This window comes from Nocardia sp. NPDC049526 (assembly GCF_044465765.1).
Classification (GTDB): Bacteria; Actinomycetota; Actinomycetes; order Mycobacteriales; family Mycobacteriaceae; genus Nocardia.
The window spans coordinates 1-115343 of record NZ_JBITMA010000006.1; the positions used below are offsets into that span (position 1 = coordinate 1).

Annotated in this window: 93 protein-coding genes and 5 pseudogenes; 33 read left to right on the plus strand and 65 right to left on the minus strand. The window is 65.4% G+C overall.

What is annotated here, in order from left to right:
• Positions 1-727: 727 nt before the first annotated feature.
• From ACIBW7_RS19745 to ACIBW7_RS19760, 4 genes are all read right to left on the minus strand, one after another.
• Positions 728-1090, minus strand: coding sequence for a hypothetical protein (locus tag ACIBW7_RS19745; RefSeq protein WP_397048201.1), 363 nt, complete (start codon positions 1088-1090; stop codon positions 728-730).
• 850 nt (positions 1091-1940) lie between these two features.
• Complete coding sequence (locus tag ACIBW7_RS19750) at positions 1941-2846, minus strand: NAD(P)H-binding protein (protein WP_397048203.1); 906 nt, start codon at positions 2844-2846, stop codon at positions 1941-1943.
• Between the two features lie 97 nt (positions 2847-2943).
• On the minus strand, positions 2944-4371 hold the full coding sequence (locus ACIBW7_RS19755; RefSeq protein ID WP_397048205.1) for a coniferyl aldehyde dehydrogenase: 1428 nt from the start codon (positions 4369-4371) through the stop codon (positions 2944-2946).
• 15 nt (positions 4372-4386) lie between these two features.
• Entirely contained in the window at positions 4387-5208 is an 822-nt protein-coding gene (locus ACIBW7_RS19760) for an SDR family NAD(P)-dependent oxidoreductase (RefSeq protein WP_397048207.1), read from the minus strand.
• 73 nt (positions 5209-5281) lie between these two features.
• Between ACIBW7_RS19760 and ACIBW7_RS19765 the strand changes: the two genes are divergently transcribed.
• Together ACIBW7_RS19765 and ACIBW7_RS19770 are read left to right on the plus strand one after the other, a co-directional pair.
• Positions 5282-5872: a TetR/AcrR family transcriptional regulator gene (locus tag ACIBW7_RS19765; RefSeq protein WP_397048209.1), complete on the plus strand. Its 591-nt coding sequence runs from the start codon at positions 5282-5284 to the stop codon at positions 5870-5872.
• Between the two features lie 323 nt (positions 5873-6195).
• Positions 6196-7199 (plus strand): annotated as a pseudogene (locus ACIBW7_RS19770) (transposase); the annotation flags it as partial.
• On the opposite strand, the gene ACIBW7_RS19775 reads toward ACIBW7_RS19770, so the two are convergent.
• Positions 7190-7318 (minus strand): hypothetical protein, encoded by a 129-nt coding sequence (locus ACIBW7_RS19775; RefSeq protein ID WP_397049085.1) that lies wholly within the window; start codon positions 7316-7318, stop codon positions 7190-7192. The pseudogene ACIBW7_RS19770 and the gene ACIBW7_RS19775 overlap by 10 nt on opposite strands.
• A 422-nt stretch (positions 7319-7740) precedes the next feature.
• Between ACIBW7_RS19775 and ACIBW7_RS19780 the strand changes: the two genes are divergently transcribed.
• On the plus strand, positions 7741-8076 hold the full coding sequence (locus tag ACIBW7_RS19780; RefSeq protein WP_397048211.1) for a hypothetical protein: 336 nt from the start codon (positions 7741-7743) through the stop codon (positions 8074-8076).
• Positions 8077-8388: 312 nt separating this feature from the next.
• Here the strand turns inward: ACIBW7_RS19780 and ACIBW7_RS19785 are convergent, their stop codons facing one another.
• Positions 8389-8805: a hypothetical protein gene (locus ACIBW7_RS19785; protein ID WP_397048213.1), complete on the minus strand. Its 417-nt coding sequence runs from the start codon at positions 8803-8805 to the stop codon at positions 8389-8391.
• Positions 8806-9225: 420 nt separating this feature from the next.
• Here ACIBW7_RS19785 and ACIBW7_RS19790 point away from each other — a divergent pair, with 420 nt between their 5' ends.
• Both ACIBW7_RS19790 and ACIBW7_RS19795 read left to right on the plus strand, forming a co-directional pair.
• The gene (locus ACIBW7_RS19790; protein WP_397048215.1) at positions 9226-9603 is read left to right on the plus strand and encodes a hypothetical protein; all 378 of its coding nucleotides are present in this window, start codon (positions 9226-9228) and stop codon (positions 9601-9603) included.
• 355 nt (positions 9604-9958) lie between these two features.
• On the plus strand, positions 9959-11239 hold the full coding sequence (locus ACIBW7_RS19795) for a family 2 encapsulin nanocompartment cargo protein terpene cyclase (RefSeq protein ID WP_397048217.1): 1281 nt from the start codon (positions 9959-9961) through the stop codon (positions 11237-11239).
• 149 nt (positions 11240-11388) lie between these two features.
• Here ACIBW7_RS19795 and ACIBW7_RS19800 read toward each other — a convergent pair whose 3' ends face one another.
• The gene (locus ACIBW7_RS19800) at positions 11389-12189 is read right to left on the minus strand and encodes an SDR family NAD(P)-dependent oxidoreductase (RefSeq protein WP_397048219.1); all 801 of its coding nucleotides are present in this window, start codon (positions 12187-12189) and stop codon (positions 11389-11391) included.
• 116 nt (positions 12190-12305) lie between these two features.
• Here ACIBW7_RS19800 and ACIBW7_RS19805 point away from each other — a divergent pair, with 116 nt between their 5' ends.
• Complete coding sequence (locus ACIBW7_RS19805; protein ID WP_397048221.1) at positions 12306-13136, plus strand: GntR family transcriptional regulator; 831 nt, start codon at positions 12306-12308, stop codon at positions 13134-13136.
• Between the two features lie 26 nt (positions 13137-13162).
• On the opposite strand, the gene ACIBW7_RS19810 is transcribed toward ACIBW7_RS19805, so the two are convergent.
• From ACIBW7_RS19810 to ACIBW7_RS19865, 12 genes are all read right to left on the minus strand, one after another.
• Positions 13163-15097: an FAD-dependent oxidoreductase gene (locus ACIBW7_RS19810; RefSeq protein ID WP_397048223.1), complete on the minus strand. Its 1935-nt coding sequence runs from the start codon at positions 15095-15097 to the stop codon at positions 13163-13165.
• Positions 15098-15173: 76 nt separating this feature from the next.
• Positions 15174-15923 (minus strand): Asp/Glu racemase, encoded by a 750-nt coding sequence (locus ACIBW7_RS19815; RefSeq protein WP_397048225.1) that lies wholly within the window; start codon positions 15921-15923, stop codon positions 15174-15176.
• 35 nt (positions 15924-15958) lie between these two features.
• A complete protein-coding gene (locus ACIBW7_RS19820; protein WP_364479375.1) occupies positions 15959-16213 on the minus strand; it encodes a hypothetical protein in 255 nt (84 codons plus the stop codon).
• The gene (locus ACIBW7_RS19825; protein ID WP_397048228.1) at positions 16210-17109 is read right to left on the minus strand and encodes a carbon-nitrogen hydrolase family protein; all 900 of its coding nucleotides are present in this window, start codon (positions 17107-17109) and stop codon (positions 16210-16212) included. Before ACIBW7_RS19825 ends, ACIBW7_RS19820 begins: the two co-directional genes overlap by 4 nt.
• On the minus strand, positions 17106-18251 hold the full coding sequence (locus tag ACIBW7_RS19830; protein ID WP_397048230.1) for a protocatechuate 3,4-dioxygenase: 1146 nt from the start codon (positions 18249-18251) through the stop codon (positions 17106-17108). The genes ACIBW7_RS19825 and ACIBW7_RS19830 overlap by 4 nt, the downstream gene beginning before the upstream one ends.
• Positions 18248-19264, minus strand: a complete 1017-nt coding sequence (locus tag ACIBW7_RS19835; protein WP_397048232.1) for a hypothetical protein — start codon at positions 19262-19264, stop codon at positions 18248-18250. Before ACIBW7_RS19835 ends, ACIBW7_RS19830 begins: the two co-directional genes overlap by 4 nt.
• A gap of 66 nt (positions 19265-19330) precedes the next feature.
• On the minus strand, positions 19331-20104 hold the full coding sequence (locus tag ACIBW7_RS19840; protein ID WP_397048234.1) for an SDR family oxidoreductase: 774 nt from the start codon (positions 20102-20104) through the stop codon (positions 19331-19333).
• A 67-nt stretch (positions 20105-20171) separates the two neighbouring features.
• A complete protein-coding gene (locus tag ACIBW7_RS19845) occupies positions 20172-20363 on the minus strand; it encodes a ferredoxin (RefSeq protein ID WP_040700785.1) in 192 nt (63 codons plus the stop codon).
• Positions 20354-21619, minus strand: coding sequence for an NADH-ubiquinone oxidoreductase-F iron-sulfur binding region domain-containing protein (locus tag ACIBW7_RS19850; RefSeq protein WP_397048236.1), 1266 nt, complete (start codon positions 21617-21619; stop codon positions 20354-20356). Before ACIBW7_RS19850 ends, ACIBW7_RS19845 begins: the two co-directional genes overlap by 10 nt.
• The gene (locus ACIBW7_RS19855) at positions 21616-22272 is read right to left on the minus strand and encodes an isochorismatase family protein (RefSeq protein ID WP_397048238.1); all 657 of its coding nucleotides are present in this window, start codon (positions 22270-22272) and stop codon (positions 21616-21618) included. The genes ACIBW7_RS19850 and ACIBW7_RS19855 overlap by 4 nt, the downstream gene beginning before the upstream one ends.
• Positions 22269-23651 carry an aromatic ring-hydroxylating dioxygenase subunit alpha gene (locus ACIBW7_RS19860; protein ID WP_397048240.1) on the minus strand — a complete coding sequence of 461 codons (1383 nt, stop codon included), beginning with the start codon at positions 23649-23651 and terminating at the stop codon, positions 22269-22271. Before ACIBW7_RS19860 ends, ACIBW7_RS19855 begins: the two co-directional genes overlap by 4 nt.
• 55 nt (positions 23652-23706) lie before the next feature.
• Positions 23707-24255 (minus strand): aromatic-ring-hydroxylating dioxygenase subunit beta, encoded by a 549-nt coding sequence (locus tag ACIBW7_RS19865; RefSeq protein ID WP_397048242.1) that lies wholly within the window; start codon positions 24253-24255, stop codon positions 23707-23709.
• 207 nt (positions 24256-24462) lie between these two features.
• Between ACIBW7_RS19865 and ACIBW7_RS19870 the strand changes: the two are divergent.
• Positions 24463-24772, plus strand: a pseudogene (locus tag ACIBW7_RS19870) (DUF4158 domain-containing protein); the annotation flags it as partial.
• Between the two features lie 865 nt (positions 24773-25637).
• On the opposite strand, the gene ACIBW7_RS19875 reads toward ACIBW7_RS19870, so the two are convergent.
• Complete coding sequence (locus ACIBW7_RS19875; protein WP_397048244.1) at positions 25638-25943, minus strand: hypothetical protein; 306 nt, start codon at positions 25941-25943, stop codon at positions 25638-25640.
• 679 nt (positions 25944-26622) lie between these two features.
• Between ACIBW7_RS19875 and ACIBW7_RS19880 the strand changes: the two genes are divergently transcribed.
• Entirely contained in the window at positions 26623-27600 is a 978-nt protein-coding gene (locus ACIBW7_RS19880; protein ID WP_397048246.1) for a TetR family transcriptional regulator, read from the plus strand.
• Here ACIBW7_RS19880 and ACIBW7_RS19885 read toward each other — a convergent pair.
• The 8 genes from ACIBW7_RS19885 to ACIBW7_RS19920 all read right to left on the minus strand — a co-directional run bounded on the left by ACIBW7_RS19885 (position 27597) and on the right by ACIBW7_RS19920 (position 60426).
• Positions 27597-29027 carry a phytoene desaturase family protein gene (locus ACIBW7_RS19885; RefSeq protein WP_397048248.1) on the minus strand — a complete coding sequence of 477 codons (1431 nt, stop codon included), beginning with the start codon at positions 29025-29027 and terminating at the stop codon, positions 27597-27599. The two genes, ACIBW7_RS19880 and ACIBW7_RS19885, sit on opposite strands and share 4 nt — an antisense overlap.
• The gene (locus tag ACIBW7_RS19890) at positions 29024-30784 is read right to left on the minus strand and encodes a DUF3556 domain-containing protein (RefSeq protein WP_397048250.1); all 1761 of its coding nucleotides are present in this window, start codon (positions 30782-30784) and stop codon (positions 29024-29026) included. Before ACIBW7_RS19890 ends, ACIBW7_RS19885 begins: the two co-directional genes overlap by 4 nt.
• 33 nt (positions 30785-30817) lie before the next feature.
• Complete coding sequence (locus ACIBW7_RS19895) at positions 30818-32296, minus strand: class I adenylate-forming enzyme family protein (protein ID WP_397048252.1); 1479 nt, start codon at positions 32294-32296, stop codon at positions 30818-30820.
• Between the two features lie 128 nt (positions 32297-32424).
• Positions 32425-33657, minus strand: a complete 1233-nt coding sequence (locus ACIBW7_RS19900; protein WP_397048254.1) for a PucR family transcriptional regulator — start codon at positions 33655-33657, stop codon at positions 32425-32427.
• 692 nt (positions 33658-34349) lie between these two features.
• Entirely contained in the window at positions 34350-57209 is a 22860-nt protein-coding gene (locus tag ACIBW7_RS19905) for a helix-turn-helix domain-containing protein (protein ID WP_397048256.1), read from the minus strand.
• A gap of 9 nt (positions 57210-57218) precedes the next feature.
• A complete protein-coding gene (locus ACIBW7_RS19910) occupies positions 57219-58793 on the minus strand; it encodes a hypothetical protein (protein WP_397048258.1) in 1575 nt (524 codons plus the stop codon).
• A 16-nt stretch (positions 58794-58809) separates the two neighbouring features.
• Entirely contained in the window at positions 58810-60207 is a 1398-nt protein-coding gene (locus tag ACIBW7_RS19915) for a hypothetical protein (protein ID WP_397048260.1), read from the minus strand.
• A gap of 57 nt (positions 60208-60264) precedes the next feature.
• Positions 60265-60426, minus strand: coding sequence for a hypothetical protein (locus ACIBW7_RS19920; protein WP_397048262.1), 162 nt, complete (start codon positions 60424-60426; stop codon positions 60265-60267).
• Between the two features lie 265 nt (positions 60427-60691).
• Between ACIBW7_RS19920 and ACIBW7_RS19925 the strand changes: the two genes are divergently transcribed.
• Positions 60692-61120 (plus strand): XRE family transcriptional regulator, encoded by a 429-nt coding sequence (locus tag ACIBW7_RS19925; protein ID WP_397048264.1) that lies wholly within the window; start codon positions 60692-60694, stop codon positions 61118-61120.
• Positions 61121-61164: 44 nt separating this feature from the next.
• Here ACIBW7_RS19925 and ACIBW7_RS19930 read toward each other — a convergent pair whose 3' ends face one another.
• The 3 genes from ACIBW7_RS19930 to ACIBW7_RS19940 form a co-directional block, all read right to left on the minus strand.
• Entirely contained in the window at positions 61165-62421 is a 1257-nt protein-coding gene (locus ACIBW7_RS19930; protein ID WP_397048266.1) for a tryptophan 2,3-dioxygenase, read from the minus strand.
• A 29-nt stretch (positions 62422-62450) separates the two neighbouring features.
• Positions 62451-63479: an aminotransferase class V-fold PLP-dependent enzyme gene (locus tag ACIBW7_RS19935; protein ID WP_397048268.1), complete on the minus strand. Its 1029-nt coding sequence runs from the start codon at positions 63477-63479 to the stop codon at positions 62451-62453.
• Between the two features lie 95 nt (positions 63480-63574).
• Entirely contained in the window at positions 63575-64330 is a 756-nt protein-coding gene (locus tag ACIBW7_RS19940; RefSeq protein WP_397048270.1) for a tryptophan 2,3-dioxygenase family protein, read from the minus strand.
• 631 nt (positions 64331-64961) lie between these two features.
• On the opposite strand from ACIBW7_RS19940, the gene ACIBW7_RS19945 reads away from it, so the two are divergent.
• The 5 genes from ACIBW7_RS19945 to ACIBW7_RS19965 all read left to right on the plus strand — a co-directional run bounded on the left by ACIBW7_RS19945 (position 64962) and on the right by ACIBW7_RS19965 (position 68167).
• Positions 64962-65390 (plus strand): XRE family transcriptional regulator, encoded by a 429-nt coding sequence (locus ACIBW7_RS19945; protein WP_397048264.1) that lies wholly within the window; start codon positions 64962-64964, stop codon positions 65388-65390.
• A gap of 138 nt (positions 65391-65528) precedes the next feature.
• A complete protein-coding gene (locus tag ACIBW7_RS19950; protein ID WP_397048272.1) occupies positions 65529-65927 on the plus strand; it encodes a hypothetical protein in 399 nt (132 codons plus the stop codon).
• Positions 65924-67087, plus strand: a complete 1164-nt coding sequence (locus ACIBW7_RS19955; RefSeq protein WP_397048274.1) for an MAB_1171c family putative transporter — start codon at positions 65924-65926, stop codon at positions 67085-67087. The genes ACIBW7_RS19950 and ACIBW7_RS19955 overlap by 4 nt, the downstream gene beginning before the upstream one ends.
• 102 nt (positions 67088-67189) lie before the next feature.
• A complete protein-coding gene (locus tag ACIBW7_RS19960) occupies positions 67190-67531 on the plus strand; it encodes a hypothetical protein (protein WP_397048276.1) in 342 nt (113 codons plus the stop codon).
• Positions 67532-67870: 339 nt separating this feature from the next.
• The gene (locus ACIBW7_RS19965) at positions 67871-68167 is read left to right on the plus strand and encodes a hypothetical protein (RefSeq protein ID WP_397048278.1); all 297 of its coding nucleotides are present in this window, start codon (positions 67871-67873) and stop codon (positions 68165-68167) included.
• Between the two features lie 152 nt (positions 68168-68319).
• Here the strand turns inward: ACIBW7_RS19965 and ACIBW7_RS19970 are convergent, their stop codons facing one another.
• Positions 68320-69024 carry a DUF5995 family protein gene (locus ACIBW7_RS19970; protein ID WP_397048280.1) on the minus strand — a complete coding sequence of 235 codons (705 nt, stop codon included), beginning with the start codon at positions 69022-69024 and terminating at the stop codon, positions 68320-68322.
• A 417-nt stretch (positions 69025-69441) separates the two neighbouring features.
• Here ACIBW7_RS19970 and ACIBW7_RS19975 point away from each other — a divergent pair, with 417 nt between their 5' ends.
• Complete coding sequence (locus ACIBW7_RS19975; RefSeq protein WP_397048282.1) at positions 69442-69741, plus strand: hypothetical protein; 300 nt, start codon at positions 69442-69444, stop codon at positions 69739-69741.
• 409 nt (positions 69742-70150) lie between these two features.
• On the opposite strand, the gene ACIBW7_RS19980 is transcribed toward ACIBW7_RS19975, so the two are convergent.
• The 3 genes from ACIBW7_RS19980 to ACIBW7_RS19990 all read right to left on the minus strand — a co-directional run bounded on the left by ACIBW7_RS19980 (position 70151) and on the right by ACIBW7_RS19990 (position 72534).
• Positions 70151-70672 carry a lytic transglycosylase domain-containing protein gene (locus ACIBW7_RS19980; protein WP_397048284.1) on the minus strand — a complete coding sequence of 174 codons (522 nt, stop codon included), beginning with the start codon at positions 70670-70672 and terminating at the stop codon, positions 70151-70153.
• Between the two features lie 61 nt (positions 70673-70733).
• Positions 70734-71636 (minus strand): oxygenase MpaB family protein, encoded by a 903-nt coding sequence (locus ACIBW7_RS19985; RefSeq protein ID WP_397048286.1) that lies wholly within the window; start codon positions 71634-71636, stop codon positions 70734-70736.
• A gap of 454 nt (positions 71637-72090) precedes the next feature.
• On the minus strand, positions 72091-72534 hold the full coding sequence (locus tag ACIBW7_RS19990; RefSeq protein ID WP_397048288.1) for an NUDIX hydrolase: 444 nt from the start codon (positions 72532-72534) through the stop codon (positions 72091-72093).
• A gap of 468 nt (positions 72535-73002) precedes the next feature.
• On the opposite strand from ACIBW7_RS19990, the gene ACIBW7_RS19995 reads away from it, so the two are divergent.
• A complete protein-coding gene (locus ACIBW7_RS19995) occupies positions 73003-73497 on the plus strand; it encodes a hypothetical protein (RefSeq protein ID WP_397048290.1) in 495 nt (164 codons plus the stop codon).
• A 65-nt stretch (positions 73498-73562) separates the two neighbouring features.
• On the opposite strand, the gene bfr is transcribed toward ACIBW7_RS19995, so the two are convergent.
• From bfr to ACIBW7_RS20015, 4 genes are all read right to left on the minus strand, one after another.
• Positions 73563-74045 carry a bacterioferritin gene (bfr, locus tag ACIBW7_RS20000; protein WP_397048292.1) on the minus strand — a complete coding sequence of 161 codons (483 nt, stop codon included), beginning with the start codon at positions 74043-74045 and terminating at the stop codon, positions 73563-73565.
• Between the two features lie 61 nt (positions 74046-74106).
• The gene (locus ACIBW7_RS20005) at positions 74107-74331 is read right to left on the minus strand and encodes a bacterioferritin-associated ferredoxin (RefSeq protein WP_397048294.1); all 225 of its coding nucleotides are present in this window, start codon (positions 74329-74331) and stop codon (positions 74107-74109) included.
• Positions 74332-74417: 86 nt separating this feature from the next.
• Complete coding sequence (locus ACIBW7_RS20010) at positions 74418-75608, minus strand: JmjC domain-containing protein (RefSeq protein WP_397048296.1); 1191 nt, start codon at positions 75606-75608, stop codon at positions 74418-74420.
• Positions 75605-75910 carry a hypothetical protein gene (locus ACIBW7_RS20015; RefSeq protein ID WP_397048298.1) on the minus strand — a complete coding sequence of 102 codons (306 nt, stop codon included), beginning with the start codon at positions 75908-75910 and terminating at the stop codon, positions 75605-75607. Before ACIBW7_RS20015 ends, ACIBW7_RS20010 begins: the two co-directional genes overlap by 4 nt.
• Before the next feature lie 253 nt (positions 75911-76163).
• Between ACIBW7_RS20015 and ACIBW7_RS20020 the strand changes: the two genes are divergently transcribed.
• Together ACIBW7_RS20020 and ACIBW7_RS20025 are read left to right on the plus strand one after the other, a co-directional pair.
• The gene (locus tag ACIBW7_RS20020) at positions 76164-76397 is read left to right on the plus strand and encodes a hypothetical protein (protein WP_397048300.1); all 234 of its coding nucleotides are present in this window, start codon (positions 76164-76166) and stop codon (positions 76395-76397) included.
• Positions 76398-76493: 96 nt separating this feature from the next.
• Positions 76494-77246: a helix-turn-helix domain-containing protein gene (locus tag ACIBW7_RS20025; protein WP_397048302.1), complete on the plus strand. Its 753-nt coding sequence runs from the start codon at positions 76494-76496 to the stop codon at positions 77244-77246.
• A gap of 254 nt (positions 77247-77500) precedes the next feature.
• Here ACIBW7_RS20025 and ACIBW7_RS20030 read toward each other — a convergent pair whose 3' ends face one another.
• From ACIBW7_RS20030 to ACIBW7_RS20040, 3 genes are all read right to left on the minus strand, one after another.
• A complete protein-coding gene (locus tag ACIBW7_RS20030; protein WP_397048304.1) occupies positions 77501-78478 on the minus strand; it encodes an NAD(P)H-dependent flavin oxidoreductase in 978 nt (325 codons plus the stop codon).
• Positions 78479-78540: 62 nt separating this feature from the next.
• A complete protein-coding gene (locus tag ACIBW7_RS20035; RefSeq protein WP_397048306.1) occupies positions 78541-79452 on the minus strand; it encodes an adenylate/guanylate cyclase domain-containing protein in 912 nt (303 codons plus the stop codon).
• Positions 79449-80201 carry an SDR family NAD(P)-dependent oxidoreductase gene (locus ACIBW7_RS20040; protein WP_397048308.1) on the minus strand — a complete coding sequence of 251 codons (753 nt, stop codon included), beginning with the start codon at positions 80199-80201 and terminating at the stop codon, positions 79449-79451. Before ACIBW7_RS20040 ends, ACIBW7_RS20035 begins: the two co-directional genes overlap by 4 nt.
• 90 nt (positions 80202-80291) lie before the next feature.
• On the opposite strand from ACIBW7_RS20040, the gene ACIBW7_RS20045 reads away from it, so the two are divergent.
• Both ACIBW7_RS20045 and ACIBW7_RS20050 read left to right on the plus strand, forming a co-directional pair.
• Positions 80292-81092 carry an enoyl-CoA hydratase/isomerase family protein gene (locus ACIBW7_RS20045; RefSeq protein WP_397048310.1) on the plus strand — a complete coding sequence of 267 codons (801 nt, stop codon included), beginning with the start codon at positions 80292-80294 and terminating at the stop codon, positions 81090-81092.
• Between the two features lie 84 nt (positions 81093-81176).
• On the plus strand, positions 81177-82115 hold the full coding sequence (locus ACIBW7_RS20050; RefSeq protein ID WP_397048312.1) for an SDR family NAD(P)-dependent oxidoreductase: 939 nt from the start codon (positions 81177-81179) through the stop codon (positions 82113-82115).
• Positions 82116-82181: 66 nt separating this feature from the next.
• On the opposite strand, the gene ACIBW7_RS20055 is transcribed toward ACIBW7_RS20050, so the two are convergent.
• The 5 genes from ACIBW7_RS20055 to ACIBW7_RS20075 all read right to left on the minus strand — a co-directional run bounded on the left by ACIBW7_RS20055 (position 82182) and on the right by ACIBW7_RS20075 (position 86538).
• Positions 82182-82874, minus strand: coding sequence for a TetR/AcrR family transcriptional regulator (locus ACIBW7_RS20055; protein WP_397048314.1), 693 nt, complete (start codon positions 82872-82874; stop codon positions 82182-82184).
• Positions 82875-82970: 96 nt separating this feature from the next.
• Positions 82971-84008, minus strand: a complete 1038-nt coding sequence (locus tag ACIBW7_RS20060) for a cyclase family protein (protein ID WP_397048316.1) — start codon at positions 84006-84008, stop codon at positions 82971-82973.
• An 18-nt stretch (positions 84009-84026) separates the two neighbouring features.
• Positions 84027-84425: a nuclear transport factor 2 family protein gene (locus ACIBW7_RS20065; RefSeq protein WP_397048318.1), complete on the minus strand. Its 399-nt coding sequence runs from the start codon at positions 84423-84425 to the stop codon at positions 84027-84029.
• Positions 84426-84467: 42 nt separating this feature from the next.
• A complete protein-coding gene (locus ACIBW7_RS20070; protein WP_397048320.1) occupies positions 84468-84866 on the minus strand; it encodes a nuclear transport factor 2 family protein in 399 nt (132 codons plus the stop codon).
• 40 nt (positions 84867-84906) lie between these two features.
• Positions 84907-86538, minus strand: coding sequence for a flavin-containing monooxygenase (locus ACIBW7_RS20075; RefSeq protein ID WP_397048322.1), 1632 nt, complete (start codon positions 86536-86538; stop codon positions 84907-84909).
• A gap of 227 nt (positions 86539-86765) precedes the next feature.
• Between ACIBW7_RS20075 and ACIBW7_RS20080 the strand changes: the two genes are divergently transcribed.
• The 3 genes and pseudogenes from ACIBW7_RS20080 to ACIBW7_RS20090 form a co-directional block, all read left to right on the plus strand.
• Positions 86766-87161: a carboxymuconolactone decarboxylase family protein gene (locus ACIBW7_RS20080; RefSeq protein ID WP_063038678.1), complete on the plus strand. Its 396-nt coding sequence runs from the start codon at positions 86766-86768 to the stop codon at positions 87159-87161.
• A gap of 38 nt (positions 87162-87199) precedes the next feature.
• Positions 87200-87937 carry an SDR family NAD(P)-dependent oxidoreductase gene (locus ACIBW7_RS20085; RefSeq protein WP_397048325.1) on the plus strand — a complete coding sequence of 246 codons (738 nt, stop codon included), beginning with the start codon at positions 87200-87202 and terminating at the stop codon, positions 87935-87937.
• A 209-nt stretch (positions 87938-88146) separates the two neighbouring features.
• A pseudogene (locus ACIBW7_RS20090) lies at positions 88147-89187 on the plus strand (Re/Si-specific NAD(P)(+) transhydrogenase subunit alpha); the annotation flags it as partial.
• A 38-nt stretch (positions 89188-89225) separates the two neighbouring features.
• On the opposite strand, the gene ACIBW7_RS20095 reads toward ACIBW7_RS20090, so the two are convergent.
• The 9 genes from ACIBW7_RS20095 to ACIBW7_RS20135 all read right to left on the minus strand — a co-directional run bounded on the left by ACIBW7_RS20095 (position 89226) and on the right by ACIBW7_RS20135 (position 99231).
• Entirely contained in the window at positions 89226-90500 is a 1275-nt protein-coding gene (locus ACIBW7_RS20095) for an amidohydrolase family protein (protein WP_397048327.1), read from the minus strand.
• Between the two features lie 242 nt (positions 90501-90742).
• Positions 90743-91960: a cytochrome P450 gene (locus ACIBW7_RS20100; RefSeq protein ID WP_397048329.1), complete on the minus strand. Its 1218-nt coding sequence runs from the start codon at positions 91958-91960 to the stop codon at positions 90743-90745.
• Between the two features lie 25 nt (positions 91961-91985).
• Positions 91986-92180, minus strand: a complete 195-nt coding sequence (locus ACIBW7_RS20105; protein ID WP_397048331.1) for a ferredoxin — start codon at positions 92178-92180, stop codon at positions 91986-91988.
• Between the two features lie 48 nt (positions 92181-92228).
• Positions 92229-93419 (minus strand): NAD(P)/FAD-dependent oxidoreductase, encoded by a 1191-nt coding sequence (locus ACIBW7_RS20110; RefSeq protein ID WP_397048333.1) that lies wholly within the window; start codon positions 93417-93419, stop codon positions 92229-92231.
• 171 nt (positions 93420-93590) lie between these two features.
• Complete coding sequence (locus ACIBW7_RS20115) at positions 93591-94031, minus strand: SDR family oxidoreductase (RefSeq protein WP_397048335.1); 441 nt, start codon at positions 94029-94031, stop codon at positions 93591-93593.
• Entirely contained in the window at positions 93959-95482 is a 1524-nt protein-coding gene (locus ACIBW7_RS20120; RefSeq protein WP_397048337.1) for a long-chain fatty acid--CoA ligase, read from the minus strand. Before ACIBW7_RS20120 ends, ACIBW7_RS20115 begins: the two co-directional genes overlap by 73 nt.
• Positions 95483-95583: 101 nt before the next feature.
• Positions 95584-96336 carry an SDR family NAD(P)-dependent oxidoreductase gene (locus ACIBW7_RS20125; protein ID WP_397048340.1) on the minus strand — a complete coding sequence of 251 codons (753 nt, stop codon included), beginning with the start codon at positions 96334-96336 and terminating at the stop codon, positions 95584-95586.
• A 159-nt stretch (positions 96337-96495) separates the two neighbouring features.
• Positions 96496-97155: a TetR family transcriptional regulator gene (locus ACIBW7_RS20130; RefSeq protein WP_397048342.1), complete on the minus strand. Its 660-nt coding sequence runs from the start codon at positions 97153-97155 to the stop codon at positions 96496-96498.
• A gap of 78 nt (positions 97156-97233) precedes the next feature.
• Positions 97234-99231, minus strand: a complete 1998-nt coding sequence (locus ACIBW7_RS20135; protein ID WP_397048344.1) for a pyruvate dehydrogenase complex E1 component subunit beta — start codon at positions 99229-99231, stop codon at positions 97234-97236.
• Positions 99232-99366: 135 nt separating this feature from the next.
• On the opposite strand from ACIBW7_RS20135, the gene ACIBW7_RS20140 reads away from it, so the two are divergent.
• Entirely contained in the window at positions 99367-100527 is a 1161-nt protein-coding gene (locus tag ACIBW7_RS20140) for an acyl-CoA dehydrogenase family protein (protein ID WP_397048346.1), read from the plus strand.
• Positions 100528-100567: 40 nt separating this feature from the next.
• Here ACIBW7_RS20140 and ACIBW7_RS20145 read toward each other — a convergent pair whose 3' ends face one another.
• Positions 100568-101431, minus strand: coding sequence for a mycofactocin-coupled SDR family oxidoreductase (locus tag ACIBW7_RS20145; protein ID WP_357465920.1), 864 nt, complete (start codon positions 101429-101431; stop codon positions 100568-100570).
• A 360-nt stretch (positions 101432-101791) separates the two neighbouring features.
• On the opposite strand from ACIBW7_RS20145, the gene ACIBW7_RS20150 reads away from it, so the two are divergent.
• The 6 genes and pseudogenes from ACIBW7_RS20150 (at position 101792) to ACIBW7_RS20175 (ending at position 105171) form a co-directional block, all read left to right on the plus strand.
• Positions 101792-102940, plus strand: coding sequence for an amidohydrolase family protein (locus ACIBW7_RS20150; RefSeq protein ID WP_397048348.1), 1149 nt, complete (start codon positions 101792-101794; stop codon positions 102938-102940).
• Positions 102941-102998: 58 nt separating this feature from the next.
• Positions 102999-103208, plus strand: a complete 210-nt coding sequence (locus ACIBW7_RS20155) for a hypothetical protein (protein ID WP_327100470.1) — start codon at positions 102999-103001, stop codon at positions 103206-103208.
• Between the two features lie 58 nt (positions 103209-103266).
• Entirely contained in the window at positions 103267-104079 is an 813-nt protein-coding gene (locus ACIBW7_RS20160; protein WP_397048351.1) for a mycofactocin-coupled SDR family oxidoreductase, read from the plus strand.
• Positions 104080-104107: 28 nt separating this feature from the next.
• A pseudogene (locus tag ACIBW7_RS20165) lies at positions 104108-104608 on the plus strand (NAD(P)-dependent oxidoreductase); the annotation flags it as partial.
• Between the two features lie 36 nt (positions 104609-104644).
• The gene (locus tag ACIBW7_RS20170; RefSeq protein ID WP_397049048.1) at positions 104645-104986 is read left to right on the plus strand and encodes an NAD-binding protein; all 342 of its coding nucleotides are present in this window, start codon (positions 104645-104647) and stop codon (positions 104984-104986) included.
• A complete protein-coding gene (locus ACIBW7_RS20175) occupies positions 104983-105171 on the plus strand; it encodes a ferredoxin (protein ID WP_040701289.1) in 189 nt (62 codons plus the stop codon). Before ACIBW7_RS20170 ends, ACIBW7_RS20175 begins: the two co-directional genes overlap by 4 nt.
• 79 nt (positions 105172-105250) lie before the next feature.
• Here the strand turns inward: ACIBW7_RS20175 and ACIBW7_RS20180 are convergent, their stop codons facing one another.
• Both ACIBW7_RS20180 and ACIBW7_RS20185 read right to left on the minus strand, forming a co-directional pair.
• On the minus strand, positions 105251-105895 hold the full coding sequence (locus ACIBW7_RS20180) for a response regulator transcription factor (RefSeq protein WP_040701288.1): 645 nt from the start codon (positions 105893-105895) through the stop codon (positions 105251-105253).
• Positions 105883-107058 carry a histidine kinase gene (locus ACIBW7_RS20185; protein ID WP_397048354.1) on the minus strand — a complete coding sequence of 392 codons (1176 nt, stop codon included), beginning with the start codon at positions 107056-107058 and terminating at the stop codon, positions 105883-105885. The genes ACIBW7_RS20180 and ACIBW7_RS20185 overlap by 13 nt, the downstream gene beginning before the upstream one ends.
• Before the next feature lie 161 nt (positions 107059-107219).
• Here ACIBW7_RS20185 and ACIBW7_RS20190 point away from each other — a divergent pair, with 161 nt between their 5' ends.
• Genes ACIBW7_RS20190 through ACIBW7_RS20200 form a run of 3 tightly spaced genes read left to right on the plus strand, consistent with a single transcriptional unit; the run spans position 107220 to position 108865 of the window.
• Positions 107220-107432: a hypothetical protein gene (locus tag ACIBW7_RS20190; RefSeq protein WP_397048356.1), complete on the plus strand. Its 213-nt coding sequence runs from the start codon at positions 107220-107222 to the stop codon at positions 107430-107432.
• A gap of 34 nt (positions 107433-107466) precedes the next feature.
• The gene (locus ACIBW7_RS20195) at positions 107467-108654 is read left to right on the plus strand and encodes an NAD(P)/FAD-dependent oxidoreductase (RefSeq protein ID WP_397048358.1); all 1188 of its coding nucleotides are present in this window, start codon (positions 107467-107469) and stop codon (positions 108652-108654) included.
• A 16-nt stretch (positions 108655-108670) separates the two neighbouring features.
• Entirely contained in the window at positions 108671-108865 is a 195-nt protein-coding gene (locus tag ACIBW7_RS20200; RefSeq protein ID WP_397048360.1) for a ferredoxin, read from the plus strand.
• Positions 108866-109220: 355 nt separating this feature from the next.
• Here ACIBW7_RS20200 and ACIBW7_RS20205 read toward each other — a convergent pair whose 3' ends face one another.
• The 6 genes and pseudogenes from ACIBW7_RS20205 to ACIBW7_RS20230 all read right to left on the minus strand — a co-directional run bounded on the left by ACIBW7_RS20205 (position 109221) and on the right by ACIBW7_RS20230 (position 115225).
• A complete protein-coding gene (locus tag ACIBW7_RS20205; RefSeq protein WP_397048362.1) occupies positions 109221-110438 on the minus strand; it encodes an RNA-guided endonuclease InsQ/TnpB family protein in 1218 nt (405 codons plus the stop codon).
• 4 nt (positions 110439-110442) lie between these two features.
• Positions 110443-110840: pseudogene (tnpA, locus tag ACIBW7_RS20210) on the minus strand (IS200/IS605 family transposase).
• Positions 110841-111070: 230 nt separating this feature from the next.
• Positions 111071-112051 carry an NADPH:quinone oxidoreductase family protein gene (locus ACIBW7_RS20215; RefSeq protein WP_397048364.1) on the minus strand — a complete coding sequence of 327 codons (981 nt, stop codon included), beginning with the start codon at positions 112049-112051 and terminating at the stop codon, positions 111071-111073.
• The gene (locus tag ACIBW7_RS20220) at positions 112048-113265 is read right to left on the minus strand and encodes an acyl-CoA dehydrogenase family protein (RefSeq protein ID WP_397048366.1); all 1218 of its coding nucleotides are present in this window, start codon (positions 113263-113265) and stop codon (positions 112048-112050) included. Before ACIBW7_RS20220 ends, ACIBW7_RS20215 begins: the two co-directional genes overlap by 4 nt.
• 33 nt (positions 113266-113298) lie before the next feature.
• Complete coding sequence (locus tag ACIBW7_RS20225) at positions 113299-114066, minus strand: SDR family NAD(P)-dependent oxidoreductase (RefSeq protein ID WP_364479149.1); 768 nt, start codon at positions 114064-114066, stop codon at positions 113299-113301.
• 10 nt (positions 114067-114076) lie between these two features.
• Positions 114077-115225, minus strand: a complete 1149-nt coding sequence (locus ACIBW7_RS20230) for an acyl-CoA dehydrogenase family protein (RefSeq protein WP_397048369.1) — start codon at positions 115223-115225, stop codon at positions 114077-114079.
• Positions 115226-115343 lie beyond the last annotated feature (118 nt).

The window sequence follows — 115343 nt, forward strand, 5'->3', positions numbered from 1 at the left end:
GATACGACAAACTCGCCGTCCGCTTCCTGGCTACCGTCCACATCGCCGCCATCGACCTGTGGCTACGGTGACCCGACTTTCGAAACACGACCTAGCTCTAAACTGACAGCGGTCGTCGACAGGATGGGCTCCTGATGGGAAGAGGAGTCCTTGTGCCCGAACGTGTTTCGAGTGAAGTCAGGCGTGCGGATCGGCACTTGGCCGTTCTACGGCATGCCGAGGAGATTAGCGGAAACATCGCTGTGACGTGCCGCTAATACGGCATCAGGCCGCAACGTCTTCTACCGGTGGGCCCCACAGTCAGGTGCAGTCATCGATGGCGGTGTACCGGTAGAAGTGCTTTTGGCGGTGCGAGCCCAGTGAAGCGGTTGGCGCTAGACGCGGGACAGAGTGCGTCGTGCGGTGGCGCCGCCACCGAACTTTGATCACAGCACGGGACGGTGGTCCAGCCGCACGGTCAGCGTGTCAAGCCGGTCATCGCCGGTCGGCGCCTTTTTCGGTGACCTTGCCAGTAGGTCAGCGCGTCCCACGTCGGTTCCGCTTCGGTGGTGTCACCAGGGTGATGAGCATGTCCTAGTAACCGACAGAGCGATGTGGCGACTGGCACAGGACGCCGATCTCAACCGGCACGGGGGCGCCACCGTCATCCGACGGCCTGCCGACCTCCGGCAGTTACTCGAACACGACCTCGCGCATGGCAGCCGGGGGAACCGAGTAGATGAATCGCTCAGGTAAAGTCCACACCGACAACCGCAGATCGTTTCCCTGGTTGACACGCCCCGCCGGGCCTGAAACCCACGGCGAAACAGACCAGCATCGTCATACCACCGCAATCAACCGATGACCAGCAGTTTTCGGTGTTGCAGGAGGTTGGCGTACTGGTCGATACCCCCTCCGGACACGCACCATAACCCCAACCGTGCGGGTCGAGAGAAGTCTCGACCCGCACGGTTCGTTTGGCGGGATGGTAAGTCATCTGCAGGTTGAGGTGCCGGTAGACGTCGGCTTTGTCCACCGGATCCGCCCCGGACAACACGTGCCGGATATCCCCGAGTTCCTTGATGAGACAGCGGATCTCCTCGCTGGTCATTCGCCGTGGTCTGCACAACCAGCCCCTCGACACAATCCGAATATCTCGGTGGCCGAGGGATTTTCGCGATTGCGGAGGCGCTGACCCGCGACGATGTCGCGTCGCCGTCGGCCTACGATCCCGGACGAAACCGGCACCGTGAACCACGATCCGGGTCCCGTATCGCCTCCAGCAGCCGCGTCGCCTGCGGTCGACGTTTCCACGGAATCGACCGAGACTGACCGGAACCCGCAAACGCCAGCGCCGGTTGAACGGGGTGGAGAACCTGGTGGTGTCATTGTCTGCCATAGGGCGGACTCACGGGGAGATCGTTTGGCTTCGAGTAACGTCCGTTGGTCGAGGAGTTGTTTGACCGTCAGTCCGGTGTTGCGTAACGCGCTGCGATTGAGTGTGCGCGCCGAGTAGCCCAGGTGCCGGGCGTACTCGCCGGTGTTTCTGGTTGTGGCGAAGTTGGCGTCGATCGCCGCGCTCAGCGCGTCGAAAAGGTCTTCGGGTGGTCGTCGCACAGCGTTACCCGCCGGATCGGCGAGGGCTAATTCGACGACCAGGATGCCCAGCACGCGCGCCACGAGTTCTTCCTGCATTTCCGGTGGGAGTGGACGGGCTGCGGTGTCGAGGAGATCATCGAGACGTCGGCGGCCGGGAGATGAGTCCGCGGTCGCTTGGGCCCGAGCCCGTCGATTGTGATTGACGCCGACAACTACATTCAGTACAAATTAGGCGCCGCTGACGGCTTGGCGGGCTTTCACGCGCTGCTGAAAGCCGCCCCCAGGGCGCGCGTCAACACGGTCGTCGACGTGCCCGACCGCGACTTCGGTGATGCCGCCTCCACGTGGGATTCCTGCGGCAGTCAGCCGAGGTAGAAGTCCTTGCGGACGGCGACGAACTCCTCGACGGTCAGGGGCCGCTTGCCGGTGATGCGCTCGACGTCGATGGTCGCCCTGTCGTAACGGTTCGCGCGGTGCAGCTGCGCCATGGTCGCGATGTGCTGCTCGGTGTGCTGTGGCAGGCCCGCGTTCGCGAGTACCTCGGTGCGCCACCATTGCAGGGGGACGTCCAGATAGGTCACCGTGCGGCCGAGTGCCCTGGAGAACTCCTGGGCTACTTCGGTCATGTCGAGCGCCCGCGGTCCGGTCAGCTCGTACACCTTCCCGGCGTGCTCCCCGGGATCGTGCAGGATGGTCGCGACCACCCGGGCGACGTCGCCGGCAGCGACTGGCGAGGTGCGTCCGGTCCCGAACGGCAGCGCCAGCGTGTCGTTCTCGCGGATCGACCGTGCCGCGAGGGTGGTGAACAACGGATTGTCGAGGAACGTCGTCGGGCGCACGTGCACCACGGGCAGGCCCGACCAGTCCAGCACCTGCTCCGCCAGCCAGTGCAGCCGCTGCTGGTGGGATTCCGCCGTGCTGGTGGCGGTCATCTGCGACACCGTCATCTGCGACATGTCCACCAGCACGTCGAGTTCGCCGTGCGCCTTCGCGACCGTGGCCAAGATGGTCGCCGCCAGCAGGTGGTCCGGGGACACACTGAGCCCGAAGTACGACCGGCGGACGCCGTCGAGCGCGGCCGCCACTGTTTCGGGCCGGGTCAGGTCCCCGGTGACGACCTCGGCGCCTAATGCCCGCACCTCGGCCGCGCGGTCGTCCTCGCGGCGGACCAGGACGCGGACCGGCACATTCTGCGCACGCAGTTGCTCGGTGACGAGGCGGCCCACGCCGCCGGCGCCGGTAACGAGAACGAGGTCGTGATCAGCCATCGGTGACTTCCTTCCGGAGGTGTTCGTGCCGCTGCACGGGCGCACTTGTGTGTGTATGTGGCGCTCAGAGGGCCTGCGTGCGCCGGTGTTGCGCCCTTCAGCGGAGGAAGAGGTTGAGAAGAGCTTCGGTGCGCCCGCCGAAGGGGGCGTAGAGCAGGCGGGCGGCGTTCCAACGACCTTGCACGAGAATGCCTTTGGCGTGGCTGAGCGTGCGGAAGCCCTCGATGCCGTGGTATTTGCCCATCCCACTGGCACCGACACCGCCGAAGGGCAGGTCGTCCTGTCCGACGTGCATGATGGTGCCGTTGATGGTGACGTTGCCGGAGGTCGTGCGGTCCAGGACCTTGCGTCGGTCGGCGTCATCGTCGCCGAAGTAGTACAGCGCGAGCGGTCGCGGTCGTGCGTTGACGTAGTTTATCGCGTCGTCGATGTCGCGGTAACCGAAGATCGGCAGGATGGGGCCGAAGATCTCCTCGTGGGCGATGCGCATGTCGTCGGTGACGTCGAGCACGACGGTCGGTGCGAGGGTGTGTGGACGGCGGGCCGCTTCGTGCGGCCGGTGTCCGACCTCGATGATCCGCGCCCCGTGAGCACGGGCGTCCTCGATCAGGTCGGTGAGGATCTTGTATTGCTTGTCATCGACGATCGAGGTGTAGTCCTTGCTGGTAGGGCCGTCGGGGTAAGCGGACTTCACCAGTCTGTCGTAGCTGGCGATGAAGGTGTCGATCTCGGATTCGTGCACCAGGGCGTAGTCGGGGGCGATACAGGTTTGTCCGCCGGACAGGAGTTTGCCGAATGCGATGTCGGAAACGGCCTGGTCCCGTACGTGTCCCTTGGCCACGATGGTCGGAGACTTGCCGCCGAGTTCCAGGGTGACAGGGACGAGGTTCTCGCTGGCGGCTTTCATCACGGCTCGCCCAACTTCGGTGCTGCCGGTGAAGACGAGATGGTCGAACGGCAGGGAGGAGAACGCGGAGCCGTCGCCGCTGACGACCGTGACCTGCTCTGGCGGGAAGAGTTCGCTGAGCATCGAGGTGAGTACCGCGTTCGTGGCCGGTGTCAGCTTCGACGGCTTGAGCATGACGCGGTTGCCTGCGGCGATCGCGGTGACGACCGGCATCAGCGACAGGTTGACGGGATAGTTCCACGGCGAGATGACGCCGACCACGCCGAGCGGCTGGTATTCGATGTGGTTGCTGCCGAAACGCAGTGGCAGGTCGATGTGGCGACGGGTCGGGCGCATGAACCGACGGAGGTTGCGCCGCAGGTAGTCGATGCCCTGCACGACGCCCACGAGTTCCATCAGCGCTGTCTCGTGTCGCGAGCGATGTCCGAAGTCGGTGTTGATCGCCTCCTCGATGTCGCTGCGCCGGGCGATCAGCGCGGCTTTGAGGTTGCGCAGATCGTTGCGCCGCGTCGCCAAGGACGGCGCTCCGTCGCGCAGATAGGCGGCACGCTGAGCTCGGAGGATGTGATTGAAGCGCTCCGCGTCGGTGAGCTGTGTGGTTTCTTCTGTGGTGGTCATGATGGTGTCCCTCAGCTAGTTTGCGCGGGCGACGGCGGGCTGCGTGTGCGAACGGCGGGCCATCCAGCCCATGATCCGGACCACGTGGCGGCGTGGCAGGAGTCTGCTGAGCAGGGCGAGTGACCGGCTGTTGGTGATCACCGACGGAGGCGCGGATCGGCGGTCGAGCGTGTCGAGGGCGATCCTCACGACGTGTTCGGGGGTTGCACGTTTCGTGCCGTAGTCGGCGGACTGGTTGCCGGCGACGTCGAAGAACTCGGTTTGCATCGCGCCCGGGTTCACAGCGAGGACGCGCAGATTGGTCCCGCGGGTCTCTTCCCACAGCGACTCGGTGAAGCTCAGGACGAAGGCCTTGGTGGCGCCGTAGACGCTCATGTACGGGATCGGTTGGAAGCCAAGCAGGCTCGCGACGTTGATCAGAACGCCGGTGTCGGCGGAGCTCAGCGGGCCGATGTAGGCGCGGCTGAGGTCGACCAGCGCACTGATGTTCAGCGCGATCATGCTTTGCAGGCGGTCGGGATCCTCGTCGGCGAATTCGTTGTTGGTGCCGAAGCCTGCGTTGTTGACCAGTCCGGTGGCGTAGATGCCGCGGGACTCGAGTTCGGCGCGCAGCGTGCGGCCGGCGTCGGGCAGGCCGAGGTCGCGGGCGACGGCGGTCACCGTGACGCCGTGTTCGCGGGTGAGTTCGGCGGCCAGGCTCTCGAGCCGGTCCGCCCGGCGGGCCACCAGCACGAGGTTCGCGCCGCGGCGGGCCAACTGGCGGGCGAATTCGGCGCCGAGGCCGGAGCTGGCGCCGGTGACGATGACGGTCTGACGGCGGTAGTCGATTTTGCTCATGACATTCACTATACGCACAGACTTGCACTGCGTGCAAGTAGTTGCATTGCGTGCGGTGGCGTACCATTGGTGCATGGCTTCGAAACTGACACCTTTGCGGGAACAGACCCGCTCTGTGGTCCGCTCGCTGCTCGCCCGGACCGCTATTGAGTTGTTCGCCGCCAAGGGCTACGACAACACGACCCTCGACGAGGTCGCCGCCGCCGCGGGCGTCTCCCGGCGGACCCTGTTCAACTACTTCCGCAACAAGGAAGACCTCGCGCTCAGCAGCCTGGCCGAACAGGGCGAACTGATCGCCGCGCGCCTCGCACAGCGCCCGGCCGACGAGGATGCCTGGGCGGCACTGCGCGCGGCGTTCCAGGTGCTCGAGGAAATCGACATGACAGCAGAAGGGCGCCTGGAGTTCATCACGCTGCTGTTCGGCAACGACTCCCTCCGCGCCGGACACGCCGAGAAGCAAGCCCGCTGGCAAGACCTGTTCGCACCGCTGATCGAGCCGCGACTGCCCGACTCCGACCGCCGCACCCTCCAAGCCCGCGCGATCGCCGCAGCAGCGATCACCTGCCTGCAGGCAGCCAACGAGGAATGGGTCCGCCTGGGCGGACAGGTCGACATGTTCGACCTCTACGACACCGCCGTACAGGCCATCCGCCGCCCCACCTGAAACCGGCCGCAGCCAGCTCCACCACGCCCGTGGGCCTGGGGACCAGGGCCCGAACCGCCTAATGGGAGTTGATCGGCGAGCCTACGACCGGTAGTGACCGGCAAGGTGCAGGCTGATCGCCCGAGCCGCCGGTCGGTGAGCACTCTCGTCGCCTGGAATGATCGTCGATTCCTAGGGTTGGATCGTGCCCCGGCCGGTTGGTGAGGCCTCCTGTAGCGCTGATGGGGTGTCGTACCGCAGCAGAGTACTGATCCATTAGGTCGCCGCCGGGTGGCCTTGGGCTCGAACTGGATTCGATGGATCAGCACTGGAGGAGGTGATCGATGATCTTCGTTGACGACGACTGGGCCGAGGATCATCACGACGTCCACGCGATGGATGGAAATGGCAAGAAACTCATCGTGCGGCGGCTGCCGGAAGGGCTGGCCGGGATCAGCGGGTTCCACGAACTGCTGGCCGAGCATGCCGAGGATCCCGGCCAGGTCGTAATCGGCATCGACACCGACCGAGACCTGTGGGTCGACGCGCTGGTCGCGGCCGGCTACCAGGTGTACGCGATCAACCCCCTCGCGGTCGCCCGCTACCGCGACCGGCACAGCGTTTCCGGCGCGAAATCCGATGCCGGGGACGCAAAACTGCTGGCCGATCTGGTCCGCACCGACCGCCACAACCACCGGCTCGTCGCCGCAGACTCCCCCGACGCCGAAGCGATCAAGGTATTGGCCCGCGGGCATCAGAACCTGATCTGGGCACGCACCCGCCACACCAACACGCTGCGGTCGGCGCTACGGGAGTACTACCCGGCCGCGCTGGAGGCATTCGACGACCTCGCCGACCGCGACGCGTTGGCCGTGCTCGCCCGCGCCGCCTCACCAGCCGAAGGGGCCCGGTTGAGCCTTTCCGCGCTACAGGCAACGCTCAAACATGCTGGGCGCCAACGCAACATCGATACCAGAGCCGCACAGATCCAGACCGCCCTGCGGGCCGATCACCTGCACGCTACCGACGCGGTCACCACCGCGTTCGCGGCCACGACACGGGCCACGGTCGGCATCATCACCGCCATCAACACCCAAATCCAGGACCTGGAAAGCGAGCTCGCTTCGCATTTTGAGAAAACCCGGACGCCGACATCTCCCCCTCCCTGCCAGGACTCGGTGTCATCCTCCGCGTCCGGGTGCTCGGTGATTTCGGGGACGACCCGAACCACTACACCACCGCCAAGTCTCGCAAAAACTACGCCGGAACATCACCGTTGACCGTCGCGTCGGGCCGCAAACGTGCCGTGCTGGCCCGCCATGTCCGCAACCGACGCCTCTACGACGCCAACGCGGCGGCGTGTAGGCCCGCGCCGGTCGCCACGATTCCGCCCAGCGTCACGATGGGCAGATGGGCCGAACCAGAACGAGCGCTCGCGATGGGCGTGCGCAGATCGGCCTGCGGCACGGCGAGATTCTGTGACGGCGGCGACTATGTGGGCCGGTGTGGGCGCCGCAGATCGATTACCTTGTGCCGCTCGGCCATCGCGTGATCTGCGTGGATCTGGCTGGATTTGGCGAGATCGCCACCGCCGGTCCGGTCATCCCCGACGCCATCCCACACCCGCGCGATCGCCGCGGTTCTCGATGCCCGCGGTGTCGGGAGCCACTGAGGTACAGCGGCAACGACATCACGGCATTCCATCTGGGCTGGACATCGGACCCGAGACCTGAATAGTTCGCTGTCACAGAACAACAACAGGTGCTCAACGTTTCCGCGGGTCGATCTCTGTGGTTAGCGCAGGTGTCCCCCTCCGGACACAGACAGTACGTCAACACGTGGCCGTGGGTTGGTCTCGGCCGTGACTGTGTGGTCGTCGTGGTTGCAGGTTGGTTTCGCAGGCGGGTTGGTTCCGGGCACCGTGCTACATCGCCTTCCATCGGGAGAACCCGCTCGCGTTGCGAATCCTCGCGCTGACCGACGTCGACGTCAGTGAATCCGAACTGGCGACGAAAGCGAAGGTACAGATCGACGCAGTGCTGAGCGGCTCGATCGAATCCTTCACCGCCGCAGTGCGACTGGTCAGCTCTGATGCCGAACCCCAGGCGTTGGTGATGGTTTGGTGGGCCGCGGTGAACGGGGCCTACGCGCGGTTCCCGCGATGGGCAGAATCTCGCGCCGATATACGTCATTTGACGGATTGTCCAATGCGGCCAGGAGCCTAGGTTGGATTTTACCGAGACAATTCAGCGCAAAGACCTGAGATGACGCCGCTACCGATCATCGCCGTTGACAACGCCGAGAAGGTGTTGCTGCGGACCACCGGGATGAGCACGGCATCGATGGGGTCCGGCTCACCGCCGAAACGCTCGGCGTTATCTAACGAAAGGTTCGGCGGTGGTTGTCGGGCGCGCAGGTTGGAAATCCGGCACTCGGGCCTGCCCCACTTCGGCGAAGCGGAGCCGTCCTGCCCGCTGGAGCTGATGGCCGAAATCCCAACACAGCAAGCCCGACAACCTACACCGCCACCTCAAACCTCACCGGCTTCGCGCGCCATCACCAGCATGCTCGAGCCCGCCCTCGTCAGTCGCCGACGAGTCACGTGTAACTAAGCGGCTGTAGTTGCTCGTACCGGCTGGCAGATACACATTGACCCTGTACCAGAACGTGATGCGGCCTTTCGAGTCGAACTCGGCCCGCTTCGTGGATCCGGAGTTGCTCGCTAGGAAAAGCTCGTCGGTCGTCCAGAAATCAATGCTGGTGGAGCTGGGAGCCACTTCGTGCAGGCTATGAAGCTTTCCGTTGACTTTCCGGAAGATCGAGATGCCGACGGGGAAATCGTTGTAGATCCTGGCCAGCGTCCCACGAGATGCGCCTGGTTCGGCGGTCTCCTCCCCGCCCACCTCCGACAACGGCACGGTCAGTTTCTTGTCTTCCAAGTCGATCTCAGTCACTTGCGCCTCCCACGGTTGAGTGCCCTCGAACAAGGAATCAGCGGCGCGAACGATGGCCGGATAACGTGGAGCCGCGCCAGCTTGGTTGTGAAGACCCGGCCGAACAAGTATGAGCCCCGGTTCACAACCCCAGCGGCCGTTTCGGTCGAACAGGACACCCAGCCGATCGCGGTGGCGTCGTCGGTGACGGTCCGCTTTTCCGCGGTGAGGTGTTCAAGACCGCGTTCGCCAGGCCGGTCCCGCTGTTGTGACATGTCCGCACCTGGGTGCGGACACCGCAAATCAACCAGTCGTGGTCACCAGGACATAGCCGTCCATATCGCCGCGGTCGGTTCCGATCGTCTGCAAGAAAGATCAACGGTGTCTTCAAGTTCGGCGCCGCGTACATTCCGTGCGTAGCGCGAGAACCGAGGAGAGGCGATGAGTGGTACATCGATCGAGCCGCGGGCCCTGACCGACCTCGAAACCGGAGTCGTCACCAAACTGCTGTCCTCCGGCAAGGCCGGTGCTGGCGACTATCTGGCGCAGATTCCGCTTACACAGGTCAACGCCACCTGGGGTGTCGGTTCGCCCAGCGTCGATATGGTGGTGCTCCCTGGTGTGGAGACCGCATCCGGTTCGACGGACGGAATCTTCGCCAACGGAGCCGTCACCGACCGCAACGGAGCACCGATCGGCGAGGTCATTCTATGGGTCGAGCAGGGCAGGCTCAGTGGAATCGAGTACGCCTGGTACACGGACGTGCGTCCACAGACGCTGCCCGAGCCCGCGCAGATCGAGGTCTTGTTGTCCATCTAGACGTGACGCACCTCGAGGCAGGATTCGCTGACGCAGTGTCGGTACCCCGTCGTCGGGCCACCACGTTGCCACTCGTGGGACCACCGACAGCTGGCCCGAGGTGAAACGGGTTATCGCAGTCGTTCCGAGTCACCGTGACGGAAACTCGACCGCACAATGCTGCAAGCTTCATGGGCAGGTCCCGTGCGGGGCGGTCGAATGCTCTCACCTCGGCACGAAGGCCCGATGTCGGAGATCAGCGTGTCGAGTCCACCGGAATCACGCAATCGCCTGCGGCACTGGGCGAGACGGCCGATAGTCGTTTGAGTGCATCGTGCTGTCTCCATCTATGGACCCCTGCGACGGGAGAAGTGTTGTGACAAGTCTCGACAACGACCAGACCAGCCACCGCGACACGGTTACCGACAAGCCTGAACCGCCCGGCGAACGACTCACGCACCCTTTGGCTGGGCCTCGCGGCCTGGGCACCGAACTCGCCGCACGCTTCTCGACGATGACCCGGGCCGAGCCCGAACCGGCGGCGCCGCCCGCGCCCGGCGCGAAGCCGGCGGCCACACTGCCCAGCGCTGGCTTGCGGCACCTTCGCGGCACGGGAACTCCCCTGGGCGAGAGCGCGTTTCGGATACCGTTCCGGCACGCGACGGCCGAGATCGAGCCCTACCGAGAACTTGCCTGGGGTGACGGTTCGGCGCCGCCACTGTACTGCCCGCCCGCCACCCGGATCGACGACGATCTCGCCGACCGGATCGACGATCGCCTCACCACGTGGGCGGAGTCGATCGGGTTCACCGACGAGGAGCTCGAGAAGCTGCGCCGGACCGGCTACGGACGGCTGGTCATGCTGACCCACACCGATTCCGACGACCCCGACCGACTGCTGGTCCCGGCCCAGATGAACACCGCCTGGTGGATGGCCGACGACTACTACGCCGACGATTCGGCGCTCGGCGCGGACCCGACCCGGCTGCCGCAACGTCTCACCTTGGCGATGGCGGCCTTGGATCCGTTGCCCGACGCGGGCGAGTTCACTACTCCGCTGGAGGAGGTGCTGCGGGAAGACAAGGTGCTGCGTGCTTTCGGTTCCGCGATCGCGAATCTGCGCGCCCACGCCACCCCGGGGCAGGTGCAGCGCAGCTGCTACGCGACGTTCACGATGTTCGTGTCCTGGACCGCCTACGCCGCGTGGCGACACACCGGCGAATCACCTTCCGCGTGGGAATATCTCGCCGCCCGCCAGCACGACACCTTCTACACCTCGATGACCCTGATCGACCCCGTCGCCGGGTACGAGCTGCCCGCGAACCTTTTCTACGACGATCGGGTCCGGCAGGCCGTGTTCCGCGCCGGTACCGCCGCCGTCCTGGTCAACGACCTGTTCTCGATCAAGAAGGATGCCGCCGACGAAGTACCCGTCAGCAATATGGTGCTGCAGATCGCCGCCGATCGTGGGTGCTCGCTGGCCGAAGCGACCGAGGTCACCGTCGACCTGCACAACCGGATGGTGCACCAGTTCGAAGCCGATCATCGCGCCCTGCGCGCCATACCCTCCCCCGAGCTCCAGCTGTTCATGCGCGGCGTTCGCGATTGGATGGGCGGCTCGTTCGAATGGCACAACACGAACCCGCGCTACCGCTAGGTGGGTCGCGCCCTGGCCTCCTGATATCGCCTGGGCTGCCGCGGCCCGCGCGAATTCCGCTGCGCCGCACCGGATGGGCGATGCAGCGGCCTCCTGGAGGCCGGGGCTGCTGCAGACGGCACCAGCTTCGATCCGGCGGACCCGGACGATCAGGCTTCGCGTACCCGGCCACCGGGCCGCGCGATACCCCGCACCGACAGACCGCTGTCCGCGGTGACGAGCGATCCGGTCATCGCGGCCGCTTCGGAGCGAGAGGCGAGCAGGGTGAAGATTCCGCTGTAGGCGTCCACGGACGGAACCTCCTGCAGTGGAAGCTTTTCCCGTGTGCCGTCCAAGACCGAGTCGGCGGCGGTCTGACCGAGTGAGGTGGTGCCGCGCAGCCGGGTGGGAGCCACACCCGGTGCCACCCCGTTCACCCGGATATCGGGCGCCAGCTCGTAGGCGAGTTGCCGTACCACACCGTGGACAGCGTGTTTGGACGCGGTATAGAGGACGCCGCCGCCTGCGGCATTCGTACTGGCATACGAACCGGTGATGATGACACTGCCACGAGTGGCCACCAGCGCCTCCAAAGCGGCCCGCACACCGAGCAGCGGGGCCAGGACATTCACACCGAACAACTCGGTGAACGCTCCGGTCAGCTGGTCGCCAGGGATGTCTTCGATCGGCCGCGCCCCATCGGTGATACCCGCGTTGCCGACGAAGACGTCGAGCCGACCCCATTCACTCACGGCGGCATCCACCGCCGCGACATTGCCCTCCCAGGTGGCGACGTCGGCCACCATCGGCCGGACCGAATCTCCCAGTGCGCCACGCAATTCGAGAACCCGATCCGCGATGTCGACCGCGACCACGCGCGCACCCTCCGCAACATATCGTTCGACCACCGCCCGGCCGATTCCCGCCCCCGCGCCGGTGAAGACGACGACCTGACCATCCAATGCGCCCATCGGGGCTCCTTTCCGGGCTCGGTGCAGTACTACCGCGCCCATTTGTACACATAATTGGATACACTTCTAGGCGACGGCGGGATGCGGCGTTCACCGGTGACCTTAGGATGATGCTGATGACTACCTCTGCTCGACGGATCCGCGCCGGTACTACCGTCGACGCTCTGTACCGGACACTGCGGGAACGCATCATCACGGGCGTCTACGCACCCGGGTGGCGTATGTCCCAGGAGCAGCTGGCCAACGAGCTCGAGGTGAGTCGCACTCCCCTGCGGGAGGCCTTGCAGCGGCTGGAAGCGGACGGCCTGGTGGTGGCGCACGCCAACCGCGGTATGCATGTGGCTCCGCTGGTGAATTCCGAAACCGAACAGAGCTATGCGCTGCGCCTGCTGCTGGAGCCGCCGACCGTGGGGGCGATCGTCGATATACTCGGCGACGACGATATCGAGCAGATGCGAAACCATCTCGAGGACATGCGTACCCATCGCTCGCACAGTCGCCGTTTCCAGGATGCCCACCAACTGTTCCACGACGTGGCGCTGACGCGATACCCATCGAATTTCGCCGAGCTCACCAGTTCGCTGCACACCATGATCTACCGGCATCAGAGCGTCTATCTCTCGCATGCCCGCACCCCGGACGATTTCATCGACAGTGATCAGTTCTTTCTGGACGCGATCGGCAATCGCAATGCGGCTTCGGCACGCCGGATCATGGAGTTCCATTTGATCGATGCCGCGTTGGGCCTGGTACTCGATGCCGATCCCGATCACTGCTTCGATTCGCTGCTGCTGGCGATGCGCGGCCGCGACATCGTGATCGAACACGACGAACAGGGACGTATCGAACGTCCCGCGCCGATCTACTGGATCGATTCCGATCCGGTGCTGCCGGATTTCGCCACCTCCAACCTGATTCTCATGGCGCCGCCGGAGCCGTCGGCCTGAGGACCAGCCGGCCCGGCGGCATTCGGTCATATGATCCGCGCGGCGAAGAACGCGGTGTGGATCGCGTCGTACACCCGTCCCGGTCGCAGCGCCGAGCCGACCACGTGCACATCGATTCCGGCGCTGCGCAATTCGTCGGCGAGTTCGTTCGACGCGGGTGTACGGCCCAGCGCCGGCACCACTGTGTCGGCGGGCAGCACCTCGACGCCGTCCGCGGTGAGCAGTGAGACCCCCTCGGCGGTCACCTCGCTCACTCGCGCGCCGGTGCGAATACGCACCCCGGCCTGCCGCATGAACTGCGGCAGCTTCATGGCGTCGTAGACCACCTCGTCGCCTGTGAGCAGCGAATCCTGTTGCTCCACAACCGTTACCTCGGCATCGCCCATCTCGGCGATGCGCAGCGAGGTCTCGCAACCCTGCATCCCGCCGCCGATCACCACGATCCGCCCGTGCAGCGGAGCATCGGCGCGCACCTGCGCCGCGGGTATCATCGGCACGTCCGCGGCGATCGGGAAGTCCGGTTCCCGCAAGGGTGCTCCGGTGGCGAGCACCACCGAATCCACGCCGCTCGCAACGAGTTCCGCGGCCGTGGCCCGGGCCGGCACCACCGCGATATCCCGGCGCCGCACCTCGTGTACGAGATGGTCCACCAATGCCGCGATGTCCTGTTTGACCGTGGATCCCAGCGCGTGGGTGAGCAGACCCCCGAGCTCACCGGGTTCGAACAGCCGCACCTCATGTCCGCGGTCACTCAGTACGGCGGCGCTGCGCAGACCGGCGGGTCCGGCACCCACGACCGCAACCGACTTCCTGGTGCCGGCCACGGTGATCGGGAACCGGCCCTCCTCGGTCACGGACGGATTCACCGTGCACCCGACCGAGCGGCCCTTGTCCACGCCGCGATGCAGGCAGCCGTCGTTGCATCGGATACAGGGCACGATCTCGAGTGCCCGCCCCGCCTGCGCCTTGCGCGCCCAATCCGGATCGGCGAGCATGGCGCGGCCCAGCGAAACGAAATCGGCTGAGCCGGAGGCGATGACATCGTTCGCAACCTCCGGGGAGACCAGCGAGCCCGAACCGATTACCGGAATCGACAGCTCGGGGCGGAACTTCTCCCAGCCCCAGCGGTGCGGTGCGCGAGTGTTGAACCAGGGGCTGACCTCCCATTCCATGGTGGCGTGGTGGCCACCGGAGGCATGGATGACATCGACCCCGTGCGCTTCCAGCATCCGGCACAACTCGACGGTCTCCTCGATCGGAATGCCGTCGGGCTCGTAGTCGGTGACCGAAACCCGCACGCTCAGCGGAAAATCGCGCGGCACCGTGGCGCGGATGGCGTCGACGATCCGGATGAGGATGCGGGAGCGGTTCTCGAAGCTGCCACCGTAGTCGTCGGTGCGCGAATTCGTGTGCGGGGACAGGAAATTGGTGATCAGATAGCCGTGCCCGGCATGCACCTCGACCAGGTCGAAGCGGGCCTTCCACGCCCGCAGCGCGGCCTGGGCGAAGGCGGTGACGATATCGTCGATCTCGGCGACGGTCACCGGCTGCGGGATCACCCCGGCTACCGCCTCGACGTAGTCCCAGGAACTGTCGGTGGCCGATTTGATCGGCGCGGTGCCGAGGAATTTCTGGCGGCCACCGTGGGCGAGCTGCAGGCCGATCTTGGCGCCGGTGGCATGCACCTCGTCGACGAGCCATCCCCATCCGGCGATGTGCTCGTGGCGGCTCATCCCGGGCTGATTGTGGATCGCTTTGCTGGCGTCGTCGTCGATGTAGGTGTACTCGGTCATGATCAGGCCGACGCCCCCCTCGCCGAGACGGCGATAGTGGTCGACGGTCCGTTGGCTGATCGTGCCGTCCATATTGGCGGTCGCGCTGCTGTTCGGTGATTTCACCACGCGATTGCGGAACTCGACCGGCCCGATGCGGCCCGGCTGGAACAGAGCATCGAAGCTCATGGGATCTCGATTCGTGATGTGGGCTGTGGGAATTCGAGAAATTCGGGAGGTGCAGAAGCTGCGGGAGGTGCGAAAATCACGGGGCGAGCAGTGCGCCGGCGCGGGGAACGACCGGGTCGAGGTCGAGGCTGCGCAGCAATCGCCAGGTGGTCGCCGCGGCGGCCGACAGCACCGGAATCCGGAACTGGTGTTGCAGCTCGTCGAGGATCGGCAACGACGGCATCTGCACACAGGCGCTGATGACCAGGGCCTCCGCGCCGGACGTGTCGACAGTGTGGGCGTGTTCGAGCAGATTGCGCGGATCGAGCCGCCCGACGGCCAGGTTGTCGGCCACCTCGAGACTCAGCGAATCCACCACCTCGAAGCCCTCGTGCTCGATGTAGTCGCACACCGTCGCTGTCAGCGGCTTCATATACGGCGTGACGACGGCGATCTTGCGCACATTCAGATGGGCCAGCGCCTCGGTCAGCGCGCCCGCCGAGGAGAGCACCGGAATGGCTTCGCCGCTCTCTTCTTTCGCAACCTGCGCCAGTTTGGATTCCGAGACGGCGTGATAGCCGCGGCTCTGCGCCATGATCGCCACCAGGCAGGCGTAGGCCATCGCGTCGACGCGGGCGTCGGCGAGTTCGGCGGCACAGCGCAGCGAGTCGGCATCCATCTGCGTCAGCTGCTCCGGCGTCACATGCTGCATGCGCATGCGGGAGGAGTGGAAGGTGAACTGCTCGTCGGGCCGCACCTCGGCGCGGGCCCGCAGCATGGCCGGAATCTCCGTTTCCATGGTGGTGTTGGAGCTGGGCACGATCATGCCCACCCGTGTGGTCGTCATCGACTCTCTACCTTCGTGTCGAGTGGTGGAAATGGTCATTCCTCCGCCGAGCCCAGCCCCTCGGCGATCAGCCGGGTGAAGAACTCGGGTGTCTGCCCAGCGATGACCTCGAGGGCCATGGCATCGAGCAGGATGTGTGTTCCGGTGCGCGGGACGCGGATCTCCAGGCGTTCCCCGTTGCGGGTCCACACCTTGCGGAATTGGGCGCCGGTGAATTCGTTACCGACTCCGGACCATTCCTCGGCCCGGACCACACCGGCCGGCAGATCGGATGCAGTCGATTCGCTCATCGCGTATCCCCCGCAGTCACACCATCCGCACTCCGGGCGGCGAGATTCAGCACACGCGGCTGGGCGTTGTACTCGTCGCTGTGGCGGCGACCGGCCAGCACCGGAAGGGTGGACCGGGCCCGGGTGACGGCCTCGAGATCGAGTTCTACCACCTGGACGGCCTCCGGGGCCTCACCCAGATCGGCGAGCACCTCACCCCACGGCGACACCACGAGCGCGTGCCCGTAGGTGGCGAACGCATCGGCGAACTCCGGGTCCGGCGAATGTACGGTCGCCGGCGCGACCACGTAGGCCAGATTCTCGATGGCCCGCGCGCGCAGCAGCGTGTGCCAGTGCGCGGCCCCGGTCGACTGGACGAACGCCGCCGGAACCAGCAGCACCTCGGCGCCGGCCGCGGCCAGCGCCCGCGACAGTTCGGGGAATCGCACGTCGTAGCAGATGGTCAGGCCGATGCGGATGCCGTCCAGATCCAGCAGTACCGGTCCGGCGCCGGGCCGCTCCACCGTCGAGGCTTCGAAGGACTGCCCGCCGATGGTGGCGTCGAACAGGTGCATCTTGTCGTAGCGTCCGACGAGCTCGCCGGCGACGTCGATCACCAGCGCCGAGTTGTAGGTCGCCTCGGCGGTACGGTTCTTCATCCCACCCAGCACCACCGCCACCCCGTGAGTGGCCGCGGCGCGGCGCAACTGCCGCACCTCGTCGGAATCCTCATGCAGAGCCGCCTCGCGCATCTGCGCGTTGGTGCCCAGCATCAGGCCGTTCTCCGGCAGCGTCACAAGCTGTGCGCCGGCGGTCGCGGCCCGATCGATCAGCCGAAGGGCGGTAGCCAGATTGGCGGTGATATCGGTGGTCGCGTGCCACTGCGTCACGCCCACCCGCAGCGTCCGTGGTGTCATGATGCTTGCCCCGCCGCGACTGCCGCCGCACTCTCGCTCCGGGCGCGAGCGAGATCCATATTCACCACGGTCCAGCCGCCGCCGGAGGCTTCCATCGGCTCGTAGGTGTACACGGTGCCGTGCACGCCGGGACCGATCAGCCCGAGCATGATCATCCAGTTCTGGATCTCGTACTGGCCGTGCTCGAGCAGCGGATACGGCTCCAGCGAGCACAGATCCAGACCGCGTCCGGTTTCCAGCAGCTTCAGGATGTAGGTGTCGAATTCGACGTCCACGCCACCGAAATGCCCGGGATCCAGCCAGTGCGACAGGCCGCCGGTGGCCAGGAATGCCACCTTCAGGCCCGACCGCGCCACCACTCCGCGCAGCGCCTCACCGAAACGGCGTGCGTTGAAAGGAGAGAAGCTGCGGTGCGGCTGGGTGATGATCGGAATCACCGGCAGGTCCGGGCGCGGCAGCACCAGGCGCAGCGGAACGATCAGCCCGTGGTCGAGATCGACACGCTCGGCCTGTTCCACCTCCAACCCCGCCTCGCGCACCGCGGCAGCCAATTCGCCCGCGAAATCCGGCATTCCGGTGAGGTTCAGATCCAGATCGCCGCGCTTGAAGAACTCCATCGAACCGGTGTGGCCCGCGCCGGTACCGATCACGGTGTGACCGGTCTCGAAGCTCTGGAAGTGGCAATCGGCGGTCACCAGAACGACATCCGGGTCGGCGGCGACGAGATCGCGCCGCAGGCGTTCGTAGCCGTCGAGCAGCCGGGACACCGCGTCGTCCGGATCGATCTCGGGCCGGGCCAGCAGATCCGGTACGTGCGAGCAGCCTCCGGCGAAGACGATTCCGGCGGGCACGTCGGGGTCGGCCAGCGGCAGGCTGTCGTCGACGATGAATCCGCCCTGGCTGGCGGCATCGCCCAGATCGTCGTTGAACCAGCGGCTCACCAGAATGGTCAGACCGTCGTTGAGTCCGATGGCGCGCAACCGATCCCGGTTACCGGAGAGGATGGTCTCGGCCCATTCCTGATCGACGCCCAGCAGTTCCGGCGCGCGGGACGGCTGTGCCTTCACCTGCTCGAGCAGTGCGGTATCGCGGGCCATCGCCAGCACGGCCTGTTCGATCGCGTTCTTGTCCACGGTGCTCACTTCTGTTCGACAAGGGCGCCGTCGCGGACCACGGCCACCCCGTCGATCTCCACGGTGCAGCCGCGCATCGGCACGTCCAGGTGGGCGGGTGTCTCCCGGTCGGCGAACCGGTTGGATCCGGTCGACCACATGAAATTGCCTGCGGTGGAACGCAGTTCCTGGCCGTAGAGCGAACGCGGGTCGTAGACGTCGAACGCCGACCAACGCGCGTGTGGCAGCACACCCCAGCCCATATGGCTGGTGGCCCACACCTCGTCGTCGCCCCAGGCTTCGAAGTAGTCGTTGAGCACGTGCGCGTCGGTACCGGCGCCCGAGATCTTCTTGATGTAGCCCTTCTCCACCTCGATGGTCACCGTGTCCTGGACGTAGCGCTGCCAGGGAATCAGCGCGTCGCCGGGCTGCAGCACGATGCGGCCCTCGGCGGTGCGATCGTTCGGGAAGCACGCGACGAAACCCGAGGGCCAGTGGTCCCAGCGGCCCGGCTCGTCGACGTAACCCCATTGGTGGGTGATCGGCAGGTCCGCGCCGGAGATGTCGGCGGTCAGATCGGTGCCGGCGGCGCTGGTCACGTGCAGGGTCGATCCGGCGCGCAGTTTCCGGCCGCCTGCCTCCACGGTGGCGCGCAGGATCTCATCGCCCATCAGGCGTTCCAGCACATCGTTCGGTTCGGCGACAAACAGCATCCGCTTGCCGTTCCCCGTGATCCGGGTGCGCACGTCGGAGTGGATCAGCCCGCCGACGGTGACGTCGACGACGAAATCGCACTCCCCCGCCGCGGCCAGCAACGGCGCGACCTCGCGGCCGTCGGGCTGGTACGGCGGCAGCATCGGATTGGACAGGCTGGACGCGTGCAGCACCAGGACACCGGCGCCCAGCTGTCGCGCCGCCGCCACCGCGGATTCGACGTACTCGGTCTTCTGGCCGAGTTCGGCGATCACCGCCACGGTTTCGGCGGCGGTGACCTTGCACAGCCGGAACTGTTCGACGAAATTCTCGGTCAGGGTCTTGGGCATCGATACTTCCTTCTCGATTGGTGAAAAATATGCTCTGAGTGGGTGTCTCACTCGGGATGCCGCGGCTCAGTGCGCGGCGCGCACCGCCCCGCCGTCAACGGCCAGCGCGGTACCGGTGATGAACGACGCCCGCGCGGAGGCGAGGAATGCAACCACGTCGGCGATTTCGCTCGCCTCGGCCCACCGGCCCGCCGGAATATCGGCGACGACGCGCGCGATCTCCTGCTCGACGGTGGTGCCGTTGCGACCCGACTTCGACTCGACGATCCCCCGCATCCGGTCGGTTCCGGTGGCGCCGGGCATGATCTGGTTCACGCGCACGCCCGACGGCGCCAGTTCGCCGGCAAGGGTTTTGACGAACGCCGAGGCGGCCGAACGGTACGAGGCGGACAACACACCACCCGCGGCGGGCTGACATACCCAGGTCGAGGACAGCAGGATGATGGCGCCCGTACCTTTGTCGCGCATCACCCGCGCGGCCGAGGTGCCCAGCTGCACCACCGGACGCAGCAGGGTGTCGTGGGCGGCGGACCAGTCGTCCCATTCCGCGTCCAAGGCCGGAATGATCTGTGGCCCAGGGGTATTGAGGACCATTACGTCCAGTGCACCGTAGGTGGACACCACGGTGTCGACAAGGGCCGCGGTGGCTTCGGCGTCGGTCAGATCGTGGGCGAACGGCACGATGGACCCGTTGCCGACGGTCTCTGGCTCCCCGGTGGCGGTCCGGGCGGCCGCGATCACCGTCATTCCTTCGGCGGCAAGCCGTTCGGCCGTCGCCCGGCCGATTCCACGCGAGGCCGCCGTCACCAGCGCCACACCGTTTTCCAGACCCAGATACACACTTACTCCTTCAGCTGATCGATCGTCGTGGCGCAGCTGCCCACGGTCGGCCCTCCGGCAGCAGGGTTCAGATCTCGCGGATCGCGCTCTCCGCGCACAGCGAGATGACCCGGCGCACCAGCGTCTCGTCGGACTCCGGGACGCTGCCGTCGCCGACGACCGCGGCGTAGCCCCAGTCATCGGAGCGAAATACGCTGGGGCACATGTCCAGGCACGTGCCGTACCCATCGCATTTGGTGTTGTCCACGATCACCCGCATGCTGACTGCTCCTTCCGTGCATCACGTCGCGCGAGTTCTTCCGCGCCGCTTCGAGCCAGCGCCGCAGCGCCGTCGATGAGGCCGCAGACGCCGCGGCCGGGCAGATCCGAACCCCAGCGGGTCAGATCGGCCAGATGACCAGCTGCGTTCTCACCGCGCAGGATCTGCCGCAACGCCCGCGCGATCGCTTTGGTGCCGGTGAAACACGAACCGCACTGCAGCGCGCTCTCGTTCTGAAACCAGGTACTGAGTTCCCCGGCCAGCGCGACCAGGTCGTCGTCGGGCCCCAGGACCGTGATCGCGCCGCAGCCGAGGCCGGTGCCCGCCGCACGCATCGCGTCGTAGCAGCACGACAGCGCACCGACGTCACCGAGTGAGATGCCGTTGAACCAACCGCCGAGCAGCGCACCGGTCATCGGTACGTCGCCTCCGCCGGCCGCGGCGGCCAGCTCGGAAACTGTTGCTCCGAGCGGCATTTCGTACACTCCGGGCTCCGCCACCCGGCCGGTGACGGTGAACAGCGCGGTGCCGCATGAGGCCGCGGTGCCCACCCGGGCGAATTCGGCGGCACCGTACCTGCGGATCCACGCCGCGTGGGCAAAGGTCTCCACGTTGCTCACCAGCGTGGGCACACCCCGCACTCCCACCTCGAACGGGCGAGGCGGCTTGCTCGTCGGTTTGGCCGGGCGGCCGTTGATCGACGCGACCACAGCCGATTCCTCACCAGCCACATAGCCCGGCGGGGCTTCGTGGACCCGCAGCGCCACACCGTGCGGAACCATTCCGGCCTCGACGATCTCGGCGACGGCCGCGCGGACCGATGTGAGGACCGCGGGTTCGGAGGCGTAGACGACGGCTTCGCTGGATCCGGTGACGACCGCGGCGGTCAGCAGGCCGTCGAGGACCAGATGCGGTCGGCGGGTGAGCAGCCACGCATCTTTGCTCGATGCGGGTTCGCCCTCGTGGCCGTTGGCAACGACCACACTGTCCGAACTCGCCGCCACCGCCGACCATTTGCGGTGCGCGGGGAATCCGGCGCCGCCGCGGCCACGCAGACCCGACCGGGCCAATTCGGCGAGGAATTTCCCGGAATCGATTGCAGGCTCCAAGAATCCGAGCTCCCGTTCCTGGTTCAGTCCCCAGTCGGGAGATTCGACGCCGGGCACGACCAGCCTGCCCGGCACGTCGCCGGCCGCGCGGGCCGGAATCTCGAGGGCCGGCGCCAGGTGGAGCGAGGATCGGACAGCGGTATTCATAGCAGCCCCTTGACGATTGCGTGGGCGGTGGCGAGTGGGATCACGTCCCCGTATTTGGCATCGATATCGAGCAGGGCGGCGCGGTGCGGTCCGTCCTCGCGGTCACCCACGCATTCCCGGACAACGAAGGCGGGCAGATCGGCGGCGCAGGCGTCCACAACGGTCGCCCGGACACAGCCGGAGGTCGTCGCACCGGCGACGAGCACGGTGTCGATACCGGCCGCGGTCAGCTGTTGCGCCAGATCGGTACCGGCGAATGCCGAGGCGGCCTCCTTGACCACCAGCGCCTCGTTGTCACGCCGGCCGAGCCGGTGATCGATGTCCACGCTGCGGTCACCTGCTCGCAGTTCCCGCATCGCGGGCATCTTGCGCAGCCAGGTGCCGGCCGTTCCGTCGCCGTGGACTGGGAAGGCGATGGTCGTGAAGTAGACCGGTACGCGGTTGTCGCGCGCCGCGTCCACCAGTTCCCGGGTCGTGGCGACCACCGCGTCCATCTCGAAACCGGGGCCGTACCGCGCTTCGGTGAATCCGTACTGCAGATCGACCACGACGAGCGCGGGACGTGTACCCGGAGTGAGTGTCCCGAGTAGGCCGCCGTCTCGATACCGGGCGCGGACCTGCTCGTCCGCCATCGTGGCGTCGTCGCGGCTCAAAACTCGTGCTCCGGCCACTGTCCCGGCTCGGCGCGCATCAGGTCCGCGTAGTACGCGTACATGTTGCGCTGGACGCCCTCCTCGTAGCGGGTCCAGAAGACCTTGCCCGGACCGGGCCAGTCCTGCACGGGATGGGCCATGCCGATGCCGGGCATGCCCATTTCGTAGTTGAGTTCGAAGTCCAGCAACTCCGCCGCGACCGAACGGCCCGTGCGCCCCACCGTGATCCACGGTTCGGTGTCGTCCATCTCGAACGCGCCGCCGAGGGAGAAGGTGCCCAGCCCCGCGCGGTAGGCGCGGTCCTTCTGTTCGGGCGTCATTTTCTTGTAGCCGAGGAACCAGTTCCACATCTCGACCTGCCCGGGTCCCTTCGGCTGCCAGCACCGCACGGTCAGCACGCCGGTCGGCGGATGATGCGACCCGTCCTCGGTCATCGGTAGCGCCAGAATGGAGAAGTTGGGGAAGACGTTGCCGACGATCACACGAGAACGCCGTGCCACTTCGAGCTGCGGTGCGGAGATATTCGCGGTATCGAAATTCTCGGCGAGGCTTTCCGGAAATCCGAAGAAGTTCGGTCCGGGTTCGTCGGCATCCTCGGCCATGGAGAACGACAGCGAATGTCCGGGCGAGGCCTGAATGTGGTAACCCATCATGTTCTCGCTGAAGGGAACCGGGAACGCACCGATTGCATAGACCGATTTGTGCAGTGTGCCGAGGTGATAGTCGTCGCCGGAAAAATTGTCCGCACCGGATTTCCAGTTCGCATCGAGAACGAAGCGCTGCGGCTTACCCAGTACCTCCACCCCGTCCTTGTCCAGCCCGAACAGCAGGTCCAAATACCAGGCCATACCGCCGAGGTATTCGCGCAACGGTGGCGCCGTCGAATCCAGTGTCGCGAATATCAGCCCGTGGAAGGATTCGACCTGCGCGGCCTTGGCCAGCCCGTTCTCCTCCTTGCGCATATTGCCGAAGGCGTTCTTCCACAACGGCGCACCGACCAGACTGCCGTCGGAGGAATAGGTCCAACCGTGGTACGGGCAGCGGAAATGTGAGGTATTGCCGGAATCAGCCCGGCAGATCTGAACCCCGCGATGTTTGCAGGCATCGAACAGGACGTGAACATCGCCTTTCTCGTCCCGGGTGACGACGAACGAATCCTCCCCGATCCGGCGCACGACGTAGTCGCCGTTCGCCTCGATCTCGGACTCGTGCGCCATGAAAACCCAGGCGCGGCCGAATATCTTGCGCAATTCCGTCTGATGCACCTCGGGATTTCCGAAGATATTCGCGGGAATCCGCCCGGTGGGCAGTCCTGTCGCGATCCGGTCCATCAAGGTCCGGACTCGCGGCGAAAGCAAGGGTTCCCGTATCGCGGTCATAGGTGTACTCCTGGGCTGAAATCGAGCGATTGAACGACCCGGTGAACAGGGTCACTCAGAAGAAAAGAGACAGATTGTGGGTGCCGATCACCGTCAAGTCCAGATAGACCACGCGATGCAGCAGTTTGAGGCGACCATCTTCGCGGCGCAGCACGTCCCGGCGCTCACCCGAAAGGATCTGGGGAGTCGTCTGATCCTGCCGAGTCCGATAGATGAGAATATTGCTGCGTCCGGTGAGTAGCTGCGCATCGCCGCTCTCGTGCTCCCGCACCCGGATATTGGCAACGAAATGACGCACTCGTGAGGGCGGATCCTCGGCCCACGCGTACTTGGTCTCGCCACGCGCGACCCGCGATTCGAGCGACCCCAGATTCTCGTTCAGGTGAAAAGCGGTCTCCGAGAAGCCGAAGCCACGGGCTCGTTCGACGGTTTCGCGGATCGGCACCTGGTACACGATGTCCGGGCTGACCAGGTCGGTCAGCCACTGTCGCTCGTCGAGGTCGTCGAGCAGTTCCGCCTCGTAGAAGTAGAAGTCCACGACCTCCGCATACCGCGGGTCGTTCGGTGCCAGTCGGCGCTGTGTCACCGTCTGCTGCTGGGTCATTCAATCCCCTCAAAGTGCATACACTTTTGGATGCAGATCAGTGTGGCCTATGACGCGAGACAGCGCAAGGGGTGAATCGAGCTGGTTACTCGGGCGCAACATCAGCGCAGGACGACGACAGCCGCAACGGGGTCGATCACAGCCCTGGAGGCGACCGGGCAACCAGACAGCCCCGCCGAGCCCCCGGCGCTGCCAGACAGTTGTTCCCGGTACTGCACGCTCGCCCCGTGCCGATCTCGCGTTCATCGCCCCTGGGCGTGGACGGGGCGCTTGGCCTGTCAGTGGCGTTGTGCACACTTCCGTGGTTGGTGTGCGTGCCGGACAAGGTGGCTTCCGCGTCGCCAGTGGCGGTGTCTCGGCTGGCCGAGCAGCTGAAAGCCGATGCGTCCCTGATCGGTTCGTACGACAAGTGGGCGCAGACGCGCACCGAGCATCTGCGCTTGGCGACGCAGTATCGGGGGCGGTCGGCGGGGCGATGGAGGTGAAGGAACTCGACCGGACTACCGCCGCAAGATCGCCCGCCAGCTCAACAAGGGCGAATCCATCCACGCGCCCAACGCGACCTCATCTACGCCTACGAAGGAGCCTTCCGGGCCCGGCAGCTGGAAGCCCAGATAGAGCAAGTATGGTGCCCGACTCTGGCCACCAATGCGGTAATCGCCTGGGCGAGAGGGTATTACGGCCTCGATGTGGAATGGATCCGCGCGGTTGCTGCGGGCCGCCGCGGTGATCGGGATCCCCGATGACGTTGGTCGCCGCTGGAACTTTACGAGGTATGAGCCGGAGCGTCGGTCGACCCGCACAACACGATTCCGGCCGCCGGTACGGCTCGCGCGGTCTTTTCTCGGCGGTGCGGCGACCACGCGTGCCAAGACGGACGGGGAGGGGTTCAGGTCGCGAAAGCGGCGGGCCAGTTCGGCGGTCGCCACACAGAGTTGATCGGTGCTTCCGATCCGCACCTCACCACGGGAGTCTCTCCAGGTCCACACCGTTGTGAACCACCCGACGCCGTCGTCGGGACGACGAGAGTGTCGCACACTCTCACCTGGAGGCGAATCCATCCGGGACCGGTCCGGCTACCACAGGCTCGGTATCCGCTGCGGCCACCGGGCTCACTCACTTCCTCACTCTGGCTGCAGTCCTGAGGGGTGAGAAACTTGCAACAGCAATTTCAGCGGCATGAGACGCGACCTAGCATCCCCCAATTTCCGACCTTGGGTGGGCTTCAAGGTAATCAATAGGATTGAGCCACGGAGCCAGAGCTTCCAAGTCTTCGGGATTCAGCTTGGTGGTGCCATTCTCGCACTCACGATGATGGCCCCTTCTGTCATCGGACTCCGCATACATGCGGGTTTCACACACTGAGCAACTCCACGCAGTCATCACGGTGTCGACCTTTCTTGCACTCTGGACTCGTGCAGGAGGACAGCTTCACGAGCTTCGCCAGGCTGCGGAAGCTCCTGGTAGAGCATGGAACCAAGATTCTGAACAAGGTAGGTTCGCTTTGCCCATTCATATGCGTAGAGCGCTCTCTGCAGCCATCGTGATGGACAATCTTGAAAGTAATCACCAAGGCAATCACTCGGGTGAGGATCGTCCATCATCAGGGCTTCCATAGCCGCATGAAACCCGGCGCTGTTGATGTCGATATCGATGTCGCGAGAATTATCTATGTCGTGAGAATTCATGATCAATCCTTGGTTTGAATTAGTGTGAGACACCTCCGGCGATGGCAGCAATAGCAAGAGGCAGCAACATAGGGATCGCATTTACCTGTCTGCTAGGAACGACGCCGGCAACCCGCGGCCCGCCGCAAGCCAGAGGACCGGATCGACGTGTTCGCCGTTCCGAGGCCGGTGGCGCGCGAACCGGCGAATGGTAGCGAAGGCCTCGTCGCGGCAGTCCTGTTCGCAGAGGATCGGATCGCCAGTCGTACGCACGAGGAGACACCGCGGAAATGAATGCCGCCGCGGGCTGGGCCGGCGCGACCGGCGACCGGCCCAGCCACACCGGATCACCCTCCGGATCCCCGATCAGCCGCTGGCAGGTGAACACCTTGCCCGCGGTGGTCTCCCGAGCCTCCCCCAGGACCTCCTCAGCCGCCGGATAGCTCAGCGCCCTCGCTTCGTCATCAGTCATCAGAGCCACACGTGCCCCGGTTCGTCGGCGAATCCCACGGCAAGTCGATAAGGGCGGGCGCCTCGGCCATTGCGCATCCTTCCGTTCACCCGGAATGTGAACATTAACCGTACGTTCGATAGGTAGCTGTTCAGATGGTGACCATCGTCACCGCACTTCGGAAGGATGTCAAGCCGTCTGCTGGTGTTTCTGCAATCCGATTTTCAAGGGCGATGTAGGATGTTCAGTGTGCCTGAACAAGAGATAGTGCGTGAAGGTTCTGGCGGCACCGGCGCGGGGAACCTGGTGCGCCAAGCTCGAACGGCGGCTGGAGTCTCGCTGCGCGAACTGGCGCGCAACATCGGCGTCAGCGCCGGGACCCTCAGTGCCATCGAGAACGACAAGACACCACTGACCGTCGGTCGGCTCGACCGGATCGCTGCCGAACTCGGCATCTCCACCGTCGACATACTCGCCACCCGGCTACCATCAGCCGCCGACGCTACCGGCACATCACCCGCCCGGTCGGTCGGCGACGGGCAAACATGGCGCACTTTTGAGCCCCTGACACTTGATCCTGCTCTCGACGCGGCGATCACAGCACTTCTGCAAACCGGTTACCACGGCGCGACGATGCGGAGTATCGCGGCCAACGCCGGTATGAGTGTCGCCGGCGTCTACCACTACTACCCGAGCAAACAAGACCTGCTCGTCGCCATATTCGACCTCGGGATGTCCGATCTGTACTGGCGAATCCCGGTAGCCCGCGACGACGGCGCCACCGTGGTCGAACGATTCGCCAACATGGTCGAAGCCCTCGCGTTGTTCCACACACACCGCAGTGACCTCGCGTTCATCGGTGCCAGCGAAATGCGCAGCGTCGATGAACCCAACCGCTCCCGAATCGCTGCTCAGCGAAACGACGTTCAGCGAATGATCGACGACCAAGTTGCCGCCGGAATCCGGGCAGGCGAGTTCACCACCCGCTACCCACGCGAAGCCGCCCGCGCAGTCGCCACCATGTGCACTTCCCTGCCGCAGTGGTTCCGCCCTGTCGGCCCTGTCTCTCAACAACAAATCGCCGTCGAATACGCGCAATTCGCCGTCGACATCATGTGCGGACACACAACCCGAACTGTCGTGCCCCCAGGCTCCTTCGGAGGGAGTGTCGGGATGACTACGGCGGATCTCGATCTCTCCGCCCGAGTAGCCGAACCTGACGGCTAGGAGGAAAGGTGGGAGGCGGCGAACTTTCGCATGGCCGCCGATGCTGCGTTGTATCCGCTCATCCCGTGCGCCCCCGGCCCTGGTGGGACGGCGGCCGAGCAGATGAACATCCGGTCCGCTATATGGTAGGGGCGCAGGGTGGTGCGTGGTCCACCTAAGAGCAGTTGGCGAATGTTCTTGTCGCCGGTGAGGATATCGCCGGCCACATAGTTGGGATTGTAGGCCTGCATGGCGGCGGGGCCCACCACAGTGATGGCGACGATGCGGTCCCGGAACCCGGGTGCATACCGCTCGACCGCGTCGAGCAGTACGTCGGTCGCGTCCTCCGAATATCCTTGTGGCACATGAGCGTACAGGTCGATGGGGTGTACATTTCCGCGTGATCGTGCGGGGTCGGCGAGGTACTGCTGTCCGACCACGATAAAGGGCCGGTCGGTAAGCCTGCCTCGATGGATTGCGCGTTCGGCGCGAACCACATCGGCGGCGCTGCCGACGATGTGCAGGCTTCCCGCTTTGCCGGCGTGGGGGTTGGTCCATGGGATGCCGCCCTCGACGGCGAGGCTGACCTTGTAGGCGGCGGGCCCGTGTCGGAATCGCCGGTACGCTCGGGAGACCCGCGACGGCAGCCGGTCACCGGCGATGTCGGCGATCGCGGCCGGGGCGAGATCGAACATCACGAGGTCGGCCGGCGGCAGTTGGTCGAGCGACTCGACCCAGAGGCCGGTCTCGATCTTTCCACCCAGATCTGTCAATGCGGCCGCCATGGCGTCCGCGATTGCGCGCGAGCCGCCCACCGCCACCGGCCACCCGTAGCGATGGCCGGCGGTGGTGATGCCGAGACCGATTGCCGCGGAAAGGATCCGGTGCTGTGGTTGCCAGCCGTGCGCCATGTTCCCGGCGAACAGCGCCCGTCCCTGCGCGGTCCGGAACAACCGTCCGAGCCCGGCGGCGGGGATCAGGGTCGGGATGCCGAATCGTGCCAACCGCAGCGGATGTGACGGTATCCGCAGGAGCGGTTGCATAAAATCGGTCGCCAGCAGCTCGTATCCAGCGGAGGGGCCGGCGAACAGGCGGCGCCAGATCGAGCCGTCGGCGCCGAGGCCCGCGGCGGTGTCTTCGAGGGACCGGTACAGCACTCCTGCTGTACCGTCGTCGAGCGGGTGCACGCAGTCGATTTCCGGCCACGCCCATTCCAATCCGTATCGGGCCGCGTCGATTCCGGTCAAGAACGGTGATCCGACGGCCATGGGGTGGGCCATTGCGCAGTGGTCGTGCAGCAGGCCGGGGAGGGTGAGCTCGCCGGAGCGGGTACCGCCGCCGATGGTGGCGGCACCCTCGAGCACGGTGACCTCGACGCCGTGGCGGGCCAGGGTCACGGCAGCGGCCAGCCCGTTCGGCCCCGCGCCGACCACGATCGCCGTGGTCATTCGACCCTCGCCGGGGGCAGCACCTGGGTGTCGTTGCGGCGAAGAGGGTGAACCGGGAACGGATCACCTGGCTCCGGCCACGGCTGGCGGGCCAGCATGTCCTCGATCAGCACGTAGCCCTCCTCGATGACACCGCTCGCGGCATCGACGATGCGATATGCCTGTCGTTGCCGGTGGATTGGCTGGGATTCGAGGATGACGACGCGCAGCTCGCCTTCCTCGAACCGGCAGCGACGCTGCAGCGCTGCCAGCAACTGTTCGTTGTGCAGGTGCCCTTCACCGAAGTTCCAGCCGAGCAGCGGGCCGGCGACAATCTCTCCGTCGCGGATGGCGTAGTCGTCTTCGTTGGCGACGGCCCTTGTGATCAGACCGTTGAGCGCCCGGCCGTGGGTGTGCATCGATCGCCAGCCCATCCCGGACTGGATCAGGATGTCGGCGATCTCGGGGCCGTACAGCTTGGTCAACTGAGTGACCGGTAGCGCGGCGCTCTTGGTCACATGCTGCTCGAGCTTCAGCTCGGCGTCCCCGCGGAAACACCAGGCGCTGGTGGCCCAGTTGCCGGCGTAGTAGCGCATCGATGTCAGGAACGAAACCCATTGCGGCCGAACATGTCCGAGGACGACAACGAGTGTGGAGAACAGGATCAGCGCGAGCACCAGCGGAGATCGAAGCCCCGAGACATGGATGTAGCCGTAGTGTCCGAACAGGTAGAACAGGCTGAAGATGAAGAAGATGTTCCATTCCAGCGGCACGCCCATCGGCACGGTGGAGATGATGTGCAGGTGGAAGACCGCCATGAAGATGATCGCCGCCCAAGTCAGCGGGCCGCCGTGGCCGAGGAAGACCAGGTAGGCCGGAACCAGGTATTCCACGATGGTGCCGCCGTGTGCCAGCATGGCTGGGATCCCTGACGGGCGCAGGTCCTGCGGCGGGTTGCGATACATCTTGCGCTCCAGCCATTTGATCCGCATGACCGGGCTGTTGCTCATCATGACCGCTACCACGTGCCCGAAGTGATGGTTGAGTTTGGACGTGGCCGCACCCCACCACAGTGCCAGCATGACCAGCTTGAATCCGATCACCATGTCGGCGAACGGAACGAAGAACATCAGCAGCATCAACAGGTAGTGCTCGGGGCGGGCGGCCAGAAACACCGTCTTGTCCCGCAACCCCAGCGCACCGAGGGCGACGATCAGAGCGACGACGACCGTGGGATCGAGCAGGCCTACGTGACTGCCGTCTACCGGCGCAGCGCCATGACCGGGGGCGAGCAAAGCCCAGATTCCGGATCCGATGACGACCGCATACAGGGCGACGTCGATGATGCCGCGCTCGTCACCACGAGTGAACGGCACCTTTCCCGGCCACGGCGGCAGGCGCAGGGTGCCCAGGCGCAGGAAGTACAGCAGCCCGCCGATCGGCGGCAGGAACCGCATGGTGAGCGGCCCGAACCCACACCCGAACCCGAGGATTTCGAACAGCAGGGTCCACACGACCATTTTCTGGTAGACGATCGGCTCAGTCCACCACGAGGTGATGTCGGTGAGCGCTCCGAGTCCAGAGGTCAGGCAGATTACCGCTGCCGCGCCAAGGACGTACAGGGCGCACTTGACGATGTAAATCAGGTAGACGGCATAAGGGGTGCCGAAGCCGTGCTCGACCCAGTGTTCCGCAACGGTGCGGAGCCGTTCGCCGCGCGGGCGGGTCTTCCATTCGGCGTAGTCGATGTCCGGAAGATCCGGTTTCGTGAATCCCATGGCAGATGTCTTTCGAGAGGGAACGGAAGGTAATCAGCGGCGCGCTTCGACCGAGCGGGCGCGCAGAGTCCGCTTGTCGATCTTCCCGACGGGGTTCTTCGGGATCTCGTCGACGGTCACGATCAGTTCGGGAAGCTTGTAGCCGGCCAAGGACTTCCGGAGAAGATCGAGCATCTGTTCCGGCTCGACCGCGACGCCATCGCGATAGGACACGAAGGCGATGGGTACTTCGCCGTAGACAGGGTGCGGTCGCCCGATCACGGCGGCCTCGAGTACCTGTGGATGGGTGTAGATCGCGGACTCGATCTCCTTGGGATAGATGTTCTCTCCGCCGCGGATGATCATGTCCTTGATTCGGTCCACCAGGGTGAGGTAGCCGTCGGCGTCGATGCGACCGACGTCTCCGGTGTGCAGCCAGCCATCGACGATCACCTTCGCCGTCTCCTCGGGCCGACCCAAATATCCCCGCATCACAGTCGGACCTTTGATCACGACCTCGCCCGCCGATCCGTCACTGAGGAAATTGCCGTCGCTGTCGACGACGGCGATCTCCTGGCCCGGCAGCGCGATACCGACGGTGCCGGGTTTGCGGACACCGTCGAGCGGATTGCCCGTGCTCGCGCATGTCCCCTCTGACAGGCCATAGCCTTCATAGATCGGGATGCCGTAGCGCTCCTCGAATCGGGTGAGCAGCTCGACGGGCATCGGAGCCGCGCCGCAGAGGGCGAAGCGGACCGAGGAGGTGTCGGGCCGGATCTCCTCCGGCAGCGCCGACAGCATGGCGTAGATGGCTGGCACCGCAGAGAAATAGGTCGGCCGCGCCGCCTCGAGCCTGTCGAAAAAGGTCTGCGGCGAGAACCGGCCCGCGACAGTGGTCTGGCCGCCGGCGAGCAGCGCCGACAGCACGCCGACCACGATGCCGTTGACGTGGAACAGCGGCAGAATCAGCAGACTATGGTCATCAGCGGTCAGCCGCATGCCCGCGACCATGGTCTCGGCCATCGCCATGATGTTCGCCTGCATCAGCTCGACGCCCTTGGGGCGTCCGGTGGTACCGCTGGTGTAGATGATCAACGCCAGCCCTTCGTTCGAGAACTCGGTCGCCTCCGCGCCACCGGCGCGGCCTTCGTGCCGATCCAGCTCGGGCACCGAAAGCCGCTGCGGGGCATTGACCTCGCCGGACTCGATGTCGTCCGCGCAGACCAGTACGCGAGCGCGGGAATCGGTCAGCTGATATTCCACCTCGGCAGGGGTAAGCGACGGGGCGATCGGCGTCGCCGCAGCACCCAGCCGCCAAGCCGCGAACAATGCCACGATCAATTCGAGCCGGTTGGGCAGCATCACGGCGACAACATCGCCGACACCGATCCCGGCCTTCGACAACCGATCGGCGTATTTCTGCACGAGGTCGAGGAACTCGGCGTTGGTGATCCGCCCCCGGTCGTCGTCGGCAAGACAGGGGTTGGTGGGGAAGGTCCCGGCGCGTACATCCGGGAGGGCGGCGAAGTGCATGTCGATCTCCTTGCTAACGCAGCAGCTCACTTGCGTGAACGACACGTTAGGAAGGTGATGTGACCTGGACCATATCGCGAGCGCACGAACATAGCCGGAGCGATCGTGCGCACCGCACGACGGATGACTCAGTCACCTGCGGACTGCAGCACTGTCGACCCCAGCCATCGGCAGGCCAGCAGGGCGACCTCGACGTCCAGCCGTCCCTCCCGCAGCGAATGCCCCAGTACCGCCTCCGCCTTGCGGATCCGGTACTGGACGGTATTGCGATGCAGTACCAGCCGCTCGGCCGTTGTCTGGAAGCTGCCGTTGGTGTCCAGAAAGACACGGGCCGTCTCGCGCAGCTGTGCCGTGGCATCGTCGTCACGCGCCAGCGACCCAAGGATTTCGCTGATCCATGCTCGCGTGGCGGCCAGATCCGAGCACATCAGCGCGATCGGCCCGACCTTTGCCGAACAAGACACCGACGCGCGCTGCGGTGCCGGCGCCGACATCGCGACCACCTGCGCTTGTGTCGCCTGACGATGGGTCAGCCGGAAGCCCTCCAGCCCGGCGGCAGGTCTGCCCACCGCCACCCATGTCGCCCTCGGAATGCTCACCGCGGCGGGATCCATTTCCAGTTCCGGTTGCGGGAGCCACGCCCACAGGGTCGATTCGTCGGCCGGGATCAGCAGGGGTTGTCCTTGGCAGGACAACTGATCGGCGATGGTCGTCACCGCTTGTTTGGCCGCACGCAGTTGATCGGATCCCGCGTCGGACCAGACAACCAGGCCCAAGTGGGTTCGGTCGAGCCGATATCCCAGCGCACGCTCGCTGTCACCCGGATCGACACGCTGTCCGGACAGGATCGAGCGCACCCTAGCGGTGCGGACGGCCATCTGATTCTGCAGCCACCGGTCCCGCTCGTCTTGGTAGGCGGTCACGACTTGCTGGGAGACCCGATCGATATAGGCGAACGAGCGGTCGGTCATTTCGGCCACCGTCGCTGTGACCAGGTCGAGGTCGTTCGTCGCGGCGGTGATCTCACCGAGCATGTGGTCGTTGAACAGTCGCTGCCCGATGCGGTACGCCCGCAACAGCGCGGTGATCGAGGTACCGCGCTGGGCCATGCGACGGGCGTACTCCAACGCCTCCGCCGGCGCATCGACCTCGTCGATGTCCAGCCCCAGTTCGTAGATATGCAACGCGATCACGACGTTGCCGGTGACGCTGGCACGCAGCAATGACTCCACCCGGCTGTCGCCGCGCAGCTCCGGCTCGATCTGGAGCATCTGCTCCGTCAAACGTTCGGACAAGGCCAGCGCCTGCCGACTCAGTCCTCCCGCGATCCGCGCGAGCAGTTCTGTGGCGTCGCTCTGCATGTGATCACCCTGTGATATTCACGATCGAGCGGGCTCGGACGGACTCGACTTCCGAACGCCCACGATCCGTATTCGAGTTCTCGAACACTCCGGTGGCGGCACCTCGCTCGATCAAGCTCCGGACCTCCTTCGAACGGTGGTACACGTAAGTTGCCCCCGTGCTCACTGGAGCGATCGATGTGATGTCGCGGGTCGTCGAGCCGTGGAACCCGCGTTCAGGGACGGCAACACCGCCGCGTCGAGCAGCCGCGCTCGGGTCTGGTCCGCGCGCGAGCGGTACCCCGTATCGGTCACCTGGACAGTATGGCTCTACCCAGCGAGCACGAGTTTGCCGGTGTTCGTACCGGTGAACAGCATGTTCAAGGTTTCACCGAAACAGGCCGGAATACCGGCTTCAGTTCGGCGATCCGCTCCAGGATGAATCCGGGCCGCGGGCCATCGTCCTCCGAGACAACGACGCCGTCTGGCAGAAGGTTGAGTTGGCGTACTCGAATGTTCTCCCCGGATGGCATTCCAGGTTGTGCTGGAACGGGTTTCGAGGATGCCGGTCAGCAGAGTCGCCGGCCGGCAGCGGATGACGTGAGCACTGATGCGTTCTTGGGGGCGAGGTAGCCGACGGCGATGTCCTCGGCCGAGAGCTTCGGATCCGAGCAGCACAGCGGGTATTTCCCGGCGAAGTCGGCTTCCGCGTTTCACTTTCGCCGCGTCCACGGCGTGGCCTTGGGGGGCCCATCCGAGGATGGCGTCGAGCGTGGGTGTGGCTCGTTGCCGTCGGCGTATCGCCCGCGCTCGGGGTCGATGGGCCGCGCGACGACCCAGCGGCCCGGTTGACGGCGATCCACCCAAGCGAGGGTGTCGCCGCGTCCGGCGGTGATCTGTGCGATGTTGGCCAGTGCTTCGGTGGGCTGCCCGGTCGCCGGGTCGTAGCGCAGATAGCCCTGATGCACGGCCTCGGTGCCGGCGAAATCCACTGAGTCGGGGAACTCGGCGGGGAATCGTTTGCCGCCGAATGCCTCGGAGGCGGGATCAATGCCGTGGCCGAGCCGCGAGGTGAAGCGGCTCTGTGCGCCCGGCTCGTCCGCTCCGAGAATGGTCACCAGATCCCGCCCCGATGCGGCGACAAGGACATTGTCCGCGCCGATACCGAGCTCTGCGGCATGGCGGACGGTGGCTGCTCCTGGCGAGCCCGAGACGGTGATCGTGACGACCAGATAGGCGAGCTTCCCGTTGCTGCCCGCATAGAATATGACGACTGAACCGTAGCTGTGCCCGTAGAGCCGGGTGACAAGCCGGTCGGGTCCGGCGGTTCCAGCGAGACTTCTGGTGGCGTGGAACGCCGTGATGTCGCACAGCAATCGGTCCCCGCCGATCCGCGCGCGGCGTCGGAAGGCGGCTTTCACATAACCGGTGTTCACCGGCCCGGCCGGCGCGTCGTATCCGATCCAGATGATCGATGCCAGCTCGAGCGACGGATCTACCCGCAGCGTCTCCTCATACAGGTTGCGCAGCGGCTTGAACTGGTAGGCCAGCGAGGAAGACGTCGTATTCGTCCCGGGCACATGCCAGTTCACCGTGTGCGCGGTGTCCACATTGCCGAGCGCGGCGACGACCTTTCCTTTGCCGTTGAAGGCCGTGGCGTCGTAGGCCAGCAGGTGCACGGGCGGACTGCCCGGCAGCTGCGCGGCCTGTCGGTCCAACTCCTGCAAGTGATTTCGGGTGTGGAGCAGGTTGCTGAACTGTTTCCGCTCGGCGTCGGTGAGCTCGGTCCGCAACCAGTTGAGCAGTCTCTGGCCAGCTGGCTTGCGGGCGATCAACTCGTCCAGATCGCGGCGGATCGACAACCGGTTGGCGTGGTCGCGGACCGTGGCGGGAAGACCGTCGGCGTTACCGATCTGGTGTGGGTACACCCGGATCAGCGCCCGCTGCATACTGCTCAACCCACCGGGTGCGGCGGGGTCACTCAGCGAGTCCCACCACCCACCGTTCTCGGTCGCACGGCGGCGTGCGGAGCCCGCGGTCAGGCGATATCCCCAACGCTGCAACCTACCCGCGTCGTCGAATCCACCCGCGCGTAGCGCCTCGTCGGCCAGCCGCCGATGTTCGTCATCGAAACCGCGATCCACCGGCAACGAGCGGCGACGGTCGTCCGCGCCGCCGGCGCGCACGGAGCCGGTGCCGTTGTCGTCGTCCGGACGCCCCGGCTCCTCCGACGAGGCGGTCGCTGGATAGGAGCCGCCGGGGGTGACGGGGCCGCCTCCGCCCGCCTGGTCAGCAGGTGGCCTGTCTTGTTGCAGCTGGCCGTCGAGTCGTCGAAATCGGCTAGCGGAACCTCGACGGCTGCCCGTGGACCGTTTGCCCGACTCCGGTGGATCCTGCCGGTCCATCCAGTCCGAGACCGCGTCCAGACATTCGTCCGCCGTATACGTTTCGATCTCCACGAGATGGTGTCCGCGCTGCAATCTGTTTTTGTCGTAACCGGTTTCGTCTACGGCGGGCATTCCCGCACGGGTCGCGATCCACCCCGCGACGTGCCGGACGACCTCGACCGCACGCAAGGCGCGCACGGAATCGTCGGGTTCGAAGGTGGCAGGCGAGGTCGCCGGTCCGAACCGGTTGACCAGGAGTTGGCGTTCGGCGGCCGTGAGTTGGTCGAGTGCCGTTTGCAGATCGGCGGGACTTGCCACGGTCAGCGCGGCGGCAAACACCGCCTGCGACCGGTCGTGTTCGGCCGCGAGGGCGGTCACCCATCGACGAGCGGCGATGAGCGCCATGCTGCGAATCACCGGTGTATTCGCTCCCGCTCGCAGCCGGCGTAGCGCTCCCTGATGAGCCGGGCTGAGCCCTTGGACAGCGCGTTCCATCTGCTCTGGGCTCGCCGCAGCCAGCAGTTCGCGTGGATCCGGCTGGTCGGCGCTCGTCACGGCGGCATACATGGCTGCTCGGAAGCGGTCGGACACCGATGTCGTGGACGGCGGGTCGGCAGGACGGCGGGTCGCCACCAGCTGTGCCCGCTGATTTCTGAGCTTGCGGCGGACACTCGCCAGGTGCGCCCGCACATCACGCACGGAAAGATCGAGCGCCGCCGCTATCTCGTTGTGTGTCATGCCTTGCCGCACCAGAGCGAGTACTTCGGTCTCGCAGGCGGTGAGCTGGACCGGGCCGGGCGTGTTGCCGGCTGGCCACTCCGGGACCATGTCCGATGGTTGTCTGCGGAGTTGGTCGTCGGGGTGCGGTTCGCCGATCACCTCAGGCGACCAGGGCGTCGTCTGGCCCGGTACGCGGCGTCGTGGTGGCTCGTCCTGTTCATGTGGTCTGCTGCCGATCAAGCCGCCAGGGTTCGGACTGCCCTCGCCTGATTCCGAATCGCCGCTTCGCACAGGTGGCTGAACCGGCTCCGCGCTCATCGTGGTCCACGGTGTCGGCGGTACCGAATCCTGTCCGCTCGCGGTGACCCCGGAGGATCGACGCTTGTCGAACACATTACGCAGCCGCACAACGGAATCGGTGAGAACCTCTGCCGCCGTCGCGGCCGGCACACCCAACCGCGCGGCGACGTCAGCCAGGGGTACACCCTGCACCAGATGCAGCATCACCAACCGCTCCGCTGTACCAGGATCAGCCATATCGCCCAGCGCGGCACGAACCGTCACCGCGAAATCGGTATCGGAAAACCCGGTAGAAGCAGCCGGATCGGCCAATTCCCGATTCCGGGACCCACTCTCGCCGGTGATCGGCGCATCCAGTTGCAGCGTTGGCCGAGCCAGAATCTCCCGCGCCAACACCACATCGGCCACTGTCAAACGCACTGCGCGCGCAATCTCGGCATCATCGAGAACCTCACTCGCAGAAACCATCCTCCCGATCTGCGCTTCCACCCTCCGCACAATCCACCGGGTGCGATTGTCGAGATCCGGGAACCGGCGCGCGAGGCGATGAGTGCGGACTGCTCCGCGACCGCTGGCCCAGGCATGGGCGGCGAACGACGAAGATGGGATATGAGTGTCGATCGCGCTCAAAATCCCCATCCACGCGGCCTGTTCGGCCTCATCACGGACATCCAGAAATTCACAACGCACCAACGCATTCGGAACCCACGCGAACCTTTCGCAGATCTCATCCCGAATCGCTCGTTCCTCCGGTGAACCGACCCGACTGACGACATACCGATTGAACAGCGCTTCTTCATCCCGATAACCGGACCGCTCGAAGCGACCCGCATAGAATTGCTCGACGGCCTCCAGCAACACATCACCATCGACACCCAGCACCTGACAGATCTGCCGCAATTTCCTCAGCCGCGGAAGATACCGGCCTGTTTCGATGCCGGAAATGGTGCTAGGAGGCACCCGCGACCGCCGTCCGAGCTCGACCGCCGACAGACCTTTGTCACGGCGCAGGGTCGCGATCCAGCGCCCCAGCGACTTATGCGACGCGGGATCGACATCGAGACCGAAATGACGGGCGGCGGCCCGCAGCAGCTCATCACCGACCCCTAGCACATCGCAGATTCGCCGAAAATCCGTGAACCCCGGCACGAATTTTTCGTTTTCGATACGGGCGAAAAGATCCGAGCCGACCCCAATCGCCTTCGCGAGCTCGATCGCGGTCAGATCCCGATCGTGGCGCAGGGCCACGAACCAACTACCGGGCGCCTCAGGATCGTGCGCAGTGGGCTCGAGATCCAGCTCGAGATCCGGATAGAACCTGCGAGTAGCCGCATCGAGGACTTCCGGCGCAACCCCCAGGGCCCGGCACATCCGCCGGAAGACAATCGAGCTCGGAATGTAGCCGCTCTCGATTTTGCTGACATATGCGCTCGTTATGCCCGCGGCTCGGGCCAGCTCGGCCTGGAACATGTCCCGGTCATGGCGCAACGCCGCAATCCAGCGACCACGCGCGTCAGGATCGTACGCAACCGGATCGAGATCGAAATCGACATCGGAGTAGAACTCGCGGGCAGCCGCAGCCAGCTCTTGCTGCCCTACGCCCAGAACGCGGGCAATCCGCAGGAACAATCCAGGCCGCGGACGCCCCCCGTTCTCGACCTCCGTGATGGACGTCGGGTCGACACCGACCGCGCGCGCGAGGCCCGACTTGTTGATGCCCTTGGCATTTCGACGAGCGGTAATCCAGCGACCCGGCGAATTACGTTCAGCCACATCGGTTTCCGGCTCGACACCCGGATCGAACTGTCGGATGGCCTCGCTTATGGCCGCACCTTCGAGCCCGAGCGCTCGGCAGATCCGCTGAAAGGTGCCGAACGACGGCTTCTGGTGCCCGGTCTCGTAATTGGACAGTGCGCTTTTCTTCAGGGCCGCCGCGTGCGCGAGCTGTTCCTGCGTCATCCCTCGGTCGAGCCTCAGCGTTTTGATCCATACGCCCCGCGCGGTGTCCGTCTGCGAATCGTCCTCATGTGGCCTGCTGCCGATCAGCCCACCTGGATCCGGATGATCCTCTTGTGGCGGAAGATCGACCTCGAGATCCGGCGTGACCTGCGGTGGCTGTCCAGTGGTGACGTAGTCGTGGATCGCCCACTGCGGCGACCCGGCTGCCACGCCGTGGATGTCGGCCTCGGCGAACCCGACAGCGAGGGCTTCCGCGTCGTTGAGTACCGTCTTGGCTTCGTTGACGAAGGCGTATCTCGGCAGTCGAGTGAGCCAGGTCCACCAGGACTCTTCGATGAGGCCGTGGTTCGACAGTTGTCCCCAGGTCTGCGACAGCGTCTTTTGCAGGTTCTTGGACAGTCCCTCCACGGCATCGATCGCATGAACGAACTCGTGCACGGCATTGTGGTGAAACGGCCTGTCGCCGACCGGATTCAATCCGAATTCGAGGAACCGGATTCCGCGTTCGACAGTCTGTGCCGGGTTGGCCGCATCGCGCAGGCTGAACCGCATACTGAGGGTCCGGCCGGCCGCTGCGGGGTCGGCATAGTTGTGGGTTCTGGGGCTGGTGGCTTCCCAGTCGGTGTAATCGATCCGCAGTTCGCGGATATTGGTCCGGTCCGGGAACCTGGTGAACATCTCATCCAACCCACCCAGGATCTCCTCGACGACATGAGCGGGCACATCCGGATGATCGAACCCCACCACCGTGACGTGCGGATAGTTCAGATTGAACACCTCGACCAACCGCGCCTTGGCCTGCGCTTCCACATCTAGTCCGGCGCGATGGGCTTGCTCGCCGAAGGTGTGCACGGCGTGCCGCTCGACCTGGGTCAGTGCTGTCAGGTACTCACCGTGGATATCGAGCAGCGCCGCTCGGTGTTCCTCGGGCATCGGAAAATTCGAGATCCACGTATCGAGATGCGACACCTGCTCCCGAATGGCCGCGACCTCCCACGTCGGCATAGCGTGGTCCAACCACACCAGGCGACCGTCGATGCGCCGCACAAACGACGACGCGAACACACCGGTCTGCGTGACGTCGAGGTCGGATCCGGCGCGTCTGCCCATCACCTCGTTGTCGGCCACACTCCACTCGCGCGCCGTCCGGCGAGTCCCGGTCACCGCATCGAACAGGCCGAGCCGCAGGGCCGAGTCCGAGTCCAGAACCTCCGGGTCCACAACCTCGACGCTGTCCCCAGGGCGCCCAGGCGTGAGTTCCCGATAGATGCGGTCGTCCTCCAGGTTCAGCATCGCGTGGGCGACCGGAGCACCCATCATGATGGCGACCTTGGTCTGCAACACCTGCACCAGCGCGTCTACCGGATCGGCATAGGTCTCCTTGAACACCCGCACGCCATTGTCGAACGTCATCTCCTCGACACGCACCCCCCGCGCATCCTCGACCACGAACCGTTCCGCAATACCGGATTCCAGGCCCGCCAGCACCAACTCTTCGAACCCGGGACCAGCAAACCCACGCTCACCAGGAGAATCCTCGAACGGTCTGCTACCGATCAGCCCAGTGCCCAAGTCCGGTGGATCATCGTGTGGTGGAGTCGTTTCGCCGAATTCGGCGAGTAGGCCATGAACCGCGGACGTCACCGTCGGTGCGAAGTCGGGCAGGGTCGCAATCCGCCCGGATTCGACATCGCTGGTGCCAAGGAGCCGGGCTTCGGTGCTGCGGCCGGAGATGATCCGATCGGTGACGACTCCCTGGACGGCGGCGGCGAGGAGCCGGGCGGTGTGGTCGTCGATCTCGTAGACGGCTGCGGCGAGGTGGTCGGCCAGCATCATCCGGTGCCGGTCGTGCAGTGGGCGGTGTGTACGGAGGTCCAGGTGTAGGACGCGGGCCTCGTTCGGGTGCTCGGCCAGGGCGGCGAGGTAGGCGCGGACGGCGGTATCGAACCGGGATCGGATATCGCCTCCCGCGATGCCGGGCATAGCCGCCCGGGACGCGGTTCGCAGACGTTCGAGAGCTTCGTCGCAGGCGGCTTCGAATCCGGTCTCCTTGTCGGAGAACAACTTCCGGTATGTCTGTGCGGATACCCCGGCGCGCCGCTGGACCTCCTCCAGCGACATCGCGGTAAAGCCCTGTTCGGCGGCCACCGCGATCAACTGGGTCGAAATCCGCTCCCGCTCATCGGGTTTCGACCGTTCGAACGGCACGACGCGTTGCTGATGTAGCTGTGCGACATCGACCTCGGCAGCGGTGGACTGCGCAGCCAATGTCGTCGTGCCATTCCGGAAGAGAGCGGCGAGACCGCTGCGTAGGCGCGGTACGGCGGCGTCGTCGCCGGTCGCGACCCAGTCGGCGAGGGTCCCGTGGACCGCTGCCGCGAGGGCGCGACGCTCCGGCGTGAATACGGTCGTCTCGTTACGCACAGTCGCGACCGTGTCGGCGATCACCACCGTCACATCCGCCATCACATCGGCACGGACGGCGGGGTCGAGGGCAACGCCCTCGACCAGCAGCATGCGCGCGGTTGCCGGTCGCGCAGCCAAGGCGCTCACATACGTGTTCACCGCCACTGCGATACGGGCGGCGAGGTCCTGCGCCGCGCCGCGGACCTCCTCGTCGACCATGTTCCGCAGATCGGTCAAAGCCTCGTGATGCGCCGTGCGGAAGGCACTGTCGGTGCTGCGGAAGTAGTGATGGAAGGTGGCGCTGGAGATCCGCGCGCGGTGGCAGACGTCCTCGACGGTGGTTGCGCTGAATCCCTGGTCGGACACGGTCGCCACGAACGCCCGCAGAATGCTGCTCAGCGAATCATCCTGCGGCACAGCAGTTCTCAGGGACGAGAACATCCACTCGTCGGCGTCGGCCGCTGCGAGCCGGATGGACCGCGGATCCTGCGCCGACGCGAACACAACACCCGCACCGGCGAGAACCGCCGCCCGCACTGTGCGATCGGTTTCCATCGCATCGGCCACGGCGAGTATCCGCAGGTAATCTTCCTCTTCGCCGCGAGCCACCAGACTGCCGGACTCGAACGAAACCTGGGTCCGCAACTGCCCGATCTCCGGGCGAGCGTGCGGATCGGTGTTCCGTGCGGCGTGTACGAGCATCCTTGCACTGTTTTCGCGGGTGTACGGCCGCATCAGTCCCTGCAACTCGCGGGCCGCCGCCCACGCACCGGGCAGGTCGTCCAGTACGGACCCGAGTCCCGCTACCCAGTTGTCGATCGGCACCTGGGCACCGAGAGGCTGTTCGACCAGGTTGAATCGTTCCGCCAGGTCGCGGTAGTCCCCCAGTTCGGCAAGGAAACGACCCACTCCGCTGGATGAAGAAACAGCGACCGGCACACCTTGCTCGATCGCCTCGGTTGCTACCCCGCCGAATCCCTCGGCGCGCGACGGCATCACCACGATGGTCGCCGCGCGGATATCGTCGCGCAGCTTCCTACGGCTCGCTGTATGTGGCCGCACCTCGACCGCATCCGCGCCACCCGCCAGCCTCGCCAACTTGGCGCGGGCGGCTTCGACGCTGTGTTTCGGGTAGCCCCGCACCATCAGCCGCACATCACGTCCCTGCGCGCGCAACCGCCGCACTACCTCGGCGGTCTCCGCAGCACCTTTCAGTTCGTCGTCCACCCGGCCGAACAGCAGAATCCACGCCGGGTCACCGGGTGCGGGCTCCGGTGGCTGCTCGGCTACCTCCAGACCCGGCTGTAGTTGGTGCACCGAGCCGTGCCCCGCCATGACAGCCGCCGACAGTGCATCCGTGGCCAGCACCGGTCCCAGGCCCGTCACCAGATGTGCACGCCGAGCCAAGAAGATGCGGGCCGCGATCTCGGCGCGACCGTTTTCCGGACTGTACATGAGGGTTTCCCACAGCATCGGTGTCAGATGGTGGACGCTCACAAGTCTCGCGGCGGGGTACCGGGTCCGGGCCTCCAGTGCCGCTGTGAGGCCGTCGTCCTCGGCATGCACGATCACCAGATCCACCGACCACGGCAAATCGTCCGGGCCTCCGTCGAACCGCTTCCACCGACTCGCCCCAGAGACACGGTCGCGGTCGCCGTACACCTTCACACCCGAGAGCCGGGAACCACGCGCGATCTGGCCGGCCGAGACGATCACCTCGTGCCCGGCCGCCGCCAGCCCCCGACACAGCGCCCAGTTCACCGTGGACAAACCGGTCCAGCCCCGGCCCCAAACGCTGCAGCACACCAGAATCCGCTGTCTGGTGAGGTCGAGGCGAACCTGATGCCGGACCTGGCCCTTCGGCAGAGGAGCGGCGCTGTCGACGTCGATGCGGCCATCCACGTCGGACAGCTCGCGGCGCAATTCTTCCGCCGTCACACCGGGGGCGGGATCGGTGGCGTCCGGTCGGCTGTAATCCAACTCGGCGAGCAATCGGCGCCGACCGTCGGCTTCTTCGGACGAGGTCACGACCAACACTGCATCAGCCCGGGCACGGGGCAGGGTGAGTTCCGCGAGCCGCGCGATCGCATCGATGTTGCCCTTGCGCGCCCGTGCGGAGCCCGATTCGGGCAGTCGCGCGGCGACGGCGTCGGCGAGGGTGCCGGGGTCCGATGCGTCGGTGCCTGGCCCGATGACCAACTGCCAGCCGAAACCGCTGTGCTCCTCCCGCATCTCGGCCGCGTGCAGCCGGGAGTCACGATAGGCGTCCACCGGTGTGTAGCCGGGGTCGCTCGCCAGCCGGTCGGCGATCTCCCGTGCTTTCGCGGCGTGGTCGCGGCGCATGTCACGGTTGGCCAGCAACCACCCCTCCGGCGGCCGGTATCCGCTGTCGGGGTCCACGAAACCGGCGCGGTCACGTAGGCGGTCGATGAGGGCTTGGCGCTCGCCGACATCATTGCCCCGGTCGGACTGGACCCATCCAACGACAGCGTCCGGCTCCGACAACGTCTGCAGGCCCGCGGCGGCCACCCACCTGGCAACGCGCATCGCCGTCTCGAACTCGCCGCCGGTGATCTCCCCCAAGCGCTGCCGCATCTCGTCGATGGCCGTGGGTGACGCGATGGTCTGGGTCCCGGTCCGCGCATCGAATCCGATGCCGCTCACCGCGAATCCGAGCACGCGGGCGGTACTCGGGGCACAGCCGTGTGCCAGGGCACGGGCGTGCAACAGTTCCGCCGACCTCACCGTGGCCCGCAGCTGCGGATTGCCGCCGTGCCGCCCGCCGCCGCCCGCGAGATCGCTCCAGGCGTCCGCGATCATCGCCGCCATGATCTCGCCGAGGTCGGCGCCCTGCAGCACCCCGTTGTCCAGGACGCGGCGCAGGTCCGCGGCCACCCGCATCCCATCGCCATAGCGGTTCGCCGCGCCGGGCTCCCGCAGCTCGACGGCGGCGTCGTGAATGTCATCGGCGCGACCGGTGTCCGCACGGCCGTACAGCCTCCGGTTGATGTACAGCCCCTCGGCCACCAACCGCACGCCACGCCGGACTTCCGGATCAGCGAGCTGTTCTGGCGGCACCCGCGATCCGAGGATCTCGGTCACCTCATCGATCTCCCGGCCGATCACCTCCACAGGCAACGGCCGAGACGCCGGGCTCAGCAGGTCGTCGGCGCTCCCGTCCGCCGCAACATCCCCCGGCCGACCCGGCTCCGACATCCACCCGCCCGGGCGATCGCCCGGATTCTCCGATGGCCGACTACCGATGCGACCACCGGGCTCCCGGTGTTGCTGTTTGTCGCGCGTGCTGGTCGGCCCGACGAGGTATGCGCATTCGGAGACGTCGTAGCCGTTGAATATCGTGTCCGAAGGATCGACCCGGATCGGAGTCAGTTCGGGGCGCGCTTCGGCCAGGTACCCGTACAGCGCTGGGCGATTTGTCGCCGCGCCGCCGCAGTGACCGTCTATGACGATCGCGAGGCGACGTCCTAGGTCCGCGGCGATCCCGTGCGCCCAGTCGGCGAATTCACTGTAGAAGTCCGCGACGGAGACGTGGTTGATATACGTCTCCAACGGATTGAGGCCGCGGATGAGGAGGAGGGGCTCACCGGATGCGCTGGTGGTCTCGATGAGCAGAGCCGCGCCCGCCAGAGCGGTGCGCGCCGTGTCGTCGGGATTGCGGACCATGATGACGGCGGTCATATTCGGCATCACCTCGGCGATCGAACGATACCTACCCGCCCAACAGGCACTGGCAATATGCCCGGAAAGCTCGAGCAGCGGCCCCCGCGTAGGAACGAACCGCAGCCGAGTGGTATCGCTCGAGACTCCGACGCCCTGGGTGCGCGCTATCGCTTCGTCCAGCGCAGCGACACTCGTCATCCGTCTGAAAATTTGTGCACCTCGTCGGTGCGAGAAATACTGTGCGAACACTTCCTGGTTGGTGATGTGCTCCACAAATTCCCGGACGATAGTGACATCCCGCAGAGTGGGTTCGCCTGCCCCGATATATTTCAATCGATCGACCCATTCCGGGTGCTGCTGCATTGCCCAGGAAAAGCAGATTGTCCGCAGGTCGTCATGCAACTCACCAACACGAGCCAATCGCTGAAAATTATTCTCGAAATCCTCGAGTGAACGCAGCGCTGGAAATTTGTTCGCGGCCTCATCTTTTGTCGCGATGAGTTGCTTCAACTCCTGTGCACGAGCCAGCATATTCCGACGCGCCACGTCATTCATGGGCGAGCCGTCGGCGAGCCTGCCCGAAGCGATGGAATTCTCCAACGTACCGGTGTGGTCGGCAATGTCGCGTCCGAGCTTGTCGAGCAGATGGGTGATCGGCCGCCGCGTGCCCGTCAAGGCCGAGCGCGCGTCCTGAAGATTCTTCGCCAGCCGGGCGAAACGTGTCAGCAGGTCCTCGGTCCATTGCGGCCCCGACTGACGGTCGCGAGTCCGCAGTTCGACGACTTCGACCACACCGCTGGGTCGATACGCGTCGGCCATCGGTGCGATGCGGCCTTGCACCCCTGCCTCGTGGTAGTGGCGGAGCAATTCTCGCAGCGACGCAATGTCATGGTGCCCCCAGTCGGACGACTCATAGTGAGTGACGTCGATCAGCAACCGGGCGAGGAAGTCCGAAGTCTGTACCTTCGCCAGACTCTCGGCCGACAGCACCGCACCTTTTACGTCGGCCACGAAGGAGCGCGCAATGTCTTTCAACTCACCGAGGACCGCCTCGCCTGAACGCTGCAAGCCGAGTGCGCTTCGCTCGGCACCATCTGCACCGTCCGCCAGCACATCGCGAAGGCATCGGGCAAACTCCGGCGTCACGTCCCGGACGAACTCCATCGCCGCGCGAATCGTCGGTGGCCGCCGACCGACAGGCAACTCACCCACCATCTCCACATAACAAGCGAATTCGCGACCGCTCGGGCCTCGGATGTAGAGGTCCTCCACGTCGCGCAACTGCTGCGCGGTGAATGTCACCTCCGCCCGCACATCGTCCGGAATATTTGCGATTTGACGGGTCCGCAGAAACACGTCCGCGAACTTCCGACGGACCGAATCGGGGGAGAAATCATCGAGGGAGGCCAGCACGTCCCAGGCTCGATCTTTGCCGGGTGGATTCTTCGTCACAAACCCGTCGAACATCGTGAGCAGACGCAAATCCACCGTACCGGCCGGAATTTCCGCGACTCGTCGCAACTCCCGTCCGACGGCGTCGAGATCGGTCGCAACCTGTTTCGACATCCGTCTGCGGACATCGGATTCGAAATGTGAGTTGTTCTCGTAGATCTTGCGCAAAGCGTCGCCGATCTCGGGGCTCGCCAAGAATTCGACTCCGGCGCCGATCGTGTCACCACTCCAGTGACTGGAGTTCACCATATCGAGCAGGATGCTGGGCGCCATCGGAGTCGAAATCACGTCCACCAGCTCGGGACTGGCGGCAAGACCGATCTGAGTCTGCAGCCTGTGGAGGTGAAGGTCGAGCAGATCCCCGCCGCCCAGGTCGGCATTCAGCTCGGCGAGTATCTTGTCGCGCTCGAACTCGTCGGTGAGCAGGTGAAAGAAGTGGACTATCCGGGTGTGCTCGTCGGCTGGCCGTCCGGTCAGCCTGCGGACCAGGACTTCGATGTCGTCCGTGCTCAACGACAGCCGGGATCCGAACCGCGCGAGTTCCCGTGCGGCTCCCGTCGGCGGGACCACCGGATCGAACGCACCCAGTGCCGACGAGAAATTCTCCTGGAACCACCCGTGCACCATGCGATTGGCATCGGCGAACTCGAGTTCACCACGGGTCAGCCAGCGGACATCGGTGATGTACCTCCCGTCGACCTGCGCAACGGATTGTTCGGACGCATCGACCACCACCATGCCGGATTCCGTGATCGTCGACGGACCCGCGGCACGCACATCCAACGCCGCCGCCTCGAGTGCGGACGGCAGCCGCCACACGCCCCGCCACCCGTCGCGGAAGACCTCCTTGACCATGAGGAACCGCTCGACTCCGGTGGCATCGACATGCCTGGCCAGTGCATCGGCAGCCGGTGACCGGACACCGGGAAAGCGTTGCCCGAGAAGGTCGATGATGTCCTGGCCGGAAGGACCGCGCGGGACAAGGGTGATCGGCGGGGTGCCGAAAACCTGCGCCAGTTCATTGTCCAGTAGTTCGGTGAGGGTGGCGAGCCGGGTTTCGTGGTGGTGAGCCTGGTCGGTGACATCGGCGATCATGGTGAGTTCGCGGAATGCCTTCGCCCATCTCCGGATGTTCCCGTCGTCCGAGAAATGCTCGTAGCCGTCCAGCTCCTGCTTGCTCAGCTGGGCCGGGTCGCGGCCGACGGCGGCACGAAGTTCCGCCGTCGCGACTTCGAGCAGCCGGTCGAGTCGGATTCGGCTGGTCGAGCCTGGACGGACGTCGAACCACACCAAACCCTGAAAGTCGCAGGCCATCTGAAGGTCGGCGGTGTCGATCGCGTCCAGAGCATTCTCATGGACTTCCAGCTCCGCGGTCAGTGCCTCCAGGCGGTTCGCCAACGTCTTGCGGGTCCTGGCCGCACGGTCGGCCGGTTCGACGCGTCGCATGATGGCGCTGCGCTGCTCATCGAAACGAAGCTGTCCCGACAGCTCGTCGAGGCAACCGAGACGCCAGGCAAGCAACGCGACGCGGTCGGCGCTTTCCAAGACCCCGCGGCTCACCACGAACCGTTCTGCGGCCGAGTGCACCACGCCGGGTGCGTGGCGATGCGCGTCGCCGATGCTCGTCCACCCCATCAGCTCATCGACGTACAGATCGTTGTCGGTCGGATTCGCCAGTATGCGGCGCTGATTGAGCTGTGCCCACACCTGCCGCCGACGCGAGTCGGCGGCCGGCTCGTCGGGCCGCAGCCGCAGCAACTCGGCCAGCCGGTGCCGATCGACGACCTGGCGAGTCGCCCAGTCCAGCAGCACCGGCGAACCCGGCCGCAGCAGGACCGTTGACAACGGCTCCCCGACCATGGCATTCAGCCAGTTGCCCGTGACGCCGTGGTACTGCTCGGTGCGATGCCGGTAGCGCTCGTATGCCGATCCCGACCCTCCTTCCGTCGGCCGCGCTCCGATCAGGCCGTCCGGGAAATCCTCGCCACGCACACCTGTCGATTCGCCGTCGACCAACGGGCGCTCGGGACCTTCGGGACCGAGGCCGATCCCGAATCCCTTGTCCCACTTGCCTGTCCAGTCAGCGGGGTAGTACGGCGGCCAGTCACGGGTCAGGGCAGCTCGGGCGGTGTCACCGGGCTCGACGCTGTCGGGGTTGACCTGGTTCAGGTCGATCTGCACCAGGCGGTCGTCGCCATCGTTGCGGACCATCACCAGATCCACACCGCTGCCGTAGTCACGAGCGGGGTTCTCGACGGCCAGCAGCGCAAACGTACCCGGTCTGCCTGCCAAATGCGTCGCCACGTCTTCGGGCCTGCGGAACACCGCCGACCAGTCGGCGCCCACCCTGGCCGCGAGTTCTTCGCCGGGCGCGCCGACAGGAAAATCAGGACCCGCCGTTGCCTCGACGAGGCGCACCGGGTGGTCCGGCATCAGATATTTGACCAACCACAGCATTTCGGACACGGTGTCACGGCGGTCGCCTTCCAGAAGGCGGACCAGAGCACTCCCGTCCGTCGCGGAATCGGCCACCTTGTCCTGATAGAACTTTCGCGTGGCGGTGATATCGGTCAGGTCGGCCAGCCTTCGATGCCCGGCATCCGAGTCGGTTTCGCCGGCAACGAAGATCACGACAGACCGGCGTCGCCCCGGTTCGAGCTGCCGGTCCGAGGCGAAGTCGTCGACGACCCCATCGACGTCGGCGCCGAGCAGATCGACGGTGCCCGAATCAACAATGTGCTGATCGGTGATGTCATCGACGTCCGGCACCAGATCCGGGTCTCCCATGGTAAGCACCAGGTATCCGGTGTCCGGGTCGAATGCCCACAGATACACCTCGGGTTGTCCGGACATCCGGTCGGCGCGTTCGTCGGCACGGGCCAGCACGGCGCCGATGGTCTCGAGGTGGGCCAGTCGCCGCCGTCCGGCGTCGTCCAGGTTCGACCGGCTCTCGCGCAGGCGCGCCAACTCCTGAGCGAGGCGGTAGCGGCCGGCGCGGTTGCGCCACCGCGCCGGTATTCCTCGCAGCTGTGAGGTCAGGTCACGCCGTTGCCGCACGAGTGCCGCCCGCTGCGGCCAATCCATGCGGAGATATGCCGCGGACGAGACATCACGGTTTACCCCGTTGGCGATCAACGATCGGAACAGGCTGTAGACCTGCTCGTCCCTGCGCCGCCGCGCCAGGTCGTGATCGTCGGGCATTCGGAGTTTCGCGTTGATGTGCACGGTCCCCAGATTCTCCGACCGTACTCGGGGGTTGCCTGAATCGTCTTGTTCGACAATGGGTTTCAGTTGTCGGATACCGTAGCCGGTACTGCGGAGCTCGCTGCGCAGCTCGAGGTTGTGCAGCAACATGTCGGTTACCGCGTCGTCGTGCCGGCCGTCCTCGGCTATCACGACGACGGTGTATCCGGGCAGCAGCACGGTGTTCGGTGTCACCTGCCGCGCGCCGGGATTGCGGCGCAGCACGTCGGCGGTGACCGTGGCGATGGCAGAGTGGTCGCGTGCATCCTGTTCGGCCCACCATTGCGCGACCGACTCGGCCAACCGCTCGACCTCCGCGATCCGTGTCTCGACCTCCGCGCGCCTGCCTGACCAGTCGGCGGGCCTCTCGGTAGGGCTCGGACGAAACACCTGGCGGTCTATCTCCGCGCTTTTCTGCGCAGCCTCGTCGCGCAGGTCAGCGATCTCGGACGACCAGCCCGCTCGATCCAACATCTCCGGAAGGCTGATCCCCATGAGGCGTCCGCCGACGCGGCAGCGCATCTCCGACAGGCGGCTCGGCCGTACGAACGTCACCACGGCTTTCTCGAAGTAGCCCGGGTCGCCATCCGTCTCGCCGATGACGACCTCGGTAAATCCTCTGCGGTACGCCATCTTTCCGGTGAACGTCGCGCGCGCCGCGTCCTCGGGTGACAGGTTTTCCCGGATGCCCGCATTGAACGTGGTGAGATTGTCTCCGAGCATCATGTTGTTCTGGACCCAGAATCCCTCGATTCCGTGGACGATGTCGCCGACCTCGCCCCACCCGTCGGCGAACATCACCCCGCCACGCGGCGTGCCTTCGGCGGTAACGATGATGTTGCGGATGATTCCGGCGCGATTGACCTCGCTCGTTACTCCGACGTAGACCCCTCGGTCATTGACACTGTCGACAACCTCATAGGAATTCCGATACTCGCCGACCAGCGCGTAGTCGACCAGCCACTCCATCAGCTGGTACAGGTTGCGCACGTACCACTCTCCGCAGCCCTGGCTCTCGAACGCGGCGCCGAGCTCGCCGAACCGACGCCACAAGGGCAGGAGATCGGCAAACGACTCGTCGCCGACAAGGCGGAGCGCGACCGCACCCACCGTCGAGAAGTGCCTGGCAAGCGGACCCAGCTGGGACGCCAACCACCGGAAATCGGGGCTATTGCCTTGCGCTGCCCACCTTTCCGTACCGGCGGTGACCAGGGTCGGGATCGCCGCCGTGAACTCGCCCCACGGTCCCTGGCGGTCTCCCGGCGCATCCGCCCTAGGCTTGCTGTCGGCGATGCTTTGGTGGGGGCGGCTGCCGACCTGATCACCCGGTGCCCGTGTATCACCAGTGTCGGCCTTCATACTCGTCGCGAGTTTCCGAGCGCTGGCTGTGGTTGCTTCTGCCTGGTAGAGGCGGGCGAGGGTATCGGAGAGGGGGAGGCTTGTCTTGGTCCACTTGCCTTGGATGTTGTGGATGAGCCGGCGAGTGTCGGTGGCGGCGGCACTATCGATGTCTGCGCGTATGTCGGCTCGGCCGACGAATTCCCTGGCCTGCTGCTCGGCCTCCTCGGGTGTCAGGTCCACCAGAGCGGTCCGGCGCTGCCTTTGAAAGGCTGCTTCTTCTCGTTTTTGTCGGTATTCCTCGTAGCACGACATGACGAATCGTTTCGCGTCCCGCGTGGTATCTGGACTCGATTCGACTCGGTCGATCAAGGCGAATGCCTGCTGCAGCTTCCGTGCGTTCGCCGTATTCGCTTCTGCCCGATACAGGTCGGCGAGACTGCCGGGAAGGCTGATCTGTACCCGGTCGGCATAGCGGGCCATATCGCTGACGAGTGCGGCGGCCCTGCGAGCGGCGGCGTCGTCGACAGCACGGGGCGCCGCAGCGCTGCCCGCGTATTCCATCGCGGCCTGCTCGGCCTCCTCGGATGTCATCCCATGTTCGTTCGCGGGGGCGGTCCAGCGCTGCTCCGGTAGTGCCGCTTGCTCTTGCTGTCGGTATTCCTCGTAACACTTCGTCACGAAACGCTGTGCGTCCTGCGTGATGTCGGGGCCACTTTGGAAGCTGTCCACCACGGCGAGGGCCAGGAGAAGGGCCTCCGGCGCGGCCGGGGACGTTTCGTGTTCCTGTGCGGTTTCGAGTGCGGGCTCGGCCGGGTCGGGGGTGTCGTGCGGGCGGCTGCCGATGCGGGCGAGTTCGGGCGCCACTGGAATTCTCGACTCGTCGGACATACCCGCGTCGGCCCTCGACGACAGATCCGGTGTGCCGTCACGGCTTGTCGGCCGGTCCTGAAGTATCGAGTCGATTTCCTGCACCATTTCCGCATCGACCGTGATTCGCTGGAAGCGGGGCAGGGTTTCGGCAGCGGTCGCATCCCCGCCGAACTTGGCGACGGGGTTGCCGTCGCGGTCGAGGTCGATGGTCTCGAAGGATTGCTTGTCGCCGAGCTTCCAGAGGAATTTCCGCTCTTGTTCCTCCCGCCAGGTGCCGAACGGGACGGCCTTGTCCAGCAGCGCACGACGGTTTCGGAGGTCTTTCGGGCCGTAGTCGGCGCCGGCATCGCCGCTCCGGGAGGCCGCAAGATCGACCACGACCAGGTTCGGAGCCTCGCCGGGCTCGCTGTCATTGACCACCAGCACCATGTGGGCTTCGGCATCGGCGACATCTTTGTCCTTGGTGTCGGCGACGCTGTCTTTCCATTTGTAGACCAGGCTCGCAATGCCTCCCGGCCGAGCGTTCAGCGATTCGGCCACATGATCCAGGGATTCGGCCTTCACGAGTGGGGCGCCGAACACTCTCGTGAGAGTTTCGCGGCCGTGGCCGGCCAGTTCGTAGGACGGCATCTCGATGTTGCGTCGGGTCAGCACCCGCACGCCGGTCACGGCGTTGTTGACACAGCTGTTCGGACTGCGGCGGTGGATGGCCACGACCAGATCGAGCAGGGCAGCGGCGGCCAGGTAGTGCGAGGCTGCGGCGACAATTTCCGCGGCTACCGGGTTCTCGGCTACCGGGTCCACCTGAACAGGGTTCGCCGATATCCGGTCGGCGTCCTCCCGGGCGGCTTCGTGACCGGCGGCATCAGGCTGGTGGGTGCCCCCGGCGGGCAGGTAGTAGCCGACTGCTTCGCCCAGGATGTCGCGAGCGATGGCGGGGGTGATGGCGGAGGCGGGGTAACCCAGCGCCTTCGCCAGGTCGTCTCTGGCTTCGGTCAGCACGGGGTAGATATTGCGCATGCCTTCGGCACCGTCGATATCCTCGATATTCGTAACTATCGGGCCGAGTGTGTCGGCAAGCCGACCCCGCCGCTCTACCAGCTGGTCCAATGTCTGCTGATGCAGAGCCGCGTGCTGCGCGATCGTCGCGGGTGCGGTCGCCTCGACCTGCTGCCGCAACGCCTCCACCGCGGCGGGCGGTAGACCTGCCTGTTCCAGCAGCCTGGGGATCGCGGCCGAGGTCGCCTGCCCAGCGGCGGGCGGGCCGTCGGCATCGTCGTGGTCGAGCACGGCGGCGGCCGAGGTAACGGCCGGTGGGGGGATCCCGAGCAGCCCGGCCAGCCGCGTGGCCTGGTCGGACACCTGGTCGGGCTGATCGGTGCCTGCCGGGCCCGAGTACCACCGGGTTTCGGCGGCGGCGAGTGCGGCGGCGGGGTTGACGGTGGTGTGCGCGTAGTGGCGGAGAAAGTCGGCGGTGGCGTGGCGGAGAGCACGCTCTTGCAGTTCGGGCACCAGCGAGCGGAGCTTGTGGCCTGCCTCGACCAGGTTGTTGTGGTTTTCCGGGGTGGGGTCGGTGCGATGAGCGGCGGTGGCTTGGTCATAGTGGACCACCGCCTCGCGTACTCCGTGCAGGTGCATAGCATTGCGGATCAGCGCATCCTGCGGCGACACCAGCGTCTGCGCAAAGCCGCGGGCACCGTTGCGCGCGGTGCGGTTCGTGGCCTGCTCGTGGACGTAGGACTGTTCGGGGACTTCGGTCATCCATACGTGCATGCCACCCTTGGCCTGCACCGCCTCCGACACCGAGATGTCGACGCCGCGCTGGCCTTGCCGGTTGATCACCAGGATCTTGCCCTGCTCACCGGCGTCGTCGAAGATCTTCTGCAACTCCGCTTCCCAGTCGGCGCCCCACCCGGCGATCCGGTCGGCGTCGACCGCCTCGATCACCTCCCTCGGCACGCCCTCGCGCACCAGCGCCGCCACCTGCCTGTCGACCAGGTCGTTGCGATGACACAAGATCTCCTGGAACCGACCCCGGCCTGCGTCCCACATCCGGTGCGCGTAGGCGGCGATGGTGTCCAGCTTGATGCGGGTGTTCGCCACCACCTCGGGGGCGCCCTCGATCAACCGATGTGTCTGGGACCGGCCGACCTGATGCGCTTGATCCAAACCGTAGATCTGCTCCAGTACGGGGTTGAGGTCCGCGAGCGTGCCCGAGGCGCCGGTGACTTCGTCGAAGAACTGGCCTTTGCGATAGATTTCGACCGCGTTGATGGTCTTGGCCGAGTCGGCATCGGCGCGCACCACGATCTGGTGCTGCTCGGGGCTCATCCCGATGGCTTCGGCTGCGCGGATCTCTTTGGCCTCGACGGCTTGGGCGAGGCTCGCCTTGCCCGGCTCGGCGCTCCACCGTGATTCGCTCGAGGTCACCGGGTTGCGTTGCAGCCCGTGTTCGCCCTGATCGACGATGACGATCTTGCCCGCATCCATCACGTAGTGGGTTTTGTTGCGGGTGGTGAACTCGGCGGCAGCGGCGGTCTCGAGCCGCGCGGACCCCGGCCCGTCCAGCCACTGTTTCCCGCCCGGCAGCGCCTCGACTTTCGCCCGTCCCTCCGGCGTCAGCTCCGCGTGCCCGTCGTACCAGAATTGGACCTCGGGGGTTCCGTCCTGGTACAGGCCGACTTCTTCGATGATGCGCGTGAGACCGAAATCCTCGTGCGACAACGCGCCCTTCTCCAACGCGTCGGCGAGGAAATCGTGCGCGGCGAACACCTCGCGTGCCGTCGCCTCCGGCGCGACCTGCTCCGCCCCTTCCGACCGGAGGAACTGCCGCTCACCACGGTCGATGATGCCGTCCATCTCATCGATCAACGCGTGGCGCGGCGGCCGGTGACCGGCGTTGCACAGATGCCCCACCGTTTCACCGGTCGCCACCACGATCGCGGGCCGACCGTCGGTGACCGGCCCGAAACCCTGCTGCTGATCGGCGCGGAACACGTCGATCCCGAAGTCGGTCAGCAGCTGTCCATACTTGGTGAATTCGCGGTGGGCCAGTCCATCGGTCGTCGTCACCAGCAGACACTCACCGTGACGTACCGCTCGCTGCATCGCCGCTGCCATGAACATCAGCGACTTGCCCTCGCCCGGCTTCATCTCCACCGGACGCTTGTCCAGCGCGTACACCCCCTCCGCCTGCTCGACCCGCAACACCATCCCTGCTGGCAGGGCGTCGCTGATCGTGCCGCGCCGAATGATCTCCGTCGTCGCGATCATCGACTTCCGCGCGTCGTCGTCGAACAATCCGGCCTTCAGCACCTCATCCGGAAGGTTGCACAGCCGCAGCTGCTCCGGAATGTGATCACCGGAACTGGCGTGGAAATCGGCCAACAACTCGACTGCCTGCTCATGAGCGCTCGGCGCCGGCGAGCCGGCGCTGTCGACCGAATCCGCACCCGGGTCGCCCGACACCTCGTCGCCCGTTTCGCCCACCAGGACGCTGCGCTCCCCCTCGGGAGCGTGGACCGCATTGTCCGCGGGAGCGTGCTCCTCATTCCCCGGCAACAGGTGTTCACCGGCAGCAGGCGTTTCGGGCCTGTCGCCGGTACTCGGTGCCGGACGGGCGTCACCCGGGGTCTCGTGGCGGGTTTCATCTGTGGCGGCACTCACCTTCCCGGTGTTGCCGTGCTCGTGATTCCCCGGTGATCGGTGTTCACCGGCGGTAGCTGTTTCGGGCCCGCTGCTGACCTGACGGGCCGGGGTGCTCGTCGAAACCTTGGGTGGCGCCGACGTTTCCCCACCGGCCTCGACCGGTCGTGGCGCTGTCGCATTCGTGCGCGGAACCGATTCGCCCCGGTGCGGACCCGCCACCGGCGCACCCGTCTCCGAACGCCCCGCCGACCCGGCGGCGGAGTCGAGCCTGGCCGGAGCACGGCCGGTCGCGTCATTGTGCGGCGTCGAGGCCGATGCCGCTGGCGAGCGCGATTCGCCGGACTTGACCGGCGTGCTGTTTCCGTGCCCTCCGGCCGCGGATACGTCCGCCCGCTCGCCCCCGGCAGCCACCGTATCCGGAGCCGCCGCCCACGCCGCCTTCGCCGCCGCCCACGCCTGCTGCGATTCCGCGGACACCTCGACCGGTGGGAGGGCCCGCGCCGCGGTCTCCTCGCTGCGCGCGGCGGGCAGGTCGGGCCGAGTGAAAGCCCCACCGCCGTCGGGCACCGCCCCCGATCCCGGGCGAGCGGCGGCGTGTGCGTGGACTGCCCCGGCGAAACCGCCGTTGAGCAACGGCGCCAGCACGTGATCGAAATGCTCCGGCCAACCGGTCACCAAGGATGCCGCACCCAAACCCGTCACCGCGCCCGCAGTGCCATGCATCAACCCGAGCACCAACCTGCTGCCCTCGATCCGGGGAAACACCTTCGGCGCGACTCGGCCCGCGACCATGCCGCCCACCGCACCACCCGCACCCGACAAGGCCGCAACTTTGATCGATGTCAGATCGATACCCGTCGGATTCACACCGTCCGGTTCGATCACGGCGCGGGTTCGATCACCGGACACGACCTGCAGCGCCTGCACGCCCGCATCGACACTCACGGGCAGCGCGGCGGCCTTACCCAACGTGACAGGCAACCGGAGCGCCCCCAGCGCCGACAGCCGGGCGGTCGTCCGCGTCGCGCCCGCCCTGAACGCCTGGTCCAGGCCCGCACGCATCGCCGCGACACTGGCCCGCCCCTCGACCAGCATCGACTCCGCCACCGGCATCGCCGCAACTTCCCCGGCCGGACCAGCCGCGGCGGCAGCGGACAGCACTCCGAAGATCCGCCACGCCAACTCGATCCCGAAGATGAACATCACACACAGCGTCTTCTCCGCATCGTTGGCGGCCGCCTGCACCTGATCGGCCAGGGCCAGCGCGTCGTCACCGAGCCTGGCCGCCCCATCCCGGTGCAAACCCAATGTCTCGCGCAGCCGTTCGCCGAGCACGCCGAGCGAATCCTCTTGTACCAGTAGTTCTTTCGCTTCCTCCGAATGATCGCTCAGCGCAGCTGCCTTCGCCCGGAACTCCGCAGCCATCCGACGCATCCCGGAAATATCGGCACGCGGCAGCTCTCCGCCGAACACCACCATCTCGATCGGACGCCGCACCACAGCAGGCAAACCCTCGAACGAGTTCCGCAGCTCCACGACCGGGTTCAGTGACCACGAACCGTCCACCGGCACCGCCTACCCCGGCCGAGAGGCCGCGGCCACGAGCACCGCATGCAGTGTTTTCGCCTGGACGCCGGCATCGTTACCGCGCAGCACTACGTCGGCAAACGCGGCGCCGAAGGCCCGACTCACGTCGAATCCGCCTTGGGCCGTGGCATTTCCGGTCAACTCGGCACGCCAGCGCTGGTAACCGCGTACCACCTCGGCGAGTGTGCGGTGTCCTCCCGGCTCCCGCCGCAGGTACTCCGCGAGCAGGACGCGCTGCGCCTGCCTGCGTGCGAGACCGCCACCGGCGCCATCGAGCGCCCGGCCGAATTCACCTAACGTGGCCGCGTAGATACTCGGCTCGGCGTCGGTGTCCGCGGCGGTAACTTCCCTCGGCTCCTGCGCGGTCCGCTGGTCGAGAGTGATCGAGCGAGCTGCGCCCCGGGATTCGCGCGGTTCGGCACTCCACCGCACCAGGCCCGATTCGGCGCCGAGTTCTGCCACCGCGACGACATCCAGGACGATCGCCGGGTAGTCGGTGAGCACCCGGTCCACCGCGGCTACGAATTCCCGCACCGCCGACACCTGCAGGCCGGGTGTATCGAATCCGGTTACACGGACACCGTGCTGCTCGGCCAACCTCCGCGCCAGCCACCCGACCACGGGATCGGAAACCGGTCGCCCGTCGGAACCGCGCCGATCACGCCCGCGCTGCGGTTCGTCGGTGGGCTTGTTCGAACGCGGCGGGGAACCGTACCGAGGGCTCGAGGAACTCGGCTGGGCACTCGCAGGCGAGCCGGGTGTCCGGGGCCGTTGCCCGGTCCACGGGGTGTCTCGCCGTCCGATATCGACCGCTGGCCGCGGTCCGGACGCCGTGCCCGGCAACCGGACCGCATTCCGCGTGGTGGCCGGGGGCAACACCGGGGAGGACGGAGGCAACACGGGAGAGAACGAGGGCCGGCGACCGGAATCGCCGACAGGGTTGCCGGATTTGCCACTGTCCTCTCGGCCTGTCCGATCCGATCCCTGGCCTGTCCGATCCGAAGAATCCGGGGGCCGCGGACCGTCCTGCGGCGTGGACCGCCCTGTGGAAGCGTCCGGAGACCGCGGGCCGCCGGGCGCGGATCGTTCGGTGGGCTGCGCCCGGTCCATGGGATACGGCCGGCCGTCCGCTGGCGGAGATGTCGCCGCGGGATCAGACGTCACAGGTGAGTGCGTGCCGGCGAGCGCAGGCGTGCCGCCGGGGCCGTCCAGCTGCGGAGCCGGCTCCCCGATGTTCGGGTCTACGTCGCCGGCGGTGGTGCCTACCTGGGCCGCAAGATAGGCGTCCTGCGCCTCGAATTGGCGTGCGGCGTCGATGATTCCGGCGGCCGTGCCGTGCAGGCTCTCCTCCATTGCCCGCACATCGGCCAGCAACTGATCGGCGTGCGGCCTGAAATTCTCGGCGAACGCGAGGCCGATATCGTCGTCGCCCCAGCTGCCTTCGGACTGTGCCAGGCAATCCCGCAAGTCCGCATAGGTCTGCCCCACGCGGTCACCGAGTTCGGACAGCCGCGCTCCCTGATTTCGCAGACTGTCCGGATCCAACCGAACTTCACCGTTCACGTCCCAACCCCGTCGGTCAGACTCGGCCGCTGCTACGTATCCGGAACCGTCGCTCGAAATCGGTGACGAACACCGACAGCGGCACCGAAGAGGTGGAGCGCTCCACGATGCCATCGTCAGCGACATAGAAAACCGAACGGTCTAAAGCCATATCGCCGTCCGGCACCGGCGAACGCACCAACCAGCCCACGCTGATGCGATCGGCCCGCAACGTCGACAGCGAGTATCCGGTGGTGTCGTAACTCCGCTGGCGGATGTGATCCCGGACCAGATCGAGCGCATCCGCTTCGCGGATCCCGGCGACGTCATCGGCAACCAGATCCGCCAGCATCAACTGGAATAGTCCACCGTCGATGTCGACTCCGTCGCCATCGCCGACGACCTGCACCATCGCCTCGCGAGTCACCGCACCCGCCTGCGCCGCCAACACCAACAGTTCGGCGGCTTGCGGGTTTTCAGCCGACTGGTCACCCAGCAGGCTGCCGACAACTCCCGCGACCGTCGAGACGGTCCACACCGCAGGCAGCGCCGGCGCGCACTCCGGTATCGGAGCGGATTCGCCCCGATGCCATCGACCGGCCTCCCACCAGTAACAAAACGACAGCAATCCGGTTGCCGCACGCGGATTGAGCACCGGGTTCGCCACCCAATCCGGTGCTCCCGCAAACAATTTCGGCATCGCGCCACTCCCGTTGTATGCGGCGTCCAAGACCGGCGCATCCCACACGCCGCCCGAGAGCACCGCCCGGCCACCGGGCAGCAGAGTCAACGTCGAGCCGCTGCGTCCCGCACTTTCGAAGATGCCCACCGATGGTCCGATCCGCGGTCCCCGCCTCGATTCGACCGCTACGAAGGCCGCAGCCAGCACCGCCCATCGCGCCCACAACACCGCCAGATCCGGCAGTTCGCCATCCACGGCCACCGCCCGCACACCCGCACGCCGGTCCGCACGTATCCCGTCCACGGCAGCCTGCGGTGACCTCGACTGGCGTTCACCGTGCCCGATGTAAGCCGCCAACCACACCGGCAACCGACCGCGCGGATAGCGTTCCACGTCAGCCAGATAGGCATCCGGTGCGAACAACTGCTCACCGGGGAACGGCTCCTCCGCACCTTGGTCGGCGACGACCTCGACACCGTCGGCGTCGATGCGCACCAGCAGCCGCCACCACGGCCCATACTCCGAGCCCGCAGACAGCTGCCGATGCCGACGCACCATCTCCCACACCGCATCCGACACCTGGTACCGAATCGACCGGCTGCCATCGTCGACCGTCAGCAGCACCGATTCGGCGACCACGGTCATCGCGAACCACGCCTCCAACCGTTGCCACCCCGGCGGGACAAGCTCACGCAGCCCATCCGCGATCCGCTCGGCCAACGCCGCAAGATCCTCACCCCCAGAACTGGTCACCGCACACCCCGACATGTTCGCAACCACGAATACGCCGAGACCCGAGACCCCGACTCGTCACCTCGACGGTATGGCGCGGAGGTTCGCCTCGAGATCCTCGAAGCCGTCCACGCCCTGCTGCATTCCGGGCACATGCGTTCGGGCGAAGGTCTTTCCAGGTTCGTCGTCGCCCCAGCACTCCGCTTCGTGGGCGCGGTCGGCGTTCGATTCCGCCGCCATCCGTGCTGTCTCCTCCGGTGAGCTGGTGCAGTTCCAGTGTTAGCGCACGCAACTCATCGGGATCGCTCCCAAACGGTTGACCCACATGATCTCCCTTCGGAACCCCCGCCCGCGCGTGATGCCAATCATGTCAACATGCGTGACTGTGATATCGAAACTGATTCACATCAGTTGATGACTCGATTGCACCACGCCCGACGTTGTCTGTCAACGGTTGTCAAGCGATAATGGTTGGTAACCATTCCAGTTGACGGGAAGGCGATCGGTGGACGAAACAGCCTCGACGTTGGCGTCGAAATTGACCCATCTGTTCGACGTCGTACGCAGGCCCGACGGCCGCGAGTTCAGCAACGAGGAGGTCGCCACCGCGGTCACCCGCGATCAGGGGGTGAAGATGTCGGGCTCGTATGTCTGGTATTTGCGTACCGGTCAACGGGACAACCCGACCTTTCGGCACCTGAGTGCGCTGGCTCGGTTCTTCGGAGTTCCTGCTGCGTACTTCTTCGACGATGAGACCAGTCGTGAGGTCGACGCCGAATTGGGTTTGCTGGCCGCCATGCGAGACGCCGGTGTGCGTGATATGGCGTTGCGGGCGGCGGGTCTGTCCGCCGAAAGCCTGGCCGCGGTCACCGACGTGATCAATCGTTTCCGCCGATTGGAGCGACTACCCGCAGGCCCGTCCAACGACCAATAACACCCGAAGAACCTCGACCGACCAAGGACTGCCATGCGGAGGTGTCAGACCACGATCGGCTTGTCGGGAGCCACGTCGCTGACGGACTCGACGGTGATGAAAACCGGAATCGTGCGCGAGGCCGCCAAGTAGGGGGTGCCCTCGGTATATCCCGTGCCACTGGCACCGCCGAGCATGCGCAGCGCAAGTCGATAGTGAGTGGCGCGCCAGCGGAGCAGAGCGGTCGAGAAGTCCGCCATCACCTGTGCCAGCCGCGCCAGTTCGGATCCGCCGATGTCACCCGAGCTTCTCGCACCGGCGTAGGCATCGTCGAGCGTGCATTCCTGACCAGCCAGAACCCGGCCGCGCACCTCAGGCACCGAGTGGTAAGCGGGCGAGTCGACACGCTCGGCGTCCGGGCGCCGACACAGCGACTCGACGAGCTTGTAGCTTCGCGACTGGATCGCGCTGGCACCCTCGGTGAACTGACGAAACGTCCGGAAGGACTCGATCTGCATCGTGGCAAGCATCGAGAACAGCGGTGCCGCCTCGCGCAGCGCGGTCGTCGAGTTGCTGATGAAGTAGACCGCTCGGCTCACATCGCCGGCGGCCAGTGCTGCCACGGCACCACGCAGGTGCATGGCCAGAAGCGAGAAGGTTGTTTCGAAGGTCTGCAGCACCCGAAGAAACAGGTACTCGTCGTGCATGGTGTAGACGGGCAGCATACTCAACTCGAGCACGCGCCGCTCCGCGAAGGACATATCGGCGTGCACGAGTGCGCTGACTTGTTGCGCCCGGATGACTGGCTCGTCATCGGTCAACTCGCGGTCCAGTGCTAATCGCTCCAGCGCTGGCCGGATCGCGCGCAATCCATGCCGAATCCGCTTGTTGACAACATTCCGTGGCGGACGCATCGTCGGCAACAGTGTGGTTCGGTCCTGTATCGCGGCTAGTTCGAAGGCTAGAACATCCGCGAGAAGTTGTACCGTGCGCCGATCACACCGGGACCGCGCGAAAAGCGCCTGCTCTATCGGGTCGTCGACGACGGGCAACTCGAGCAGTCGCAGCGCCAAGTAGGTCGGGTAGTCATATCGGTTGTCCAGTTTATCCAGCGCACAGTCCAGAAATGCGGCGAGGACTCGCACTGGGGGCCAAGGACCACCGAGCCCGGGCAGTACCGCGCGGGCCTGGTCGAGCAGGTCCAAGGTATCGGCGGGCACGAAGTGCTTGCCGACACTGTGATACCCGCGAAGGACTGCGTCATAAGGGAATCGTTCAGCCGCCGGCACGCACAGCCACGACATGAGTTCAGCGGTGGACATCAGAGCCTTTCTATCGATGCAAAAGAAATTCAGAACGCACGTCGGATGTGACGCAGGGCTGCACATAGGGCGGTGACGTCCTCGGCATTGCTGTAGTAGTGAAACGACACCCTTACCACGTCGTGACGTGGGCTGACCGCGATGTCATGTCCGGCCAATTGGCGACCGAGTCCGGCGGGGTCGGCGTCGATAATTCCGATATGTGCGCCACGGCGCTCGGGCGGGGCGGCACGCACACGCTCACCTTGTGCGCTCAACTGCTCGCGAGCCAATTCGCCGAGGCGCCACACGTGCTCGCGAACAAGTGCGAGATCCAGCTCACCGACAAGCTGCAGTCCCGCCACCGCGGCATAGCATGCCGGCACGGCCGGTGTACCGGTTTCGAATCTATTCGCCGATGCCGGGTAATCCAATTGGAAGGAGTTGAAGGCATATGGGTCGACTCGCCCGAACCAGCCTGTCAAAGTCGGCATGTGGTCGGAATATTCGGGCGCACGGGCGTAGAGGAAGGCGAAGCCGGGCAAGCCGAGTAAATACTTCGAAGTACCCGCAACGAGGAAATCGCAGCCGAGGCTTCCGACGTCCACGGGATCCACACCAACCGCCTGATAGGCGTCGACGAAGACTTCGGCACCGGCCGCGTGCGCAGCCTGCACCACTTCGACGACCGGCAGCCGCACGGCATGCTGATAGCTGATCAAAGGCACCGAAACCAAGCGGGTTGTTCGGTCGATGAGAGCTGTGAAGCTATCCACGGTATGACCGGCGTCCACAACCTCGGCACCGCACCGCCGCTGGGCACGCCAGACATGGGCAATAGACGGAAATTCGGCGGTTGTGGTGACGATACGAGGCCGAGTTTGCCAGCTCCGAGTGGAGGCGATCTGGTAGGCGCCGATCGATGCATTGGGAACTACCGCCACTTGGTCGACCCGCGCACCGATCAGTGCCGCAAACCGATTTCGTGCCACACTGACCTGGCCCTCGAATGCCTCCCATGCTGCGCCGACACGGGTCATCTCCGCCAGCATCCGAGCCAAGGCACGGTCGAGCTCCACCGAACGCGCCCCAAGGCTGCAAGTAGCCAGATGTACTGCGCGTTGCAACATCGGAAAGTGGGATCGGAATGTCTCGGGAGACATCGGCCGACGATTCATCGCCGAACTTCCTGGGCAGGATCGGCATTCGGCTCTGCCATCGGGCCGGTCTCTGTAAGGAAACTTCTGATTTCCCACAGTTCGGGAAAAAACCTGTGCGAGATCAATTTGGCCAGCATTGCGACTGGCGTGCCCTGTGTGCCGGTGGCGTGATGTCCGATCAACCGTGCGGTAATCTTGAAGTGCCGCACCCGCCACAAAGATACCCGCTCATCCCATTCGATCAGAGCCTCGGCCAGGCGGTGTATTTCGGATTGCTGCTCTGCCCGATATACTTCGGCAAGGTCGACGCCCCGATTCTGCACGAACGTGGTGAACGATTTCCCGATAGTCCGGCTATCCCGCCGCACCGAAAGCCAGCCAGGAGAATCAGATCCAGAACCGTGGCCGAGAACGGTACGGATCGTTTGGAAGTCCCACGGTGACAGATGGCGCATCATCTCCAACTGGTCGGCGATAAGCCCCATTGCCAGAGATGCTCGGGTCAACAATGCGATTGCGCTGTTCAGATCGGAATTATCGATATCGTCGGACGCCTTGCGTAACTCGGCGCAGGCCAGCTTGAGCCACAGCTCGGTCGACTGATGGACGATTTGGAACAGTAACTCGTCACGGTGCACCATCTCGTCCGGGCGACGCTGCAGATCCAGAAGTCGATCAGTGCGCATGTAGCGGGCATAGTCGTTATCGCCCTCTCCACTCAATATCTGCTGGGAGTAATCCTTCATCGCCGCCACGGGGTTGAAATTCATGTTGTCCTTCTTGCAATCGGAGCCAATTATCCTGCGATCCGGTACCCGGTCTTCGTGGTGCGGGTAAATTCACTATCGGAGCCGACAGGACCGGCGGTGTTCGTAACCGACCGACACGGTTCGGTGGTCCTGCGAAGGCGGATCGCCGGCAACACAGGTAAGCGAGACCGGAGAGGTTCTCGATGAGTTGGGGATTGTGAACGTCTCGGGCGGAGCAAGCCCAGGTAGCTCATCCCATCGGCCGGCCCCGCAACTCCCGGAACCGGTCACCGCACACCGTCTTTGGCGAGCTGATGTAGCTCCGCACCAACGCGCGCAACTCATCGGGATCGACCCATAACGGTTGATCCACATGTGTCAGGGCCGTAGCCTCCTCGCGCCGGTGTCGAGCAATGTCGCGGTGCACCGAGGGCGCCGCCGACGATCGGTCCTCCGGTGTGGCTCCTGCCCTCTGCCGGCCATCTCGCCACGGCATAACGCATCTGCCAGCGTGTCAACATGTGTGACTGTGAGGCTGACATTCCCTTCACGTCAGTTGACGAGCCTGATTATTGCCATGCCTGGCGGGCCCTGTCAACGGTTGTCAAGCGATAATGGTTGGTAACCATTCCAGTTGACGGGAAGGCGATCGGTGGACGAAACAGCCTCGACGTTGGCGTCGAAATTGACCCATCTGTTCGACGTCGTACGCAGGCCCGACGGCCGCGAGTTCAGCAACGAGGAGGTCGCCACCGCGGTCACCCGCGATCAGGGGGTGAAGATGTCGGGCTCGTATGTCTGGTATTTGCGTACCGGTCAACGGGACAACCCGACCTTTCGGCACCTGAGTGCGCTGGCTCGGTTCTTCGGAGTTCCTGCTGCGTACTTCTTCGACGATGAGACCAGTCGTGAGGTCGACGCCGAATTGGGTTTGCTGGCCGCCATGCGAGACGCCGGTGTGCGTGATATGGCGTTGCGGGCGGCGGGTCTGTCCGCCGAAAGCCTGGCCGCGGTGACCGACGTGATCAATCGTTTCCGCCGATTGGAGCGACTACCCGCAGGCCCGTCCAACGACCAATAACACCCGAAGAACCTCGACCGACCAAGGACTGCCATGCGGACCACTGACTTGCGGAAGCGCTGCGAACGGCGAATCGACACGCTTGGGCTACCGGTTCGTTTCGGTATCGACGAGGTATGCGAGCGGCTGGAGAGTCTTTTGGGTAGACGGATCGAACTGATCCCGATGGCCTTGCCGCCGGCGAGTCCACTCGGCTTGCTGATCACCGACGAACACGGGCATTCCGTCATCTACGAAGAGTCGGCCAGTCCAATCCACCGCCAGCAGATCATCTTCCACGAACTCGCACATCTACTTCTCGGTCACACGGGGCAGCCGATCGGCGATAACCGACAGCACTGCCTGTTCGTGCACATCGCTCATCAGATCGAGGGACAGGTTCTCGCCCGATCCTGCGGATCGACCGAGCAGGAGGCCGAGGCGGAGATGACGGCGACGTTGCTCCTTCGGCGCGCACAACGCTCGAGCCAGCCGGTTACCGTCGCTGCCGATCCAGCGATTGCCGACATAGTCCGCCGCTTGGATAACTCACTGTGACCTCCCACCCGATTCTCCTCATCTTGCTCACGGCGCTCGCTTGCGTCACCGTCCTCGCCATCAAGGCTCGCGACATCATGCGGGATCCGGACAACGGGATGCACCGTGCGAGTGCGCTGTTCGCCGGCGCGATCTTGGCGACCATGGCGGTCTGGCTGGAATCCGATGCCATCGACTACCACACCCATGTTCCGGAAATCGGCATCTTGCTCAGTGACGTCACAGCCATGCTCGCGGTATGCGCGAGCCAGATATGGTTCGTGTACCTCACGACACGGACCGAGATTGCTCGCCGCAGGTCGCGGCTGTGCTACACGGGGTTCGTTGTTGTCGTCGCCGCCGTTGTCTCGCTGTTTGCCATTTCCTCGTCGACGTCTCCGAACGGTACGCGGTATCGGTATCTGTTCATCTGCTACGTCGGTGTCAGCGCCGTCGCGGCGGTCGTGTTCGGGTTCCGCTATGCCGCGCTCACCGCGAAGCCGTGGTTACGCATCGGATTCCGCGTCATCGCGATAGGCGGCATCGTCGTGCTCGCGCGTCTGGCCTTCCTCGCCTACACACTCGTCGTAGCCGATCTCGGCCACCCACCCCAGCCGATGTATGCCGTCGTCGACGGGCTACTCACCGTAACCGGATTACTCATCGTCATCGCAGGCATGGCACTCCCCTCGGGCGGTGAGGTTTTCGGGTCGCTGCTCCACGCTTACCGATGCCACCGAACCGAACGACAACTAAGCGCGCTGAGCCGGCACCTGGCATCCGCCACCGGCACGGCCAGCGCTGTGCCCTTCCCGGTCGACCGCGAATGGAATCCTTTGCGGGACGCCGAATTCCGGCTCTGTCGCCGGGTCATCGATATTCGGGACGCGCAACTGGCGTTGCGCGGGTACGCCGATCCACAGGTGCGGCGACTCGCCGCCGAACGGTCCGCGGCGCTCGGCCTGCCAGACCATGAGCGCGGCCCAATGATCGAGGCGGCCGTCATCGCGGCCGCAATCCAGGCGAAGCAGGCAGGCATACCGGCTCGGCACAACACGACGATGACCTTGTCTGCCGAAAACGGTGGCGCTGACACGCTACTCGACGAAGCCGAATGGCTCGGACGTATCAGCCGCGCCTTGCGATCTTCCGAGATCGTACGTCGCAACGCTGAGGTATAGCTGCCGCGTCCGAGCACCGCCGGAACTCGCCGAACACGGGCCGGGAACCAAGCTCGCGACGGCCGCCGTCAGGCCGGCTCGGCACGGAGGTGGAGGTATGCGGTGCCGCGGGGCAGCGTGAAATTCGCCATCGACAACCTGATCGTGACGGTCGAGACATGGGGCAAGGACTGGTCCGGAGTCTCCGAGACATTCCCCGTCATCGACTCGCCGGGACTGCGAGCAGATTTGCACACCGATACCGAAGCGATCGCGAAAGCCGTTGCCCAACAAGCTCCGTCAGCACTCCCGACAACAATGCTCACCCAGCCCTTCGTCGACCAGCAGCACCAGCACGCCCACGAAGGCTTCCGGTGGGGGTGGGATCCCTGCGAGATCCCGGAGGACAGCCCGACCGCGGCAGGACTCGATGTGAAATCGCAATTGGTAAACGCGTGGACGTAGTGGTCGATACCCCCTCCGGACACAATTTCGTCCATTTGCGGCTCAACGCCGACGAGAACCCCCATGCACTCAATTCCCTCAGGAGCAGCGTCGGCAATTGTGGTAATTATTCGGAATCAATTCCACGAACGAGTGGAGATGATTACCGGAGCAGCGTCACTGAGCTGCGATACGCCCTCCGGACATGGCGACAGACCTCTCGCGGCGTTTCACGGCACTGGTCACAATATTCGTGTCGGCACCTCGACGACCGTGGCGCTTCGGTCACGGCCGAGACCTGACAGCAGTATGACTCGACAGTCCGAGAAACCCTCTGAAGACGACCCGAGGAGGCCAGTAATGGCTGTCGTCGTAGAGTTGCATTTCAAGACCGACGATGTATCCGCAGCCAAGCAGTCTTTTGATTCCAACCGGGATCTGTTGCAGGAGATCACCCAGGATGCGAAAAACATGGGCCGACTCCACCAGGGCGACGGAGAGATCGTTGTCATCGATGAATGGGAAAGCGAAGAATCGTTCCGCAAGTTCTTCGACAACAACCCCAAGATCGCCCGGGTAATCCAAGCCGCTGGGATCCCGGGACCGCCGACAAGTATGAAATTCTTCCAGCCGGTGCCGGCGGCAGGCACGTTCTGAGCGGACGACGAGGACGGTGGGGATCGTCAGCCGAGGTTGCGGTGGAGCCCTGAGGTGGGCTCCACCGCGATCCGTGCCACGGCCGGCTACTCGTCCTGCGAAACGTCAACCGAGCCAGCCGGTCTCGAACCGGCGAACACACAAACTGAGGTCTACTTCGGCGGCGGGGCTACGGGTGTGAGGAGCAGCCGCCCCGTGGCGCCGACGCTTTCTTCGAGTCCGCGCTCGGTCATACGGCGGAGCATGCTGTTGTTGCGTTGCATCCAGAGCGCCTGCGTCGTGGCCCAAGCGGCGTCCCTGGCGTGGGCGATGCTGAAGCTGCACAGGATGTGCTTCAGTGTCTCGGCATCCTTGGTGGTCAGCCGGAGCAACTGCGGCTCGTATTCCGCGCGAACCTCGGCCTCGACTCTGGCCAGCAGCTCATTGACCTTCAAATAGTCGGCGTGCACCGGTTTGGTGTCCGGTGTGGTGGACCGCTCCTTGCAGGTCATCACAACTGCCATCGGCAAATCGTGGTTGATGTGGGCATTCATGCCCGCCAACGCGAACTGGAGTGGCCACACGGTGCGGTTGGACCGGGAATCGAAGACCGGCTGCCAGACTGGATTCGGCCACTTGCCGCCCTTGTCGGCGGCGACCGCATCGAAATACAGCTGCGCGAACACCACATCGAGGCGTTCGACGAATTCGGAGTCGGCGAAGAATCCCGCGGTGAGCTGTGCGCCGACCAATTCGGTGACACGCAAATACATGTTGTTGAAGCACGCGACGCCGTCGCGCGGATCGAGCTCGTCCTTGATGTCGTGCATTCGCCGGATGACCTCGGCGACGGGACCGGGAATTTGAACCGTTGTCATGATCTCCTCCTCTGCAGTCCTCGGCACGGCGGAGTTACTGCCTGCGCGGTCGAATAGGCCCTGGAGGGTTGATCCGCCACCCACCTCCGTCGTTGATCGAACCCTTCCGACTGCCACGGTATCGCTGGGCGAACGACCATGAGCAGCAACGGATTACTTCGGACAAACATCATGGAATCACTTCCCGGGGCCACTGCGTACGGCCGCACCAGCCGCGCCGCGGCTGCCTGCCCCCATCGACTAACGCAGGTCGGCGAAAAAGGTAGTTTGCGCGAGCCGGTTCGTGGTTACTGCTAGGAGGATGCCGGTGCCGAGGACGCCACCGGCGCACGATCTGGGCTGGAGACTAGCCCGCAGGAAATGCAGGCGGCCACTTACCTCGGCCGACTGTGACGACAGCGGAAGGAAACCAGACGCATGCTGATGCTCACCCCCAATGCCATCGAGGCAGTTCGCACCATCACCTCCGCAAACGGCACGCCCACGGATGCCGGGCTGCGGATCTCCACGACCGACGGCGCCGAGACGATGTCGCTCGCGATCGCGGCGGGACCGGCCGAGCAGGACCAGGTCCTGACCGCGGAAGGGTCGCGGGTGTTCTTGGACGAGCAAGCCGCCGCCTTCCTGGACGACAAGATCCTCGACACCGAACTGGATCCGAACGGCCAGGGCACCTTCGTCCTCGCCCAGCAGGACCAGAGCACGACCGGCCAGTAGTCCGGACCGGGCAAGATCAGAACCGGCTAATTCTGCGGCAAGCCCCAGCAGGGGTAATCGCGGCCGGCATCAACAAGGCCGACGCTCTGCGGCGTACGGCAGACGACGTGCGGTTTGTGGCGATAATCCACCACCAAATGCAAAGTCGCGGCCTTGTCACCGGTGAACGTCTGATGGCATTGGGAACAATGGCACACATTGTGCGCGCTCAAAGGCCACCAGCAGCGACATCCCCGGCATTTCACCGTCTCCGGCGTTCTCGTATTCATGATCACTCACCCACTCGCGCAACCCGGTTGCGGTCCGCCATCATCACCTCGACCGTACTCGCAGGATAGACCGTCGCAGCGCTTGCGCATCAATACATCGCCTTCGTCCAGCGTGGCTACGCACCCTGAGCCGCCGGCAGTCAGCTCTCGTAACCGATTGCGGCGCTGCGTACTTGGTTGACGTAGACGGTGGAGTGGTTGTAGGCCGGGATGGCTTGCCGCCAGCCACGGACGGTGGCCAGGTCACCGCCGGCCGCGCACAGATAGCGGCCCGCGGCCAGCGCCGCATCGTCGATGTTGTCGGGGCTACCCGAAAGATCGCTGGCGGCCGCGGGTTTGCCGGTCTCCAAGGTTTTGGCGAGGGTGTTGTAGTCGGTGCCGGCGCGCACACCCCGGCGTTTCCAGGTGTCAGGGATGAACTGAAACGGTCCCATCGCACGGGCATACACCGTGCGCCCGGCTCTCGCCGTGGCGTTGGGATTGATGATCAGGGCATTGCCGCCGGTCCCGTTCAGAGCGATTCCGCGGATCGGTGGGCGCACCCGACCGTCGGCCGCGATGGTGGCACCGCCGAATCGGGCGTGATCGCTTTCCACACGGACGATCCCAGCCAGGGTGACCCAGCCGAGATGGCACGTCGGCCGTGCCTTCGCCATGGCCACCGTCGCGACCTGGGGGGCAAAGAATTAAGGGGCGATGTCTGCAGGTGAGCTGAGGGGGCTTTCAGATGAGGCTCTTGTTTTTGCGGATGCGTCGGCGCAGGTCTCGCATCAGCCCGTAGGTGGGGGCGAAGCGCAGGAAGCGTGGGATGAAGCGATTGACGAAGCCGACGAACAGGAAGAGGTGTTCGAAGCGGCGTTGATCGGCATCGGTCCATTCGGCCTGGAGTTGATCCTTGAAATACGGCGCCAGAAAACCGATCGTCAAGAACTTCAACAGGTTTCGGAACGGCAGCCGCAGATACCAGTGGATCATGCGGAGGTTGAGCAGATCATCGAGGTAGGCGCGGACCTTGTCGTCGAGGACGGCGTGGCTGCTCGCCTCGTTCCAGTAGCGGTCGAAGTCCTTGCGAGTCGCGGGCCACATATCCTTGGTGACCTGCACACCGGTCGCCAGGGTGGAAGCGGTCTGATAGAACTGCTCGGCCTGCTCATCGTTCATCTTGCCGTGCAACAACTGGTAGGTGTCTTCGAAACCGATGAAAAGGCAAGCAGCGACCCACTTTTGGAGATCTCGGTGGAAGGCGTTGTACTTGACCGGACTGTCGGGACCCGACCGCACTCGACGGTGCGCGACGTTGATCGCCTCCCGATAGGCATCGATCTCATCCTGGGTCCCCAGGATCGCGACCGCCAGATACTGCGTGGTGGTCCTGGCCCGCTTCCACGGATGCACCATCAGCGCGCCGGACTCCACTCGGCTCTCCGAAACGCCATAGCCGACACCGGGTCGCGCCATCTGCATCACCACATTGGCCGCGGCACCCGCGAAATTCCAGAAATCCAGTGCGTCAGCGAGTTTCAGCGGCCGCTTGGTCTGCGAGCGATGGCTGGCCGGAATACGGATCCGGGTTTCCTCGGTAGTCAGTGGCACCGGCGTGGACAGCGGTGCAGCGGTGGCGGTCATCGGATTCCTTCCGTTGTCGGGTTCTGTAGAGGTCGAGTGAGGTGTATGTACGTTCTGTCGTTCTTCTCCCCCCGACCTGGCACCGGACGACCATGCAGCTCCTTCCCCAGCGACCAAGAGGTCGAAGCATCATGAATATACAATAACTTATTGCCAGCAAGAACACTGCTCAACGGCGAAAAATCGTGCGCTAACCAAAGTTTAGCTGGTCAGGGCCAGTCAACTGTTCGCCTTGTTCGCTCATGAATATCGGATAACATAAGGAACCTGAATCGACGAGCCGCGATCACGCGCCGGGCATCCGCGGTCGGCTCCATGCGAGCGGTGGTCCAGCATCGCCGATCCCGCGAACCCCGCGGCCGACGCGGAGGTGTGGGCTGTCAACGAGCTCGACAGGGTGCGCTCAGTGTGAGAAGTGCACGGGCACAACCGATATCGAGTATCGAAACGGCGCTCAGCGGCTGAGGAGGTCCTTATAGGCTTCGAGGATGCCGCGGATGGATGGCGTCACGAGCAGGTCACCGTCCAGCGGTGCCCATACGTAATCGGCGTGGGCGGAAAGGACGATCGGGCTGGTGGCTGCCACCGCTACGGCGAAATGCAAGCGCCGCACCGGTTTTCCGGCCGGCGACAGGTAGTCGAAGTCGCCGATGTGGTGGCCGATGTCGGTGACGGTCAGCCCGGTCTCTTCGCGGACCCCGCGAATCAGTGCGGCGGAGACCGATTCGCCCGGTTCCACGGTGGCACCCGGAAGCTTGCGGGTCAGCGGGAGCGGTCCGGTGCTATGGGCCTCCAGCAACAACACTTCCCCGCCCCGGTCGATGATCGCACCGACTCGCAGACCGACACCATCACGTTCGCCGCGCGGCAGCGCCTCATCGAACATCGATACCGACATCGGCGGACTCACCAGCCTTCGGTCGGGCGGACGAGCCGCATTCCTGTGAAAGCAATCATCCCAATATTAACGTGACGTGCCCGCCGCAGGACAGCAGGCACCAGAGGTGTGTTCGCGCAATTGATTTCGCCCGGTAGTCCCGCCGACCGGACATACCTCCACCGCCGCTCTTCAATCACCGGATGGTTCTAAATATTGAACGTACCGGTTTCGATAACTAGTCCGAGGCGTTCGTGTCCGGAACTGAGGCTCACCTCTAGTCGATACAGCGACTACTAGCTGCCGCTTGTCGGTAGCTCGAGATTGCCTGCTTCTGTATCGTCGTGTCTGCACTTACCCGTCGGGTGGCGGACGTTTCAACACGAACGCGCAGCGGAGGGTGCCGGGAGGGTTCTAAGTAGTCGTTTTGGGTCCACGAAGTGTTGTCGCGCAACGGTAGCTCGGAATGAACGACGGAGAGGGGCGTAGGTGGCAACAGCTGCGCAATTGCGAGCAGTGCTGGCGGTATTGCAGGCCGACCTGGAAAACACCGCTTCCGGCTGGTCGGCCGAACCGCCCGTCGAACGCGCCGAGCTAGCGGGTCGGCTACACGGTTTGCTCAGTAGTGAACTGCGGGACTTGGTAGTCCAGGCCCCACTGGGGCAGTACATGGGCCACTGGTCGATGGCCGCGACCGCGGAGCAAGACGCCGTAGGCGATGTGTCGGCGCAGGCGCAGTTCGACGCACGGTGGCTGCGTCACCACATCGCTACACTGGCGTCCCGCAATGCCCCGACTCCAGTGCCCGCGCTACTGGCCGCCGCGGTTCAGGCCGTCGACGCCGCCACCACTTTGCTGGCGCTGGCCCGCGATCCCCGCGGCGAGGGCAGTCAGGCCGCGTGGCGGGCGGTAATCGATGATCTCGCGATCGCATTCCATCTGGTCAACGACGAACACGACGCCGTCACGCAGCCGATCCGCTGAGTGCCGGCACCTGACGATCACCGGTTCCGGGCGCCGAGATCGACGGACCGGAACCGGTGACGATGTCAGTCGGCTTCCGGGGTGTCGGTATAACGCTGCAGGTAGAGTTGCTCGCCCAGCTTCTCTATCAGGTCGAGTTCGGTCTCCAGATAGTCGACGTGCGACTCCTCATCCTCGAGAATGGACTCGAAGATGCGCGCGGAGGTGACATCACCGCGCGAGCGCATCAGCTCGATACCGCCGCGCAGCCGGTCCACGGCCTCCATCTCGATCTTCAGATCGGCCCGCAACTGTTCGGGGACGGTCTGGCCGATGCGCAGCGGGTTGAGCTTCTGATAGTTGGGCAGCCCCTCGAGGAAGAGGATGCGATCAGTGAGCACCTCCGCATGCTTCATCTCATCGATGGACTCGTGGCGGGTGTGCTTGGCAAGTTTGGTGAAACCCCAGTTCTCCTGCATCTTGGCGTGCAGGAAGTACTGATTGATGGCCGTGAGTTCGGCTGTCAGCTGCTCGTTGAGCAGGGTGATGATTTCCTTATCGCCTTCCATGGCTGTGATGGTGTCACAGCTCACAATCGGCGAACCGGTAAGGACGGCCTATCGTGTCGGACTATGCTGCGGGCGCCTTGACGTTCTGGTCAGGGGTCGCGCAGGCTCGGCCGACGACCTCGGCAAGGCGCCGGGTGCAGCTGCCGCAGCCGGGCTTCCAGCCGCACGCTTTTTTGACCTGCGCGGTCGAGCTGGCGCCTGCGGCGACACAGCTGTGCACGTCCGATTCGGAGACGGCGTTGCAGATACAGACGTACACGGATGCCTCATTGTGCGAGCGGGACACTTCACGAGGTTAGCCTCATCTAAAGAGGTAAGCCTCCCCTAATGTATAGCACCTTCATGCCGATTCCTGTCAATAGCCTCTCGGCACTATTCGAGGCGGTGCTCCCCGATGCGGCGGACGAGTCGGGCTCGCTCGAAGAGACCGAGCAGTTGCTGTGCCTCCGCTTTGGACAGTTCGGGTGCCGCGGTGAGTACGTCGGCTACGTCCAGCGAAACTCCGGTCGGCAGCTGGTTCACCCACTGGCACGCGGGGAGGTAGCTTCGGTCGAGTTGCACTGTCGTGGTCGAGGTGTCGCGGAAGCCGTAGGCGGTGACGGAGATTCCGGCGGTTTCGGCGTGGGTGGTGTCGACGTGCAATGCGCATTGCCCGGCTCGGACAAAGGCAGTTTCGGGGGTCACGGACAAGTCGGGGACCGGTGATCGGACCAGATCCTGGATGCTGATTCTGGCGACCGCGTCGTCGAAGGCATCCTGGGCGGCGGTGAGCCACTGCGTGCTGTCGAGGTCGTATACCGATTCACGCCAGTACGGCTCCCGGAGCAGTTCGTTGCGCAGGGAGGCCAGCAGGAAGTCCAGGCGTAGCGGTGGGATCAGCAGGATATGTAGTGAGATCGATTCCTGGTCGGAACTGGTCTCGTGCCAGTATCCGCGCGGAACATGCAGTACCGCGCCGGGTTCGAGCCGGTATTCGGTGGCGTCGTCGGGTATCTCCGATGGCGGCTCGCTTGCACCGTAGATGCGCATGATCGCGGACACCGGATCATTCGGCGCCCAGCCCTCCAGCGGCGCGGGCGCGAAGCGATTCGGCGCGACCCGCCAGGTCTTGCAGCCGGTCAGCTGCACCGTGATGACATCGACCGGATCGAAGTGCACGGAGGTGCCTGAACCGGGGCGATTGCAGAACAGCTGGCATTTCGCCGATTTCGCCGAGACTCCGAACGCGTCGGCGGCTTCTGTCGCGAACGGGGCGAATTCGGCGACGTCCTGATAGAACAGCGTGGTGCCGGCTGCATAGAAGGTTCGCGCGCTGTCCGGGCGGATAATCGCCGAACCGAGCGTGCCGTCCAGCAGCGGCAACCACGCCGATACCTGGCGGACCCGCTTGACGAACAGGTCGTCGACGGACTGGATGGCGAGCGCGTCGCGAAGCCGTTCGGCCAGCTCCGCGCGCGGTTCGGTGACCAGCACCTCGCGGCCGAGCACACCGTCGCGGAATTCCGCCAGATCCAACGGCGTGAACCAATCGGCGAACCCGAAACCTGTTGACGTATCGGTCATTCGTCGTCCCGTTGCGGGCTGAAAACAAGCTGGGCGGGGCGATTCGCGAACTCGTCCACCAAACCGTCTGCGACGGTTACCGCGGACTTGCTGATCGGGCGGACCGTGGCATCGTCCCCTTCGGGAACCGGTTTCGACCTCGCGACCAGTCCCGACGGACGGTTGAGGAAACCGTCGACCTGCCCGGCCGTGATGGTCACCTCGACCTCACCGATCGGGCGGACCGCATAGTCCTTCTCCACCTCGTGATCGACCCGAACATGAACGGCGGGAGGGACTTCGGGATTGTCCATGATTGCCATCGGCTACTCCGTAAGACGGCGTTGAGAACGAGTTCACCAGCGATGCAACATCTTTCAGCGATCGCGGAGACTGCGTGATTGCTGCCGACAATGCTGCCCCGGCACGCGAGCGAGCGTCGAGGACCGGGTCCGCTGAGCGAACCCGCAACGCCATCACCGGAATGCCCGGTTCGTCCAGCGGACTATGCCCTGGACGTGTACTTACCTGCCGAGACAGTGTGGACCGGCCACCGACACCCCGAGGAGTGAGTCGATGCCGATCATGGACAACCCCGAAGTCCCTCCGGCCGTGCACGTTCGGGTCGATCACGACATCACGAAGGACTACGCGATCCGTCCGATCGGTGCGATCGATACAACCGTGACAGCCGGGCTGGTCGACGAGTTCTCCAGCCGCGCAAAGCGGCAGATCGTGCACGCGGCGGTTGTCGAGGAAGGCGAACCTCCGGGCAGAATTCAGGACGAGGGAGAACCACCTGGCTCGTGATCGCCCGAGGTTCCCGCAGCACCGTGAGACATCGGTGAAACGCGGGTGAGAGCTGGAAGTCGGAGGCTTCTCACTATCTGCACGGGAGGACAGACAGTGAGCGAAGCGATCACGGAGAACACGGGGACCACTGGCGGGCGCACCGTGCTCGAGGGAGCATTCGCCCTGCTCGAGGTGCTAGCACACGGCAACGAGATGGGTTTGACCCGGTTGGCGGCGGCAGCGGGATTGCCGAAGGCAACGGCGTACCGGCTGCTCAACCAGTTGGTCGCCGAGGGGGCGGTGCAGCGGCGCGGCGGCCGCTATCAGATCGGCCCCCGGGTATTCCGGCTCGGCCAGACCTGGCAACCAGCGCGGCTGCTCCGGGCGGCCTCGGCACGGCCGCTGCGACAGCTCACCGCGGCATCCGATCGCGGCGGGTTCAGCCTCGCGGTGACCGACCGGGGACACACCATGCTCATCGGCGGCATCGGACGCGAGATCGACGAGATTTTTCCACTGCGGCCGGGAGTACTGCTGCCGCCGGGCACGGCCGCCGAGCAGGTCTTGGCCTTCGGTCATCCGAATCCCACACCGCCGGAGGGTTTTTCGGCGCGAGAGTGGCGTCGCCGAATCACCATGAGCAGCGCCACGGAACTTGCCTACGACACCGATATGAGCCGATTCCGACTCGCCTGCGTCGCCGCGCCGGTGCACGGCCCCGCGGGTGAGATCGTCGCGGCGCTGGCGGCGACCGTGGCCGAAGTCCAGCGAATCCCGGGCGTGGCCGAAGCGGTAAAGCGGGCGGCAGGATTGGTCAGCACCAATCTCACCAAACTCCTCAGATCGCATGGAGTGCTGACACTCTGACCGGATATGAGGCGGCCGGTCCTTGCCGCATTGCGGCAGGAACCGGCCCTGGATGTGGTCGGTGATCACATGCCGAGCATGGAACGCAAGAAGTCCACGGTCATCCAGAACATATCCATCAACATCGGGGTCTCACCTTCTTCGCTAGTTGCCCTCACAACCCGCCATACCCAGCGATATGACAGTTACGCAGCGACTCACCGGCCACCGGTCGACCGCCGCGGCAGCGGTGCGGGGTTCCCTACGCACCCCCGTCACGTATGGACGGGTACGGCCGACAGACGCGCCCGAGCTGTCTCGTACTCCTCGATGAGGCGGTCGACGACGGCGGCGGCCGGACGAACCGCGTCGACGTTGCCGATGCCATGACCGGCACCCCAGACATCGCGCCAGGCCTTCGCATCCTTGGCGCTGCCGCCGGCGAAATTCATTGCCGCGGAGTCGGATCCGGGTAGGGCATCGGGGTCGAGGCCGGCGGCGATGATGCTGCCGCGCAGGTAGTTGCCGTGCACGCCGGTGAAGAGGTTGCTGTAGATGATGTCGGAGGCGGTCGAATCGATGATCATCTGCTTGTAGTCGGGTGCCGCGTTCGCCTCGTCGGTGGCGATGAACATCGACCCGATGTAGGCGAAGTCGGCACCCGCCGCCTGGGCGGCCAATACCGAGTTGCCGTGCGCGATCGATCCGGACAGCACCAGCGGTCCGTCGAACCAACTCCGGATCTCCTGGACCAATGCGAATGGCGACTGCGTTCCTGCGTGACCGCCCGCGCCCGCCGCCACGGCGATGAGCCCGTCGGCGCCCTTTTCGACGGCCTTGCGGGCGAAGGCATTGTTGATGACGTCGTGCAGCACGATGCCGCCGTAGGCGTGGATGCGTTCGTTGACCTCCGGCCGAGCCCCCAGTGAGGTGATCACGATGGGGACACGGAATTCCTCGACCACCGCGAGATCGTGGTCGAGCCGATCGTTGGTCTTGTGCACGATCAGGTTCACGGCGTACGGCGCGCTCGGCGACTGCGGATTCCGGGCATCGAATTCGGCCAGCGCCTCGATGATCCGGGTGAGCCAGTGCCGCAGTTCGGATTCCGGGCGGGCATTGAGTGAGGGGAACGACCCGACTATGCCCGATGTCGACTGGGCAATGACCAACTCCGGATTCGACACGATGAACATCGGGGACGCGATAACGGGCAGACGCAGTCGGTCGCGCAGGACGGGCGGCACGCTCATGGAATCTCCTCGAACACGGCCGGAGGTTGGGAATGCGCTGATCGTGACGGCCGCGACGGAAATCAGGATACTTTATTGCGCAATAGGACCGGCGTCGTCGGGCCGAATCCTCGAATATCCGCAGGTTCCAGTGCTGTGAGGTCGAAGTCGGGATGCCCGGCGAGCGCCTCGGCCACCGCGGGTGCGACCAGCACGGTATTCGGTTCGGTGCGCACGGTGAGTCGACTCGCCAGATTCACCGTGGTGCCGAAGACATCACCCAGGTGCCGGGCCACCGGTCCCAGCGCCAAACCCACCCGCAGGCCGCGGATATCGGCATCGTCTTCGAAGGCCGCGATCAGCCCGGTGGCGATATGCGCGAGGGCCGCGGCGTTGTCGGCAGTGAACAGCACCTCGTCGCCGAGCGTTTTGACGACGTCACCACCGCGGTCGACGACGATCTCGGTGACGCGATATTCGAATCGCGCGATGATGCGCGTCAGCTCGATCTCGGAGCGATCCCGGCTCAGTTCCGTGAAGTCGACGATATCGGCGAAGCCCACGCCCGATACCGCCGACGTGGACTCGTCGGCCTCGGGCATGGCCACCGCGACGCTCAACTGGCGACGCCAGATCTGCCCGACCAACCACTGCACCTCCGAGGTCCGGTCGGTCAGGACCCGGACCGCCTCGGCGCGCCCGACACCGTTCGCTCCCGACCGGCTGGTGACGATCTCCACCTGCAACTGCGCCAGATGCGCGATGGAGCGACTCAACACCCGGGCCAACCGCAGCGAATCGGGCTCGGCCACCGCACCTTCGGCAACGAACCCGGTCATCATGCGCAGCATCTCGATATCGGATTCGGTGAATTCGAGATCGCCCGCATCCGCGGCCGGATAACCGAGCGCGCCCCAGTACCGGCGGGCCCGCGCGAGCGGTACCCCGGCGGCGGCCGCGGCCTGTGCGGCAGTGTAGCGCGGGGCAGCGGTCACAGCAGTGAATATCCGCCGTCGACCGTGATCGTCGTTCCCGTGACATAGGCCGAGGATTCGGCGGCCAGGAACAAATAGATGCCGGGCAGGTCGGCGGGGGTTCCCCAGCGCCCGAGGGCGGTATGGCCGACGATATCGTTCTCGCGCTCGGCATCTCGGTGCCAATGCGCTCCCATCCCGGTGTCGAACCAGCCGAGCGCGACCGCGTTCACGGTGATCGCACGTGGTCCGAGTTCCTGTGCCAGGGCCTGAACCAGGGCGTGGGCGCCGCTCTTGGAAGCCGCGTACGCGGAAAGTCCGGCACGCGGCCGCTGACCGATGACCGAACCCGTGACGATGATCCGACCGCCCTCCCCCAGCACCGACGCCGCCGCACGCGCACCCAGGAAGGTACCGGTCAGGTTCACGTCGATGATGTCGCGCCATACGGCGGGCTTGGTCTGCGTCACCGTCGAAACCTCCGGCGACACACCGGCATTGCAGATCCACACGTCCACGCCCCCGAAGCGCTCGACCATGCGTTCGGCCACGGTGTCGTTGAACTCGTCGTCGCGCACATCACCCGCGCACACCAGCGGGTCGCCGTGCAGCGAGTCGGCCACCTCGCGCAGCGCGTGCTCCGACCGCGCGACCAATCCCAGCTGTGCCCCCGCGGCGTCGAAGGCGGTCGCGAGTACCCGTCCCAAGCCGCGTCCGGCGCCGGTAATGACTACGCGTCGCCCCGATACGTCGGCATGCCCCATACCCATTGCATCTCACCGTCCATCCACCGATAAATTCTTCGACCGGTCGGTACACTGTACCGCGCGAACGTAGCACACAAACGGAGGCATCGAATAGTGAGCAGCAATCCAGCGCCCGCCAAGGTCGGGCTCGAGCCGCATCCCGCCGACGAGCGACTGGCCATCCTGCGCATCGAGCGCCATCCGGTGAACGCGCTCGACCAGGAGATGTGGGATCTGCTCGAAACCGTTGCGGCGGAACTGCACAGCAGCAGCACCACCTATCGGGCGGTCGTGATCACCGGCGGCGAACACTTCGCAGCCGGCGCCGACGTGAAGGAGATGCTCAGCCTCTCCCCCGAGGCGTTCGGACAGCGAAACCGGGTGCTGCAACAAGCATTTCACGCCCTGGCAACTACTCCGCAGATCACGATCGCGGCGATCAACGGCTACGCGCTCGGCGGCGGCTGCGAGCTGGCGCTGGCCGCCGATTTCCGCATCGGCGGTCGCGGCGCCGTTCTCGGCCTGCCCGAGATCACGCTCGGGATCATGCCCGGCTCCGGTGGTACACAACGTCTTTCGCGGATCGTCGGACTCGCCGGAGCAAAGGATCTGATCCTCACCGGACGCCTCGTGCGCGCGGAGGAGGCCCTGCGCATCGGCCTCATCGATCAACTGCTCGACGACGCCGATGTGTTCGACGCCGCCGTCGAGCGAGGCCTCTCGTACGCCCGCGGCCCGCTCGCGCTCAGGTATGCGAAGCAGGCGATCGATAACGGATTCGACATGCCGATCGAGGACGGGCTGGCACTGGAAGCCGATCTGATCACCCGATGCTTCGCAAGCGAGGACGGACAGCACGGTCTGCGCAGCTTCGTCCAGGAAGGCCCGCGAAAAGCAACCTTCCACGGCCGATAACTTTCATTGTATGTACTGACCGATTGGTCTAAAATACGGTGACCGGGGCCACGGATCGACAATGAAGTACGACAGGAGTCGCGAATGAGTGAGTTGAGTTTCGAGGGCCGCGTCGCGGTGGTTACCGGCGCGGGTCGCGGCATCGGGCGGGCCCACGCCCGGCTCCTGGCCGAACGCGGGGCGAGCGTCGTCGTCAACGACCTCGGCGGATCGATCGAGGGCGACGGCGCCGACACCACACCGGCCCAGGCGGTCGTCGACAGCATCATCGCGGCCGGTGGTTCGGCCATCGCCGACGGCAACGACGTCTCGACACCGGCCGGGGCCCAGGCGATCATCGACGCCGCGGTAGAGCGGTTCGGCCGCATCGACATCCTGATCAACAACGCGGGCATCGTCAGGTACGCGGGCCTGCCCGATGTCGAACTGGACAATGTCGAGCGACACCTCGCCGTACATCTGCTCGGCTCGTTCAACACCATGAAGGCCGCCTGGCCGCATTTCCTGAACCAGAGCTATGGCCGGGTAGTGCTGACCACCTCGAGCGGAATCTTCGGCATGGACGTCAACCTGCCGTATGCGACGGCGAAGGCAGGCCTCATCGGCCTGGCGCGCAGCGCGAAGCTGGCCGGTGAACCGCACGGGATCAAGGTGAATCTGCTTGCGCCCGCGGCCTATACCCGCATGGCCGGTGGCGATCCCGACAGCGACGAGAATGCCGCGGCCGCCGCCGCGGCCATGCCATCGGAGTCGGTGGCGCCGATGGCCGCCTTCCTGGCCCACGAGAGCTGCCCGGTCAACGGCGAGATCTACACCGCGGGAGCGGGCCGCTTCGCACGACTGTTCCTGGCCTCGACGGAAGGCTATCTGGCACAGGGCCCGGCCACGATCGAAGATGTCGCCGCACACTGGGCGGCGATCAATGACGAGACCGGCTATTACGTGCCGACGGATCTGATGAATTGGTCCGCCACCTTCCTGAAGCATCAGTTCGCTCAGATGAGCGCCGACGCAACGTCATAGCGGCGATAGGCAGCAGCCCGTCGCTTGCCGCACCCGGTGGGAGAGGTGCGGCGAGCGACGGGCTTCCTAGTGTTCGAGCCCCTTCGCGAGCAGCACACCGAGCACGGAACGGCCATGGGCCAGTTCGGCTTCGGCCGCCGCCTCGTCGATCCGCTCGATCAGAATTCCGTTCAAGAAGATCTCGCAATAGAAGCGGGCGAGCTCGTCCACCTGCAGATCCGCGCGCCGACCCACCCACTGATATGTGTAGTTGTGCAGGTTCAGGTACGCGAGGGTGGTGAGCTCCAGATCCCGCACCCGCAGCTTGCCCTGCCGATGCCCGTCGGCGAGCACGTCGCGGATCTGCGACTCGAAACGCTGGCGCTTGGCCCGGAATCGGATGCGGTATTCACCCTGCAGTTGATGGTGCTCGTGCAGAAAGACCCACACGTGATCTTGCCGGTGCACGATCTGGCGCAGTAGCGATTCCGAGAGCAATCGCAGACGGGTCTGGAAACCGATATCCAGCCGGACGATCGCCGAGGCCTCGGTGAGCAGTGGATCCATCACGCGGTCGTGGATCTCGGCCAGCAACTCTTCTTTGGAACCGATGTAGTAGTACAGCGCACCCCGGGCCAGTCCGGCGGCGGCGCCGATATCGGCGACCCCGGTGCTCGCATAGCCGTTCTTCGAGAAGAGCTCGACGGCGACATCCACCACTTGCTCCCGCTTGCGGTAGTAGCGGGCGGTTTTCGCGCGTTCCGTGCGCGTTGTAGGCATCGCGGCGCTCCCTTCCTTCGAGCGAAAACAGTTCGGTGCAGGTCAGGCATAGCGCCTCACCTGCACCGAACCGAATCTGGAATCCGGCGACCCGCGTCAGACGGTCGCGACCGGGGTCAGCGGGCTGCCCATCGTCCCGGGCAGGCGCAGCGGCGGCGCCGTCAGCAGGAAGCGGCTGCGTTCGTGTTCGCGCAGCCAGGTCGCCAGTTCCTCGGTGTACCAGAGCTCACCCAGCGGGATGCCGAGCTTGAACAGGCACAGGTTGTGGATCGGCAGCAGCGTGTGCGGCGTCTCGCTGTCGGGCGCCCAGCCTTCGACCGCGTAGTTGTCCGAGACGAGCGCCGAAATCTGCGATTCGGCGATCCACTCCAGCAGCGACTCATCCGTCGCGTCGAGGTAGGGGTACATGGCCTGGATCTCCGGTCCCGGGTTCTTCTCCCAGGCGAGAACCTGGGTGGCGAAGCCGGTGTGCAGCAGGAGCATGTCGCCCGGTTCCACGACGACGTTGTCCTTCGCCATGATGTCTTTGAGCATCTTCAAATCGACCGGCTGCCAGTCGCTTCCGAGGTGCGACACGTCGATCAGGACGCCGCGGCCCTGCATGCCGTGTGCGGCCATGTGCTCGCAACCGAGGTGCTTGGCGAAGGAGACACTTCCGCTGCCGTCACCCTTGGCGTCCTCCTGGGGACCGACGATATCGGTCCCGGGGCGAAATCCGTTATAGTACACCGGTTCCGCGACACCGTCGCCGTCCGCGTCGAACAATGCGCCCTGATGCGCCAGCGAGTCCCACTGCGTCGAATACTGCAGCCAGAGCGTCACGACATCGTCGCTCCACAGATCGATGAAGCTGGGGGCGATCTTGTCGCGCGCGACGACGTTGTAGAAGGTGTCCTGATTGTGCGCCAGATCCTCGGTCGGCCGAAGGATCGGCGGATACCGGCGCTGGTTCAATGCGCTACCGCCCGGGTAGTCCAGCGGCAGGCTCAGGCTGAAGGTGATGCCGTGTTCGACCTCGCGCACCCCCTGCAGAACCTTCTCCGGGGTGAGCAGGTTGACCCGCCCCAACTCATCGTCGTCGCCGAAATCGCCCCAGTTCGAACCGGGCGGGCGTTGCTTCCACCGTTTGGTCACGGGTTGCTCCTATCTCTCTTACATCACGTAGGTGATCTTGCGGTGCCGGAAGAGCCACGAGGCGCCATCGTGACGCAGGGTGTCCTCGTAACGGCCCGCGATCAGCACAGCCCAACCCGATTCACCACGCTGCAGGAAGACCAGGTCGCTGTTCACGGTCGCCTCGTCCTCGGTCCAGGATGTGATGACGGTGTTGGCCACCAGGTGCCGTTGCGGTTGGGTGGGCACCATCCCGGCAAAGACCTGACGGATGGCTTCGTGGCCCTCGAACGTGCCGACGCCCATGATCTCGCTGACGCCATCGGGGCAGAACAGCGTGACGATGTCGTCGGTGCGTCCATCGTCGAGCGCATGCGCGTACGCGGCGATGGCGTTGTGGACCCCGTGCGCGACCTGCGCCTGGGTGGACTCGCTCATTGATTCTCCAAAGATGTTCTGGTTCCGGCAGATTCGCCGTTTCTAGGTCAGGTACGTCGTCTTGCGGTGCTGGAACAGCCAGACTCCGTCGCTGCGGCGCAGCGTGTCCTCGTATCGACCGACGACCTGCACCGCCCACCCCGCCTCGCCGCGCTGGAAGAAGGCCACGTCGCTGACGGCCGTCGCCTCGTCCGCGGTCACGGCGGTGATCAGGGTGTTGGCGACGAGGTGACGCTGCGGCGCCGTCGGCGCCCAGCCTTCGAATGCCGCCCGCAGCGCGTCCTGACCGCTGATCGGGTCCATGCCCGGAATCTCGAGCACCCCGTCGGGCGCGTACAGGGCGACGATTTCATCGGCCTGTCCCGCGTCCTGCGCCTGCGTGTGGGCGCCGATCGCCGCACGCACGCCGGCCGCGATCCGGGCTTCGTTGGATTCGCTCATTTTCTCTCCATCTTCGAACAGAACTGCCTGCTAGATCGCTTCATGCGGCCGCTTCCTCGACCTTGGACAAGATGAATGCCGAGTACTCGTTCGCGGCGAGTTCGGCGATCAGCCGCTGTAGGTTGGGCCGCCCGGTCGGATTGAGCAGCTGCTTGACCGCCTTGCCGGGAATGTTCGATCCGTAGAAATAGCTGCTCTCCAAGAACAGCGACCCGCTGCTGTTGACCGTTTCGGTCCACTCCGCCTCCGCGGCGGGGTCCACCTCGATGACTTCGTAGCCGTTGTCGCGTGCGTGCACCAGCGCCCCGATGACGCAATCCACCTGGTCACCGGCGTAACGCGGGTTGTTGCCGAGTGCGCCGTGCGGCCCGCCGGGGAAGAAGAAGTTCGGGAACCCGGCCGTCGTGACCCCCAGGTAGGTATTGGGCCCCTCCGACCAATACTCCTCGAGCGCAAGACCATTGCGGCCGCGGACGCCGAGCCGATTGAGCGCACCGGTGCCGAAGTCGTAGCCGGTCGCCCAGATGATGATGTCGAATTCACGCGGGCCTTCGGCCGTCTCGATGCCCGTCTCGGTGATGCGGACGATCGGGGTCTCTCTGAGCGCGACGAGCGAAACGTTCGGCTTGTTGTAGGCCTCGAAGTAGCCGGTCACGAAGGGTGGACGCCGACCGGCGTAGATGTGGTCCTTCGGGATCAGTTTGTCGGCCGTCGCGGGATCGGTGACGATGCCGCGAATCTTGTCCGCGATGAATTCGCAGAACTCCTTGTTCACTTCGGGATTGGTCGTGAAGTCGATGTAGTTTTCGGTCAGCTTCGTGAAACCCGGGCTGTTCCACATCTTTTCGAAGAACGCCTGCCGCTGTTCGGCCGTATCGTCGGTCGAAAAGCGGCTGGGCAGCGCATGCAGGAATCCGCTCGGCGAGGTGTTCAGGGTCTCGCGGATCCGTTCGAAGTCGGCCTTGATCTCGGCCCGCTCCTGCGGGGTGAGCGGGGCGTTGTTCAGCGGCGTGCACCAGTCCGGCGTCCGCTGGTACACCGTCAGCGAGGCGACCTGGTCGGCGATGGCCGGAACGATCTGCACGCCACTGGATCCGGTGCCGATGATGGCGACGCGCTTACCGGTGAAATCGACCGGTGTCTGCGGCCAGCGACCGGTGTGATGCTGTTCGCCGCCGAACACCTCGCGTCCGGGCACCTCCGGAATGAACGGCACCGACAGCACCCCGGTCGCGGCGACGAGGAAGCGTGCGCGATGCTCGGCGCCATCATCCGTGCGCACCGTCCAGATTCCGGCCGACTCGTCGAATTCCGCGGCGGTCACCCGGACGCCGAACCGGATGTGGCGACGCAGATCGAATCGGTCCACCACGAAGTTGAAGTAGCGTTCGTTCTCCGGCTGGCCGGTGAACCGCTCCGACCACTCCCACTCCTCCCACAGTTCCTTGGAGAACAGGTAGCCGTAGGTGTAGCTCTCGGAGTCGAAACGCGCCTCGGGATAGCGGTTCCAGTACCAGGTCCCGCCGACGCCGTCGCCCGCCTCGAGCAGCTGCACCGAGAAGCCCTCCTCGCGGGCCCGGTACAGCTGATAGATGCCCGTCACGCCCGCGCCGACCACCAGGACGTCGACCGCGTCAGCCGTCGTACCAGCGGCGTTCGCCGATCCACTCATATGTTCTCCAATCTCGAATGGGTCGCCTGCTGTACGACGCCAAAGATGTTTCGACCGGTCGGTCTATGACGTTGGTCACGAGACTAGAGCCGAATCCGATCGGAATCAACAGCGCCCCGTCCGAACTTTTCGTACGCGCGGACGCCGCCCCCTCATTGATTGTACCGACCGATTGTTCTAACATTGCCGACAACCAGTAGCACAACGGAATGCGATGGGAGTCGCTGATGACAACCAAGGACACCGACTTGCGCACCGAGGGTCTCGCGGTGATGCGCGCGGCCCTGCCCGGCGTCTTTCCCGAGGGCGATATCGACCTGCGTGACGGTCAGCTCGGTGAAGATCTCGTCGAGATCGGCCTGGTCAGTGTGTGGGCCCAGCTGTGGGGCCGGGAGGGACTCGCTCCACGCGATCGCAGCCTGGTCACACTCGGCATTCTGATCGCGCTCGGGTCCGAGACCGAGTTCGGGCACCACGTCCGAATCGGCTTGACCAACGGACTCACCAAGGACGAGATCGCCGAGGTCATCTACCACGCCAGCGGCTATGCCGGATTCCCGCGCGCGACCGCGGCACGCACCGCCGCCCGGGCCGCGCTGGGTGAATCGGCACCGGGCGAATAACCCGGCCCGGCAACCGCTTTCGACGCAAAGGAACGAATATGTCACTCGCAGGCAAGCTCGCCGTCGTCACCGGCGGCGGTAGCGGGATCGGCCAGTCCATCGCGACCGTACTCGCGGCCAAGGGCGCCGCGGTCGCGATCTGGGATCTGAACCTGGAGAACGCCGAGAAGACCGTCGCCTCGATCCGCGAAGCGGGCGGCACCGCCATCGCGGTCGTCGGCGATGCGGCCGATGCCGATGCCATCTCGGCGTCGGCCGCCCGCACCCACGCCGAGCTCGGACCCGTCACCGTGCTGGTCAACAATGCCGGAATCACGACGTACGAGCCATTCACGAGCTTGTCCGAGGATTCCTGGGATCGCATGATCGGGATCAATCTCAAGGGCCCCTTCCTGGTTACCAAGGCGCTGGTCCCCGATATGCTCGCGGCCGGATGGGGCCGGATCATCAATATCTCCTCGTCCTCCGCGCAGACCGGAGCACCGGGCATGGCCCACTACGCGGCTTCCAAAGGCGGCGTGATCGGCCTGACGAAGGCGTTGGCGGTCGAGTTCATCGAACAGGGAATCACCGTCAACCACGTTCCGCCCGGATTCATCGACACCCCACTGACCCGCCAGACCATCGACGTGGAAGCGGCAGCGGCGCATATGCCGATGAAGCGGGCCGGGCAGCCGGAGGAGATCGGCCATGCGGTCGCCTACCTCGCCTCCGAGGAAGCCGGTTACGTGACGGGTCAGACGCTCAGTGTGAACGGTGGACGCTATCTGTTCTGACAACTCGATCCGCTGATGAAGCCGGGTTCGCGGCCGGATGGATTCGCCTCCAGGTGGGAGTGCTCGGTACTCCCGCTCCCCGGCAACGGCGCCGGTGGTGGTCCCCGATGATGTGGATCTGGAGGCGATCCGGCCGCCGGAAGATATGTCGGCCGGGTGGTTGTGACGGACGCGCGTAGAGGAATACACGATGAGGATCGGAATCGTCGGATGCCGTCCCGCGGATCTCGCGCGCGCAATCGATGGACGTGCTCAGCTCGATGGCGAATATCGCGGGGTACCGCGCGGTCGTCGAGGCCGCGCACGAATTCGGCCGGTTCTTCACTGGTCAGGTCACCGCGGCCGGAAAGGTGCCGCCCGCAAAGGTCTTGGTGGCCGGTGCCGGAGTCGCCGGACTGGCCGCGATCGGTGCGGCGAGCCGGCTCGGCGCGATCGTGCGGGCCACCGATCCGCGGCCCGAGGTCGCCGAACAGGTCGAATCCGTTGGCGGACAATATCTCTCGGTCGATGTCGAGGAGCAGATGGCGGCTACGGACGGCTATGCCAAGGCCACGAGCGAGGCATACAACCGCAAGGCCGCCGAGCTCTACTCCCAGCAGGCCGGGGAGGTCGACGTCATCATCACCACGGCACTCGTCCCGGGTCGGGCGGCGCCGCGGCTGATCACCCGTGCCGATGTCGCGTCGACGAAGTCCGGCAGCGTGATCGTCGATATGGCGGCGGCGCAGGGCGGCAATGTGGAAGGTTCGGTGCCCGGCCGGAAGATTGTCACCGACAACGGTGTGACGATCATCGGCTACACCGATCTGGTCGGCCGGCTGCCCGCACAAGACTCGCAGCTCTACGGCACCAACCTCGTCAACCTGTTGAAGCTGCTGACACCGGGCCAGGACGGTCGGCTGGTCCTCGATCTGGAGGACGTCGTGCAGCGGGCCATCACCGTCGCTCGGGACGGCGCGAAGCTGTGGCCGCCACCGCCGGTGCAGGTCTCGGCCACCCCGGTGGTCGCACCGAAAGTCCTACCGCAGCGGTCAACCCCGCCGCCCAAGACCAGCCCGATCGCGGGCATGCCGGTGCTGCGCGTGTGGGAGGCCGAGAACGTCATCGTTTTCAAGCGGTCGATGGCGGCCGGATATGCGGGCGTGCAGAATCCGCTGTTCTTCGGGGAGAACACCCAGATGCTGTTCGGCGACGCCGAACAACGTGTCGAAGACATCGTGCGCGCGCTGGACCGCGTCCCTGCCCACTGATGCCCGGAGCGGCTCGGCTCCGGGCATCCGAGCGCGAGTCAGACGCCCTCGGGGACCTCAGCGAGCTTCTCGGACTTGTCGAAACCGACGATATCGGCGAGGGTGCCGCCCAGGATAGCCGCGCGATCCTCGTCGGGAACCCCTTCGAAATTCTCGGCGATGCATTCGGCGCTGCCGCGGAAAGTTCCCTCCGCATGCGGGTAATCGTTGCCCCACATGATGGTCGTCAATCCGGTGATGTGCCGGGCTTTGACCGCGGTCGGGTCATCGGCGAACTGGACGTGGATCTGGCGCTGCACATACTCACTCGGCTTCAGCGGCCACGGCCACTTCGCATTGATATTGAACAGCCGTCCCATGGTCGGCTGATCCTTCGGCGAACGAGTTTCGTCCCAGAAGCCGAGCCACCAGTCCGGGTCCTGGCCGGTGCCGGTCCGCCATGACCGGTCCATCATGCCAAGGTAGGAAACCAGCCAGCCCGCGCTGTACTCGACCAGGTTGAAGTGCAGATTCGGAAAGCGTTCACAGACGCCGCCGCCGACCAGGTCGGCGATGATGCCCTGCGGGATCGCGGAGGCGGTATTGCCGCCGCCCATGGTCCGGCCCGCCACCATATCGTCGGTGAGCTGCCCCTTGCCCATATTGACCGCCATCATCAGGCCCTTGACGGTGACCGCCGTCTCCGAGGTTTCTTCCTTGACCGAAACCCCGCCGGTAGCGACGTGGAAGAACACCGGCATTCCGTTGGCCTGCGCGGCCGCCCAGATCGGGTCGTAATGCCGTGACCAATACGGCACCGGCGGCAGCTCCGGCACCAGGATGGCCCCGAGACCGGCGCGGGCACAGCGTTCGATCTCGGCGACCGCATCCGGAATATCGGTGACGGGGATGGCGGCGGTCGGGCGCATCCGGTCCTTGTACCGGAGATAGCGCTCGACAATGTAATCGTTGTAGACGCGCGCATGCGCCATCGACAACTCGTGATCGTCGGTGAACAGCACGAACAGCGACAGATTCGGGAACATCACGGCGGCGTCGACGCCATCGATATTCATATCCCGAAGGATGTGCTCCGGCTCGCCGTCCGGAGTCGGTCCGGCGGTCTGCCGGTACTTCGAAATGGTCCAGCCGTCGAAGCCGATCGTGTGGAGTTTCTTGAACTCGGTGTGTCCACCCGGCACGATCGGCTCGTCGAGGGTGAATTCCTCTTCCCAGAGCGCCCGTTCCCGAAGATGTACGGGCAGCCGGGTTTTGAACAGGTCGACCGGTTCGATGATGTGCGAGTCACCGGAGGCGACGAATTCCTTGAACATGCGGTACCTCTCTCGTCCCTCGATGCGCCATTGGCAATCGGTAAAGGGATCCGCGTCCAAGGTTACTTGTACCGCTCGGTCCAGTCTTCGAAATTGAGGATACTTCTGCCGCCAAAGTCGGTGTAGTACTGCATATATGCCGTGAGGAGTGCACCTAAACCTGAAGTGCGCGGCCGCGGACGCCGCGTCCGGGAGCAACCGCTCGACGGCGGTGCGGACGCGGGCCACGGCCGCGCTTGCGACTACCAGGCAACAGGCAGTTCGTAGATGCCGTAGGCGAGCGAATCACCCTTGAACCGCAACTGGTCGAAGTCGACGCCGAGTCGCAGCGTCGGGATGCGGCGGTAGAGGGTGCCGAATACAACCTCGAGTTCGATGCGCGCAAGCTGCTGGCCGATGCACTGGTGTGGCCCCCAGCCGAACGCATGATGGTGGCGCGCCTCGCGCAGCAGATCGAGCTTCTCCGGGTCAGGGAACGCCACCGGGTCGAAGTTGGCAGCGGGCAACGAGCTGATGATGCCCTCCCCCGCACGGATCGTATGGCCTTCGACCTCGATGTCCTCGGTGGCGATGCGGCGCTGCAACAGGTGCGGGATGGTCAGATAGCGCAGCAGTTCCTCGACCGCGCCCGCGATGACCTTCTTATCCTCGGTTTCGCGCAGCAGTGCCAGCTGGTCCGGATTCTCCAGCAGCAGCGCGGTCGCGAGCGTGATCATATTCGCGCTGGTCTCGTGACCGGCGATGAGCATGATCATGCCCATGATGGTGGCGCCGGGCATATCCAGCTCGCCCGCCTTGACCCGCGCCGCGAGGTCGGAGACAACGTCCTCTGCGGGGTTTTCCATCTTGGCCACGATCAGCTTGCCCAGGTAGGCGCCGAGGGCCGCACTCGAGACGCTGTTCTCCTCCGGAGTCACCTCCCGACCATTGGTGATCTTGGCGTGTTCCTCGAAGAAGTCGTGATCCTCGTACGGCACGCCGAGCAGTTCGCAGATCATCAGCGACGGCAGCGGCAGCGACAGGGCCTCCACCAGATCGGCCGGATTCGGGCCCGCCAGCATCTTGTCGATGAGGTCGTCGGTGACCCGCTGGATCGCCGGACGGACCTTCTCCATCCGCCCACGCGTGAACGAATTCGTCAGCATCCGACGCAATCGCGCATGCTCGGGGCCGTCGGTGTCGAAGAGCGTCTTCGGCCGGTCATGGATCGTCTCGGCGATGCTCCGGGTCATATACGGGAATCCGGGCAGATGGTCGTTGGCGCTGACCCGCGGATCACCCATGACCTGTCGCTGGGCGGCGTGCGAGGCAATCAGCCACGGGGTCCGGCCGTCCCAGGTGCGCACCCGCGAGACCGGGCGACCGGCGGCGTGCAGCTCACGCAATTCCGGCGAGGGCAGGAACGGGCACTTGGCATCGCGCGGCGTCGGGTATTCAGGGACATCCACGGTCTCGGTCATGATCGGCTCTCCTTGGCTCGACATTTCATTCCTCGATGGAGATCGCCAGCGCAGGACAGACGGCCGCCGCCTGCCGGACATCCTCGGCCTGTTCGGCCGACGGGTGTTCGTTCAGCAGCACCACGATGCCGTCCTCGTCACGTTGGTCGAACACCTCGGCAGCGGCGGCAACGCATTGCCCCGCGGCGACGCACTTGTCTTCGTCGATGACAACCTTCATCGGTTCTCTCCTGGTCATTTCGGTGAATTGGGCTGGGGCTGAAGGCAATCAGGGCCGAGGAGTGGCCGGACTCGGGAGCGTATCGACGATCTCCTGTCGGCGCTGGCGGGTCTGTTTGGGCATATTCCAGCCGAGGACCCCGGTGACCACATCCGCGTCGCGGTACCGCGCGACGAACCGACCGGTCGCCGGGTCACCGTCGACGATGTCGACATCGGCACCCGCGGAAAGCCTGCCGTGCACCTGGATCTTCACGTCGAACTGATCGGTCCAGAAGTAGGGCACCGGCACATACGGCTGGTCCTGCCCCATGATCACACCGGCGACGGCCGCGGCCTGCTCGGTGGCATTGGTCCGGTTTTCCAGGCGGATCAGCCCGCCGAAATGCTCGTGATGCCACCGGGCCAGATCGCCGACGGCATAGATGCCCTCGGCGGCACGGCAGCGAGAATCGCAGACCACACCGTTATCCAGCTGCAGCCCACTGTCTTTCAGCCAGCCGGTCGCCGGGGCCGCGCCGATCGCGACCACCACGACATCCGCGGGCAGCACTTCGCCGGAGCCGAGCCGCACACCGGTGACTCGACCGTCCACGCTGTCCAGGCCGACGACGCCGGTGCCGAGTCGCAGCCGCACACCGCGCTCGGTGTGCAAGTCCGCCAACAGTTTCGACACCATCGCGCCGACCTGCAAGGCCATGGGGGCCGGCTGCGGACCGGTCATCGTCACGTCCAGCCCGAGTGTGCGTGCGGTGGCGGCGATTTCGGCACCCAGGACGCCCTCGCCGACGACGACCAATCGCGAACCGATCAGTAGATCCGCTCGTAGCGCCAGCGCGTCGTCGAGTGTGCGCAATACGTGCACACCGGTCAGGTCATCCTGTCCGGGCAATGTCCGCGCCCGCACGCCCGTGGCGAGTACGACCGCATCCGCCCGCAATTCGTGACCCGCTGCGGTTCGAACGGTTCGTGTGGCCGGATCCAGCGCCGTCGCCGCAGCACCGAGTACGAATTCGACATCCAATGCCGCGAGCATCTCCTGCTTGCGTAGCGCGGCCCGATCCGGTTCCCACGCGCCGGAGAGCACCTGCTTGGACAGCGGCGGTCGATCGTACGGTGCGTGCGGCTCATCGCCGAGCACCGTGATCGTGCCTTGAAAGTCCTTGCGCCGCAGCGCTTCCACCGTGGACAATCCAGCAGCCGACGCACCGACCACCAGCACCTGTTCCGGCGCGGTCATGCGACTGCCTCGCGCACATACCTCATCTGCGACTCCGTTCGACTGCCTCGTGCCCGGCGACAATCGAATGTTAGACCTATCGGTCGGTACAATCAAGGAAAACCAGTGGACCAGCGGCAGGAGGTCGGGTTCGGCCGCAGGCGACCGACCGAACCGGGCAAAAAGAGTGAACTATTTTCCGGCCACGACCTGCACGGCGGCATACGCACCGCCGTCGACGAGCAGGTCGATGCCATTGCGGAAATTTGCCTGATCGGACCGCGCGAAGGCAACCAAGGCGGCCACCTCACCGGATTTGCCCATCCGCCGCAACGGTGTGCCCCCGACCAGCTTGCCCGTCATCGGATGCGCTTCGGCTTCCTGTTTCCCCTGGGGCGTGGCGACGATGCCGGGCGATACCGAGCAGATGCGCGCACCGACCGGACCGAGGCGCATCACCTCCTGCCGAACGAACCGGTGCACGCCACACTTGGCCCAGCTGTACGCGATGCCCGCGTCCTCGACGGACGCGCCGAGCGTCTCGCGCAGGTGCTCCAGGATCAGGCGGTACCGTCGCGCAATACGCGCTTGAGCACCTTTCCGGAAGGAGTTCTCGGCAAGGTGTCGATGCATTCGATCTCCGCGGGCACTTTGTATTTGGCCAAGCGGGTGCGACAGAAATCCTTCAGCGCCTCGGCGTCGAAGTGGCTGCCCGCACGCAGCACGACGAATGCCTTCGGCACCTCGCCCCAGCGCGGATGGGGTATGCCGACGACCGCCGCCTCGACGACGTCCGGGTTTTCGTACAGCACCCGCTCGACCTCCGGGGTGGCGATATTCTCCCCGCCCGAGACGATCATGTCCTTCTTGCGGTCCTCGATGTAGAGGTAGCCGTCTTCGTCGAGACGCCCGATATCTCCGGTGTGGAACCACCCGTTGCGCAGGGCCGAGCGGGTGGCCGCCTCGTCCCGCCAGTAGCCCGACGTCACCTTGGGTCCACGGATGACGATCTCGCCGAGTTGTCCGGCCGGAACACTGGTATCGCGCTCGTCGAAGATGGCGACCTCGACATCGGCCACCGGCCGACCGACCGAGCCGACCTTCGATCGCATGTGTTCGGCATCGTTGACGGTATCGCCGGAGACGGTTTCGGTGAGGCCGTACGCGTCGGCGAACCAGACGCCCGGGAACGCATCGGCGATCCGGTCGAGCAGCGGGATGGGCATCTTCTCACCACCGCCGGTGATGAAGCGGATCGATGAGGTGTCGCGATCGGCGATATCGGGCAATTGCAGCAGGCCGTTCATCATCGACGGCGCCAGCCAGACATTGGTCGGGCGCAGCTTTTCGATCGCGTCCATCACCGCGGCGGCGTCGAACCGGCGGATCAGGCTCAGTCGCCCACCGGCGTGGAAGGTGGCCAGACCCGGCAGATCCATACCGCCCACGTGGTAGAGGGGGCCGCACACCAGGGTGTTGTCCGCGGCGGTCAGCGAGAACTCGAGGATGTGCGCGAGGTTCTTCCAGGTCAGATTCTGATGCGAGATCATCACACCCTTCGGGCGCGAGGTCGTGCCCGAGGTGTACATAAGTCGTTGCAGCGCATCGGGTTGCACATCGACAATCGCCGTTGTCCGGCCGATATTCGGTCCGATCAGCGCGTCGTATTCCAGCCACGACGGATCCGGCGCGGCATCCAGCGTCACGCGATGCCGCAACAGCGGCAGCGACGGAGCCAATGCGTCGATCCCCGCCGTGAACTCCGACTCCGTCACGATGGCGCCGGCGTTCGAGTGCTCGAGAATGTACTGCCATTCCGCCGGGGACAACCGATAGTTGAGCGGCATGATCGCGGCGCCGATGTGATTGGCCGCGAGCATGGTTTCCACGAATTCGACCCGGTTGTACAACAGCACGGCGACGATATCGCCCGCGCCGACTCCCAGTTCACGCAGTGTGCGGGCCAGCGCATGCACGCGGGTGCGCAGTTCGGCGTAGCTCAGGGCCCGATCGCCTTCGGACAGTGCGATTTCGGCTGCGTATTGTTGCGCGTTCCGGTCGAACACGGCGGCGAAGTTGAACATTCACGGGCCTTCGCTGTGAAGAGGAAACTGAAAGTTTTCTGTACCGGTCAGGCTAATCAACTGCGGCGCGGCAGACAACCATCGACGACGGTTCCGCCACATCACGGCAACGAGTAGCCGCCGTCGACGACCAGGGAATGCCCAGTGACCCAACGGGATTCATCGCCGGCGAGATATACGACCGCGCCGGCGATGTCGGCGGGTGCGCCGAATCCGAGCGGATGCTTGGCCTCGATCGCATTCATCGCCTCGGCGGGCAGGCCGTCGTGCACGGCCGTCGGAAAGGTGCCCGGACATACGGCGTTGACCCGAATTCCCTCCTTGGCGTATTCGAGTGCGGCAACGCGGGTCAGGTGGATCACTCCGGCCTTCGACGCACAGTAGGGCGCGGCATACGCCCAAGCGGTCAGCCCGCTGACGGAGGCGATATTGACGATGGAGACATTCCCCTTCTTGCGCAGTGCGCGAGCGACCGCACGGATGCCATGGAAGGTGCCGGTCAAGTTGACCGACATCGTGCGCTGCCAGTCCTCGGTGGACAGATGATGAATACGGGCGTTCGGCGACACGATGCCCGCGGTATTCACCAGCACATCGACGGTGCCGCTGCGCTCGACGGCAGACCGGATGAGGGCATCGAATTCGTCGCCGTCGGCGACGTCCAGCCGTTCGGTAGTTACGGCAATTCCCTTGTCACGCAATGTATCTGCCAACAATGCCATGACATCGACATTCAGGTCGGCGAGGACGAGATCGCGAATCCCCTCCTCGGCGCAGCGCAGCGCGACCGCCGAGCCGAGCGCGCCCCCCGCGCCGGTCACCACCGCGGTCTTGCCTTCGAGCCTCGAACCCATGTCGGCCTCCCATGTCGGGACAGTTAATTAATTAGAACACTCGGTATACAAAACCAAAACCGCAAATCTGTCAAGGTCTCGCGCACAGACCCCGGAAACGCCGAACGCCGCGTCGGACAACACGTGGTTGTCGAACGCGGCGTTCGGGTCGGTCAGGTGCTAGGCGGTACTCGCCGCTGTCTGCGCCTCGACCTGCGCCTCCAACGCCTCGAGATCGCATTTACCGTCGGCGAAGCCATTGAAGAGTGTGTGGCAATAGGACTTCGACAGGAATTTCGCATCCCATCGCTTATCCGGATCCAGCCACTGATAGGTGCGGTTGTGCATATTGAGAAACTGCAGCATGGCCAGGGTCGGATCGGCCTTGCGCAGCGATCCGTCGTCCATCGCGTCGACCAGCAGCGACCGCACGACATGCTCGACTTCTTTGCGCTTCTCGAGCATCCGGGACAGATTCTCGCCGGTCAGTTGGCGATAGTCGTGTTCGTACACCCAGATATGGTCCAGGCGCTCGAAGATGACGTTCAGCAATTCCTCGGACAACAACCGAAGTTTGACCAGTGGTGGCGCATCCAACTCCTGGATACGCGTGGCGACGACCAACAACGGGTCGAGAACCCGCCCCTGGATTTCGACGAGCAGATTTTCCTTGGAGCCGATGTAGTAGTACAGCGCGCCCTTGGCCAAGCCGACCGTGTCACCGATCTCGATGATCCCCGTCGCGGCATAGCCCTTTTTCGCGAATAGCGCCGCGGCCGTATCGATGATTTCCTGTCGCTTGACCTCGTAGGCGGGTCCGTGTCCTGGTGGTCGAGCCATCTCATCCCTCCCGCGGTCGCGTGCGAACCGAGTATACGCAGAGTGAACGGTCGGTAGAAGCTACCGTGTCGGTGTCTGTCACGGGTGGGCGTCCAGGGATTCGCGAATCGCGGCCTCGATGCGCGCCTCGTCGGGCAGCCAGATCTGCTCCAGCGCCGGAGTGTACGGCGCGGGTGTCGCTCCTGCGGTTACCCGGATCACCGGCGCGTCCAGGTACCAGAATCCCTCGCGGACGGCGCGCGCGGCCAATTCGGCGCCGACGCCGAATTCACCGACGGCCTGATGGACGACCACCAGGCGATTCGTCTTGCGTAGCGAGGTCAGGACGGTATCGAAGTCCAGGGGACTGATGGTCCGCAGGTCGATGACCTCGACCTCGATACCCTCGGCGGACAGTCGATCGGCGACGGCGAGGCAGTCGTACATCATCTTCGAGTACGACACCACGGTCGCATCCACGCCCGGTCGTCGCACGATCGCCTTACCGAGGGGCACAAGGTGATCCGCCGACGGCTCGGGCCCCTTCTTGCCGTACAGCAGGCGGTTCTCGATGAAGATCACCGGATTTGGATCCTGGATCGCGGCCCGCAGCAAGCCATAGGTGTCGGCCGGAGTCGACGGCATCACCACGGTCAAGCCGGGGATATGGGCGAGCAGACCCTCCAGGCTCTGGGAATGCTGACTGCCGGAGGATTTGCCCGCACCGAACTGGGTGCGCACGACCAGGGGCATGGTCACCGCGCCGCCGGTCATGAAGCGCAATTTGGCCGCCTGGTTCATCAATTGATCCAGGCAGACGCCGATGAAGTCGAAGTACATCAGTTCGACGACCGGGCGGTAGCCCGCCATCGCCGCGCCCACCGCGGTCCCCATGATCGCGCTTTCGGAAATCGGGGTGTCGCGGACGCGGCCCGGGAATCGGTCGGCCAGACCGCGAGTCAAACCGTAGACATTGCCACCTTTTCCGACATCGATACCCGCCAGGAAGACGGTCGGATCGTCTTCGAGCTCGCGGGTCAGCGCATTGGTGATCGCATGCATGACCTTCAGCGTTCCGCCGGTCGGGGTCGCCGGTTCCGGTATTTCGGCACGTGGCGTGGTGACGAAATCGCCGACCGTCTCGGCAGCGGGATACGGTGCGGCGGTGGCCTGCTCGATCGCGTGCTCGATCACGGCATCGACCTCGCGCTCGACGACAGCCAGTTGCTCGGCCAGGCCGCGCCCGCGCATGGTGTCGGCGAGCAGGATCAGCGGATCGCGCTTCTTCCATTCGGTGAGTTCTTCGGCGTCCCGGTAGCTTTCGGGATCACCCTCGTAGTGCCCGTGCCAGCGGTAGGTGGTGGCTTCGACGATCATCGGGCCCGCGCCAGCGCGCAGCCGAGCGACCAGCTCGCGCTGTAGCGCCGCGACCTGCACGACATCGTTGCCGTCCACCCCGTGGTATTCGACGCCGTAGCCCGTCGCGCGCTCGCGCAGGGTCGCCCGGTGCTGGTCGGCGGCCGCGGAGAATTCGGAGTAGCCGTTGTTCTCGCAGAAGAAGATGACGGGCAGGTCCCACACCGCGGCCAGGTTGACCGATTCATGGAACACGCCCTGTGCGATGGCGCCGTCGCCGAAGAAGGCGACGACCACGCCGCCGCCCCGGCGCAGCTGGGCGGCGGTACCGGCGCCGACCGCGATCGGGAGGCCCGCGCCCACAATGCCGTTCGCGCCGAAGATCCCCTTGCGTGGATCCGCGATGTGCATGGAGCCGCCGCGGCCCTTGCAGGTTCCGGTCTCCTTGCCCATCAGCTCGGCGAACATACCGTCGACATCGAGGCCCTTGGCGATGCAGTGGCCGTGGCCGCGATGGGTCGAGGTCACCACATCCCGGTCGTCCAGTGGCCAGCAGGCACCGACCGCGGATGCCTCCTGCCCGATGGAAAGATGCAGGAATCCGGGTATCCGGCTGTCGCGGTAGAGCCGGGCGGCGTGCTCTTCGAACCGCCGAATCGTCAGCATTCTCCGGTACATCTCGGTCAGCGTCGCCGCATTCCCCAAGTCCGTTGTCCGCAATTTGGATTCAGTCATTGTCATGGATTTCTCACCGATCGCTCGACGGCCTCGCACTCGGTGCGACTGTTGACGTGCGGCACCGATGGTCAATATTATACCGAGTGTTCGAAAAAACAAGAGTCGCTGTTGGCGACCAGATGACAGGACGGACTCGCTATGGATCTAGACCTGCCCGCCGAGGCGATCGAGCTACAGAAGCTGTGCCGTGACTTCGCCGAACGGGAGATCGAGCCGCACGCCGAGTCCTGGTCGGAGCAGGAACGATTCCCGTCCGAGGTCTTCCTGAAAATGGGCGAGTTGGACCTGACCGGGCTGCTCGTCGCCCCGGAGTACGGCGGCACCGATGCCGGATTCGTCTCCTACGTGGCCGCGATGGAAATGATCGGCGCGGCGGATCAGTCGCTGGCCGCCTGCTGGAATGCCCACTCCACCATCGCCTCACTCCCCCTGGCCACGTTCGGCACCGCGGAACAGAAGGCGAAATGGCTGACGCCGCTCGCGAGCGGTACTCATATCGGCGCCTTCGGTCTGACGGAACCGACCGCGGGTTCGGATGCGGCCGGGATCCGGACCACCGCAAAGCGCGACGGTGACGGATGGCTCATCAACGGCACCAAAATGTTCATCACCAATGCGGGCACCGAGATCAGCCTCGGGGTCACGATTCTCGCGGTGACCGGTACCGACGACGACGGAACCAGAAGGTACGGAACGTTTTTCGTGCCGACCGGCACACCGGGCTACACCGTCGGCCATCCGATGAAGAAGCTCGGCTGGCATGCGATGGATTCGCGGGAGCTGATCTTCGACGATTGCTGGATTCCGGGCGAGAACCTGATCGGCGACGAGGGCAACGGACTGCGGCAGTTCCTCGATGTGCTCGACGGCGGCCGCATCAGCGTCGCCGCATTGGCACTGTCCCTGGCCCAAGAGGCGCTCGATCTCGCGGCCACCCACGCGTCCCAGCGCGAGCAGTTCGGCAAAACGCTCTCGGCGTTCCAGGCGGTACAGCACAAGCTCGCCGATATGGCCACCGAGGTCGGAGCGGCCCGTGCCCTCGTCTATCGCGCCGCGTGGCTCGCCGACCAGGGCAGGCCGTTCGGCCAGGCGGCGGCCATGGCCAAGTTGTACGCCTCCGAGGTAGCCAATCGGGCGGCCAGCGCCAGCGTCCAGATCCACGGCGGCTACGGCTATATGCGCGAGTCGAAGATCTCGCGCTTCTATGCCGATGCCAAGATCCTCGAAATCGGCGAGGGCACCAACGAGATTCAGCGCAATGTGATCGCGCGGTATGTGGCGCGTTCGGCGCGAGCCTGAAAGTGGTGGGTGGGCAGCCGACCACTGCCCACCCACTCGGTCAGAAAGTCGGCAGCTGGGGGCGCTTCTTGACGTAACCACCCGCGTCGACGCGCATCTGCATGCCGGTGACCCAGCGGGATTCCTCGGAAATCAGAAAGAGCACGGCGTCGGCGATATCCTCCGGTTCGACGTAGGGGTTACCCATGCCGGTGGTCGCGGGGAAGGACACCAAGGCGTCCTCGCGCGTCGGATTCTCCAGATCGGGCCGGAACGAGCGGTACATGAGCTCGTTGTTGAGCATGTCGGTATTGACGTTCGTCGGGTGCACCGCATTGGCCCTGATCTGCCGGGATGCGAGCACGGTCGCGAGATCGTGGATGAAGGCGGCGACGGTGCGCTTGGCGAAGGAGTAACCCAGACCCCCGGGACCGTTGGCCGGGTTGTCGACGCTCGCGGGAATCAGTGCCGCGATCGATCCGGTCGCGACGATCGAGGCACCGGCCTTCAGATGCGGCAGGGCGGCCTCGACGGCATGGACCACGCCGTTGAAGTCGACGGTGATGGCATCGATGAAGGCCAGCGCACTGTCCTGCGGCCCCAACGGGGCGATACCGGCTTGCGCGACCACGCCGTCGAGCCGACCGAACTCGGCCACGCCCTCGGCCACCGCCGCCTTCAGCGCGGCGGGATCGCGCACATCGGCCTTGCGGGCGACGATGCGCCGCCCGAGCTTGTCCACCAGGCGGGCAGTTTCGTCGAGATCGTCTTGACTCGCCAGTGCGTAGCCGTTGGTGGCGATGTTCTCGCACAGATCCACGGCGATGATGTCGGCGCCCTCCTCCGCCAGCCGCAGCGCGTGTGCGCGCCCCTGGCCGCGGGCGGCTCCGGTAATGAAGACGACTTTGTCCTGTACTCGACCCATCGTGGGTTTTCCTTCCATCGACTCTCGCAGCGCGGCGGGACTCCTCGAATGCGGGCGCGGATCCACTCCGGCGCTGCCGTGGACACGGCGCGGCCGCACGATCCCGGCGAGCTGGTGCCATGAGCATAGTGAGTTCAGCCGGAAATGGGTAGACTGAATATTGCCCGATTAGTTGACGAAGGCACAGTTTCCGCTGAGTGAGAAGTAATCAGGTGTACACAATAAACCGAGTGATATAGAGTTTGTGGGCCAGCACACAGCTGGCTTTCGGCTCTGCACTGCGTGTGTCGAGGGCGGAGCATGCCCCCTGCGGGAGGCGGTTCCCCCGGCGCGCCGCGATCTGGACGAGGGAGCACAACGATGCCATTGCAGCCATGGATGAAGCTGCTGTCGACCGATGACCACCTGATCGAGCCCCCGCGGCTGTGGGTGGACCGGTTGCCCGCGAAGTACCGGGAGGCCGGTCCGCGGATCGTGGAACAGGCTCGGCCGGGCAGCGCCGCACCCGCGGAGGTGTGGACCTACGAGGGCCGCGTCTATCCGTACATCGGCCTGAATGCCGTCGCGGGCAAGAAGCCCGAGGAGTTCGGCACCGAGCCGACCCGCTACGACGAGATGATCCCGGGCTGCTACGACCCGAAGGCCCGGCTGCGCGATATGGACCTCGACGGTGTCTGGGGCGCGCTGTGCTTCCCGTCGTTCCCGCGCTTCGCGGGCACGGTATTCCTGGAGAGCCAGGACAAGGAACTCGCGCTGCTGTGTGTGCAGGCGTGGAACGACTTCGTGCTCGACGAGTGGTGCACCGCCGGTCCGGCCGACCGCCTCATCCCGTTGAGCATTCTGCCGCTGTGGGATGTGCAGGCGTGCGTCGCGGAGATCCACCGGGTCGCGGCCAAGGGTTCGAAGGCGATCTCCTTCCCGGAGAATCCGGCGCCATTGGGATTGCCGTCGTTCTACAGCGATTACTGGGATCCGATGTTCTCCGCGCTCGAGGAGACCGATATGCCGCTGTGCCTGCACTTCGGCACCTCGGGCAAACCGCCGAAGACCTCCGAGGACGCGCCGTTCGCGGTGACCATCTCGCTGTTCGGCTGCAACTCCATGTTCGCCACCGCGGACCTGCTGTTCTCACCGGTGTTCCACCGGCACCCCAAGCTGAAGGTCGGGTTGTCCGAAGGCGGCATCGGCTGGATGCCGTACATGTTGGAGCGGATGGACGGCACGTGGGAGCGGCACCGCTTCTACCAGAACGTCAATCAGGATGTGCGGCCCTCGGATCTGTTCAAGAAGCACTTCCACGGCTGCTTCATCGACGACCGGTTCGGCATCGAGGTGCGCCACCATATCGGCGTCGAGCGCATCACCTGGGAATGCGACTACCCGCACTCGGACTCGTACTGGCCCAAGAGCCGTGCCTACGCGGCCGAAGTGCTCGCCGACGTACCGGACGACGAAGTGCACCAGATGGTCGAGCTCAACACCCGTCGGCTCTACAACCTTCCGGCATGAACGGTCAGGCCCGGAGGCGGCAGCGCAGCGTAACCACGCATGTCGCAGGAGGTACAGCATGAGTCGCAAGCCGGAGTCGGAGCGCTCCGACTGGACGGAACTGGACCTGCTGACCCGCGAGGAGGCCTACGGCCGCCTGCAGGAGGAGATCGGCGAGGTGGAGGCGCGGCTGCCCGAACTCGGTGCGGCCGATGCCGCCGAGCGTGAGCTGCTCGAAACCCGGCTGCGCGCACTGCGCGAGGCCGCCGCCGACCTGCTCGGCTCCTGACCGGCAACGTCGGTCGAGTACGCGGAAAGCATTGCACAACAAAGGAACTGAGGTTGGTATGGGGCGTGTAGAGGGCAAGGTCGCACTCATCACCGGAGCTGGGCGCGGCCAGGGCCGCTCGCATGCGGTGCGGCTGGCGGAAGAGGGGGCCGCCGTCGTGATCACCGATGTCTGCCAGGAGATCAGCCATGCGCTGCCCTATCCGCTGGCGACGAAGGAACAGCTCGAGGAGACCGCGAAGCTGGTCGAGGCCGTCGGCGGCCGATGCGTCACTCTCCAGGCCGATGTGCGTTCGCTCAGCGATATGCGCGCCGCGGTCGAGGCGGCGACGGCCGAATTCGGTCACCTCGACACGATTGTCGCCAATGCCGGGGTGATGAGTGCCGGTCGCGCCTGGGAACTGTCCGAAGAGGAGTGGGACGTCACCATGGACGTCAACCTCAAGGGCGTGTGGAATACCGTGCGTGCCGCGGTGCCCGGCATGATCGCCGCCGATGCGGGCGGATCGATCATCATCACCAGCTCGGCTGCGGGCATCCGGGGCCATGTGCCCTACGCCCACTATGTAGCGAGCAAGCACGGTGTGGTCGGCCTGATGAAGGCGCTGTCCAATGAGCTTGCCAAGCACCGGATCCGGGTGAACACCGTGCATCCCACCGGCGTCAGCGACACCGGCATCACGGTGGGCGTGCCGATGGAGGAGCTGAAGGAACGCGAGCCGCTGTTCGCGCTGGCCGCGATGAATACGCTGCACACGCACGTCGAGCCGCGGGATATCTCGAATGCCGTGCTGTTCCTCGCTTCCGACGAGGCGCGGTACGTGACGGGACTGCAGTTCACCGTCGACGCGGGGTCGACCACCAAGCCATGAGCGAGCGAAGAACCGACACAACCACGTTCGTGGTCATGCCGGAGCCCAGCGGCAGCGGGGCGCAGTCATGAGCGAGCTCCCGACGATCGGGTTCCTGGGGGCGGGGCGTATCGGTGAACCGATGGCGCAGCACTTGCTCGCGGCTGGTCACCGGGTCCGCCTGTATACCCGGCGCGCGGAGGTCCGCGACCGGCTCGCCGCTGCCGGAGCCGAACTCGTCGACCGGGTGCGTGATATCGCGGACGCCGACGTCGTCGTCAGCTGTCTGTTCAGCGATGCCCAGGTGCTCGAGGTGCTGCCCGAAGTCGTGGGTGCCATGTGCGCGGACGCGATTCTCATATCGCATACCACCGGGACACCGACGACGCTGAGTCGCCTCGACGAGTTCTCACCCAGCGGCAAGGCCGCGATCGTGGACGGACCATTCAGCGGGACAGTGGATTCGGCGCGCGCTGGACGTCTGGTGGTATACCTCGGCGGCGAGCCCGAACATGTGGCGACGGCGCGTCAGGTGGTGCGCGCCTATGCCGATCCCGTCATTACGACGGGCGCGCGCGGTACGGCGATGCTGGTGAAGCTGCTCAACAATCTGCTGTTCGCGACGATCTCGCAGGTGACATTGCGTGGTCTCGCGGCAGGTCGATCGGTGGGTATCGAGGACGGCGCCTTGCTCGAAGCCCTCGCGGTCAGCGCCGGTGGCAGCAATGCGGGGCGTCATATCGCCGCTGTCGGCAACCCTGATCAGTATGCCGAAACCGTCGGTCCTTTCCTGCGCAAGGATCTGACGGCCTGCCGGGAAGTCGCGGCCGAAGTGGGGGTCGACCTCTCGGAACTGCTGGCCATCGCCTACGCCGGCCCGATGAATCTCGGCGAAATCTCTACTCTCGAGAACGGAGTTGTTCGATGAAGATCACGATCGATAGTTCGCTGTGTTCCGGACACGCCCGGTGTGCAGCCGCGGCACCGGAGTTGTTCGAACTCGATGACGACGGTTACGCACTGCCTTTCGCAGGTGAGGTGCCCGCGGATCTCGAGGATGCGGCGCGCGAGGGTGAGATGGCCTGTCCGGAGCGCGCCATCACCATCGAGTGACACCGTTCCGATCCTCAGCGCCCCGTCGAGAACCTGCCGCAGGTCTCTGGACGGGGCGCTTGTGCTCACCCGCCTGCCTCTAGGCGTTGTTGAGGTACGCGAGCACCGCCAGCACCCGGCGATGTCCGCTGTCTGTCGTCGGCAGGCCGAGCTTCTGGAAGACATTGCCGATGTGCTTGCTCACCGCACGTTCGGTGACGACGAGTGTTTCGGCGATGGTCGCGTTGTCGTGCCCGGCCGCCATCAATTCGAGCACCTCGCGCTCCCGCGGAGTCAGCGAGTCCAAGGGCGAATTCCGGCGGCGAGTAAGCAGTTGGCTCACTACCTCCGGGTCGAGTGCGGTGCCACCGGCCGCGACCCGGTCCAGTGCCTCCAGGAATTCGTCGACGCGACCCACCCGATCCTTGAGCAGATAGCCGACCCCGCTGGCCCCGCCGCCGAGCAATTCGGCGGCATAGGACTCCTCGACGTACTGCGAAAGCACGAGCACCGGCAATCCGGGCAGCTCCTTGCGCGCGGCCAGCGCGGCGCGCAGACCCTCGTCCCGGAAGGCCGGTGGCAGCCGGACATCGAGTACGGCGATATCCGGGCGGTGGGTGAGCAATGCGGGCAGAATCTCCGGTCCGCTGCCCGCCACGGCCACGACCTCGTGTCCGGCCGAGGTCAGCAATAGGACGAGTCCTTCCCGCAGCAGGGCATTGTCCTCGGCCATCACCACGCGCACGGCAATTCCACCTCGATTTCGGTCGGGCCCCCGACGGGGCTTGTCACAGTAAGGGTTCCGTCGAGCGCGGCGACCCGACGTTGCATTCCGAGCACGCCGGACCCCGCCACCTCGGAACCGTTGCCCCGCAACATATCCTCGACTCCACCCCGGCCCTCATCGCGCACCGACACACGTAAACCGTTGTGTATCCGTATGATTCGGACCTCGGCCCGCTCGGCCCCGCTGTGTTTGGCCACATTGGTCAATGCCTCGGCGACGACGAAATATGCCGCCGCCTCCACCGCGGCCGGGGCGCGCGGGCCCTGCGACACCTCGTCCACGTCAACGGTGACGTCGAGACCGCTGTCGGTCGCGAGTGCCAGGATGGCTCCGGCGAGGCCGCGGTCGGTGAGGATCGGCGGATGGATCACCCGCACGATGTGGCGCAGCTCGGTCAGCGCTTCCTCGGTCAGTTGCTGCGCCTCGTCGAGCAGCTTGCGCGCGTTCGCGGGATCGCGGTCCATCGCACGTTTCGCCAGACCGATCCGCATGGACAGCGACACCAACCGCGCCTGCGTGCCGTCGTGCAGATCGCGTTCGATCCGGCGCAGTTCGGCGCCGTGTGCGGCGACGGCACTGGCCCGGGTCTGCGTCAGCTCGTCGACCCGTGCCGCGAGCCATGCCTTGGGCGGGGGTCGCAGCAGCGACCGCGACCAATCGGCGTCCAGATCGGCCAGTCGACCGATCAGCGGGAGTACCAACGCTTTTCGGCCGAGCAGACCGCACCACACGCCGTCGACGGGCAATCCGGTCAGCCACAGCGGAATCGCCAGATAGGCCAGGGCGCCGTAGAAGTAGTAGGCCAGCATCCAGCGCAGGTCGGCGAGCGTCGTCGGGTCGCGCACGACCGCGCGCAGGCTCTGCCGTAGCGGGCCGCCGATCGGCGAATACGCCTCGGGGACGGTGCGGCCCGTCCAAGCCGCCACCTGGCGCCGCTTGCTGCCCGCGAACTGGCGCACCAGCTGGACCGTCACCGGCACCATGCCGATACCGACCAGCGACACCGCACCGGCCAGCGTCAGCAACAGCATCGAGATGAACAGGTACGAGCCGAAGGCCAGCGCCGCGGCATTGGCCAGCTGCGCGGTTGCCCGCGCCGCATGTCGCACCGTTTTCCGCATGTGACCAGGCTATGCGACACGGTGCCCGCTGACGGTGTAGCGAGGTACCGCCGAGAGGTGTAGCCAGGTACACCCCGACTTCGGGACCGCACTCCCTCGTTGCGGCGAGCGGCAGACGGAATCGTTGACGCCAGACGTTAACCGATCTCGAAGGAATCGCCATGAAGTCCGTACAGACGCTGCTTTCCGCGAAGCCCACCCTCTGGTTCCTGTTCCTGTTCAACCTCGCCATCGCGCTGGCGGTCGGCTTCGAACCGGTGGCCGACAGCCTCGGCCTCGAAGGTGTCCAGCAGATAGTCACCTGCGTCGGCATGGGTCTGGTCTCGCTGGGTGCGAGCGCCGCCCTGCTGCGCAGACGTCTGCAGCTCGTCTGATCCGAACCACGAGACCTACGAAAGAGAGTCAGCCATGCACCTTCCCGAGAGCGTACTGGTAGTCGGCGCCTCGGCGGCCGGACTGTCCACCGCGGAAGCCTTGCTGCGCAACGGATATCAGGGCAGCATCACCATCCTCGGCGCCGAACCCGAACTCCCCTACGACCGGCCGCCGCTGTCCAAGCAGATCCTGGCCGGCGCGTGGGAACCCGAAAAGGCGCAACTGCGCCCCACCACGCATCTGGCCGCGATGCCGTTGGACCTGGTCCTCGGCGAGACCGCGGTCGCCCTCGACCCGGTGAACCACATCGTGCACGCCGAATCCGGACTGTCCGTACAGGCCGACGCCGTCGTGATCGCCACCGGGGTGCGCGCCCGCACCCTGCCCGGCGCGGACGCCCTGGCCGGTGTGCACGTGCTGCGCACCCTCGAAGACGCAGTCGCTCTGCGCGCGGACCTGCTGCGCGCCACTCGGCTCGTGGTCGTCGGAGAAGGCGTGCTCGGCTCCGAAATCGCCGCCACCGCAAGGACTATGGGCCTGGACGTCACGGTGGTCGGCCCACTGTTGGCGCCGATGGCCGGACAGCTCGGTCCGGTGATCGCGCCGCTGCTCGGCGATCTGCACACCGAACGCGGGGTGCGGTTGCGGCTCGGCACCGGTGTCAGCGAGTTCATCCACGACGGCGGCCGGGTCGGTGGCGTGCGACTGGATACCGGTGAGGAGCTGCCCGCCGATGTCGTGGTGGTCGCGGTCGGCGCGGTCCCGGCGACCGATTGGCTGACCGACAGCGGACTGACGCTGGACAACGGCGTGGTGTGCGACTCCTATTGCCGTGCGGCCCAAGGTGTTTACGCCGTGGGTGACGTCGCCCGCTGGTACGACGACCACGTGGGCGGCCTGGTCCGGATGGAGAACCGCACCAACGCCACCGAACAGGCCGCCACGGTCGCCGCCAATCTGCTCGGCGCCGAACAGGCCTACACCCCGGTCCCCTACTTCTGGACCGATCAGTTCGACACCAAGATCCAAGTCCACGGCACCCTCCCGACCGGAGCGGAAGTGGAGATCGTGGACGGTTCCACCGACGCGCGCAGATTCGTCGCCCGCTACACCCTCGACGGCCGAGTCACCGGCGTCGTCGGCTGGAACATGCCCAAACAGACCCGCCTGCGCAGGCAGGAAATCATCGACGCCCGGTCGGTCGCGACCAGTCGGCACTGACAGCGAGGAGCATCCCATGAAAGTCACCATCGACGAAGACAAGTGCGTCGCCTGCGGGCAGTGCGTCGCCGTCGCCCCCAATGTCTTCGACCAGCGCGACGAGGACGGGATCGTCATCCTGCTCGACGCCAACCCGCCCGAGGACCAGGCCGCCGACGTCCGGGAGGCCGCCGCGGTCTGCCCGGCACTCGTCATCACCATCCAGGAATAGCCGTCCGCGAAAGGAAAACCCATGTCCGAGTCCATGATTGCCGCGGACCTGCCCGAATTCCCGATGGCGCGGACCGCGAGCTGCCCGTTCGGGCCGCCGCAGCGGCAGCGCGAATTGCATGCCGAGAAACCGCTGTCCCGGGTGCGGATCTCGGAACGGGAGCACACACTGGCTGGTGGCCAGGCACGCCGCAGAGCGGGTGGTCCTGTCCGACCTGCGGATCAGCGCCGACGAACGTCATCCCGGCCTCCCCATCAGAACCAGGGCATGGCCAAGACTGTAGACCGCCGCGCGACCGGCGAACGGGAAGGTCTTGACTTCCTCCCCGCGGCTGAAGCCAGGGGATTCCAACCGGCTAGACCGGCTGGAGCGGTAATTCCTCACGGGTTCCCGCTGGTTCCTGCTTCACCGACCGGCCAGTGCCGAGGTCTCCACAGGCGGACACGGCATGCCCTACCGCGTTACGGATGTTCTTGGCTGCGTTCACATCCGCGTTCTCGCTGTACCCGCACGACCTGCACCGGTAAACCGCTTGGCTCTCACGGCTTTCCGGGTCGATCATGCGGCAGCGCGAACACGTCAGCGATGTGTACGCAGCCGGTACCTTCACAATTCGCGTGCCCGTGTAGCGGGCCGCGTTGGCCAATGCGAGCTCGAACCGATGCCATCCCTTCTGCAGGATCGACCGGTTCAGCCCTGATTTCTGACTTACGTTGCGGCCCGGCTCGGCGACAGTCCCGCGAGCGGACGCCGTCATGTTCCGTGTGCGCAGCGCTTCCAGCGCGACCAGCCCGTAGCGGGCGGTGACACGGTTGGCGACCCACGCGTTGAAGTCCGCCCGCCGGTTCACTTCTCGGCGCTTGACGGCGCGCAGCGCGGCGATGATGCGTTTGCGATTGACGCTGCCCTTCTTCTGGCGGGCGAGTTTCTGCTGGAGCCGCCGGTAACGCTTCCCCTCACCGTGGGTGGTGAATTCGCGGTCGTAGAGCCTCCCGGCACTGGTAGCGACAGCTACGGCAACACCACGGTCCACCCCCGCCGTCGCTGTGCTCGCGTGCCGTTCGGGCGCGATGATGCCGTCCTCGACAAGAAACGACACATACCAGTGGCGGCCGTTGTATGAGACGGTCGCAGAGCGGATCGTGCCGCCGAGAGCACGGGACCACCGGAACCGGACCCACCCCAGCTTCGGCAACTTCACCCGACCCCGACGCCGCCCCAACCGCTGCACCTCGATCTGTTTCACGTCCGGGAACCGGAACGAGGGCCGCCAACGGCGACCCGACCGCCAGCGAACGCCGAACGTACCATGCATCCGACACGCCCTATCCAGGTCCATGAGGGTCTGTTGAAGGCAGTGCGACGGCGCGTCTTTGAGCCAACCGTGCTCGGCTTTTGCTTCGACGAGTTCTTTGGCCTGCTGGGGGTAGTTGATCCACGCGTCGCGGCGACGGTATTCGCGGCGCTGCTCCAGCGCCGTATTCCACACCGCGCGGCAGATACCGCCGACACGCTCGGCGTACTCGGCCTGATCGGCGGTCAAATCGAGCCGGTATCTACGTCCTGTCAGCACGCCGTCACCGTCCCTTCTGCTGCTCGACATACCTTTCGATAGCCGCCAACGGGGCACCGCCAACCGTCGCAACGAAATACGAATTCGTCCACAGAGTCGGCAAACGGGAACGCAGCCAAGGAAATTCATCGCGTAGCGCCCGGCTCGAGTGGCCCTTGATCGACTTCACAAGCCGGTGGATTCCATACTGGGGGCCGACCTCCACGAGCAGGCGCACACGGTCGGGCATGGTTTCCAGCTCCACCAACCATGCGCCCTTCTCATCCACGACCTCACGGATGAGTTCTCTGAGGCGCTCCTGCATAGGCCCGCCGATGACGCGGCGCCGATACTCGAGCACCAGACGACGTGATACGCGCACTGGAACACGACGTCCGAGTTACTACGCGTAGACATCGACATACGCCAATTATGCAGCTGCACACTATCTATCGCAAGAATGTTCGAATCGCGAGTGACTTCAGATTCGGACATGATGCGCTTACCCGACTGAAGCTGCGCGCTACGTTTCTCCGCTCAACGGCACGGTCTTCCCGGGCGACGGCGACATCGTCGCGCGCCATGCGATGAATGATCGCCGACACCATGGAAACCCGCGCCGTTGCTCTTACGGCACGGCCACCCCGGACGCGTCAGCTGGCGGTCATATCCAGGACGATCTTCCCCGTCGTGCGGCGTTCGGCCACATCGGTCAACGCGGTAGCGATATCGGCGAGCGAATGGACCTGGGATACGAGTGGGCGCATCCCGTCACGAACCATCGCGGCGAGCGCGCGATCACCCGCTGCCACAGCATCTTTGGCGTACTGGCGCAACATCCGGATCTCGAAGCCCCGCACGGTCGCTTCTTTGAGCAGTACGAGATTCAGCGGAATGCTGGGAATCTTCCCGTCGGCGTAACCGACCGTGACGAACCGGCCACCGCGCCGCAGTCCGCGCAGGGCGGCCTCCGAGTAGTCACCGCCCACCGGATCGATCACCAGGTGGACGCCTTCGCCACCGGTCACTTCGCGCAACCGCTTCTTCAGATCCTCACGGACATAATCGATTCCGGCCTCGGCACCGAGCTTGCGCGCGACCACGAGCCGATCCTCACTCGACGCGGCCGCGATGACATGCAACCCCAGCCGGGTGCCGACATCGACTGTGGCCGTGCCGACTCCGCCCGCGGCGCCGAGCACCACCGCCCACTCCCCCGCTTTTCCCTCACCGATGGTGACCAGCGAGTGGTAGGCGGTGGCGTAGGTGACGTGGAACGCGGCGGCGTGGACCATATCGAGACCGTCCGGAATCGGGCGCAAACCCGCGGCGGGCACCACGATCTGCTCGGCGAACGCACCGGTGAACGCGGCTCCGGCCACCGGCGAACCCACCGGTGGGCCCGTCACCCCGGGCCCCAAAGCCGTTATGACACCGGCGAATTCACTGCCCGGTGTGAAGGGCAGCGGTGCCGACACTTGATATCGATTCGCGATGACCAGCACATCCGGGTAGTTGACCGCGGCGGCATGCACCCGGATCAACACTTCGCCGGGACCGGGCTGGGGATCGTCGAGCTCGACGACCGACAGTCCGCCGGGCGCACCGTATTCGGTGCAGCGCGCCGCCCTCATCGGGTCCGCCCGACAGACGGCATCGCCGGATCGCGCGGCAGGCCGAGCACCTGTTCGGCGATGGTATTGCGTTGGATCTCCGCGGTTCCCGCACCGATCGTCGAGGCCCGGGTGCGCAAAAAGCCCCACACCCAGCGGCCGCGCTGGACGGCGTGCGGATCGCGCCGACCGAGCACACCGTAGGCGCCGAGCATATCGACGGCGAATTCGTGCAGGTCCTGTTCGAAGGTCACGATGAACAACCGCGATGTCGACGATGCGGGCCCCGGCTCCCCTTTGGCCATGATGTCGGCGATCGTGCGCATCCCGGTCAGCCGCATGATCGACACTCGAATCTCGAAGTCCGCCAGTCGATCACGCACCAGTGGATCGGCGGTCGCACCGCGCTCGTGCGCCAGTTCGATCAGCTCGTCGAGTACGCGCCGGTACATCGCGGCCTGGTTCATCGCCCCGGCCGCACGCTCATGGCCCAGGCTGGTGCGCACCAGCGGCCACCCGCCGTTCTCCGTGCCGATCCGGTTGGCGACCGGCACCCGCACATCGCTGAAGAAGATCTCGCAGAAATGCGCGTCGCCGGTCAGGTCGCGCAGCGGCCGCACACTCACGCCGGGCGCGTGCGCATCGATCAGCAGATAGCTGATTCCCTCCTGCCGCGATCCCGGCGGGCCGGTGCGGACCAGGGTGAAGATGATGTCGGCGATATCGGCCGCGCTGTTCCACACCTTCTGCCCGTTGACCACGTACTCCGCGTCGGGATCATCGGGACCGCCGCCCTCGAGCCGCGCCGAGGTGCGCAGCGCGGGCAGATCCGATCCGGCGCCCGGCTCGGAATACCCCTGCGCCCAAACCATATCGCCGCGCAACATGGGAGCCAGGAAGCGCTGCTTCTGCTCGGCCGTGCCGTATTTGATGATCGTCGGTGCGGCGATGCCGAGTCCGGTCCCCAGCGGACCCGGGACCCGGGCCCGCGCGTACTCCTCCTGGTAGATCACCTGACGGCCGAAGCTCAGGCGCATCCCACCGTATTCCCGCGGCCAGCTCGGACCTGCGTATCCGGCGTCGAAAAGCGTTGCCAGCCAAGCCTTCTGCCAGGCCAGCCGCTCGGCCGGATCCTTGGGCCGACGGCCGGGATGATGGTCGGTCAGAAACGCTCGCAGGCGCACCCGGAACTGCTCATCGGTCTCGACCTGCTCCTCGGTGAACGTGAGAGTCACCTGGCTCCTCCATGGTTGCGATCGATCCGGCGGTCAGCGCGGGGCCATGCGGATGGCGCCGTCGAGCCGGATGGTCTGGCCGTTCAGGTAGGGGTTCTCCAGCATCTCGACGGCGAGACGGGCGTAGTCGTCACCCTCGCCGAGGCGCTTGGGATGCGGCACGGTGGCGGCCAGGCTTTCGCGGATATCCTCGCGCAGCCGGGCGAGCATGGGGGTGTCCATGATGCCCGGCGCGATGGTGTTCACCCGGATCTGCCAGCTGGCAAGATCCCGGGCCCCGACCAAGGTGATACCGTGCACGCCCGCCTTGGATGCGGTGTAGGAGGTCTGCCCGATCTGACCGTCGAACGCTGCGACCGATGCGGTGAGGACGATGGCACCGCGGTCGCCGTCGACGATTTCGTTCGCCGCCATGCGGGCGGCGGCCAGGCGCAGCACGTTGTAGGTACCGATCAGATTGATCCGCACGACCTCGGCGAAGGTCGCCAGGTCACCGGGAGTGCGATCGCGGTCGATGATCCGGACCCGGTCGCCACCGCGCCCGGCGCAGTGCACGACGAAACGCAGCGGACCGCTCTTTTCGGCGGCATCGAGCGCGGCGGAGATCTCGGCCTCGTCGGTCACATCCGCGCGCACGAACTGTGCCGCGTCGCCGAGTTCGGCGACGGCCTTGGCGCCCTGCTCTTCGGAGATGTCGGCGAGGACGACGCGGCCGCCGCGGTCGATGATCCGACGCGCGGTGGCCAGGCCGAGCCCGGAGGCGCCACCGGTGACCAGTGCCGAGGAACCGTCGATGTGCATTCCAAACTCCTTATAAGCCAAGGGATTTACTGATGATGGTCTTCATGACCTCGCTGGTGCCGCCGTATATGCGGCTCACCCGGGCGTCGGCGTAGAGCCGGGCGATCGGGGATTCGAGGATGTAGCCGTAGCCGCCGTGCAGTTGCAGGCAGCGGTCGACCACACGGCCCTGCATCTCGGTGCAGAACAGCTTGGTCTTGGCCGCGTCGACGGGACTCAACTCGCCGGCGACCAATGCCGCGATGGCCGCGTCGAGCATGGTCTGGGCGGCCTCGACCTCGGCGGCGATGGCCGCGAGTTCGAATTTGGTGTTCTGGAAGTGCGCGACCGGTTTGCCGAATACCGTCCGGTCCCGGACGTAGGTGATAGTCATCTCGAGCGCGGCCCTGGCCTGCGCGACCGCGCCGACCGAGATGGCCAGCCGCTCCTGCGCCAGATTGCGGCCGAGGTAGGAGAACGCCTCGCCCTCCGCGCCGAGCAGATTGGCAACGGGGACCCGCACATCGGCGAAAGACAGCTCGACGGTGTCCTGCACGGTGAGACCGAGTTTGTCGAGTTTGCGCCCGACGGTGAAGCCCGGCATCCCCTTCTCCACCACCAGCAGGGAAAGGCCCGCGCGGCGATTGTCCGGATCGGTGCTGGTCCGCGCGACGACGATGACCAGGTCGGCGTGGTAGCCACCGGTGATGAAGGTCTTGGCTCCGTTGAGCACATAGTGGTCGCCGTCGCGAACCGCCTTGGTCGCGACACCCGCCAGATCCGAACCGGTACCCGGTTCGCTCATCGCGATCGCGGTGTAGAGCTCGCCCGAGGCCAGACCCGGGAACCAGCGGGACCGTTGCGCGTCGTCGGCCAGGCCGAGGAAGTAGGGGACAACGATGTCGAGGTGGGTGCGCAGGCCGCCGAGCGTCACGCCCGCCCGTGCGCACTCCTCCTGGAGCACCACGTTGTAGCGGTAGTCGTCCTGACCCCCGCCGCCGTATTCCTCCGAAATGGCGGTGCCGATGATGCCGAGCTTGCCCAGCGAGGTGAACAGTTCGCGGGGCACCAGGCCCGCGGCGCGCCACTGCTCGTACTCCGGGACCACCTCGCGGGCGAGGTAGTCGCGGACCAGGAGGCGGAAGTCCTCATGGTCCTGGGTGAACAGCGTCCGGCGCATCCGGTTACCTCCTCGTAGCGAGCGCGTCGCGATGGCCACCAAGGGCCGCTGCGACGAATTCAGTATACGCATTCATTCGGAAAATTAGCCAAATTAAGTATACTGTTCTGAATCGAAC

Coding starts and splice junctions, on each gene's coding strand:
- ACIBW7_RS19745 (WP_397048201.1), bottom strand. CDS start 1,090: ATGACCAGCGAGGAGATCCGCTGTCTCATCAAGGAACTCGGGGATATC.
- ACIBW7_RS19750 (WP_397048203.1), bottom strand. CDS start 2,846: ATGGCTGATCACGACCTCGTTCTCGTTACCGGCGCCGGCGGCGTGGGC.
- ACIBW7_RS19755 (WP_397048205.1), bottom strand. CDS start 4,371: ATGACCACCACAGAAGAAACCACACAGCTCACCGACGCGGAGCGCTTC.
- ACIBW7_RS19760 (WP_397048207.1), bottom strand. CDS start 5,208: ATGAGCAAAATCGACTACCGCCGTCAGACCGTCATCGTCACCGGCGCC.
- ACIBW7_RS19765 (WP_397048209.1), top strand. CDS start 5,282: ATGGCTTCGAAACTGACACCTTTGCGGGAACAGACCCGCTCTGTGGTC.
- ACIBW7_RS19790 (WP_397048215.1), top strand. CDS start 9,226: ATGAGTGGTACATCGATCGAGCCGCGGGCCCTGACCGACCTCGAAACC.
- ACIBW7_RS19800 (WP_397048219.1), bottom strand. CDS start 12,189: ATGGGCGCATTGGATGGTCAGGTCGTCGTCTTCACCGGCGCGGGGGCG.
- ACIBW7_RS19805 (WP_397048221.1), top strand. CDS start 12,306: ATGACTACCTCTGCTCGACGGATCCGCGCCGGTACTACCGTCGACGCT.
- ACIBW7_RS19810 (WP_397048223.1), bottom strand. CDS start 15,097: ATGAGCTTCGATGCTCTGTTCCAGCCGGGCCGCATCGGGCCGGTCGAG.
- ACIBW7_RS19815 (WP_397048225.1), bottom strand. CDS start 15,923: ATGACGACCACACGGGTGGGCATGATCGTGCCCAGCTCCAACACCACC.
- ACIBW7_RS19820 (WP_364479375.1), bottom strand. CDS start 16,213: ATGAGCGAATCGACTGCATCCGATCTGCCGGCCGGTGTGGTCCGGGCC.
- ACIBW7_RS19825 (WP_397048228.1), bottom strand. CDS start 17,109: ATGACACCACGGACGCTGCGGGTGGGCGTGACGCAGTGGCACGCGACC.
- ACIBW7_RS19835 (WP_397048232.1), bottom strand. CDS start 19,264: ATGCCCAAGACCCTGACCGAGAATTTCGTCGAACAGTTCCGGCTGTGC.
- ACIBW7_RS19845 (WP_040700785.1), bottom strand. CDS start 20,363: ATGCGGGTGATCGTGGACAACACCAAATGCGATGGGTACGGCACGTGC.
- ACIBW7_RS19850 (WP_397048236.1), bottom strand. CDS start 21,619: ATGAATACCGCTGTCCGATCCTCGCTCCACCTGGCGCCGGCCCTCGAG.
- ACIBW7_RS19860 (WP_397048240.1), bottom strand. CDS start 23,651: ATGACCGCGATACGGGAACCCTTGCTTTCGCCGCGAGTCCGGACCTTG.
- ACIBW7_RS19865 (WP_397048242.1), bottom strand. CDS start 24,255: ATGACCCAGCAGCAGACGGTGACACAGCGCCGACTGGCACCGAACGAC.
- ACIBW7_RS19875 (WP_397048244.1), bottom strand. CDS start 25,943: ATGAATTCTCACGACATAGATAATTCTCGCGACATCGATATCGACATC.
- ACIBW7_RS19885 (WP_397048248.1), bottom strand. CDS start 29,027: ATGACCACGGCGATCGTGGTCGGCGCGGGGCCGAACGGGCTGGCCGCT.
- ACIBW7_RS19890 (WP_397048250.1), bottom strand. CDS start 30,784: ATGGGATTCACGAAACCGGATCTTCCGGACATCGACTACGCCGAATGG.
- ACIBW7_RS19895 (WP_397048252.1), bottom strand. CDS start 32,296: ATGCACTTCGCCGCCCTCCCGGATGTACGCGCCGGGACCTTCCCCACC.
- ACIBW7_RS19900 (WP_397048254.1), bottom strand. CDS start 33,657: ATGCAGAGCGACGCCACAGAACTGCTCGCGCGGATCGCGGGAGGACTG.
- ACIBW7_RS19920 (WP_397048262.1), bottom strand. CDS start 60,426: ATGGCGGCGGAATCGAACGCCGACCGCGCCCACGAAGCGGAGTGCTGG.
- ACIBW7_RS19930 (WP_397048266.1), bottom strand. CDS start 62,421: ATGTCCACCGCTGAACTCATGTCGTGGCTGTGCGTGCCGGCGGCTGAA.
- ACIBW7_RS19940 (WP_397048270.1), bottom strand. CDS start 64,330: ATGAATTTCAACCCCGTGGCGGCGATGAAGGATTACTCCCAGCAGATA.
- ACIBW7_RS19965 (WP_397048278.1), top strand. CDS start 67,871: ATGGCTGTCGTCGTAGAGTTGCATTTCAAGACCGACGATGTATCCGCA.
- ACIBW7_RS19970 (WP_397048280.1), bottom strand. CDS start 69,024: ATGACAACGGTTCAAATTCCCGGTCCCGTCGCCGAGGTCATCCGGCGA.
- ACIBW7_RS19975 (WP_397048282.1), top strand. CDS start 69,442: ATGCTGATGCTCACCCCCAATGCCATCGAGGCAGTTCGCACCATCACC.
- ACIBW7_RS19985 (WP_397048286.1), bottom strand. CDS start 71,636: ATGACCGCCACCGCTGCACCGCTGTCCACGCCGGTGCCACTGACTACC.
- ACIBW7_RS19990 (WP_397048288.1), bottom strand. CDS start 72,534: ATGTCGGTATCGATGTTCGATGAGGCGCTGCCGCGCGGCGAACGTGAT.
- bfr (WP_397048292.1), bottom strand. CDS start 74,045: ATGGAAGGCGATAAGGAAATCATCACCCTGCTCAACGAGCAGCTGACA.
- ACIBW7_RS20010 (WP_397048296.1), bottom strand. CDS start 75,608: ATGACCGATACGTCAACAGGTTTCGGGTTCGCCGATTGGTTCACGCCG.
- ACIBW7_RS20015 (WP_397048298.1), bottom strand. CDS start 75,910: ATGGCAATCATGGACAATCCCGAAGTCCCTCCCGCCGTTCATGTTCGG.
- ACIBW7_RS20020 (WP_397048300.1), top strand. CDS start 76,164: ATGCCGATCATGGACAACCCCGAAGTCCCTCCGGCCGTGCACGTTCGG.
- ACIBW7_RS20030 (WP_397048304.1), bottom strand. CDS start 78,478: ATGAGCGTGCCGCCCGTCCTGCGCGACCGACTGCGTCTGCCCGTTATC.
- ACIBW7_RS20040 (WP_397048308.1), bottom strand. CDS start 80,201: ATGGGTATGGGGCATGCCGACGTATCGGGGCGACGCGTAGTCATTACC.
- ACIBW7_RS20050 (WP_397048312.1), top strand. CDS start 81,177: ATGAGTGAGTTGAGTTTCGAGGGCCGCGTCGCGGTGGTTACCGGCGCG.
- ACIBW7_RS20055 (WP_397048314.1), bottom strand. CDS start 82,874: ATGCCTACAACGCGCACGGAACGCGCGAAAACCGCCCGCTACTACCGC.
- ACIBW7_RS20065 (WP_397048318.1), bottom strand. CDS start 84,425: ATGAGCGAGTCCACCCAGGCGCAGGTCGCGCACGGGGTCCACAACGCC.
- ACIBW7_RS20070 (WP_397048320.1), bottom strand. CDS start 84,866: ATGAGCGAATCCAACGAAGCCCGGATCGCGGCCGGCGTGCGTGCGGCG.
- ACIBW7_RS20075 (WP_397048322.1), bottom strand. CDS start 86,538: ATGAGTGGATCGGCGAACGCCGCTGGTACGACGGCTGACGCGGTCGAC.
- ACIBW7_RS20080 (WP_063038678.1), top strand. CDS start 86,766: ATGACAACCAAGGACACCGACTTGCGCACCGAGGGTCTCGCGGTGATG.
- ACIBW7_RS20085 (WP_397048325.1), top strand. CDS start 87,200: ATGTCACTCGCAGGCAAGCTCGCCGTCGTCACCGGCGGCGGTAGCGGG.
- ACIBW7_RS20095 (WP_397048327.1), bottom strand. CDS start 90,500: ATGTTCAAGGAATTCGTCGCCTCCGGTGACTCGCACATCATCGAACCG.
- ACIBW7_RS20100 (WP_397048329.1), bottom strand. CDS start 91,960: ATGACCGAGACCGTGGATGTCCCTGAATACCCGACGCCGCGCGATGCC.
- ACIBW7_RS20105 (WP_397048331.1), bottom strand. CDS start 92,180: ATGAAGGTTGTCATCGACGAAGACAAGTGCGTCGCCGCGGGGCAATGC.
- ACIBW7_RS20110 (WP_397048333.1), bottom strand. CDS start 93,419: ATGACCGCGCCGGAACAGGTGCTGGTGGTCGGTGCGTCGGCTGCTGGA.
- ACIBW7_RS20115 (WP_397048335.1), bottom strand. CDS start 94,031: ATGCATCGACACCTTGCCGAGAACTCCTTCCGGAAAGGTGCTCAAGCG.
- ACIBW7_RS20120 (WP_397048337.1), bottom strand. CDS start 95,482: ATGTTCAACTTCGCCGCCGTGTTCGACCGGAACGCGCAACAATACGCA.
- ACIBW7_RS20125 (WP_397048340.1), bottom strand. CDS start 96,336: ATGGGTTCGAGGCTCGAAGGCAAGACCGCGGTGGTGACCGGCGCGGGG.
- ACIBW7_RS20130 (WP_397048342.1), bottom strand. CDS start 97,155: ATGGCTCGACCACCAGGACACGGACCCGCCTACGAGGTCAAGCGACAG.
- ACIBW7_RS20135 (WP_397048344.1), bottom strand. CDS start 99,231: ATGACAATGACTGAATCCAAATTGCGGACAACGGACTTGGGGAATGCG.
- ACIBW7_RS20140 (WP_397048346.1), top strand. CDS start 99,367: ATGGATCTAGACCTGCCCGCCGAGGCGATCGAGCTACAGAAGCTGTGC.
- ACIBW7_RS20145 (WP_357465920.1), bottom strand. CDS start 101,431: ATGGGTCGAGTACAGGACAAAGTCGTCTTCATTACCGGAGCCGCCCGC.
- ACIBW7_RS20150 (WP_397048348.1), top strand. CDS start 101,792: ATGCCATTGCAGCCATGGATGAAGCTGCTGTCGACCGATGACCACCTG.
- ACIBW7_RS20155 (WP_327100470.1), top strand. CDS start 102,999: ATGAGTCGCAAGCCGGAGTCGGAGCGCTCCGACTGGACGGAACTGGAC.
- ACIBW7_RS20160 (WP_397048351.1), top strand. CDS start 103,267: ATGGGGCGTGTAGAGGGCAAGGTCGCACTCATCACCGGAGCTGGGCGC.
- ACIBW7_RS20170 (WP_397049048.1), top strand. CDS start 104,645: ATGCTGGTGAAGCTGCTCAACAATCTGCTGTTCGCGACGATCTCGCAG.
- ACIBW7_RS20175 (WP_040701289.1), top strand. CDS start 104,983: ATGAAGATCACGATCGATAGTTCGCTGTGTTCCGGACACGCCCGGTGT.
- ACIBW7_RS20185 (WP_397048354.1), bottom strand. CDS start 107,058: ATGCGGAAAACGGTGCGACATGCGGCGCGGGCAACCGCGCAGCTGGCC.
- ACIBW7_RS20190 (WP_397048356.1), top strand. CDS start 107,220: ATGAAGTCCGTACAGACGCTGCTTTCCGCGAAGCCCACCCTCTGGTTC.
- ACIBW7_RS20195 (WP_397048358.1), top strand. CDS start 107,467: ATGCACCTTCCCGAGAGCGTACTGGTAGTCGGCGCCTCGGCGGCCGGA.
- ACIBW7_RS20200 (WP_397048360.1), top strand. CDS start 108,671: ATGAAAGTCACCATCGACGAAGACAAGTGCGTCGCCTGCGGGCAGTGC.
- ACIBW7_RS20215 (WP_397048364.1), bottom strand. CDS start 112,051: ATGAGGGCGGCGCGCTGCACCGAATACGGTGCGCCCGGCGGACTGTCG.
- ACIBW7_RS20225 (WP_364479149.1), bottom strand. CDS start 114,066: ATGCACATCGACGGTTCCTCGGCACTGGTCACCGGTGGCGCCTCCGGG.
- ACIBW7_RS20230 (WP_397048369.1), bottom strand. CDS start 115,225: ATGCGCCGGACGCTGTTCACCCAGGACCATGAGGACTTCCGCCTCCTG.